Below are 115,343 nucleotides of genomic sequence, written 5' to 3'. Positions count from 1 at the left end.
GCGCCCGGCGCCATGGCCACCGCCGCCTCACGCCCGGGTTCGGCGTTACGCGGGGCCGGCGTCTTGCCCTGGCTGACGCGCGGCACAGCCGCGGGCGCGGGCGCCGGCGTCGTGACGGCCAGGGCCGCCAACGGGTTGACCGGCTCGACGTCGGCGTCGGGCCGCGTCAGTTGCGCCAAGGGATGTTCTTCGATGATGGTGGCGGCCGACGACGGCGGCGGCTCCCGGTTCGCGGATGCCGGCGCGGGCGCATCGGGCTTGGCCGCCGGCGCCGCCACGGGCGGCGCGCTGTGCTCGGCCCGCGCCACCACCGCCGGCAATTCGGCCGTGTCGTACACCGCCCAGAGGCCGGCGCCCACGAAACCCAGGAACAACAACAGCAACAGGGCCAGCAGCGGCGCGCGGCTGCGTTGTCTGGGGGACAGGTGCTTGACCTCGGCCTCGGGCACGCGGCCTTCGAGCGTGGCAAGAATGCGCGACGACTGCCGCGCGTCCTGCGAGGACGGGCGGCCAGCCAGCAGACTGGGAATGGAGGGCGGAGGTCGCGATCTTTTTTCGTCTTCTGCCATGCGAGGTCCCGTATTGGCAGGGGTATGCCACCCCCTGATAACCAAGGTGATCGAGAATACCCGATGACTTCTTTTAGATCACGGCTTCTTGTTACGATTCCTAAAGCATCGACGCCGTCTGCAACGCCGTTGCCCTTGCCTCAATCACGAATAGAACAAAAGATTACGCCTTCGTGATTGAGGGATAACGTTGCTAGTCCTGCTGCCCCTATATTTTCTGCTCGCGATCAGCGTTTCCGCGCTGCTGGTTTTCCCCGCCTTGCGGGCGCGAACCGCGCGCGGCGTCCGCGCGTTCGCACACGGCGTGCGCCGTCGCGTGGCGCGGGGCGCCGGCCATGCGGGCGGCGTGGTGGGCGGTTCGGCACAGGCGGTGCGCAGCGGATTCGGGCGGGCCGGCAACACGTTTTCGCTATACCGCTGGCAGATCGCCGCGGGACTCGCGGTGGTGCTGCTTCCGTCCCTTTTCGCTTTCGTCATGCGACACAATCACACATTTATTTACGAGGATCGGACGGCCGGTCCGGACCCGCGGATTCAGGCCCTGCTGACCGGCGAAAGGCTGGTGCCGCCCCCGCCTCTGCCGCCCGAAGTCTTCACCACGCGCGAAGTGGAATTGGTGCGCCCGAACCTGGGCGGCGCCAGCCGCGACTGGAACCTGCTGGACGCCGATTACCGCCAGCGCCTGCTGGCGGCCTACCGCGTCATGCGCGAAGAACACGGCTACGAAATGGTGTTGATCGAAGGCTATCGCAGCCCCGAGCGACAGGAAGAACTGGCCGCCAAGGGCTCGCACGTGACCAACGCCGGCGCGTACCAGAGCTATCACCAGTACGGTCTGGCCGCCGACAGCGCGTTCCTGCGCGATGGCAAGGTGGTGGTATCGGAAAAAGACCCATGGGCCATGCGCGGCTACGAGCTGTTCGGCGAGACCGCCGAACGCGTCGGCCTGACGTGGGGCGGACGCTGGAAGCTGATGGACTTCGGCCACACCGAATTGCGGCGTCCGGGCGTCATGCGACGCGACGCGGGGGCCGCGCAATGATCCGATCATCTGACGCGGCTACCCTGGCCCCCTCGCGCTTCCGAACAATCGCTTACCGCTACGAATCCTCATGACCCGTTTTCTCAAAACCGGCCTGCTGCTGGCCCTGGTCTTCGCGGTGGTCTGGCTGGCCGTCATCATCTGGTGGCAGGAATCGCGCACCCTGCCCACCGGGCTGGACATCGGCCTGTATCTGTTCGCGCTGCCGCTGGCGCTGATCACGGCCGGCTGGGCCGGCCTGCGCCTGGCGCGGGCGCGCCGCGACGCGCGGGCCGCGGCCGCCGCCGCGCCCGCCGCCGCTGCCCCGGCCGAAACGCCCGCCGCCCCGGCCGCGACCCGGCTGGTGGCGCTGGCCGCCACCGCGCGCGCCGCCCCCGGCAGCGACCTTGCCGACATCCACGCCGCGCTGGCCGCACAACAACGCCCCGCGCTGGACGACACGCTCAGGAACGCGCGCGGCTTTCCCGTGTTCAGCGCCCGCGCCGCCCACCTGGACAGCGGCGCGCTGCGCGAAGCCGCGACAATCGACGACACGCCCCCGGCCGCGCGGGCCGAAGACTGCCTGCGCGCCACCGCGCTGTTGTGCGAGGTGGCCGAGAGCCTGTCGCGCCAAGCCCGCGCCCACGTGCTGGAACACGGCACGCCCGAACGCGACGACGACTGGCCCCTGCTGCAACTGGAGCTGCTGCTGCCGGCGCACTGGCCCGCCGCCGCGCGCGACCATGCACAGGCGCAGGCCCGTGCCGCCACGGCGTGGCCCGCGACGCGCTTGAGCCTGCGATCGCACGAGGCCGGCGACACCCTCGCCAGCGACAGCCTGCTGCGCCAACTGGCGCGCGAACCGGTGAACGCCGAGCGCGCCGCGCTGTGCCTGGTGGCGGTGGCGGATTCCTACATCGATGCGCTCGTGGTGCAAGACTGGGACGCCGACGGCAGCCTGATCAGCACCACCACCCCGCAGGGCCGCGTGCCCGGTGAAGCCGCCGCCGGGCTGCTGCTCGACCTGGCGCGCAACGCGCCGCCGGTCGCCGGCGACACGCCCCCCTTGCCGCCGCCCGAGGGCGCTTTCGTGCTGACCTTGTCGGCCACGGCGCACCGCGCCACCCGCGCCGACGCGCGCGGCGCGGCCAACGAGCCGACGCTGGCCGAACTGGCGACGCACTTCCTGGCCCAGCAGGAGCGGCGCGCGGACGAGATCCGCGCGCTGGTCAGCGACGCCGATCATCGCGGCAGCCGGCCGCTGGAGGCGGCGGGGCTGGCCAGCACGCTGTTTCCCGCGCTGGATCCGAATCAGGAATGCCTGGCGGTTGGCACCGCTTGCGGCTACACCGGCGCGGCCGCGCATCTGCTGACCCTGGCCGTCGCGGGCCAAGCCAGCGCGCAGGCCGAGGCGCCGGTGCTGGCCGTGATGACGCAGGACCCGGCGCTGCGCAGCGTTGCACTGGTGTCCCAACCCCTTTCCGCTTGAACCCTATAAAAACAGCCAAAATCATGCGTAGCCTTTCAGGTTTCTTCTCCGGTATTTCCAGCGCCCTGAGCGAAGGCCGGCATTGGACATCACGCGCGCTGGGCAGTCCGCGCCTGTTCATGGCGATCGGCCTGATCGCCCTGGTCGTGTTCCTGTTCCTGTTCGCCGAGACTGTCGAGATCGGCCTGGTCTGGGCGGGCATCGCGCTGGGGGTGTTCCTGCTCCTGTGGCTGTGCGCCTACCTGTGGCGCCGGCGCCGCGCGCGGCGCGCCAACCAGAACCTGGGCGACATGCTGGAGCAGCAGGTGCAGACCGGCGCGGCGGCCGCCAACCGCGGTGACGTGGACGCGCTGCGCACGCGGTTGGTGCAGGCGGTGCGCACCATCAAGACCTCCAAGATCGGCCAGGTATCGGGCAACGAGGCCCTGTACGAATTGCCGTGGTACATCGTGATCGGCAACCCGGCCGCCGGCAAGAGCAGCGCGGTCATCAACTCGGGCCTGCAATTTCCCTTCGCCGACAAGAACGGCGCGGCGGTGCGTGGCGTGGGCGGCACCCGCAACTGCGACTGGTTCTTCACCACCGAAGGCATCCTGCTGGACACGGCCGGCCGCTATTCGGTGCACGAGGAAGACCGCAATGAATGGATGGGCTTTCTCGACCTGCTCAAGCGCCATCGCCCCAAGGCGCCGATCAACGGCATCATCGTCGCCGCCAGCATCGACGAGCTGACCGGCGCCGGGCCGGAGTTCGCCATCAACCTGGCCAAGAACCTGCGCCAGCGCGTGCAGGAACTGACCGACCGGCTGGAGGTGTTCGCGCCGGTCTACATCATCTTCACCAAGGCCGACCTGATCTCGGGCTTCAGCGAGTTCTTCTCCGACAGCGACCAGCGCGAGCGCGACCGCGTCTGGGGCGCCACCCTGCCGTACGGCGCGGAAGAGAACCGCGACGTGCTGGCCCTGTTCGACGAACGCTTCGACGAGCTGTACGAAGGCCTCAAGGAAATGGGCACGGCGCAGATTTCGCTGCGCAACAACCGTGAATTGCCGCCGGGGCTGCTGACCTTCCCGCTTGAGTTCGCCGGCATCAAGCCGGCGCTGCGCACTTTCCTGTCGACGCTGTTCGAGACCAACCCGTTCCAGTACAAGCCCGTGTTCCGCGGCTTCTACTTCACCAGCGCCTTGCAGGAAGGCGTGTCGCAAAGCACCTCGACCGAGCGGCTGGCCGAGCGCTTCGACCTGCGCCCGGCCGCGCGCGGCCAGGCCCGCAACCTGTCCTCGCACAACGGCTTCTTCCTGCGCGACCTGTTCTCCAGCGTGATCTTCGCCGACAAGAAACTGGTGCGCCAGCACGCCAGTCCGGCCAAGACCCGCATGCGCTACCTGACCTTCTTCGGCCTGGTGCTGGCGCTGGGCCTGGTGCTGGGCGGCTGGAGCTGGTCGTACCTGGGCAACCGCCAGCTGGCGCAGAACGTGCAGGCCGACCTGGACAAGGTGGTGCGCCTGCAAAGCGAACGCACCGATCTGCAAAGCCGGCTGGAAGCCATGGAAATCCTGCAGGACCGCATCGAGCAGCTCGACCGCTATTCGTCCAGCCGTCCATGGTCGCTGGGCCTGGGCCTGTATCAGGGCGACGTGCTCAAGGAACGCCTGCTGGCCGAGTACTACAACGGCGCGCGCCAGTTCATGCTGAGCCCGGTCAAGGCCAGCCTGGAGGATTTCCTGGCCAAGGTCGACATGACCGGCGCCGCGGCGGCGGCCGGCGGCGCGCCGCAGCCGGCGCCGCAGGCGGTGCGCGCCGCGCACGCGCCGGGCGGCGACACGCTGTTCCAGGACGCCTCGCCAACCAACGCCGACGACGCCTACAACGCGCTCAAGACGTACCTGATGATGGCCAATCGCCAGCACGTCGACCCCACCCACCTGTCCGACCAGATCACGCGCTTCTGGCGCGGCTGGCTGGAAACCAACCGCGGCGCCATGCCGCGCGACCAGTTGATCCGCAGCGCCGAGCGCCTGATCTCGTTCTACGTCAGCCGCGCGCCCGACGCCGGCTGGCCGCAGATCGACACCAACCTGGCGCTGGTGGAGAAGACCCGCGCCAGCCTGCGCGCCGTGATGCAGGGCATGCCGGCGCGCGAACGCGCCTACGCCACGCTCAAGGCGCGCGCCGCCACGCGCTTCCAGACCATGACGGTGGCGCGCATCGTCGGCGAGAACGACGCCGGCGTGGTGGCCGGCAGCTACGCCATCCCCGGCACCTTCACCCGCGAGGCCTGGGAGCAGTACATCCAGCCCGCCATCAACGAGGCCGCCAAGAAGGAAGTGCAGACCAGCGACTGGGTGCTGGGCGTGAACGCGCGCGACGACCTGACGCTGGACGGCAGCCCCGAGCAGATCCAGAAGAGCCTGGCGACGATGTACAAGACGGAGTACGCCCAGGAATGGCAGAAATTCCTGCGCGGCGTGACCATCAAGCCCTTCACCAGCTTCGAGCAGTCGGTGGGCGCGATGAACCGCCTGGGCGATCCGCAGACCTCGCCCATCGCCAAGCTCATCAACACCGCCTACGAACAGACCTCGTGGGACAACCCCTCGCTGGTCAACGCCGGCCTGCAACAGGCGCAGAGCGGCGTGGTCGGCTGGTTCAAGCGCGTGATCCTGCGGCAGACGCCGCCGGCGCCCGCCGCCACCACCGCCGCCAACGGCGAAGCCATTCCGATGGGCCCGGTGGGCCGCGAGTTCTCGGACGTGGCGCGCCTGGTGGTGACGCACGAGAACCAGTCGCTGCTGGGCAACTACATGGGCGCGCTGTCCAAGATCCGCACGCGCTTTAACCTGCTCAACAACCAGGGCGACCCCGGCCCCGGCTCGCTGGTGCTGCTGCGCCAGACGCTGGAAGGCAAGGATTCGGAGCTAGCCGACGCGCTCAAGCTGGTCGACGAGCAGATGCTGGCCGGCCTGTCGGCGACCCAGCGCGAGACGCTGCGGCCGCTGCTGGTGCGGCCGCTGATCCAGGCGTACGCCGTGGCCATGCAGCCGGCCGAGCGCGAGCTGAACAAGGTCTGGAACGCGCAGGTCTACCAGCCGTTCAACCAGACCCTGGCCGAGAAGTACCCGTTCGCCTCGCGCGCCAGCGTCGAGGCCAGCAGCGAAGAGATCGGCCAGGTGTTCGGCCCGCAGGGCAGCATCGCCAAGTACGTCAATGACACCCTCGGCCCGCTGACCGTGCGCCGTGGCGACATCCTGACGGCGCGCACCTGGGGCGACATGGGCATCAGCCTGCAGCCGACCTTCACCGCCAATTTCGCGCAGTGGGTGGCGCCGCTGTCGGGCGGCGCGGCAGGCGCCGGCGCGGCCAGCCAGCCACAGACGCTGTTCCAGATCCAGCCCAAGCCGGCCTCCGGCGTGACCGAATACACCATCGAGATCGACGGCCAGCAACTGCGCTACCGCAACACGCCGCCGCAATGGGTCAACTTCGTCTGGCCCAATGCCCAGGGCGCGCCCGGCGCGCGCATCACCGCCACCACCTTCGACGGCAGCGTGGTCGAGATCGTCAACGAGCCGGGCCGCTTCGGCCTGGAGCGCCTGATCGCCACCGCCCAGCGCACCTCCAACGCCGACGGCAGCTTCAACATGAGCTGGGGCAAGTCGAACGTGACGGTGCCGGTCAAGCTGCGCATCATCAGCAACGCCCAGGCGCCCGGCGCCGGCGGCAGCGAGCCCGGCGGCAGCCAGGGCCTGCGCAACCTGCGCCTGCCCTCCTCCGTGGTGGGCGCCACGTCCGAATCCTCCTCCGCCCAGACGCGACCCGGAGCGCCGCAATGAGCAACTTGCAGTCCCCCCTGTTCCGCACGGCCTATTTCGGCAAGATCCCGGCCCGCGGCGACTTCGTCAAGAACACCTCGCATCCGCAGCTGATGAGCACGCTGGACGGCTGGGTCGCCAACACCATGGAACTGCTGGCCCAGGACCCGCACTGGAAGACGCTGTATGACGAGGCCGAGCCGATGCCGTTCGCCATCCTGGGCTCGCGCGGCAAGCTGGCCATCGCCGGCCACCTGCAACCCAGCCGCGACCAGTCGGGCCGGCGCTTCCCGTTCCTGTCGGCGACCTCGGTCGAAGTGCAGCGGCCGCTGGCCTTCATCGCGCGCAGTCCGATGGCCTTCAGCCGCATGTGGAACCGCATGAGCGGCGCCGCCGCGCTGCTGATGACCGATGCCGATCCCGGCCCGGCGCTGCAATCCCTGAACGAACTGGAAGGCGAGATCCGCACCGAGGCCGACGACGGCTTCGATGCCTTCGTCGACCTGCAGACCGTGGAGCGGCTGCAGGCCATGTTGCGCGGCAACGGCCACGCGGCCAACGTGCACGACATCATCCTGGCGCTGGGCATCCTGCTCGAACCGGTTATGTCCAGCGGCTCGTCGCAGCTCGATCGCGGCCTGGCGCTGCCATTGCCGGACGATCCGCTCTACCTCAACCTGGTGGCTTCGTACTGGATGACGCTGATCGCGCCATTCCTGGCGCGGGCGGATTTCGAGATCGCGGTGTTCATCGGCCGCATCGGCGGCAAGCACCGACTGGTGGCGGGGTTTCGCGGCGCCTCGCCGCAAACGCTGGCCAGCCTGCTATCGACGCCGCAGGCCTTCGCCGAACACTACATCGTGCTGGAAGACGCGCCCTGGGTGCGCAACCACGTATCGGCCAGCCACGGCCTGGCCAAGCTCTCCAGCTACCTGGATCAACCCAGGCTGTCATTGCGCATGGCGCTCGACACCTATCTTGAAGTTTTCACCGGAGCCTGACCATGCGCGTCTCTCTCCTGATCATGGCGGCGCTGTTCTCGTGCGCCGCGGCGGCGCAGGACGCCGCCACCGTCGTTCCCGCCAACGTCATCCCGCAGCCCGGCCAGGTGGTGGCCAGCGGCGCCGTGCCCGACGAGGCCACCAAGGCCGACGTGCTGGCGCGGCTGCAACAGGTCTATGGCGTGGGTAATGTCATCGACCAGATCGAGGTCGGCGGCGTAGTCGCGCCGCCCAACTGGTCAGAGCACGTCGGCAAGCTGATCGGCGCGCCGCTCAAGCAGATCAACCGCGGCCAGTTGGAAGTGGACGGCACCCAGATCCGCCTGCTCGGCGAAGTGCAGAACGAGGCCTCGCGCCAGCAGATCGCCAGCACTTTCGCCACCTCGCTCAACCCGACCTACAAGATCGTCAACGGCCTGCGGGTGGCGGCCGGCAAGGACGAACAGGGCCTGCTCGACAAGGTGCTGACCAACCGCGTGGTGGAGTTCGAGACCGGCAGCGCCACGCTGACGGCGCGCGGGCGCGAGCTGCTGGACCAGGTGGCCGACGTGATTCCCAAATTGCACAGCGACAAGGTGCAGATCATCGGCCACACCGACAGTTCCGGCAGCCGCAGCACCAACCTGGCCCTGAGCCAGGCGCGCGCCGACGCAGTCAGGGCCTATCTGGTGGACAAGGGCCTGCCGCCGGGCCGTTTCGAGACGCTGGGCGCGGGGCCGGACCAGCCGGTGGCCACCAACGCCACCGCCGAGGGCCGCGCCAAGAACCGCCGCATCGAATTCCGCGCCAGCCGCTGAGCGGCCCGGCGCGGCCCTCGCGCCCGCCGGGCGGGGCCGGCCGCCGCGCCCCTGGCCTGGCGGCCCGCGAACGACGGGGATGCGACCGGGACTCAGCCGCCGTTGTTGTCGGGCGCCTTGGGCACGCCCAGCAACTCTTCCAGCCCGGACAGGGCATCGCCATTCTTGAGCACCGTGCGCAGCCACAGGTGCAACGACATTTCACCCCAACTGGCCGCCTTGTCGGCCAGGTAGGCCACCGGGCTGTGCGGTTCGGTGCGGCGGAAGAACTCGGCCACTTCGCGCAGTTGCGCCAAGGCTTGGTCGCGCGTCTGCAACGGGCCGCGCGTGGCCACGGGCGCCGTGGGCGCAAGGTCGGCAGCGGTCAAGGTGGGCTCCATGCGGGTCGGGGGCGCGCCGGCGGCCGGCGCGCTCTGCGCGGCCGGCGGCGGCGCCAGGTCGGCGCGCACCAGCAGACCGGCCTCGCGGGCGAAACGATGCGCCAACTCGGTCACGTCCTTCAGGGCGCCGCGCAGCGGCGAGAACGCCGGGCCTTCATCGCCCAGGCGTTCGGTCAGGGTCAGTTCCAGCACGTCGACCGCGCCGAAGCAGCCCTGCAACTGGCTTTCGAGTTCGGAGTAGAACGCCGGCGGTGTATCGCGGCGCGCCGCGTCGAACTGTTCCAGCGTGACTTTGCCACGGGTCAGGTCGGCGGCATTCTGCGGCGCGCGCTTGATGGCGTTGGCCAGTTGCGCGGCGCTGTCCCACAGCACCGCGCCGAAACGCCCGCCCTCGGATTGGGTCAACGGCAGCTCGCGCACCAACTGCTGCGAACGCGACAACAGCCACGCCAGATTGCCCACGCGCTGCTGCACGTCGCCCTCGTCGGGCACCGGATGCAGGCCATCCCAATAGCGCCGGCAGAGCCCGTCCACCAGCAGCAAGCCGTCGCGCAGGCCGGCAAAGCCGCGAGTCTTGGCCCAGGCCTCGGCCAGCCACGCGGCCACGCGCACGTCCTTGCTGCGCGTGGTCAGCACTTCGGTGCAGATGCGGATCACCTGCGGCCAGTCGGCTTCCTTGATGTCGATGATCCAGTCGCCTTGATCCAGGTGCGGATCGTCCTGGCGGCGGGCTTCGCGGATGGCGTCGAATTCGGCCGAAAAAACCATGTCGGCGCCACAGGGCGCCTCGCCCGGAATGGGCTGCAGCAATGCGTCGATGTCGCTCATAGTGTCTTGGGTCGTTGCGAAGGGCGGACCCGGCGCGAACGCCGCGGGGCCCGGCGGCAAAGCAGCGATGATCCCATATCGGTAACGGCGGAACGTTGGAACATGACACGCCCTATTACAAAACGCATCAGCGACCATCGCTATCATGCAAGCTCTCCAAACCCAGGGAGTCGCGATGAACAAATCACTCCACCAACTGCCCGATGGCCGCTTCATCAACGGCAGGCCGCGGCGCTGTCCGGACGGCACCTACGTCGGCGACGGCGGGCCCATCACGCGCGCGCCGGACGGCACCTACGTGGCCGGCACGCCGCAACGCGCGCCCGACGGCCGCTATCTCGGCGGCGGCGGGCCGGTGCGCATGGCGCCGGACGGCAGCTTCGTGGTCGGACCGCCGCGCATGGCGCCGGACGGCACCTATCTGTAAGCAGACTTAACCATTGTTTGGGAGCAACGGGCGGCCATGGCGCAGCGATCCGTAATACGCAAGGGTGACCGCACATCGCATGGCGGCGTGGTGGTGACCGGGGATGAATCCGTACAGATCTTCGGCCAGCCCATGGCGCGCGTCGGCGACCGCGTCACCTGCCCCAAGTGCCCGGGCCAGCACACCATCGTCGAGGGCGTGCAAAGCGTCAGCTCCGACCGCCGCACCGCGCTCGAAGGCATGAAGACTTCCTGCGGCGCCACACTCATCGCCAGCCAGCAGTTCTACCAGCTCGAACATGGCGGCGGCTCGGGGTGAACGACGCGCTCCAGCCGCGGCCCGAGCAGGTCGCCCAGAGCGGGGGCGTTGCCCCAAAGCCCCGCCATCCACGGCGCCTGAACCGCATCGCGCCCGCCGCGCAACGCCGCATGGCGATTTGCGCCCGGCGGCCGAGCTGCGATAACATACGTTCCATATACAAACCATATACGGAACACTCACAATGGGTATCGTCAAGATTTCCGAGCAAATGCACGAGAACCTGCGCGTGGCCAGCAGCGCGCTCAGCCGCTCGATCAACTCGCAGGCCGAACACTGGATGCGCATCGGCATGCTGTCCGAGCTCTACCCCGAGCTGCGCCACGCCGACATCTGCCAGTTGTTGATCCGCGTCGAACAGGCCGAGGGCTTCAGCATCGCCGCCCTGTCCCAGGGGCAGGCATCCGCCGGCCAGCAGGAGGCCGCGTAAATGGCGCGCAAGGTGTCCATCAAATCCGCCGCCGACATCGAAATGGCACGCCGCGCCGGCGCCCTGGCGGCCGAAGTGCTGCACATGATCGCCGAGCACGTGCGCCCCGGCGTCACCACCGACGAACTCGACCGCATCTGCCACGACTACATCGTCAACGTGCAAAAGGCGACCCCGGCCAATGTCGGCTACCACGGCTTTCCCAAGACCATCTGCGCCTCGGCCAACCACGTGATCTGCCACGGCATCCCGTCGGCCAAGGTGCTCAAGAACGGCGACATCCTCAACATCGATGTGGCCGTCATCAAGGACGGCTGGTTCGGCGACACCAGCCGCATGTACTTCGTCGGCCAGCCCAGCCCGTTGGCGCGGCGCCTGGTCAACACCACCTACGAAGCCATGCGCGCCGGCATCATGGCGGTCAGGCCCGGCGCCACGCTGGGCGACATCGGCCACGCCATCCAGACCGTCGCGCACCGCGAGCACTTCAGCATCGTGCGCGAATACTGCGGCCACGGCATCGGCCAGATCTACCACGACGAGCCGCAGGTGCTGCATTACGGCCGCCCCGGCGAGGGCCTGGTGCTGCAGCCCGGCATGATGTTCACGATCGAGCCCATGATCAACGCCGGCAAGCCGCAGACCAAGCAGCTGCCCGACGGCTGGACCGTGGTCACCAAGGACCGCTCGCTGTCGGCCCAGTGGGAACACATGGTGGTCGTCACCGACACCGGCTACGAGGTTCTGACCGCCTGGCCGGACGGTTTTGGCGACTATCCGCCGATTCCCTGAAACAGCGGCGGCCGGCCGCGGCAACTAACGGAGTGCGGCGCGCGCGGGGCCCGGCCATGATCGGGCCCTCGCCGTTTTCGCGGCTTTGCCGCCCGTCACGCCATGCCCACCCTGCCCCCGGCGTTCCGCCGGCTCGCCCGTTCCAACCTGGCCGCCCAATTCTCCGAACAGATCGCCCTGGCGGCGGCGCCGCTGGTGGCGGTGCTGGCGTTGGACGCGACGGCTGCCCAGACCGGCTACCTGCAGACCGCGCAGACCCTGCCGTTCCTGCTGCTGTCGCTGCCCGCCGGCGTGCTGGCCGACCGCCTGCCGCGCCGTACCCTGATGAGCACCGCCGAATGCCTGCGCGCCGCCAGCCTCTTGGCGCTGCTGGCCTTGCTGGCGCTGGACGGCCTGAACCTGGGCTGGCTGGCGGCGCTGGGGTTCCTGGGCGCGGTCGGCACGGTGGCCTACAACGTGGCCGCGCCGGCGCTGCTGCCGGCCCTGGTGGCCGCGCCCGTCCTGGGGCAGGCCAATCGCTGGCTGGAACTGGCGCGCAGCGCCGCCTTCGCGGCCGGCCCAGCGCTGGGCGGGGCGCTGGTCGGCGGCATCGGCGCGGCCGCCGCCTACGGCCTGGCGACGCTGCTGTCGCTAGTGGCGGCGGGCCAACTGGCCGGCCTGCCGCCCGAGGCGCCGCGCGCCACCACGCGGCGCCATCCATGGCATGAACTGCGCGAGGGCGCGGCCTTCGTGGCGAAGCACCCGTTACTGCGGCCGGTGCTGGTGACGGCGGTGTTTTTCAACCTCGGCTGGTTCGTGCTGCAGGCGGTCTATGTGGTGTACGCGGTTGCGCGGCTGGGGCTGGACGCGGCCGGCGTCGGCATGACGCTGGGCGTCTATGGCGCCGGCATGCTGGCCGGCGCGCTGGCCGCGCCCTGGCTGGCGACGCGGCTGCCGTTCGGCGCGCTGATCGCGGCCGGGCCGCTGTGCGCGCTGGCGGCCAGTCTGATCATGCTGTCGACCCTGGCGCTGCCGTCGGGCCTGGCGGCCGGGCTGGGCTTCTTCCTGTTCGGCGCCGGCCCGATCCTGTGGACCATCGCCACCACCACACTGCGCCAGGCCATCACGCCCAACGCGCTGCTGGGCCGGGTGTCGGCCGTGATCGTCACCGCCACCTTCGGCGCGCGGCCGCTGGGCGCGTTGCTCGGCGCCGCGCTGGCCGCGCGGTGCGGGCTGGAGGCCTGCCTGTGGGTGTCGAGCGCGGGCTTTGCCGCGCAGTTCCTGATCCTGGCGGCTTCGCCCGTGCCGCGATTGCGGCGCCAGCCGGAAGGGGTGGCGGGCTGAAGTGATGAGGCGGCGGCGTGCAGCGCACCGCCCGCGCGACTACGCTCTGTTGTGGCCGCGCAAGCGCCGATCTGTATCTGGCGCCAGCCAGCGGCGCCCCCTAGACTGGACAGCGCCGTCGACGGGCGCGGGCGACCCGGCGCGGCATCCCCACAAAGCCCATGCCCCTGCCGCCATGCTGAACATTCTGGGAAAAGCCACTTCCATCAACGTGCGCAAAGTGCTCTGGACCTGCGTCGAACTCGATCTGCCATTCACGCGCGAGGACTGGGGAGCGGGCTTGCGCCCGACCCGCGAGCCGGCGTTCCTGGCGCTCAATCCGAACGCCATGGTGCCGGTGCTGCGCGACGGCGACTTCGTGCTGTGGGAATCGAACAGCATCATCCGCTATCTGGCCAACCAGTACGGCGGCCAGCGCAACCCCGCCTTGTACCCGGCCGCTGCCCGCCCGCGCGCCCGCGTCGATCAGTGGCTGGACTGGCAGGCGGCCGACCTGAACCGTTCGTGGAACTATGCCTTCATGGCGCTGGCGCGACAGTCGCCCGCGCACCAGGACGCGGCCGCCATCACGGCCTCCTGCCGCGACTGGGCGCATTTCATGGACATCCTGGAGCGGCGCCTGCAAACCACCGGCGCCTATGTGGCCGGCGCGGCCTTCACGCTGGCCGACATTGCCATCGGCCTGTCGGTGAACCGCTGGTTCCAGACGCCGCTGGACGACGCCCTGCGGCCCGACCTGCCGGCCGTGGCCGCCTATTACGACCGGCTGGCCGCGCGGCCGGGCTACCGCGAGCACGGCCGCAACGGCACGGCATGACGCGTCTTACTTGATCACGCCGCAGATCATGCGCCCGCCCCCGCCGCCCAGCGGCTTGGGGGTATCGCTGTAGTTATCGGCGCCCACGTGGATCATCAGCGCGCGCTGCTTGACGTCGGCCAGCTTCAGGCGCGGCGCCACCACCGCGGTCTTGGCGGCGCCGTCAGCGGCCACCGTGATGAACGGCAGGTCGCCCAGGTGGCCATCGGTGGCCAGCGGACCCTTGTGGGCCTTGGTGTTGTGCGGATCCAGGTGGCCGCCAGCGGCGCCGCCCGGCATCACCTTGCCATCGACCGTGGTCGACTCGCAGGAGCCTTTTTCATGCACGTGGAAGCCGTGTTCGCCCGGCGGCAGGCCCGTCAGCTGGGGCGTGAATTTCAGGCCTTCCTGGGTCTGTTCCAGCGTCACGGTACCGGCGCTCTTGCCCACGGAGCCGTCGTCGTTCAGGAACGACATCGTGACGCTCTCGGCCTGGACGGCGGCCGAGACGCCGGCCAGCGCCAGCGTTGCAACAAGGATCGAGAATTTCTTCATGGACTTGCCTCCTGGGGGGATGCGCGTGATACGGGCCGCCCGGTCGGGCGGCGGTCGTCCCGGAACCTGCGGGCAGGCCCGGGGACTGCCAACGACAATAGCACCGCGCCATGGCGCTTCGCCAGCAATCTTCATTCCTGATACATCGGATACGTCCTCGAATCCACCCTTCCCGCCGGCGCTGCTACCCGGCCGCCAGCAGCACCGCCGCATGCAGCAGCACGCCAATCAGGCCACCGACCAGTGTGCCGTTGAAGCGGATGTATTGCAGGTCGCGCCCCACGCTCAGCTCCAGTTCGTCGACCAGGTGGCGCTCGTCCCACAGCTTGACGGTGCGCGAGATATGCTCGGTGACGCCGATGCGCAGCCGCCCGGTCAGGCGCCGCGCCGCGCCCAGCACATGGCTGTTGATGGCCTCGCGCAGGCCGGGGTCTTCGCCCAGCTTGCGCGCCAGCGCCAGCAAGGCGCTTTCCAGGTGTGCGGCCAAGGCCGAGCCTTCGTCGCTCAGATCGCGCCGCAGCGCCGCATGGATGTCGTCCCACAACCCCTGCACGTATTCCTGCACCTTGGGGTGATCGATGGCGCGCTGCTTCAGGGCCTCGACCTGCGCGGCCAGCGCCGGGTCGGCGCGCAGGCGCGCGATGTAGTCCAGCACCCAGGCCTCGTAGTCGCGCCGCACCGGATGGTCAGGCTGCGACAGCACATCGCGCAGTTCCTGCACCAGCGCCCGCGCCAGCCGGTCGGCCAGGTTGTCGGCGATGCCCTCGACCGAGGCGATGACGTCCACCGCCTTGATGATGCGCGGCCATTCCTTGCGCGCGAATTTCACCAGCAGCGCCGAGGCGCGATCCTTGACATCCTCGTCGCCGAGGTAGCCGCCCAGCCGTTCCATGGCCGCGTCCAGCAGTTCCTGGTGGCGGCCGTCGCGGGTCAGCAGGCCCAGCACCTCGCCGGCGGTGCCGGCCGCGTCCCAGCGCCGCAGGTTCTGCACCACGAACTCCTGAATCACGCCGCGCACCGCGTGGTCGTCCAGCAGATCCAGCGTCTGCAACGCCACCCGCCGCGCGCCGTCGCTGAGCGCGCGCGCCTGCCTGGGCCGCGCCAGCCAGCGCGACAGACGCGCGGCCGGATCGAAGCCGCGCAGCTTTTCCATCAACGTGTCGGGATCGAGGAAGTGGTCGCGCACGAACACCGCCAGGTTGTCGCCGATGCGGTCCTTGTTGCTGGGAATGATGGCGGTGTGCGGGATCGGCAGGCCCATCGGCCGGCGAAACAGCGCCACCACCGCGAACCAATCGGCCAGCGCGCCCACGGTGGCCGCTTCGCAGAAGGCGCGCAGCCAGGCCCAGGCGCCCTGCCCGCCCATCGCATGGCTGGTGATGAAACCGCTGATCATCGCCACCAGCAAAGCCAGCGCGGCGATCTTCATGCGCCGCAGTTGCGTGCGGCGCGCCTGCGAGGCCAGCGCCGAGCGGGGGGCAAAGGCCGGCGAGAACGGGCTGGCGGAAGGCGGCGTGGCAGTCATGGAATCTCCGGCGCGAAATGCCCGTCCAGCATACCAAGCGCGCCACGCCATGGCTCAGCCGCCGGCCTCGGCCAGCGCGCCGCGCAGCCAGGCAATGAAAGCATCGGCATGGGCGGTGCGGGCGCGGCCGGCGGCCGGCACCGCGCGCAAGCCGCCTTCAAAGGGCACGAAGCCGTAGGGCGCCACCAGTTGGCCGTCCTGCAATTCACGCGCGATCAGGCGCCGTTCGACCAGGGCCACGCCCAGGCCCGAGAGCGCGGCCTCGATGCACAGGTGGGTATGCGGAAACGCCAGCGTGTCGCCGCGCGCCGCCGGCTGGCCGGTGATGGCCTCCCATTGGTTCCAGGCGCTGGCGGTGTATTCATGCGCGATGCGGGCGCGCGTGGCCGGCTTCCTGCGCGCATAGGCCGGCGTGCAGACCGCGCCGAAGCGCACCGGCGCCAGCGCCAGCGCCCGGCGCCGGTCGGCCTCGGCGTAGGCGGACAGGTCCCAGGCCAGGATCAGGTCGGCACCCTCGTTGCGCATCTCGCGCGCCGAGGTCATCGACAGGCGGATGCGGATCTCGGGATGCTTGCGGTAGAACACGGCCAGTTGCGGCACCAGCCAGCGCATGGCGAAGGTGGCGCTGCAGGCCACATGCAGCCCCGGCGCCTGCGTCTCGCGCGCCAGCCGCTCGTAGGCGTTTTCCAACTGGTCAAAAGCCGCCCGCACCGAGGCGTAGAAGGCGGCGCCGGCCTGGGTCAGGCGCAGGCCGGTGCCCTCCTTCTCGAACAGCGCCGCGCCGGCATGTTCCTGCAGCAGGCGCAGGTGGCGGCTGACCGCGCCGTGGCTGCGGCACAGTTCTTCGGCGGCGCGCGTGACCGAGCCGCCGCGGGCGACGGCCTCGAAAGCGCGGACGGCGGACAAAGGGGGAAGCTGGCGCATGGTCATTGGTCAGGAAAACTGACGAATTGGCAGAAAAACTGCATTGTCGGGCGACAGCCCTGTTTTTAGCATGGTGGCATTGATTCACGGCCTGCAACCGTCAAGCAGCATGGCGGCAGCGCGCCAGCAGCAATTTCATTCGTTTGATTTACCTGACGATCCTTGCCCTCGGAGCCCCTCCATGCAGATCATCCACCTGGCCGCCCACGAAGCCCTGGACAGCCGCGGCAATCCCACCGTCGAAGTCGAAGTGCGCCTGGAAGACGGCGCGCGCGGCCTGGCGCTGGTGCCCTCGGGCGCCTCCACCGGCAAGCGCGAGGCCCTGGAACGGCGCGACGGCGACCGCGCCCGCTACCTCGGCAAGGGCGTGCTCGGCGCGGTCGCGGCGGTCAACACCGAACTGCGCGCGGCGCTTCTGGGCCTGCCGGCCGATCAGCAGGCCCACATCGACCAGCGCATGATCAACCTGGACGGCACGCCCGACAAAAGCCGGCTGGGCGCCAACGCCCTGCTGGGCGTGTCGCTGGCGGTGGCGCACGCGGCGGCCGCCAGCCTGGGCCTGCCGCTGTGGCGTCACGTGGGCGGGGTGCAGGCCCAGACCCTGCCGGTGCCGATGATCAACATCATCAACGGCGGCGCGCACGCCGACAACCCGCTCGACTTCCAGGAATTCATGATCCTGCCCGTGGGCGCGGACAGCCTGCGCGAGGCCCTGCGCATGGGCGCCGAGGTGTTCCACACGCTGCGGCTGGCGCTCAAGGCCGCCGGCCACAGCGTCAACGTCGGCGACGAAGGCGGCTTCGCGCCGATGTTGCGCTGTGCGCCCGAGGCGCTGGACTTCATCATGGCGGCGATCGAGCGCGCCGGGCTGCGTCCCGGCGCCGATATCGCGCTGGCGCTGGATCCGGCCGCCAGCGAGCTCCACGACAGCGACGGCTACCGCTATCAGGGCGAGAACCTGCTGCGCAATGCCGAACAGCAGGTGCAATACCTGGCCGGCCTGGTGCGCGACTACCCCATCGTGTCGATCGAGGACGGCATGGCCGAGGACGACACGGTCGGCTGGAAGGTGCTGGGCGCGACGCTGGGCCGCGCCTGCCAGTTGGTCGGCGACGACCTGTTCTGCACCCACCCGAGGTGGTTCCAGGCCGGCATCGAACAGGGCATCGGCAACGCCATCCTGGTCAAGCTCAACCAGATCGGCACCCTCAGCGAAGCCTGGCGCGTGCTGGCGCTGGCGCGCCGGGCCGGCTATGGCGCGGTCATGTCGCACCGCTCGGGTGAAACCGAAGACACCAGCATCGCCGACCTGGCGGTGGCGGCTAACTGCGGCATGATCAAGACCGGCTCGCTGTCACGCGCCGACCGCACCGCCAAATACAACCGCCTGCTGCGCATCGAGCGCGAACTGGGCGCGGCGGCGGTGTACGCCGGCGCCAGCGCCCTGGCGCGGCGCGGCTAGCGTTACCGCGCCGCGCCCATTCACAGGCGTTCAAGACAGCGGCGGCGCAACGGCGGACGATGGCGCTTTTTTTCCAGGAGCCCGCCATGACCGACCATCCCGCCCCCCTCGCCCCCGCCCTGCCGGAGAAAGTCGTGATCGTGCTGGCGGCGGGCCTGGATCTGGGCCAGGCCGCCAACGCCTCGGCCTGCCTGGCCGCCGGTCTGGCGGCGCCCCAGTCCACCTGGGCCGGCCAGCCCCTGCGCGATGCCGATGGCATGCTGTCGGCGGCAATCTCGCATCTGCCGATCATCGTGTTGACGGCCGACGCAGCCCGCATGGCGCAACTGCGCGAACGGTTGGCCCAGCCCGCGCCGGACGGCGCCGGCATGACGCTGTTTCCCGCCTATGCGCGCGAGATCCATGACGCCGCCGAATACTGGACGCGGCACCGCCAGACCTCGCATCGTGATCAGCCCTTGCTGGGCGTGGGCCTGGCCGGGCCGCGGCGTTGGGTCAATGCACTGACCGGCAGCCTGCCGATGCTGCGTTGATCGTGCTCGCGCGGCTCGCTAGCCTCCGCTCGCGCCCGGCGTTGTCCGCTCAGGCGTCGCCACGCCCGCGATACGCCGGGCGCGCAGGATCACAAAGCACAGCACCCGCCACGTCAGCAGCGCAATCGCCAGGAACACGGCGTTGGCGACGCCAGCCAGCTTGAAGTAAAGGGCCAGCCCCAGCGTCAGGCTCGCGGATTTCAGGGCCGCGATGGCGCAACACGCCAGCAGACTGGCCCGCCCTATGCCGCGCCCAGCAGCCCGGGCCGCCCTTCGTGCGCGGCCTGGGCGCGCTGCTGGATGAACTCGATCATCATCGCAATGGCGCGCGGATGATGGCGGTTGGGCATGTACAGCATATACATGGCGCGGCCGAAAATGCTCAGCCGCCAATGCGGCAAGGCGGCGATCAGGTCGCCGCGCGCGATGTCGTCATGCACCACGTAGTCCGGCACCACGCCGATGCCCAGCCCGGCCAGCATGGCGTCGCGCAGGAAGGCATAGTTGCGCGAGATGATGGTGGGTTCCAGCACCACCTGCTGGCGCGGCTGGCCGCCGTAATACGCCGACAGCCGCAGCGGCCGGCCGATGACGGCGGCGCTGATGACCGGCAGGCGCGCCAGCTCGGCCGGCTTATCCGGCAGGCCCCGCTCGCGCGCGAAGGCGGGCGAGGCGCAGGCCACGTAGCGCACCTGGCCCAGTTCGCGCGCCACCAGATTGTGGGGCGGCTCGGACATGATGCGCACGGCGATGTCGACCTCGTCGCGCAGCAGGTCGTCGACACTGTTTTCGAACAGCACGTCCAGCACGATGTCGGGATAGGCGCGCTTGAATTCCAGCAACCACGGGGTCATCACGAACTGGCCGTAGCCGCTGGGCACGCTCAGCCGCACCTTGCCCTGCGGCGTCTTGCCCAGGGTCTCGACCGCTTCGCGCGCGGCCGCCAGTTCGTCCTGGATGCTGCGGCCGTGCTGGTAAAGCTTCAGTCCGATTTCGGTGGGCTCGACATGGCGCGTCGTGCGCCGCAGCAGTTGCATGCCGACGGCCCGTTCCAGTTGGGTCAGGTGGTAGCTGACGTTGGCCCGCGTCATCTTCAGGCGGCGCGCGGCTTCGCTCAGGTTGCCGGCGTCCAGGATCTCCACCAGCAGGGTCAGCGCTTTCGTGTCCATATCGACTCTCCCCGGGGCCAGCGGCATTCCCCGATTGCAAGGCGCTGCCCCGGCTCGATTGTCAAGTTTTCTTATCTTCAATGTCAATTATTGATGCCATTGTCAAGACTTCTTTGCTGGGAAAGAATAGACGGATACAAGACGGGCCGTTCCTGGCCCGCCAGGCGCCGCGACTGCGCCGCGTCCGCCCCGGGACGCGCCGGCCTCGCCAGAGCCCCGCTCTGCGATGCCGCCGTGCCGGCCTGGCCGGCGCGGGCGGCGACCCTACCGGAGACACTGTCCCATGACAGCCAGCGCATCCGCCGGCGCGGTGCACACGCGCCGCGACGGCGACATCCTTGTCGTCACCATCGATCATCCCCCCGTCAATGCCCTGAGCGCCGCTGTCCGCGCCGGTCTGGCGCGCGCCATCGACCAGGCCCAGGGCGACCCGCGGGTGCGGGCCGTGCTGCTGACCGGCGCCGGCAACAACTTCATCGCTGGCGCCGACATCCGCGAATTCGGCAAGCCGCCGCGTCCGCCCGCCCTGCCCGACGTCTGCAACCAGATCGAAGCCTGCGCCAAGCCGGTGGTGGCCGCGCTGCATGGCGCCGCGCTGGGCGGCGGCCTGGAAGTGGCCCTGGCGGCGCATTACCGCGTGGCCCTGCCCGGCGCCAAGCTGGGCCTGCCCGAAGTGACGCTGGGCCTGCTGCCCGGCGCTGGCGGCACCCAGCGCACGCCGCGCCTGATCGGCGCCGCGGCGGCCTTGGACCTGATGCTGTCGGGCAAGCCGATGACGGCGCAAGCCGCCGTCGCCGCCGGACTGGCCGACGAACTGGCGGCCGGCGCCGAGCCGCTGGCCGCCGGCCTGGACTATGCCCACCGGCTGCTGGCGCAAGGCGCGCCGCCACGCCGCAGCCGCGACGGCCAGGCGCTGGCCGACAAGGCCGCCGCCCTGGCCGCGATCGACGCTGCCGGCCAGCGCATCGCCGCCAGCACGCGCGGCCTGTTCTCGCCCGCCAAGATCCTGGAGGCGGTGCGCGCCGCCGTCGAGCTGCCGTTCGACGAGGGCCTGCGCGCCGAGCGCGCGCTGTTCCTGCAATGCCTGGACAGCCCGCAGCGCGCCGGCCTGATCCACGCCTTCTTCGCCGAGCGCGACACCGCCAAGATTCCCGAGCTGAAGCAGGCCAAGCCGCGCCGGCTCGACAGCGTGGGGGTGATCGGCGGCGGCACCATGGGCGCCGGCATCGCCGTGGCGGTGCTGGACGCGGGCCTGCCGGTGGTCATGGTGGAACAGGACGACGCGGCGCTGGCGCGCGGCCGCCAGCGGGTCGAGCATGTCTACGACCTGCTGGTCGGCAAAGGCCGCATGACGGCCGACGAACGCGCCGCCCGGCTGGCGCGCCTGACCGGCGCCACCGACTACGCCGCCCTCGGCGAAGCCGACCTGATCATCGAGGCCGTGTTCGAGGACATGGACGTCAAGCTGGCCGTGTTCGCGCAGTTGGACCGCGTCGCCAAGCCGGGCGCGGTGCTGGCCACCAACACCTCGTACCTGGATGTGGATCGCATCGCCCAGGTCACGCGCAGCCCGGCCGACGTGCTGGGCCTGCACTTCTTCTCGCCGGCCAACATCATGAAGCTGCTGGAGGTGGTGGCGGGCCGCCAGACCGCCGCCGACACCGTGGCCACCGGCTTCGAGCTGGCGCGGCGCCTGCGCAAGATCCCGGTGCGCGCCGGGGTCTGCGACGGCTTCATCGGCAATCGCATCCTGGCGGTGCACCGCCAGGCGGCCGACATGATGATGGAGGACGGCGCCTCGCCCTACGAGATCGACGCGGCGGTGCGCGACTTCGGCTACCCGATGGGGCCGTACCAGATGGCCGACCTGGCCGGCGGCGACATCGGCTGGGCCACGCGCAAGCGCCGCGCCGCCACCCGCGACCCGGCGCTGCGCTACGTGCAGATCCCCGACCGCCTGTGCGAGCGCGGCTGGTTCGGCCAGAAGACCGGCCGCGGCTTCTACCTGTATCCCGACGGCGCGCGCCACGGCACGCCCGACCCGGAAGTGCTGGCCATCATCGACGCCGAACGCCAGCGCGCCGGCGTCACGCCGCGCCCCTTCAGCGCCGAGGACATCCAGCGCCGCTACCTGGCGGCCATGATCAACGAAGCCGCCAATGTGCTGCATCAAGGCATCGCGTTGCGGCCGTCGGACATCGACATGGTGTTCCTGTCGGGCTATGGCTTTCCGCGCCACCGCGGCGGGCCGATGCACTACGCCGACCGTGTCGGGCTGGCCAACGTGCTAGCCGACATCCGCGCTTACGCCAAGGAAGACCCCGCGTTCTGGAAGCCATCGCCGCTACTGGTGGAACTGGCCGAAGCCGGCCGCGATTTCGCCAGCCTGAACCAGGCCGCCTGACCCCATTCAACCAACGGAAACCGACATGCGCGAAGCCGTCATCGTCTCCACCGCCCGCACGCCCATCACCAAGGCGCAGCGCGGCGAATTCAACCTGATCGCCGGCCCGACCCTGGCCGCCCACGCGGTGCGCGCCGCGGTCGAACGCAGTGGCATCGACCCCGCCCTGATCGAGGACGCCTTCATCGGCTGCGGCTACCCCGAGGGCGCCACCGGCCGCAACATCGGCCGCCAGGCCGTGATCCGCGCCGGCCTGCCGGTCGGCATCGGCGGCGCCACCATCAACCGCTATTGCGCCTCGGGGCTGCAGGCCATCGCCTCGGCCGCGGCGCGCATCGTCATGGACGGCGCGCCCGCCATGATCGCGGGCGGCGTCGAGCTGGTCTCGCAGATCCGCACGCGCGATGACGGCATCAGCGGCATGGACCCGTGGATCGTGGCCAACAAGCCCGAGCTGTACCTGCCCATGATCGAGACCGCCGACATCGTCGCCGCGCGCTACGGCATCAGCCGCGAGGCGCAAGACCGCTTCGCCGCGCAAAGCCAGGCGCGCACCGAGGCCGCGCAGGCCGCCGGCCGCTACCGCGAGGAGATCATCGCCGTCACCACCACCATGGCCGTCACCGACCGCGCCACCGGCGCCGTGTCGGAACGCGAGGTCACGGTGGACCAGGACACCTGCAACCGCCCCGGCACCACCGTCGAGGCGCTGGCCAAGCTGGCGCCGGTACGCGGCCCGGGCCAGTTCGTGACGGCCGGCAACGCCTCGCAGCTATCGGACGGCGCGGCCGCCTGCGTGCTGATGGAAGCGGCCGAGGCGCAACGCGCCGGCATCCGCCCGCTGGGCGCCTTCCGCGGCCTGGCGATCGCCGGCTGCGAACCCGACGAAATGGGCATCGGCCCGGTCTACGCGGTGCCCAAGCTGCTGGCGCGCCACGGCCTGAAGGTCGACGACATCGACCTGTGGGAACTGAACGAGGCTTTCGCCTCGCAGGCCCTGTACTGCCAGGAACGCCTGGGCCTCCCGATGGAACGGCTCAACGTCAACGGCGGCGCGATCGCGCTGGGCCACCCGTTCGGCGTCACCGGCGCCCGCCTGGCCGGCCACGTGCTGCTGGAAGGCCGCCGCCGCGGCGCGCGCTACGCCGTCGTCACCATGTGCGTGGGCGGCGGCATGGGCGCGGCCGGCCTGTTCGAAATCTACTGAGGAAGCCCCCGATGGATCTGGAATTCACCCCCGCAGAAAACGCCTTCCGCGACGAGGTGCGCGCCTTCCTGGCCGCCCACCTGCCGGCGCGCCTGTCGGCCAAGGTCACGCAAGGCAAGCTGCTGACGCGCGCCGACATGGTCGAGTGGCACGCCATCCTCAACCGCCAGGGCTGGCTCGCCAGCCACTGGCCGGTGGAATACGGCGGCACCGGCTGGAGCACCACGCAAAAGTACATCTTCGATAACGAATGCGCGCTGGCCGGCGCCCCGCGCATCGTGCCGTTCGGCCTGAGCATGCTGGGTCCGGTGCTGATCAAGTACGGCAACGAGGCGCAAAAGCGCCACTGGCTGCCGCGCATCCTGGACGGCACCGACTGGTGGTGCCAGGGCTATTCCGAGCCGGGCGCGGGGTCGGATCTGGCCTCGGTCAAGACCACCGCGGTGCGCGACGGCGACCATTACATCGTCAACGGCCAGAAGACCTGGACCACGCTGGGCCAGTACGCCAACATGATCTTCTGCCTGGTGCGCACCTCCAGCGAAGGCCGGCGCCAGGAAGGCATCAGCTTTCTGCTGATCGACATGGCCAGCCCGGGCGTGCAGGTGCGTCCCATCATCACGTTGGACGGCGAGCACGAGGTCAACGAGGTGTTCTTCTCGGACGTGCGGGTGCCTGTCGAGAACCTGGTGGGCGAGGAGAACCGCGGCTGGACCTGCGCCAAGTACCTGCTGACCTACGAACGCACCAACATCGCCGGCGTCGGTCAGTCGACCGCGGCGCTGGAGCGCCTGAAAGCGGTGGCCGCCAGCCGGAAAAAGAATGGCCGGCCGCTGGCCGAGGACCCGGATTTCGCCGCGCGCCTGGCGCGGGTCGAAATCGAGCTGGCCAACATGCGCACCACCAACCTGCGCGTGGTGGCGGCGGCGGCCGGCGGCGGCGCGCCCGGCGCCGAAAGCTCGATGCTGAAGATCCGCGGCACCCAGATCCGCCAGGAGATCACGGCGCTGAACCGCCGCGCCATGGGGCCGTACGCCCGCCCGTTCGTGGCCGCGGCCCTGCACGACGGCTACGACGCCGCGCCCATCGGGCCCGAGGGCGCCGACAGCGCCGCGGCGCAATACTTCAACAACCGCAAGCTGTCGATCTTCGGCGGCTCCAACGAAATCCAGAAGAACATCATCTCCAAGATGATCCTGGGACTGTAAAGGCCGGCCATGAACTTTGAACACACCGAAGACCGGCGCATGCTTTCGGACATGCTGCGCCGCTTTGTCGCCGAACAATACGACTTCGCCACGCGCGAGCGCCACGCCAGGATGCCGCAAGGCTACAACCCCGAATTCTGGCGCCGCTATGCCGAACTGGGCGCCATCGGCGCGCTGTTCGCCGAGGAACACGGCGGCCTGGGCGGCGCGGGCTTTGACATCAGCGTGGTGTTCGAAGCGCTGGGCCGCGGCCTGGTGCTGGAACCGTTCCTGGACGCGCTGATGGTCGGCAGCGCCATCGCCCGCGCCGGCAAGCCGGCGCAGCGCGAGGCGCTGGAAGGCCTGATCGCGGGCAACATCACCGCCGCGCTGGCCGCGGCCGAACCCGAATCCGGCTACGCGCTGAACGAAGTGCGCGCGCGCGCCGAACGCCACGGCGACGGCTGGGTGCTGAACGGCGCCAAGGCGGTGGTCACGGGCGGCGAGCACGCCGACCTGTTGCTGGTGGCGGCGCGCACCGCCGGCGCCGCCGACGACGAGGCCGGCATCAGCCTGTTCCTGGTCAGCGCCGGCACTCAAGGCGTGGCCGCGCGCGGCTACGACCTGATCGACGGCGGCCGCGCGGCGGAACTGGTGTTCGATAACGTGGCGCTGGGCGCCGACAGCCTGCTGGGCGAAGCCGGCGCCGGCTTCGCGCTGCTGGAACATGCCACCGGCCGCGGCATCCTGGCGCTGTGCGCCGAGGCCGTGGGCGCGATGGACTGCGCCCGCGACGCGACGCTGGAATACTTGCGCACCCGGCGCCAGTTCGGCGTGCCGATCGGCAGCTTCCAGGCGCTGCAACACCGCATGGCCGACGTGCTGCTGGAAATCGAACAGGCGCGCTCGGCGGTCATCAACGCCGCCGCCGCGCTCGACCACCCCGACCGCGCCACGCGCGAACGCGCGCTGTCGGCCGCCAAGTACACCATCGGCCGCATCGGCACGCTGGTGGCCGAAGAGAGCATCCAATTGCACGGCGGCATCGGCATGACCTGGGAGCTGCCGCTGGCGCACTATGCCAAGCGGCTGGTCATGATCGACCACCAACTGGGCGACGAAGACCACCACCTGCGGCGCTACATCGCGCTGGGGCGGGCGTAAGCGGCGAGGACGGCATCATGACGCAGGCCCATATAGCCCCACCCATCGCCCCACCCATCGCCCGGCCCTTCGCCGCGCCGTTCCCGGTGCGATCCATCGACGACGTGCGACGCCTGGCGGCGCGGCCGCTGGCCGAGACGCTGACGGTGCAAAGCACCTACGAGATCTTCCGCAACTCGGCCGCCGCTTTCGGCGAGCGCATCGCGCTGACCTTCCTGCGCAGCGCCGACCCGGACGAGCCGGCCATCCATTGGCGCTACAACGAGCTGCTGGCCGGCATCCACCAGACCGCCAACCTGCTGCACAGCCTGGGCCTCGGCCCGCGTGATGCCGTCGGCGTGCTGCTGCCCGGCTGCCTCGAATACCACCTGGCGTTGTGGGGCGGCGAGGCCGCCGGCATCGTGCAGCCGCTCAATCCGCTGCTGACCGAGGACAAACTGGCCTCGCTGCTGACCAGCGCCGGCGCCAAGGTATTGATCGCCTACGGTTCGGACACCGAATGCGAGTCCTGGTCCAAGGCCCTGCGGTTGCGCGAGCGCGTGCCGACCCTGCGCACGCTGCTGCGCGTGGCGCCGCACGACGAGCCGGCGTCGCAACGCCCCGCGCTGCCCGACTTCGCGCTCGACTTCAACAGCGCGCGCGCCGCCCAGCCGGCCGACCGGCTGCTGAGCGCGCGCGTGATCCGCGCCGGCGACATCGCCGCGTACTTCCACACCGGCGGCACCACCGGCGCGCCCAAGCTGGCCATCCACACCCACGCCAACCAGGTCTTCACGGCCTGGGCCGCCGTGCAGTTGCAGGGCGCGGGCCCCGGCGATGTGGTCATCAACGGCTACCCGCTGTTCCACGTGGCTGGCGTGCTGCCGGCCTCGCTGGCGGCGCTGTCGGCCGGCGTGCAAACGGTGATCCCGACCCCCCTGCTGCTGCGCAATCGCGAGGTGCTGCGCAACTACTGGCGCCTGGTCGAACGCCACCGCGCCACCTCGCTGCAGGGCGTGCCGACCATCCTGGCGGCGCTGGCCGAGATCCCGCTGGACGGCGCCGACATCTCCTCGCTGCGCTACTGCCGCACCGGCGCCGCGCCCCTGCCGGCGGAACTGGCGGCGCGCTTCGAACGCCTGTTCGGCCTGCGCGTGAACGAAAGCCTGGGCATGACCGAGATGGCCGGCATCACCTCGATCACCCCGCCCGGCTCGCGCTTCCCGGTCAACTGCGTGGGCTTTCCGCTGCCGTATGTGCAGGTGCGCGTGGTCGGCCTGGACGCGCCCGCCGGCCAGCCGGCCCGCGACCTGCCGCCGGGGCAGGCCGGCATGCTGCTGTTCAAGTCGCCCAACGTGATTCCAGGGTTCCTCGACCCCGAGGACACCGCCCGCGCCTTCACCGAGGACGGCTGGCTGATCAGCGGCGACGTCGGCTTCCTCGATGCCGAAGGCCGCCTGCACCTGCAGGGCCGCGCCAAGGATCTGATCATCCGCGGCGGCCACAACATCGATCCCAAGACCATCGAGGACGCGCTGGCCTCGCACCCGGCGGTGCGCATCTGCGCCGCCGTCGGCGCGCCCGACCCCTACGCGGGCGAACTGCCGATCGCCTTCGTCACGCTGGCCGAGGATGCCGAGGTGACCGAGGCCGAACTGCTCGCCCATGCCGCCGCCCATGTCGACGAGACGCCCGCCCGGCCCAAGCGCGTGGTGGTGCTCGAGACCATGCCGATGACCAACGTCGGCAAGATCTACAAGCCCGACCTGCGCCGCCTGGCCACCGCCGTGGCGGTGCGGACGCTGGCGGCGCCGTTGCTCGAACAGGCCGGCCTGCCGCCGGACAGCTCTTTGCTGCGCGTGCAGGCCGACGCGCAGCCGGACGTCGCCGTAGAACTCGACGCCACCCTGCCCGCGCCGCTGAAGGAGCAGTTGCGCGCGGCATTGCACCGCCTGCCGGTCAAGATCGCCGTGCGCGACTGAGCGGCATTCCATAAAAACACCCTCGGAGACAAGCCCATGACCCCTCAACCCCTGCGCCGCGCCTGCCTGGGCGCGCTGCTGCTGACGCTGGCCGGCGGCGCGCTGGCGCAAAACGCCTTTCCCACCAAGCCCATCACCCTGATCGTGCCATTCCCGGCCGGCGGCTCCACCGACCGCCACCTGCGCATCGTGGCGCAGGACGCCTCCAAGTACCTGGGCCAGCCGGTCATCGTCGAAAACCGTCCCGGCGCCGGCGGCACGCTCGGCACCGCGACCATGTCGCGCACCGCCAAGCCCGACGGCTACACCATTGCCCTGTACACGCTGGCGATGCTGCGCATGCCGTACATGCAGAAAACCTCGTGGGACCCGATCAACGACTTCAGCTTCATCATCGGGCTGTCGGGCTACACCTTCGGCTTCACGGTACGCGCCGATTCCCCCTACAAGACCTTCAACGAATACATCGAGGCCGCGCGCCAGCATCCGGGCACCATCGACTACGGCTCGACCGGCGTGGGCTCGTCGCCCCACCTGCTGATCGAGGAAGTCGCCCTGAACGCCAAGGTCAAGCTCAACCACGTGCCCTACAAGGGCAACGCCGACATGCAGCAGGCGCTGCTGGGCGGCCACGTGATGGCGCAGAGCGACGCCACCGGCTGGGATCAGTTCGTCGATTCGGGCAAGATGCGGTTGCTGGTCACCTTCGGCGAAAAGCGCACCACGCGCTGGCCCGACGTGCCGACCGCGCAGGAGCTGGGCTACAAGGTCGTGTCGACCTCGCCCTACGGCCTGGCCGGCCCCAAGGGCATGGATCCGGCGGTGGTCAAGACCCTGCATGACGCCTTCAAGAAGGCGCTGTTCGACCCGGCCAGCATCGAGGTCATGAAGCAGTTGAACCAGGAACCCGCCTACCGCGACAGCGCCGACTACAAGGCCTGGGCGCAAGCCACCTACGTCAAGGAAAAGGGCTTGATCGAGTATCTGGGCCTGATGGCCAAGGACTGACGCCGGATCGCGCGTCCCGCTATGGCGCGGGACGCCAGGCCGCGTCGCGCCCGGGTTCCAGCCACACGCGCGGTGGCGGACGGACGGGCGGGGCCGGCCATCCGCCACAATTTTCGTATGCAATAAATGTTGCCGCGCCGGGATTTTGATAGACTGGCTGCCCACACAGTCTTCCCGCCCCGCGCGTCATGACCCAGGAAGTCCCTCCCGACCCCAGCGCCGACGATATCGCCAAGGCGATCGCGGCCGCCATCGTGGCGCACCGCCTGCCGCCCGGCACGCGGCTGCGCGAAGAGGCCCTGGCGCGGGTCTACAAGGTCAGCCGCACCAAGATCCGCGCCGCCCTGCTGATGCTGTCCAAGGACAAGCTGATCAACATCGTGCCCGACAAGGGCGCCTTCGTCAGCAAACCCGATGCCAACGAGGCGTGCGAGGTCTACGCGGTGCGCCGCATCCTCGAAGCGGCCCTGGCGCGCGAGTTCGTGACCCGCGCCACGGCGGCCGACTACCGCCGCATCGACGCCCATCTGGCCGAGGAGCGCGCGGCGGTGGCAAGCGGCGACGTGCAGGCGCGCAACCGCCTGCTGGGCGACTTCCACATCCTGCTGGCGGAAACCGTCGGCAACTCGGTGCTGACCGGCATGCTGCGCGAGCTGTCGGCGCGCAGCGCCGTCATCACCGTGCTGTACCAGAGCTCGCATGACGCCAGTTGTTCGTCGCGCGAACACCACGCCTTCATCGAGGCCGCCCGCGCCGGCGACATCGAACGCGCCTGCGCGCTGATGGACGAGCACCTGGAACACGTGCAGACCGCGCTCGATTTCAGCGAAGGCGATCGCGCCGGCGGCGACCTGGTCGCGGCGCTGTTGCGCTGACGCAGCCCCGCGCGCGGGGGGTTGACCACGCGCAAGGTTTGATTCCGCGCAAACAGCCCCCGTCTTGCGGCCGATACAGTGTTACGTAACCGCCGCGCGTCGCGGCGGCCGCGGCACAGACACGGGAGACACCATGTACAAGCACATTCTCATTCCCACGGACGGCTCGCCATTGTCCTCGCAAGCCCTGGTCAATAGCCTCGCGCTGGCCAAGTCGCTGGGCGCCAAGGCCACCATCCTCACGGTCGAGGAACCCTTTCACGTCTTCGCCATGGGCGCGGCGCAGGTGGCGCACAGCCTGAACGAGTACCAGGACCAGATCCGCGTGCAGGCCGAACGCCTGCTGAGCGCCGCCGCCACCCAGGCACGCGAAGCCGGCGTGCCGTGCGAAACCCTGCGCGCCACCCACGAAGACCCCTACCGGGCCATCATCGACACCGCCCACGAGCGCCACTGCGACCTGATCGCGATGGCCTCGCATGGCCGCCGCGGCATGGCCGCCGTGGTGCTGGGCAGCCAGACCCAGAAGGTGCTGGCCCACTCCACCACACCAGTGCTGGTGTACCGCCAGAAGGCCTGAATGCGCCTTGCCGCCGCGCCCGCGCGTCGCGACACGGGCGCACGGGCGCGGCGGCCTCAGGCGCCGGGATGCCGCAACTGTTCCATGCGGTCCTGGAGCCAGCGCTCGGTGGCGGTGGGCGCGCCGCCGCCGAAAACGAGCCCGCCTCGGCGGCGGCCACGAAATGCCTGAGTTGATCGAGGGTCCAGTTCATCGAGGTCACCAGGTTTGGCGAACGCACCATGCATTCCCCGAGAGCATCCATTTTTATAGATGGATTCGGACTTTTATATATCGCAATCCAGATGGAAAATGGCGCGCTACAGGAGTAAGCCCATGACACAGCGCAATCCTTCGCACGCTGTCACCACGGCCGATCCCGGCCGCTGGCTGGTGCTGGCCATCGTGCCCAGCGCCCTATTACTGATCGTGGTCGACATGACGGTGCTCTACACCGCCCTGCCCCGGCTCACCCACGAACTGGGCGTGACCGCCGCGTCCAAGCGCTGGATCGTCAACATCTGCGCGCTGGTGGTGTCCGGCCTGCTGCTTGGCATGGGCACCCTGCGCGACCGCCTGGGCCACAAACGCCTGTTCATGATGGGCCTGGCCGTGTTCGGCGCGGCGCTGGGGCCGGTCATCGGCGGCATGCTGCTGCAACGTTTCTGGTGGGGCTCGGTGTTCCTGATCAACCTGCCCATCGTGCTGCTGGCGCTGCCGCTGGCGCGCCGCCATCACGATCGACCCGTCCCGGCCGATCCGCGCCTGCCACCTCTGAATCCGCCATGAACACCCCCGTCTCCGCCATCATCCTCGCCGCCGGCCAGGGCGCCCGCCTGGGCGGACGCGCGAAGCCGGCGCTATGCGTCAACGGCATCAGCCTGCTGGAACGGCTGGCGCGGGCCTTGCGCGATGCCGGGGTCACGCCGGTCCGCGCCGTCATCGGCCATTACGCGGACCTCCTGGCGCCGCTGGCGCGACGCGCGGCGATCGATATCCTGCCGCACGCACGGCCCGACACCACGCTCGCCGACTCACAGCGCCTGGCGCTGCGCGAACACGCCCGCGCCCATCCCGGACGCGACCTGCTGCTGGTGCTGGCCGACCTGCCCCTGCTCGACACCGCCGCCATCGCGGAGCTGCTGGCGCAATGGCGCGCGTGCGCGCCGGGCACCGACAGCCTGCGTCCGCGCGTCCACGGCGCGCCGGGCCATCCGCTGCTGTTGTCGGCCGCCGCGGTGCGGTCGGCCAACCTGCTGCCGCCCGGCGCCGGCCTGCGCCAATGGCTGGATCCGGCGCAAGGCTGCCACGCCACCTTCGACAGCGACAACCGCGCCTACGTGACCGACCTGGACACGCCCGACGACCTGCGCGCGCTGCGCCGCGCGCTGGCGCCCGCCGTCATCGACTGGCCGAGCGAGGCGGCCTGAGGCGGCCTGGCCCGGCGCCTCAGGCCACGCTGCGCATGGCCTGATCCATGTCAGCGATCAGGTCTTCCTCGTGCTCCAGGCCGATGGAAATGCGGATCAGCCCTTCGGACACGCCGGCCGCGTCGCGCTCGGCCGCCGGCACGCCCGAATGCGTGGTCGAGGCCGGATGGCACACCAGCGATTCGGTGCCGCCCAGGCTCACCGCGGACTTGAACAGGCGCAGCGCGTTGATGAAGCGGAACGCCTTGGCGCGGCCGCCGTCCAGCACGAACGCGAAGGTCGAGCCCGGGCCGGTGCACTGGCGCTTGTAGACCGCCTGATAGACCTCGTCGGCAATGATCTCGGGGTGATAGATGCGCACCCTTCTCGTGCGGATTGCCGGCCAGCCATTGCGCCACCCGGGTGGCGCTGCGCGCGGCCTGCTTCATGCGCAGCACCACGGTTTCCATCGAGCGCGTGATCATCCAGCACGAATGCGGATCGAGCTGTGAGCCGAAGGCGCTGCGGATGGCGCGCACCTTCTTGATCAGGTCCTTGGCGCCGGTGACCGCGCCGGCCACCAGGTCGCTGTGGCCGCCCACGTACTTGGTCAGCGAATACACGCACAGGTCCACGCCATGCTCGGCCGGCTTCTGGAAGATCGGGCCCAGCAGCGTGTTGTCGCACACCGAGATCGGCCGATAGCCATGACGCGCGGCGAACGCGTCCAGTTCGCCCGTCATGGCCTGGAAATCGATCAGCGCGTTGGTGGGATTGGCCGGCGTTTCCACATAGAACAGCTTCACCGGCCCCTTGGCCGCTGCCGCTTCCAGCGCGTCGCGCATGCTGCGCGCCGACAGGCCGTCGTGGATCGGGTGCGAGCCGATGCCCCACTCCGGGAAGATCTTGGCGATCAGGGTTTCGGTGCCGCCGTACAGGGGCACCGACTGCACCAGCTGGTCGCCCGGGCGCAGGAACGCCAGGAACACCGCGCTGATCGCCGACATGCCGCTGGAGGTCACCGCGGCGTCTTCGGAGCCGTCCAGCAGCGCCAGGCGGTCTTCGACGATTTCCAGGTTGGGATGGTTGAAGCGGCTGTACACCAAGCCGGCCGACTCGCCCTGCGGCAACGGCTTGCGGCCCGATACCAGGTCGAAGAACTCGGCGCCATCCTCGGCCGAACGGAACGCAAAGGTGGAGGTGAGGAACACCGGCGGCTTGACCGCCCCTTCGGACAGGAACGGATCGAAGCCGTACGACATCATCTGCGTTTCGGCGTGCAGGGGACGGCCGGAGATGTCTTTCTTGTGATAGCTGGAATAACTCATGGCGTGCCTCTCTCAAGGGGAAATTGCGGCTTGCCGGCTGGCGGTATCACGGTTCGGACACGATAGCGCCGGCGGCCAGGCGATGCAGCGAGTATGGGCCTGTCGCGCCACAATATTCTTTCCATTTCTACTTCAGGAACGAGATAATGGGAAATATCGTTTCCCATTGCCTTGAAACCATGAAAGAGACTGCCTTGTTACATCAACTTGACGCGATCGATTGGAAAATCATGAAAATCCTTCAAGAAGATGGCCGGCTCTCCAACGCCGAACTGGCCGAGCGCGTGTCGCTGTCGGCCTCGCCCTGCTGGAAGCGCCTCAAGCGCCTGGAAACCTCAGGCGTCATTCGCGGCTACCAGGCCATCCTCGACCGCCGCGCGCTGGGCATGGGGGTGGTGGCGTTCGTCAGTATCTCGCTGGACAACCACACCGAGAAAACCTGCCACGCCTTCGAGGCCGCGGTGGCCGCCATGCCCGAGGTGCTGGCCTGCCACAACACCACCGGCCAGCACGATTACCTGCTGCACATCGTGGCGCGCGACTTCGACGCCTATTCCGAATTCGTGCGCAACCGGCTGCGCACCCTGCCGGGCGTCAAGGAACTGCTCAGCACACTGTCGATGCACGAAGTGAAGTCGTCGACCAAGCTGCACCTCTGACGGCGCGGCCACCAGCCGGTGGGGCCGGTCGCGGCCGACGCCGGCAGGCGCCGCGTCAGGCCGCACCCGGGCCCTGCACCACGCGGTTGCGGCCCTGGCGCTTGGCCTGGTAGAGCCCGCGATCGGCGATCTGGATCAGATCGGTGCACGGCTGATCGGCCACCGGCACCGCGGTGGCGGTGCCGATGCTGACCGTCAGCCACGGCCCGCCGCCCATGTCCTTTTGCGGAATCCGCATGGCCTCGACCGCGCGGCGCAGCTTCTCGGCGGCCAGGCGCGCGCTGCCGGCCGGGGTACCCGGCAGCACCAGCGCGAACTCCTCGCCGCCGAAGCGCGCGGCCAGGTCGGTGGAACGGTCGCAACTGGCGAAGATGGTGTTGGCCACGCGCTTGAGCGCCTCGTCGCCGGCGATGTGGCCATAGGTGTCGTTGTAGGACTTGAAATGGTCCACGTCGATCATCAGCATGCTGATTTCGCGGCCGTCGCGGCGCGCGCGCAGCCATTCGGCGTTGAGGTATTCGTCGAAATAACGGCGGTTGCCCAGCCCGGTCAGACCGTCGGAATTGGTCAGGCGGCGCAGTTCCATATTGCTTTCCAGCAACTGCTGCTGGCTCTGGCGCAGCGCCTGGTAGGCCTCGTCGCGTTGCACCAGCGCCAGGTACGAACGCGAGTGGTAGCGGATGCGCGCCACCAGTTCGATGGAATCGGGCAGCTTCACCAGGTAGTCGTTGGCGCCGGCGGCGAAGGCCGCGCTCTTGATGGCCGGGTCTTCCTTGGTCGACAGCACGATGATGGGGATATCGCGCGTGACCGGATGGCTGCGGTATTCCTGCACCAGGCTCAGGCCGTCCACGCCCGGCAACACCAGGTCTTGCAGGATCACGGTGGGCCGCGTCTGCACCGCGACGGTCAGGGCCTTGTACGGGTCGGAACAATAATGAAAGTCGATATTGCCCTCCGTGGCCAGGGCCCTGCGGATGGCCTCGCCGACCATGACCTGATCGTCGACCAGCAGCACCATGGCCGCATGCGAGTTCAGGTCGGCCAAGGCCGGGCTGTCAATGGGAGGGTGCATAGTGGTGTTTCCTTGATGTCTCGCTGTGCCCGCCCGGTCAGGCAAACGCCTGGACGAGCCGGGCGGCAATCTTGTCCAACGGGCGGATCTCGACGGCGGCCTGCAGCGCGGCGGCCGCCTTGGGCATGCCGTAGACCGCGCTGGTGGCCTGGTCCTGGGCAATGGTCAGGCAGCCGCGGTCACGCAGCGCCTTCAGGCCATGGGCACCGTCCTGTCCCATGCCGGTCAGCAGGACGCCGACGGCCACGCCGCGCCAGTGCTGCGCGACGCTATGGAAAAATACATCGATCGAGGGACGGTACAGGCTTTCCTTGGGATTCGCGGTGTAACGCAGCGTACCATCGGCCAGCAGGTGCAGATGGTCGTCGGTGCCGGCCAGCAGCACCTGCCCCGGCTGCGGACGCTCGCCCTCGCGCACCAGCCGCACCGGCAGCGCCACCTGGTCGTTGAGCCAATCGGCCATGCCGGCGGCGAACGAGGCGTCCACATGCTGCACCAGCACAATGCCAGCGGGAAACGTGACCGGAATATCGCGTAACAACTGCGCCAGCGTGGCCGGTCCGCCGGCCGAGGCGCCGATCACCAGCAGCCCCTGCGACGGCCCCGGCGCGGCGGCGTCGCGCGGAACCGGCGTGAGGTGGGTGCGGTTGCTGCCATAGCGTCCGATCAACCAGCCGATATTGCGGATCTTGCGCAACAGCGGCGCGGCGGCGCTGCGCAGGTCGGCGCTGCCCACCACCGGAGTATCGACCGCATCCAGCGCGCCATGGCCCATGGCGTCGAACACGCGCGCCGTGTGGCGCGCCACGTCCACCGTGACCACCACGATGGCGCACGGAGTTTCGGCCATGATGCGGCGGGTGGCCTCGACCCCGTCCATGACGGGCATGATCAGGTCCATCAGCACCACGTCGGGCCGATCCAGGGCGCACCGCTCGACCGCCTCCTGGCCGTTGGCGGCGACCCAGGCGACCTCCAAACCCGGCTCCAGCGCAATGACGCGCCGCAGCGTTTCCACCGCGATCTGCAGATCGTTGACGATTCCGATTCTCACGCCCGCGCCTTTCCGATGAGGTCTTCCACGGCGTCCAGCAAGGCGTCGTCATGGAAGCTGCCCTTGGCCAGATAATAGTCGGCGCCCGCATCCAGCCCGCGCCGCCGATCCGCTTCACGATCCTTGTAAGACACTACCATTACCGGCAGGCTTTGCAACTTGGGATCGCCCTTGATGCGCGACACCAGCTCGATGCCATCCATGCGCGGCATGTCGACGTCGGTCACCACCAGGTCGAAAGCCTCGTTGCGCAGCATGTTCCAGCCATCCATGCCATCCACCGCCACCGCCACGTCGAAACCGCGGTTCAGCAGCAGCTTGCGTTCCAGCTCGCGCACCGTCAGCGAATCGTCCACCACCAGCACGCGCTTGCTGCGGCGCGCCTGCGCCACCGCGCCGCCGCCGTCCACCCGCGCCAGGCGGCCGCCCTCGACCAGCTTCTGCACCGACAGCAGCATATCCTCGACGTCCAGGATCAGCAGCGGCGTGCCGTCGTCCATCAGCGAACCGGCCATCACGTCCTGCACCTTGCCCAGGCGCGGATCCAGTGGCTGCACCACCAGCGTGCGCTCGCCCACGTAGCGGTCCACGGCAATGCCATAGAGCCGGTCGTGGTCGCCCACCACCACCACCGGCAGGGTCTCGGCGGCCGGCGCCGGTTCGCCGGCGCGCAGGATCTGGCGCGCCGACACCAGGCCGATCTGGCGCTCCATGAAACGGAAATGCTGGTGCCCTTCGAGCTGCTCGATATCCCGCGCCGGCACCTGCAGCGCGTGGCTGACGTAGGCCAGCGGAAACGCGTAGATCTCGCCCTGCACCTCGACCAGCAGGCTGCGCACCACCGACAGCGACAGCGGCATCTCCAGCACGAAGCGCGTGCCCTGCCCGGTCTGCTGGTGGATCCGCACCGCGCCCCGCAGTTGGCGCACCATGGTCTGCACCACGTCCAGGCCGACGCCGCGGCCCGAGATCTCGGTGACTGCGCCGCGCGTGCTGAAGCCGGACAGGAACAGGAATTCCAGCAGCTCGGCCTCGCTCAGGCGGGCCGCGGTCTCGGCGCTGGTCAGTTTGCGCTGTACCACCTCGACCCGCAGGCGATCGAGCGAGATGCCGGCGCCGTCATCGCTCAGTTCGATCAGCAACATGCCGGCGGCATGACGCGCCGACAGCCGGATCAGGCCTTCGGCCGGCTTGCCGGCTTCGAGCCGATCCATCGGCATCTCGATGCCGTGATCGACCGCGTTGCGCAACAGGTGCATCAGCGGCGCGTCGAGCTTGTCGAGGATGTCGCGGTCGACCTGGGTCGCATCGCCCTCGATCTCCAGCCGCACCTGCTTGCCCAGCGAGCGCCCCAGGTCGCGCACCATGCGCGCCATGCCGCTCAGGCCGTCGCCGAACGGCCGCATGCGGCAGGCCAGCGCGGTATCGTACAGGCGCTGCGTCAGGTGGCCCATGCGCCAGCCGAATTCGTCGACCTCGCTGGCGCGCTGCGCCAGCTCCTGCTGGCACGCCTGGACGATGCGCTGGGCATCGTCCAGCGCGGCCTGGCCGCGGGCGTCGATATGCACGCCGGCCAGGCAGGCGCGCAAGCTGTCCAGCGCCTGTCCGGCGCTCGCTTGCAGCCGCCGCAGGCGCAACATGGAGGCGCTGAACGGCGCAATCCAGTGCGATTCCACCAGCGTTTCGCTGGACAGGCCGAGCAATTTGTTGAGCGTGTCGGCCGTGACCCGCAACACCCGCTCGCCCTCGTTCACAGTCTGGTCGGTGCTGCGGCGCGCGGGCGGCGGCGCCGGCGGCGGATCATCGGGCCGCTGAATCGGCGGCAGGAAATCCGAGGGCTTGGGCGGGCGTTCGACCGCCGGCGCGGCCGGCGGCGCGTTGGGCGCGTTCGACAGGCGCGTCACCAGCGTGTCGATCTCCTCGCCCAGTTCGGCCCCGGGCGTGGCCACCCGCTGCAACAGGTCCGCGCCCAGCAATAGCGCGTCGATATCGGCCGCCTGCAGGCGCAGGCGCCCCTCCTGCGCCGCCACCAGGCAATCCTCCATGGCGTGCGCGATGCGCACCGCCGGATGCAGGTCGACGATGCGCGCCGCGCCCTTGAGCGAATGGGCCGCGCGCATGCAGGCCTCCAGTTGCGGCGCCGAAGTCGGGTCGTGCTCCAGCGCCAGCAGGCCGTTGTTCAGCACCTGCACCTGATTGCGGGTTTCCAACTGGAACAGTTCCAGCAACGAAGCATCGCGCATCTGATCCGGGTTCACGCCAGGCTCCGTTCCACGGCTTGCATCAACAGGGTCTCGTCCAGCACGCCGACGCTGCGCTGGCCGCGGCGCGCCACGCCACGCGAATACTTCAGGCTGGCGCCGGCGACCGTGGCCGGCAGGGGCTCCAGCGCCTCCAGGTCGACGCTGTGGATGCCCTCCACCTCGTCCACCGGCAGCACCACCGCCCGCCCCGCGCCGCCGAAAATCAGCATGCGCGCCGCGGCCGGCCGCTCGCGGCCCGCCTCGGCCGCCGCGCCGTCCAGGCCCAACAGGCGGCCCAGGGACAGGCACACGGTCAGCGTGCCGCGCACGTTGGTCACGCCCAGTACCGCCGGGTCGCGCCGGTGCGGCAACGGCAGGATGGCGCGGGTTCCGGCCACCTCGTCCAGCGCCTTGGTCGGCAGGCCGAGCCATTCGCGTTGCAGGCGGAACACCAGCAGCGACGACAGCCGCGCCTGCGCGCCGCCGTCCACGGGCGCGGCCTGCGCGTCGGTCTGCGGCGGCAGGCGATCCAGGATGCGCTTGGCCGCGTCGGCGTACACCGGACAATTGCGGCAATGCACATGCTCGGGCAGGCGCGCGCAGGTCTTGTCGCCCCGGCTGCCGATGCGGTTCCAGCAGTCGTCCACTTCCGACAGGCGCGCCAAAGCGTTCACGGCATCACTCACGGCGGGCCTCCTGACGCGCGGCGCGCGCCTGCAGACGGCGGGCGCCTTCCTGGTCGCCGTCGGCCGCGATCAGCGCGGCCAGGTGCAGCAGCGCCTCGCGGTGCGAAGGTTCCAGGTACAACGCCTTGCGGTAGGCGGCCTGGGCCTGGCGCGTATCGCCCGCGGCATCCTGCAGCAACCCCAGCAGATACAACGCCTCGGCGCTGGCGCCATGCTGGCCGAGATGGGCGCGGCAACGCGCCATCGCGTCCTGCACCCGGCCCTGGTCCGCCAGGGCGGCGATGTCGCGCAATTCGGCCGCGCCGCCGGCGGCCCGGTCGGCCGCGGCCGGCTCGACGGCGGGCGCCCGGGGCACCCAGGCGTCGGCGGCGGGCATCCGGGCGCGCGTGAACGGCGCGCGCGGCAGCGCCAGCGCGGCCGACGGCCGGCCCGCGGGCAATGCCGGCGGCGCGCTCCAGGCCGGGAGGGCGGCCGGCTCGGCCGGCGCCTTCGGTTCCGCGCGGAAGGCGAAGGCGCGCGCCAGCGGCACGGCCGGCAAGCGCCGCGCGGTCATCAGGCTGGTCTCGGCCGGCCCCACGAACAGCACGCCGTCACGCCGCGCGAAGCGCCTGAGGATCGCCACCGCGCGCTCCTGCGTGGCCGCGTCGAAATAGATCAGCAGATTGCGGCAGAACACGAAATCGTAAGGCGCGACGTCCGGCAGCAAGCAACTGTCGAACAGATTGCCGGCCTGGAACCGCACCCGCGCCTTGACCGCGTCCGCCAGTTGATGGCCATCGGCGGTCGCGGTGAAGTGGCGGTCACGGTACGACAGGTCCTCGCCCCGGAACGAATTGCGGCCATAGCGGGCGCGCTGGGCGAACTCGACCATGCGCTCGCTGATGTCGACCGCGTCGATCTGGAAGCGCGCGGCCGGCACGCCGGCATCCAGCAGCGCCATGGCGATCGAATACGGCTCCTCGCCGCTCGAACAGGGCACGCTCAGCACGCGCAGCACGCGCGTCTCGGCGCCCGGCGCGAACAGGCGCTCGCGCGCCAGCGTGGCCATCGCGGCCTGCGATTCGGGATAGCGGAAGAACCAGGTCTCCGGCACGATCACCGCTTCGATCAGCTGCTGCATTTCGGCCGGCGAGGCCTGCACCCGCATCAGGTAGTCCTGCTCGTCGTCGGTTCCCACCGCCTGCATGCGATGGCGCACCGCCCGTTCGACCGCGGCGGCGCCGATGGAGCCGCTGTCCAGCCCCATCTTGCGCTTGAGCAACGCGCTGAAGTCCTGCACCAGCATCATGGCCGACCTCCCTCGGCAGGCGCCGGCTCGGGCGCGAACAGCAATGCGCGCACGGACTCGGGCAGCAGCTCGGCCACCCTGACCGCCTGCACCATGCCCTGCGCATCGCTCAACACGGGCCCCAGATAGCGCGCTTGCGGCGTATCCAGGCCGGCGGGGCGAAACGCCGCCGGATCATAGTGCACGGTTTCGGTGGCCTGCTCCAGCACCAGCCCCAGCAGGCGTTCGCGGTGCTCGCCGCCGGGCCGGTAGCGCACCAGCGCCAGCCGCGTGCTGGTCACCCTGGCGGCCGTGCCGGCGCCGGCCAGCGCGCTCAGGTCGATGGCCGGCAGCGCCGCGCCGCGGCAGTCGAACATGCCCACGACCCAGGCCGGCACGCCCGGCACCTGCTTGAACGCGCGCATGGCCAGCACCTCGATCACGTCGGCGGCGTCCAGCGCGTAGCGGTCCGCGCCGATGCGGAACAACAGGTACAGCCGGCGCCGGGCAGCAGCGCCGCTGGCGGCGGGCGGAGACGGAGCAAGCTCGGGCATGGCGCGTCAGACCTTGAAGCGCGACACACCGCTGCGCAGGTCATTGGCCACCAGCGTCAGCTCCTCGATCGCCGCGCTCGACTGGCGCAACGATTCCACCGTCTGCTGGGCCGCATCGCTGAGCTGCTGCAGCGCCTGATTGATCTGCTCGGCGCCGGTGGCCTGCGCCTGCATGCCTTCGTTGACCATCTGCACGCGCGGCGCCAGCGTCTGCACTTGCTGGATGATCTGCGACAACTGATCGCCCACCTGCTGCATGTCGGCCATGCCGCGCCGCACTTCCTCCGAGAACTTGTCCATGCCCATGACGCCGGCCGACACCGACGACTGGATCTCGCGCACCATCTGCTCGATGTCGTAGGTGGCGACGGCGGTCTGGTCGGCCAGGCGGCGGATCTCGGTCGCCACCACCACGAAGCCGCGGCCATACTCGCCGGCCTTCTCGGCCTCGATGGCGGCGTTCAGCGACAACAGGTTGGTCTGATCGGCCACCTTGGTGATGGTGGTGACCACTTGCGTGATATTGCCGGCCTTCTCGTTCAGGATGGCCAGCTTGGCGTTGACCGAGCCGGCCGCGCCGACCACGTTGCGCATGGTGTCTTCCATGCGCGCCAGCCCCACCTGGCCGCTGCCGGCCAGCGCGGCCGTCTGCTCGGCCGCGCCCGACACTTCCGTCATGGTGCGCACCAGCTCGCGCGAGGTGGCGGAAATCTCGCGCGAAGTCGCGCCGATCTCGGTGGTCGTGGCCGCCACTTCCGACGCGGTGGCCTGTTGCTGCTTGGAGGTCGCCGCGATCTCGGTCACCGAGGTGGCCACCTGCACCGCCGAGCGTTGGGTTTTGGCGACCAGGCCGGTCAATTCATCCACCATGCCGTTAAAGCCGCTCTCGATGGCGTTGAACTCGTCCTTGCGCGCCAGCGTCAGGCGGCGCGTCAGGTCGCCGCTGCCAGTGGCCGCCAGCGTCTTGACGATGCTGCTCATGGGATTGACGATGGCGCGCAGCAACAGGACGCCGCAGATGACGGCAGCGATGACCGCCAGCGCCAACGACACCAGCATGCCGACCTCCGCCGTCTCGACCGCCTTCTGGATACTGACGGCCGATTCATCGGCCTGCTGCTTGTTGGCCGCCACCATGTCGGCCAGCACGTCGCGGCCCACATAGAACGCCGGCCGCAGGTCGGACTTGATCTTGGCCTGGGCCCGCGCCGGGTCCGACAGCATGGCCGGATCGAGGATCTCGGCGCGGATGCGCATGTACGTCTGCAGCGCCTTCTCGAATTCGTCGAACATGCGCTGGTCGTCGGCGCGCGCCACCGTGCGGCGGTAGTGCTCGATGTCGTCTTTCAGGTGCTGGTCGCTCTTGGGCAGCGCCGCCAGGCCGGCCTGACGCTCCTGCTCGGTATCGCTGTTGAACGCGTCCTGCACCACCACGAACCCCGCGAACCACGACGCCCGGATCGAGGTGCTGTAATAGATGCCCGGCACCGCATCGGTGTTGATCAACGCGGCCTCGGCCTCGACCTGCAGCAGCCTTCGGTAATCGACCACCACCATCAGGGCCATGATGGCCAGGATCACCAGGAAGCTGGCGATGATGCGTTCGCGTAGTGTCAGATTCTTCATACCGGGGCCCTTGTGCGATATCGGTTCACCAGCCCCGCGCCAGCAGCGTCGGCGTTTCGCGGCGGCCGTTCCGGCGCGCCCATCGCCCGTTGTTGACAGGAAGTGGGAATAGTCAGCAATTATTGCAAAGGCACGGCCCGACAGCTACGGAAAACAAGGATAAGCCCGCCTTCCTGGCGCCTTCCGTCGGGAAAAAGCAAAGCCTGCTTACGCGAGACTTGTCTTTTGGTGTGACAGCGCGTACGAAAGCCCGCGAACCGGCGCCGGTTTGGCGCCCCGGCGGGCGCCGCCGCAACCGCGACCGCCCCTAGCCCCACACCCGCCGCGGCGGGCGCGCCTCGACCCAGTCGCGCACCTGCCCGTGGGCGTGCGCCAGTTGCAGCACCGCCAGATCCCCGCGCGGCGGGCCGATCAGTTGCATGCCCATCGGCAGGCCGGCGGCGCCAAAGCCCACCGGCACGCTGATCACCGGGCAGCCGGCCAGGGTCCAAGGGGTCACGACTTCCATCCAGCGATGGTACGTATCCATGGGCCGCCCGGCGATTTCCTTGGGCCAATCCAGCGCGGCGTCGAACGGGAACACCTGCGCCGAAGGCACCGCCAGGTAGTCGACCTCCTGGAACATCCGCAGCACGGTCTGGTACCAGGCGCTGCGTTCTTCCGCGGCCTGGTAGACGTCGCGCGCGGTCATGCCGTCCAGGCCTTCCACCTCCCAGATCAGGGCCGGCTTGACCAGGTCGCGGGTAGCGCGATCGCGCACCAGGTCATGGTATTGCCCGCCCACCATCAGATGGCGGTGAGCCAGCCAGATGCGCCACAACCGTTCGCCCGCGAACGGCACACGGTACGCCTCGGCACGGCAACCGGCCGCCGCCAGTTCCGCCAGCGCCTGCTCGCACAGCGCCAGGATCCCCGGCTCCATCGGCAGATAGCCGTCCCAATCGCCCAGCCAGCCGATGCGCTTGCCGCGCAGATCGGCGTCCAGCGGTTGAGCGAACACCGCCGGATCCTCGCCCAGCGACAGCGGCGCGCGCGGATCGGGCCCGGCGATGACCGACAGCATGCGCGCCAGGTCGCGCGGCGTGCGGCCCATCGGGCCTTCGTACGACAACTGCTTGAGAAACACTTCGCTGGACGGCCCGTTGGGCACCCGCCCGGCCGACGGCCGCATGCCATAGACGTTGCAGAACGCCGCCGGGTTGCGCAGCGATCCCCCGAAGTCGCTGCCATCGGCCACCGGCAACATGCGCGCGGCCAGGGCCGCGGCGGCGCCGCCGCTGCTGCCGCCGGCGCTCTTGGCGGTGTCGTAGGGATTGACCGTGGTGCCGTAGACCCGGTTGTAGGTGTGCGAGCCCAGGCCGAACTCGGGCACGTTGCTGCGGCCGATGAAAATCGCGCCAGCCGCGCGCATGCGCTCGACCAGGATGGAATCCTGCTGGCTGACCTGGTCTTTGTAGACCAGCGACCCCATGGAAGTGACCATGCCGCGCACCGCGGTCAGGTCCTTGGGCGCCTGCGGCATGCCGTGCAGCCAGCCCAGCCATTGCCCGGCCGCCAATTGCGCGTCGCGCGCATCGGCCTCGCGCAGCAGTTCCGTCCGCTCGCGCCGCGCCACCAGCGCATTGAGCGCAGGATTGACCGCGTCGATGTGATCCAGGTAGGCCGTCATCACCTCGCGGCAGGATACGCGGCGCTGGCGGATCGCATCCGACAGCGCGTGCGCGGGCATGGCGACGATCTCGTTCAGGCGGCCGGCGGCCGCCGGCGTGGCTGCATTCATGCTGTTGTCTCCGCTGTTTTTCTTGGCAGGCCGACGATACTACGTCAACGGCGCGATGGCCGCATCGGCCCGCGGGCGGCCGCGCCGACGCCGCGGCCAGCATGCCGGGACGGCCAGCCGCCATCCGGAAAGGCCGCCCTGGCTCAGGCGGCGGGACGCGCGAACACCAGCAACGTGGAGGTGGCCGACGCCAGCAACCGCCCCTGCGCATCGGTCAGCCCGGCCTCGGCATAGGCCACCCGCTGGCCGAACGACACCACCCGGCCCTCGGCCCGCAGCCGGCCGCTATGGCGCGTGATGGCCTTGTGATAGGCCACTTTCAATTCCAGGGTGGTGTAGGCCTGTTCGGCCGACAGCCGCGAGTGCACCGCGCAACCGCAGGCCGAGTCCAGCAGTGTCGCGGCATAGCCGCCATGCACCGTGCCGATCGGATTGTAGGCATGCGGGCCGGGCGTGCCGGCAAACACCGCCCGCCCTTGCTCGGCCTCGATGAAATCGAAGTCCAGCGACACCAGGATGCCCGGCTTGCGGCCCGAGGCCAGCAGCGCGCGCAATTGCGCCAGGCCATCGAGACCGGCGCCGGTCTGCTCGACCAGGCTGGGTTCGCGTTGCGGGGCGGCGGTGGCGCCGCCCGCCAGGGTCGGATCGGAAGTCATGCGCAAGGCTCCGGCAAGGGGAAGAAGGAAGCACACGGTAAGGAAGGCACACGGTATATGACGTTCATCATATAACAAACCTTCCCCGGCACGGGGTCGGGCGCGGCTTGCGCCAGATCAACCCGCCCCGCCCCCGCGTCGCCCTACTATTCGCGCTGACTTCCCGCCCCTGGAGCACTTTCTTGTCCGACCCCGACATCTGCACCGAAGCCGAGATCCGCGAGCTGGTGCATACGTTCTATGCTAAGGCCCGCGCCGACGCCGCGCTCGGCCCCGTTTTCGAATCCCAGGTGCACGACTGGGACGAACACCTGACGACGCTGTCGGACTTCTGGTCAGCGGTACTCCTGGGCACCCGGCGCTTTACCGGCATGCCGATGCCCAAGCACGTGGCGATGCCGCACCTGAGCGCCGCGCTGTTCGAGCGCTGGCTGGCGTTGTGGGCCGAAACGCTGGCAGCGCTGCCCAACCGCGCGTTGGCCGACGCCGCCGGCGAAATGGCCAAGCGCATGGCGCGCAGCCTGTGGTACGGCTACCAGCTCAGCCGCGATCCGAACCAGCCATTGACCGAACTGCGTTCGGCCTGACCCCCACGCCCGCGAAAGCGGGCCCCGCTAGGCATCCACCCGCCACCAACTGGGCAGCAGCTTGCGCACCTTGGCGCGCCGATAGCGATCGTCGATCAGGTGCACCGTGCCCACGTCCTGCTCGGTGCGGATCACGCGTCCGGCGGCCTGCACCACCTTCTGCATGCCGGGGTAGAGGTAGGTGTAGTCGTAGCCCTGCGCCTGACCGTAACGCCGCTCCATGGCGCGCTTGATGTTCTCGTTGACGGCGTTGACCTGCGGCAGCCCCAGCGTCGCGATGAAGGCGCCGATCAGGCGCTTGCCGGGCAGGTCCACGCCCTCGGAGAAGGCGCCGCCCAGCACCGCGAAACCCACCCCCTGCCCGCTTTCGGTGAAGCGCGCCAGGAACGCCGCCCGGCTGGTTTCATCCATGCCCGGCGTCTGCAGCCAGATCGGCACCTGCGGATGGCGCGACCGCATCAACTCGGCCACCTGCCGCAGGTAATCGAAGCTGCTCAGAAAGCCCAGGTAGTTGCCGGGCCGGCGCGCGTACTGGTCGGCGATCAGATCGGCGATCGGCGCCAGGGATCGCGCGCGGTCGCGATAGCGGGTGGAGACATTGCCCACCACCTTGACCGCCAACTGCGCAGCCTGGAACGGCGCGGCCACGTCGATCCAGGCAGCCTCGGGCGGCAAGCCCAGCGTGTCGCGGTAGAACTGCTGCGGGCTGAGAGTGCCCGAAAACAGCACCGTGGCATGCGCCGCCGCGTGCCGCGCCGCCAGGTACGGCGCCGGCACCACGTTGCGCACGCACAAGGTGGACGGCGGCGTCTTGGCGCCATGCGAGCTGCCGTCGGCGCGCGTCACGTCGAACAGCGCGTGCGGGCCGAACTGCTCGGCCAACCGCATGAAATGCAGCGCCTCGAAATAGAACGCCAGCACCGGATCGTCCTGCGCCAAGGGCGATTCGCCCAGGTAGTCGGTGATGGCGCCCACCGCCTTCTGCACCGCCGCCAGCACGCCGGCAGGCGCCTCGTCGTAGGCCTGGTAGGCCTCGGCCTGCTTCTTGTTGAGCGCGGTCCAGGAACGTTGCAGGCCGTCCAGCGGCTTCTTGAGCGCCTTGGGCGCGGCCTGGCGCGCCGCCGCCAGGCCGAGCTGGTTCAGTTCGCCGGTGTACATGCGGCGGGCGCGATCGACCAGGTTGTGGGCCTCGTCCACCAGCACCGCCACCTTCCATTGATGCGCCTGCGTCAGCGCATGCAGCATGGCGGTGGCGTCGTAGTAGTAGTTGTAGTCGCCCACCACCACGTCGCTCCAGCGGATCAGTTCCTGCGACAGGTAGTACGGGCAGACCTGGTGGGCGCGGGCCGCCGCGCGCACCGCCGGCGCGTCCAGCCGGCCCTGGGCCAGGGCGGCCTCGCGCGCGGCCGGCAGGCGGTCGTAGAAGCCCTGCGCCAAGGGGCAGGACTCGCCGTGGCAGGCCTTGTCGGGATGCTCGCAGGCCTTGTCGCGCGCCTGCAGGTCCAGCACCCGCAGCGCCGGTTGCGCCGGCTGGGCGTTCAGCGTGTCGAGCGCCGCCAGCGCCAGCCCGCGCCCCGAGCCCTTGGCCGCCAGGAAGAAGACCTTGTCCAGCCCGCTGCCCGGCGCCGCCTTGAGCAGCGGGAACAGCGTGCCCAGCGTCTTGCCGATGCCGGTGGGCGCCTGCGCCATCAGGCAGCCGCCATCGCGCGCCCTGCGGTACACCGCCACCGCCAGTTCGCGCTGGCCGCTGCGAAATTCGCCATACGGAAACGCCAGCCGTTCCAGCGCCGCGTCGCGCGCCTGCCGATGCGCCAGCTCGGTGCGCGACCACGCCAGGAAGCGGTCGCACTGGTCCTGGAAGAACCCCGCCAGCCAGGCCGCGTCGCGGGTCTCGGACAGCACCGTTTCCTCTTCCGTGGCGACGTTGAAGTACACCAGCGCCACGCGGATCTGCGCCAGACCGCGCGCCAGGCACAACAGGTGCGCATAGACCCGCGCCTGGGCCCAATGCGCGGCGCGGTGGTTGTCGCGCACGCTGTCGAGCCGGCCCCGGTAGGTCTTGATTTCTTCGAGCTGGTTGGCCACCGGGTCGTAGCCGTCGGCGCGGCCACGCACCAGCAGGTTCTGGTATTGGCCGCTCAGCGCCACCTCGGTTTCGTAGCCGGGCCCGCGCCGGCCCGTGACCGCCGTGTGCCCGGCCATGCCTTCCAGCCCGCTGGGCGCGGGCGTGAAGCGCAGATCCAGATCGCCCGCGCGGGCCGTGAATTCGCATAGCGCGCGCACCGCCACCGCGTACGTCATGGCGCGGGCTCCCGCCACCTGACGTGGCAGACGCGCACCGGCATGCCGTGCTCGGCGCAATACGCCAGCCAGCGGATCTGGTTGTCCTGCAGCTTGTCGCCGGGCCCTTTGATCTCGATGAGTTCGTAGCCGGGCGCCGCGGACTGGAAACGGATCAGATCCGGCAAGCCGGAGCGGTTGGTCTTGACGTCGCGCAGCAGCCGCGTGAAGAACAGCTTCAGGTGCGCCGGCGGCAGGTGGTCGAGCGCGCGCTCAAGCAAGGGTTCGTCAAGCGCCCCCCAGAACACGAAAGGCGACTGCACGCCGTGCTTGTCGCTGTAGCGGCGGCGGATGGTGTCGCGGTATTCACCCGATTCCAGTTGCGCCAGGCAGGCGGCGAACAGCGCCTCGCGCCGCGCGTGGAAATCCGGCGCATCGAGGTCCGCCGGCCCGCGCTGGAACGGATGGAAAAACGCCCCCGGCAAGGGCGCGAACACCGCCGGCCAGCACAGCAGGCCGAACAACGAATTGATCAGGGTGTTCTCGACGTAATGCACCGGCGCGTCGTCGCGGTGCAGGTGGTCGCGGGCAGCGTATTCCACCGGCAACGGCGGCGCGGGCCGCGCCAGTTCGAGATCGAACCGGGCCACCGGAGCCGCCACGCGGCGGGCGGCGCCCTGGCCCAGCTTGCGGCGCAGCCGCGGCAGCATGCGCGCCAGGCGTTGGGTTTCTTCCTCGCTTTCGGGCGCGGCCTGGGCCCGCAAGGCCAGGGCCAGCGCGTCATCGAAGCGCGCCATGCGCTCGTACACCCGGATGCGCCGGTGGCGCGCCCCCGGGTAGGCGCACACGGCGTAGACGCGCTCGGCCGCGTCCCAGTCCCGGGCCCGTTCGCAGGCCTGTCCCAGACGCAGCAGGACCTTGGCGCGGCGCTTTTCCAGCCAGGGGTTGTCGCTGGCGCAGTCGGCCACCGCGCGCAACTGCGCGTCGACATCCAAATGCGCTTCCAGCGCTTGCCGGCAGGCATGCAGCGCCAGATAGCGGTCGACATCCGCCCGCGCCTGGAACGCGCGCGACGACGGCTCGAACGGCACCGCCTCGTACTGGAACACCCCCAGGTCGGCCAGCACGAACTCTGACCAGTCCTGGCGCAGGTTGCCGAAGAACATCAGGCGCAACCGCTCGCACAGGTCCGCGACCGCGACCCGCCAGGCCGGATCGGCGGGGACCGTGTGGTGCGTCACGGCCACCCAGGCCGCATAAGGGCGGGCCTGCGGATAGCGCGCGCGCAGCGCGGCCAGCAGATCCGCCTTGCGACCGGCCCCCTTGGCTGGCGTGGCGGCGAACAGCCGGTCAAGTTCGGGATGGGTATGCAGCGCGAACAGTTCGTCCAGCGTCATGGGGCTGTCGGCTTCCAGCCAGCCCAGCGCCAGCAGCGGCGCGGCGGCCTCGACCGTGTCGGGAATTTCCTCGTATGCCAGGCGGCTGGCGCGGAACCACGGCCCGCGCCGCATCAGCATGCGCGCCAGCAGCGCCTGCGACGTGCGCGGCAAGGCGGCGAATGCCGTCATGAAGCGGCGTTCGCGTTCGTCCAGCAGATCGGCGTAGCGTTCGCCAACCCAGGCCAGGGCGCGCTGGAAGTTATGCAGGTAGTAGTAGCGGTGCGGGGGCAACATCGGCCGGAACGAATAGCTGGTTATTTATCCAGTAATCATAGCAGGCCGACCCGCCTGTGGAAGCCTCGGCAAGTACCTATCCGTGGCGCACGATCTCGAAGCCCTCATCGTCCTGCGGCGCCACGAAATACGCCGTGATGGCGTCATACTGCGCGTCGCTGGTGGTGAACGGATGGCTGCCGGATTCGTTGCGGGCGCGCAGCCGCGCCTTGCATACCGCGTCGGGCAGGTCCAGGAAATGCAGCTGGTGGCGGCAGCCGGCGGCTTCGGCCACCTGGCGCAGCCAGGCGCGGCTGGCGCGGGTGTTGGCCGGAAAGTGCAGCAACGGCCCGCGGGGTGATGGCGGAGTGGATGCGTGTGATTGCATTGGACGGCCTCGGGAAAGAGCCACCCGGCGGGCCAACAAAAAACCCGCCGGTGGCGGGTTGATGTCGCGATGATCCGACGCGCGCTAACCCACCGTGGTCCCAACGGGGGGAATAATCAGGGCGAACGAGAGTTGCGGCCGGTTCATGGCACGATGATGCTGGACGGCGCCAAACCTGTCAAACTGCGGCGAACGAATCGTCGCGGCGCCGGGCCGCCTCCCACCCAGCCGCGGCAAAGGAACCATGTCCCGCCCTCCCGTCACCCTGCGCCAAGCCACCGCCCGCGATGCCGACGCCATCGCCGCCATGCACGCGGCCAGTTGGGCCGTCACCTATCGCGGCCTGCTGCCCGACGGCTTTCTCGATGCCGGCCTGGCCGACAATCGCCTGGTCCACTGGCAGGACCGCCTGCGCGACGCCAGCGCCGATGCGCAGGCCGTGTTCATCGCCGAGCAAAACGGCCAGCCGATCGGCTTTGTCTGTGTCAAGCAGGAACACGACCATCCCGGCGAAGTGCTGCTGGACAACCTGCATGTGCTGCCGTCCCACCAGGGCGCCGGCGCCGGCAAGCTCATGGTGGCGCGCGCCGAGGCCTGGGCCCGCGCCCGGAGCGCAACGCGGCTGTATCTGTACGCCCTCGAAGGCAACACCCGCGCCATCGAGTTCTACGAACGCCAGGGCTGGCGCAACACCGGCACCGAAAGCGACCAGATCGGTGGCATCGCGGTGCGGGCGCGCCGCTACGAGCGGCCGGTGTAGCGACAAGCCCCCCGGATTGCGGGTAAGGTATGCATCAGAGGCCTTCATCGTCCGGCGCGCCGGCCCGTGCCACCAGCAGGAACCGCACATCATGACTACCCTCCACCCGGCACTGCGCCCCATCCTGGCCGCGATCGCGTGCGCGTCGCTCGCCGGTTGCGCCAACCCGCCGGCCCGCGGCACGGATCCGGACTATCGCAGCCGCCCTCCCTCGGCCACGCAGGGCGCGACCAGCGCCCCGGGCCAACGCCTGAACATTCAGACCGGCGAGGGTGAACGCCTGAATCTGCCCTGGTTCATCCAGGACACGCAGAACCTGATCAATCGCCAGTGAGCCCGGCGGGGCGCCTCAGCGCGCCGCGAACCAGTCGCCGGCCACGCTGCCATTGCGGCCGCAGTAAGGCGGACCGGAGCCGTCGTCGGGGGTGCCGGGGGGCGCCGTTTCCCGCGCCACCAGCACGGCGCCGCGCCGCGTCAGCGTCAGAACCCAGGGCGGGCCGTCCTGGTAGGTCACTTTCAGGCTGTCGCCATCGACCACCGCGTTACCGCTCAGGTCGCATACCCAGTTACCGTAGTAAGGCATCCACGAACTGGCCGCCACGACCAACTGGCCGTTGGCGCCTTGCGTGATCTCGATCTCGCCCTCGATGTTGCGCCACTTGCCGACGAAGCCGGCGGCCGGATGCGGATTGATGGCCTTCAGCAAAGCCAGGCGCGCATGCATGAAGGTGGCCATCTCCTTGGCGGGCGTGCTCTGCGTGAAAGGCGCCTCATAGACCCTGTCCCGCATGCCCAGGAAATAGCGTTGATCGGCGGTCAGCGACTTGGCCGCTTCGGCATCCAGCTTGTCCCGCACCTCCTTGTATTGCCGCGCGATCGCCGCATCCTGATCCGCCAGCGCCGAGTTGGCGCAAATCGCTTTCTCGACCGGCGTGGCGGCCTTGGCGCAGTTGAAGGAAGGTGCCGCCGTGGCGCTGCCGGCCACGGCCAGGGAGGCCGCCAAGAGTAGAGGACGCATCATGTGAGAATTCTCCAGCTTGTGTGTGGATACGCCGCGCCCGGCGGCGCCGGAACAAGCTGCGGCACCGGCCTGTTCGACGGTGCGGGTTGAAGTCTAAGCGATAACACCGAGGCGCGGCGCGCGCGACACGGGCCGTCGCGCCTAGGTCCGTGCCCCCAATGCCTGCTGCCCGCGCCCAAAAAATTCGCCCGACGAATCGGGCGAATCCAATCGGGGCGCCACGGGCCGGCCAGCCCGCGGCGGCGCGACTATCGCGTCGGGGCCTTGGCCGCGCCCACTTCCTTGCGCACCTTGGCCACGTCCGACGCGCTCACTGCCGCGCCCTGGTTGCCCCAGCTTGAACGCACGAAGGTCACCACGTCGGCGACCTCCTTGTCGGTCAGGCGCCAATCGAAGCCCGGCATCGCGTACGCGGTCGGCGCCGCCGAGGTGCCCGGCATCTGCGCGCCCTTGAGCACGATGTGGATCAACGAGGCGGGGTCGGCCGAGTTCACGGTCGAACTGAGCGCCAACTGCGGAAAGGTTTCCGCGTAGCCCTTGCCGGTGCTGCGGTGGCAGGCCGCGCAGTTGTTCAGGAACGTCATGGCGCCATCGCTCGTATCCTTGCCGCTGCGCAGGGCCTGCGCCACGGTGTCGTTGTAGGCGAGCGGCTTGGTGGCGTTCTTGTTCACCGGCGGCAGGCTCTTCAGGTACACCGCGATGGCGTTGACGTCGGCGTCGGTCAGGTGCTGGGTGCTGTCCTGCACCACCTGCGCCATGCCGCCGAACGCGGCCGAATGGCCGTTGCGGCCGGACTTCAGGAAGGCCGCGATGTCCTCCTTGCTCCAGCTGCCCAGGCCGTCGGCCATGTCGCCGCGCAGGTTCTTGGCGAGCCAGCCCTCGACCACGCCGCCGGACAGGAAGGCCGAGCCGTCGGCGTCGGTCAGCGCCTTTTCCTGCAAGGCGAAGCCGCGCGGGGTGTGGCAGGTGCTGCAATGGCCCAGGCCCTCGACCAGGTACTGGCCGCGCAGCAGCGCCACCTTGTCGGCGTCGTTGGCGGGCGTGGCGCTGACCGGCGCGGTGGCGACGTCGGGCGCGAACATCCAGCGCCACACGCCCAGCGGCCAGCGCATCGACAGCGGCCAGGTGATGTCGGTGTCCTTGTTGGCCTGCTTGACCGGCGCCACGCCGTGCATGAAGTAGGCGTACAGGGCCTTGACGTCATCGGGCGAGACCTTGGCGTAGGCGGTGTACGGCATCGCCGGATACAGCGAATGGCCGTCCTTGGCCACGCCATGGCGCACCGCGCGATCGAAGTCCTCCAGCGTGTAGTTGCCGATGCCCGTCTCCTTGTCGGGCGTAATGTTGGTGGAATAGATCGTGCCCAGCGGCGACTCGATGCCCAGGCCGCCGGCAAAAGGCTTGCCGTCCCTGGCCGTATGACAGGCGATACAGTCGCCGGCGCGCGACAGGTATTCGCCCTGCTTGATCAGTTGGGCGTCGGCCGTGGCGGGCGCGCCGTCGGCGGCCCAGGCGCTGCCAGCGGCCAGCGCGCAGAGCGCGGCAACAATGGTTTTCTGCATCATTGTCGGCTCCTTATGCCTGCACCAGCGGGCCGGGATTCTTCAGGTACTGGTCGCGAATCGCCTGCGCGGCCCAGTACGCCAGGGCGCCCACCAGCCCGGTGGGGTTGTAGCCCATGTTCTGCGGGAACACACAGGCGCCCATCACGAACACATTGGGCACGTCCCAGCTTTGCAGGTACTTGTTGACCACGCTGTCCTTGGGGGTCGCGCCCATGATGGCCCCACCCGTATTGTGGGTGCTCTGGTAGACCCGGGTGTCGTAACGCGAGCCCTTCTTGCGCACGGCCACGAAGTGCTTCTCGGGCTTCATGGCCTTGGCCACGTCTTCCATGCGCTTGCCCATGTAGCCGAGCATGTCGAACTCGTTGTCGTGCCAATCGAAGGTCATGCGCAGCAGCGGCTGGCCGAAGCTGTCCTTATAGGTCGGGTCCAGCGACAGGTAGGCATCGCGGTACGACATCACCGAGCCGGAGATGCCGATGGTCATGTAGCGCTGGTAGGCGTCCTGCACGCCAGCCTTCCAGGCGGTGCCCCAGGATGGGGTGCCGGGCGTGGTGGGCGTCATCTTGATGGGACGGCCGCCGTAGCGGATATGGCGGATGCTGGCGCCGCCAATGAAGCCGAGCGGGCCGTGGTCGAACTGATCGCCGTTCAGGTCGTCCATGCCGACGCCGCCCGCACCGGTGCCGACGAACGGATTGAGCTGGGTGCCCTTGGGCAACAGCACATTGACCGCGCCGTTCATCTGGTAGGCATAGTTCTTGCCCACCACGCCCTCGTTGGTCTTGGGATCGTAGGGCTTGCCGATGCCCGACAGCAGCAGCAGGCGCACGTTGTGCATCTGATAGGCCGACAGGATCACCAGGTCGGCGGGCTGCTCGATCTCGCGCCCCTGGGCGTCGATGTAGGTCACGCCGACGGCCTTCTTGCCGGTCGAGTCGAGATTGACCTTGATGACGTGCGAATGGGTGCGCAGTTCGAAATTGGGCTTTTTCAGCAGCACCGGCAGGATGGTGGTCTGCGGCGAGGCCTTCGAATACATGTAGCAGCCGTAGTTCTCGCAGAACCCGCAGAAATTACAGGGCCCCAGGCGCACGCCGTACGGGTTGGTGTACGGGCCGGAAGCGTTGGCGGCGGGCGCCGGATACGGATGAAAGCCCACTTCGCGCGCGGCCTTGTCGAACAGTTGCGCGCCGTAGGTGGTGGCCAGCGGCGGCAGCGGGAATTCCTTGCTGCGCTTGCCTTCCAGCGGGTTGCCGCCCTCGACGATCTGGCCATTGAGGTTGCCGGCCTTGCCCGAGGTGCCGCAGACGTATTCGAACTTGGTGAAATACGGTTCCAGCTCGTCGTAGGTAACGCCGAAGTCCTGGATGGTCATGCCTTCGGGGATGAAGCCCTTGCCGTAGCGTGTTTCGTAGCGGGTGCGCAGTTCCAGTTCCTCGGGCAGCACCCGGTAGTGCATGCCGTTCCAGTGAAAGCCCGCGCCGCCCACGCCGGTGCCCAGCAGGAAGGAGCCATTCTGGCGATACGGCACGGCCACGTCGTCCACGCCATGCCGTATCGTCACCGTCTCCTTGGACAGGTCCTGGAACAGCTTGCCGCGCACGGAGTACGCCAGCTCGTCCAGCACCTTGGGATATTCCGCGTCCTTGGGGGTGTCCTGCATGGCGCCGCGTTCCAGCGCCAGCACCTGCAAGCCGGCCTCGGTCAGCTCCTGGCCCAGGATCGCGCCGGTCCAGCCGAAGCCCACCAGCACCGCGTCCACTTTGTCTTTCTTGATCGCCATCGCTTACCCCTTGTCCCCGGAAATCGACACGGGCCCGTAGGGATACTTGACGTTGGGCTGGTCGACCCAGTCCATGTAGTCGCCGCGCGCGCCCGGGAAACCCACCATTTTCCAACCCACCATGTTCTTGTTGCCGCCGTACATCGGGTCGGCGAAAAAGCCTTCCTTGGTGTTGCCGAGCAGGAAGCTGAAAAAGGTCTTGGCGGGCACGGTCTCGAATTCGATCTTGCCGGCCTGCAGATCCTTGAGGATCTGTTCCTGCACGGGCTTGTCGAGTTCCGCGAAGACCTTGCCGTGGGTCTTCTGGCACCAGGCGTCACAGGCCGCGATGCCGTGGCGGTAGACCTCGCGCGGGTTCTGGTTGAGCTGGTAGCCCAGTTCGGGCGCCACGTCGGGGTGGAACGGCCCCTGCATGTACCAGAGCTTGCCGTGGCCGTACGGCGTTTCCATCTGGCGGTCGATGAACTCCGGCACGCCGGCCTCGATGGCGCCGGGGCCGTACTGATCCGCGGGGATCAGGTGATCGACCGCGGCCACGATGAAGTTCCATTCGGGCTTGGTGAAGTAAGTGGGCTCGTAGGCCTTGGCGCCGCGCGCCGCGCCGCGGTCGGCGCCGTTGGTACAGCCGGTGGCAGCCACGCCCACCGCCAGCGTCGACGCGGGCACGATGGCCAACGCCTGCAGAAACCGCCTGCGCGGCTTTGCGTCTTGTGTCATAGACATCTCCGTGAGAATTCCAAGTTGTCCCGGCACCGCCGAACATGCACTCCTGGAAACACGAACTGCCGGGCCGCGCCCTGGTGACAACGCGCTCTTCTTTACAGAACAGCAGACCGATCCCACAAAAAGATCGGGCCCTCATTATGCGCCTTTCGCGCCAACTGATCTGCCTCAACGGCCGGATCAGATCGGTTTTCTTGACTTTGGATTTACTTTTGCATTAAGGACACTGTCAGACGAATTCAGGACAGCTCCGTGCCCGCATAGCGCGCGGCCATTGCCGCCCCCCGCCGGCAACGACGCCCAGGGCCCGTTCCGGGTTGAGATCGCGGATGGCGCGGTCACCGTGAACGGCCGCCGCTACGGCAGCATGGAGAAGGTGCCGCGCGCGGAACCGCTACCATACGAACTTTGCCGCCCTCACGCCCGTTGCCGTTTCCCATGCCCGCCCTGACTTTCCGTTGCCCCACCCTGGCCGACACCGACCGCTGCTTCGAGATCGAAAGCACCGCTTACGAAGGCGACGAGGCCGCCACCCATGCCAAGATCGCCACCCGCATCGCCGAATACCCAGAGGGCTTCCTGCTGCTGGAAGAAGCTGGCGCCATCGTCGGTTTCATCAATAGCGGCTGCGCCCACGAGGTGGTCATGTCGGACGAAGCCTTCAAGGAACTGATCGGCCACGACCCGGCCGCGCCCAACGTGGTCATCATGTCCGTGGTGGTCGACCCGGCCCACCAGGGCAAGGGCCATGCCGCGCGGCTGATGCACCGCTTCATCGACGATTGCCGTCGCCACGGCAAGCGCACCATCCACCTGATGTGCAAGGAGCGCCACGTCGCGCTGTACCGCAAGCTCGGCTACCGCTACGTGCGGCCATCGCCTTCCGACCATGGCGGCATGGCCTGGCACGAGATGGTGATGGCGCTGTAATCGCGGCTGGCGCCGGGTCGCCCGCGCCCCGTTCCCGGTCAACCGGCCGGCGCGTGCCGGCCCGGCCTGAAGCCGTGCGCGCCGTCCCTAACCGGCCTTGCCGAATACGCGCGACAGCACGCGCTGCGCGTCGGCCACACGGTCGCGGCCATCGGGCCGCATCTGCACATCGCGCATCAGCCCCAGCAATTGGGTCTTGCTGTGGGCCAGCCGGTTCTCCAGCGATTCGATTTCGGTCACCTTGCGCCGCAAGGCCTGCAACAGCGCGTCGCGATCCCATGCCCGCGCGTCGTCAGGCAGCAGCACGCGGATTTCCTCCAGGCTGAAGCCGACCTGCTGCGCGGTCGTGATCAGCTCGAGCGCCGAGATCGTCTCGGGCGGATAGCTGCGGTAGCCATTGGGGCGCCGCGCCACGGTTCTCAGCAATCCGGCGCTCTCGTAGAAGCGGATACGCGACGCGGTCAACCCGGTGCGCTTGGCCAATTCGCCGATGTTCACATTCTGGTCCTTTTCAATGCGCCGCCGACTCAGGCGCGGAACTGTCCGCGCCCGCGGCCCCGGGGCGCGCGCGGCGCGGCGTACCGCGCACACGCGGCATGGCCGCGCGCGCCCGGAGCGATTGCGGCGCAACCGCCCCGGCTTACTTGGCGGGCGCGGCCGGCGTCGTGGCGGCGGGCGCGGCCGGCGGCAACTTGTTGGGCGGCAGCACCGGGCCGGCGGGCAGCGGCGCCGCGCCATCCGGCTTGACGAACGTCAGGGTCGACACATAGCCCATGCCGTCGTATGCCTCGGGGCCATTGGCGCCCTGGCGCTCGCCCGGCGTGCGGTCGATGTGCATGGCGCGCAACACGTATTGGCCCTTCCAGGGCAGGTCGAACGAGGCCTTGCCCTGCGCGTCCGTGTAGGCCACTTTTTCCCAGCCCGACTGCACCATGGCGACGAGCTTGGCCTTGGCCAGCGGCTGCCCCTTGAGCACCACCTGGAATTGCCCGGCCTTGCCGGTGGGCACGATGTCCATGGTGAGCTTGGGCGCGGCCGCCGCGCTCACGTCAGCCATGTAGCGCGCGCTCATCCAGAACCAGGCGTTCATCTGTTCGCCGCCATGCTTGAACTTGCGCAGCGGCAGCGCCGACTCTTCCGCCAGCAGGCTTTCGTTATGCGCCGCCTTGGCCGACAGCGTGAAGCCGTCGGCCACCTTGGCCACCGTCAGCGGCGATTCGCCCTTGGGCGATACCAGCCGGGCCGACAGCTTGGTGAACGTGTCGAGATAGCCCGGCGACGCTTCGCGCAGGTTCTCGGCGAATTCCCCGAACCGGATGATGGCGGACTTGCCCGCCGGCTGCTCGATCCAGACCTGGTGCGCCTGCGCGGTGGCGGAAAGGCACAGCGCGGCGATCGCGATGGACAGGGTCTTCTTCATTGAATGCTCCAGAAAGATGGGGATGGACAGGCCCTGCCGCTGCCGGCGCCCGCCCCCGCGGCGGGAAGATCGGCACGGCGCGTCCGGACGATGGAAGACGCTTGTGCAGGTACGGCCATGAATCCTGGCATTCGAAGACAACCCAAAATAACAATGAGAACCGGCTGGATTATGTGGATCGACCCGGCGCTGTCAAGGCGGCGGCCCGCCCCGCCCGGCGCCGCCGACCTGTTTGCGCAGCGCGGCGCGCGGCGCCTTTTTCACTGCGCCGACGCCGCTTCGCAAGGCGCCTGAAGCCCGCGCGAAGCCGCCTCAAATGCCCCCGCAAAATCGGACTGCGCGCAGTGGCCAAGCCCGCCATTTCGACAAGAAGACCGCACCTGGCTGGCGCGCTCACAGCGCCAACTGATCCAGCAGGTCCTGGAACAGATCGTGCCGCGGCATTTCATCCAGCGCCAGCCCGGCCGCCTCGAACCAGGACGCTTCCGCCTCCGGGTGCGGGCCGCTCAGCACCACGATGCCTTGCTCGAAACCATAGCGGGCGGCGGCCAGGTCGCCGTTTTCGTAGGCCGCGATGGCGCGAAACCGCGGGTCGCCGGGCTGCGCCCGCAGATAAGGGCCGTCCTGGTAAAAAACGCGGTCCCGATGACCGGCCCAATCGATGGCGACGACGGCATCTTCGATGGTGCTGACCGCAAACCCCGGGCGGCCGACCTCCGAATCCAGTTCCTGCCCGATCAGCCCGAAGCCGCCGGCATCGGCAAGATACGCGCCCATGCACAGGCCGAGATAGCGTCCGCCGCGCGCCACGAAACGCCGCACCGCGTCGACCCGCGCATTGCCCAGGCTGTGGAACGCGGCGGGAATGTCCTGGCCGCCGCCCGGCTGCACATAGAGGTCGTAGCGGGCCAGGCTGGCCTCGGAAATGTCGATGCGCTCCCGCGGGCCGACGTAGTCGACCTGATAGCGCGCGCCGGCCTGTTCGATTGCGCGCCGGGCGGCCGCCGAGCAGGCATCGCACGCCGCCGGACCGCGGTAGACAGCGACACGCACCGGCTCGCCGTCGGCCGCGCCGGCCAGCGCGGCGGGCGCCGCCCCAACCAGCATCAGGGCAAGCAACAGCAAACGAAGCAACGTCATGGCCGCCCCCGGAAAAAGGTACGCGTCTTGCAGCGATTTCTTCCTATTGGTCGGAAACCGGTCAGACCATATGCTCCGGTATTCACGATAGCGTGTCGAGAGGCCTCATCCAGCGATCTCCGCACGCAAAAACGCCGCGGATGCGGTGTTCAGCGCCTGCGGCGCTTCCCGCGGCAACCAATGTCCCGCCCCGGGAACAAACTGAACACCCCGCAGGCCGGCCCCCCCACCGGTTCGGCCGCAGCCCGGGCGAGGAAAGCGCGCGAGAGGAAGGCCATGTTCTCATTGCGGCCGGCGGCGCAATTGGCAGGCGTGGCGGCGACGCACTGAGGGCGCGGCGATCACGGCGCCGGGGCGCCCGGGGGTTTGGCCGCGCCGCGATCCGCCGCGTCCGCATCCAGTTGCCGCAGCACGTATCGCGCCGTTGCCTGCACCGTCCCGCCCGCGTCCACCGGCAACCAGGGCAGCGCGCCCGGCGCGCGCGCCAATTGCCGGCGCACCACGGCTTCATCGGCGTCGGACGGATCATTTACGCGCGCCCTCACGCGCGCCACCAGGGTCGCGGGCGGCGCTTGCAGCCAGAAGCCGGCAAATCCCACCCGCGCCCGCGCGGCCGCCTGCGCGATGCGCGCGCGGTCGGCCGGCCGGTCGAAGACGGCGTCGGCGATCACGCACCAACCGGCGTCCAACAGTTCGCGCGCGTGCTCGGCCTGCGCCGCATAGACCTGCTCGGACACGTCCAAGCCATAGGCCCGCGCCGGCAGCCGCGCCTGTGCGGCAACGCCGTGCAAGGCCTTGCGGATGCGGTCGCTCGACAACACCCGGGCCCCCGGCGGCGCCCCCACCTCGGGCGCGATCGTGGCGGCGAGCACCGATTTGCCGGAACCGCTCAGGCCGCCCACCGCGACCAGCCTGACGGCGCGCGGCGCCAGACAGGCCAGCCCGGTGTCCAGGTAGCGCAGGGCCCGCGCTTGCAAACGCGCGCGCGCCGGCTCGGTCGCCGCGGCGGCCTGGGTGGCGACGACGTGGGCGCGGATCGCCGCGCGCAGCGCCATGAAGGCCGGCAGCAGGGGCAGGCCGTCGTCGTCGTCGCGCTGATCCAGATAGCGGTTGAGCACCTGGTTGGCCTGCGGCCCCATGCCCCGGCACCAAAGATCCATCAGCAGGAAAGCCAGGTCATACAGCACGTCGATGGTAGACAACGACGCGTCGAACTCCAGACAGTCGAACAAGGTCGGCTCGCCGTCGATCAGGCAGATGTTGGCCAGGTGCAGGTCGCCGTGGCACTGCCGCACTTTGCCGGCCCGGGCCCGCGCCCGCAACAGCGGCGCGTGGCGCGCCAGCTCGCGCCGCAATGCCGCGTCCAGCGCCGCGATCCTGTCCGCGGGCAGGGACGCCAGCCCGGCGAAGACCTGCGCGTTGGTGTCGACCACGCGCGCCAGTTGCGCTGGCGTATCCACCTCGGGCGCCACCTGCGCGCGCTCATGGAAAGCGGCGATCACGCACGCCAGGCGCTCGGCCAGGGCGGCCGGCAGGCCGTCGCGCGTCACCACGGTATCCAACAACGCATCGTCGGCGAAGCGCCGCATCTCCACCACCGCATCGACCAGCTCGCCCGGCCCGTCGAAAGACAAGGCCCCATCCTGCTGGCGGGTGATGCGGCGCACCCCCAGGTACAGGCCGGGCGCGGTGCGGCGGTTCAACGCCAGCTCGCGTTCGCAGGCCTGCAACCGCAGTACCGGCGTGGACAGATCGATGTACGCGAGCCGGACGGCGCGCTTGAGCTTGCAGGCGCGCGCGCCGGCCAGCACGATGGTCGACAGATGCGTATGCACCGTGGCAATGTCGGCGGCCGGCACGCCCTGGACGCGCGGGCAGGTCAGGAACGCCAGCGTGGCGGACTGGTTCTCGACGGTCATGGATTCTCCCGGCATGGACGAGGGCCTTGGCACCGCCATTATCGCGCGGCCGGCGGGCGGTCCCCCCCGGACCGCCATCGCAAGCCAGCCTGGTGCCATCCGCGCGCGCGAGCGTCGTCACCACCAGTTCATTGCGTGTCAACGTGCAGCGACTCATCGCACTGCAGGTCAGCCCCGCGCCATTGCGCTCCGTGTCGGTGACGGACGCAAGCACCCCGTCACCGCGTGGCCGGCGGCGCGCCCGCGGGGCCGCGCTGCATCATCTGATGCCACATCATCTGCTGCATCAACGATTGCTGCATGCCCATGTACTGATCCATCATGTACTGGTGTTCCTTGAGCTGGCGCTCCGTCATGCCAGAGTAAAAGCGCCGCATCTGGCCCCGATCGGGCGGCAGCCCCGGCCGCGCGGCGCCGCCCATCATTGGCCCTCCCATCCGCGAGCCCCCCACGCAGCAGCCGCGCCCGTCCATCCCGCGCATGGCATGCATCATTCCCATGGTGGCCTGCATGGTGTCCCAGTGTTCCTGCAAAAGGCGCTGGCGGGCCTCGGGATCCTGGGTTTTGCGCAGCGCGTCCATCTGCTCCTGCATTTTGCGCAGGTTGTCTTCGGCCGCGCCCATCTGTTTGTCGAACTCGGCGACGCTGTCCGTCTTGTCCGTCTTGTCCGTCTTGTCCGTCTTGTCCGTCTTGTCCGGCGCGGCGGCGGGCGCGGGCGGCGCCGGCTTGGAGGGCTGCGCCAGCGCGGGGCCGGCGCACAGGGTGAAGGCGGCTAAAGCCGCAACGATGGCGGTTTTTCCCATGGCGAGTACTCCCAGCGGATAAGGGGGTGGATCAAGGTGCTTCATCCACTCTACAAGCCACAAAACGCCCGATATTGACCAAACGCAAGCAGGCGCCGGAGTACTGAGCACCTATGGCTCCCACAGGGACGCGATGCCACTGCCCGCCGGGCGCTACGTCATCCGTCCGCCGCGCCCGCAATCCGGCGCGTCCGCCACCCAGCCGCGACCGCGCTCAGCGCGCCGCGCCGATTTGCAGCAAGGTGAATTCACGCCGCAGATAACGGCTCATCACCTGCGACAGTATCGGGTTCCCGGCATTGCCGGCCTTCGGCGCCACCAGGCTGACCACCGCCGCGCACAGCTTGCCGGCCTCGACGGCGCGCCCGGCAAAGCTGGCTTGCACCGCGCCCGCCATGCTTTCCTTCCAGGCCGCATCGATGCCGTCCACGGCCTGCCTGGCCGTGGCGCAATCGGCGTAAGCCAGCGATATCACCACGGCAGGCGCCTGCTCGATCTGGGCATCCGCGAGCAGGCCGCCGAAGTAAGGCGGGATACCGCGCGCATTGGCCGCGGCCGCCACCTTGAAATTCTCTTGCACCGTCTTGGCATCCGCGCGCGGCGACAGCAGAACCTGGGCCGGATCGACCGCCGACAACCCCAGCACGGGCGAGATGACCGCGGCCTGCACGATCTGGCCACGCCCTGCGGGCACCGCGTCCTTCAAACCGGCCACCGCCGCCGCAACGACTTCGCTATCGGCCACCGACGGCCCGGGCTGCGACAGGCGCTTCATGCCATCGGGCGCCGCCGCCTGGATCAGCGCCGCATCCCGCGGCATCACGAAGCTGGCCTTGCCCATCGCGCCGCGCCACGGATCGCGCGGATTGGCTTTCTTCAAATCCATCTGACGGGCTTCGCCGTTGGCCAGCACCCCCGCAACGCCGCCCGCCTCCACCGCCACGAAATCGCCCTGCTTGAGGCGATCGACCAACTGCCCCACGGCTTGCTTATCCTGCAGCCCCCAGTACGTGATGTTGCCGGGCGCCTGACCGAACGCGGCGAAATAGGAAATCTGGTCGAACGGCACTTTGGCGTTGCCGGCCCATTGATCCAGGCCATAGCCGATGGCTTCGAGCGGGCTGATCCACGCCGCCATGGACAATCGGCGCATGCCGTCCGGCGAAGGGCCGGATTGCTCCAGGCCCAGCCAGGCTTGGACGTCGACGAAGAAGACCTGCATGGCGTCAGGCGCCGAGAGTGTCGCCTGGGGAATCTGCGTCAAGGCATGCTGCAGGGTTTGGGTGCTGTCTTGGGCTGCCGCGGCAGTGGCGAAGCCTGCCACGGCGCAGAGTGCAAGAGCCTTCAGGCGCATTGGGGATCCTTGTTGATGACGTCGAAATCGATGACAGATAGTACCTCGATGCCCGCCAATCGATGCCAGATAGCGGCAGGCCACCCCACGCGCCGCAGACGCAACATCGACCGACGGCGGGCACGCCCGGCAAGGCGCCGCGCTGCTGGCCGACTACGCGCGCGAGCGGTACTGCTCGATCCATTTCACGGACTGCGCAAGACCGCCGAAGGGAAACAGGTGCAGACTCACCTGCCCATGCGCCGGCGTCAGGCCGGCGGCCAGCCGATCGACAAAAACGTCGGGCCCCGCCGTGCCGAACAGCCTGCCAAGGGAAATGCCGTACTTGGACCACATCGATGCGCACGCGCTGACCCCGCACAGCGCGGCATAGCGCGCCAGCACCGCGATACCGGCGGGCCCCGGCACGCCGACGCGCACGGGATGTCCGATGCCCCGCGCGCGCAGCGTAGCCAGCCACGCCAGCACGACGTCGGCATCGAAGCCAAACTGCGTGACGATCAAAGGCGTCATGCCGCGCGCGCTGATGTCGTGGCACTTGCGTTCGAGCACCGCCCAGCACGCGGCCGCGTCCATGACGGGATGGCCCTGCGGATGCCCTCCCACGCCGACCACCTTGATGCCCGCGCGCTCGAAAACGCCGGTTTCGATCAACGCGGCGCTGTCGGCAAACGGCCCCGCCGGGGTCGAGGGATCGCCCGCAATCACGAAACAGCGCGTCACCCCGGCCTGCGCAACCGCGCGCTGGACGAACCCCTCCAGCTCGCCCAGCGAAGCGATGCGGCGCGCGGAAAGATGCGGCATGGGCGTCAGGCCCAGTGCGCGCACGGCCCGCGCCGCGGCCAGCCGCGCGTCATCGTCCTGGCCAGGCAGGTAGGGAATGGCAATGGTCGAGCCGGGCGGGATCCGCGGCGCGGCCGCGGTCAGCGCGGGAATGTCCCGGACGCCGACTTCAAGCGAACAGGCATCGGTGATATGGCCGGCGAGCCGGGATGCGGGCGAGTGAATCAGGGGCATCGATGAAGGGCGCGCCCAACCGCCCGGCAGGCCGGGCGCAGGCGGCGGCAAGGATCAGGCGTGGGCGTCGTGCGCCGTGGCGGGGGCAATGGCTGGCCGGCGGGCCAGTTCGATGAAGGCCCGCACGTAGTCGATGGCGGTGTCGGCCTCGCGCGCCCCCAGAAAGATCTGCTTGGCGATGCCGCGCGCCCCCAGCCGCACGGGCACCACGTCCATCCTGGCCGCGTATTCTTCGACCAGCCAGCGCGGCAGCGCGGCCACGCCGCGGCCGCTGGCCACCATCTGCACCATGATGTCGGTGGTCTCGATAGACTTGTGCCGCTTGGGCGTGACCCCGGCCGGCAACAGGAACTGGTTATAGATGTCCAGGCGCTCGATGTCCACGGGGTAGCTGATGAGCACTTCCTGGGCCAGTTGCTGGGGCTTCGCGTACGCGGCCGCCGCCAGGGCATGGCCCTTGGCCACCACCAGCACCTGCTCGTAGTCGAACACCGGCTCGAACTTCAGCCCCGGCTTGAACAGCGGGTCGGGCGTGACCAACAGGTCGATCTCATAGCCAAAGAGCGCGCCAATCCCGCCGAACTGGAACTTCTGCTTGACGTCCACATCGACGTCGGGCCAGGCCGCGAGATAAGGCGACACCACCTTGAGCAGCCACTGATAACAGGGGTGGCATTCCATGCCGATGCGCAACGCCCCGCGCTCGCCCTGTGCGAACTGGCCCAGCCGCTCTTCGGCCAGATCCAGTTGCGGCAGCACGCGGTTCGCCACCGCCAGCAGGTATTGGCCGGCCTGCGTCAGGCGCAGGCTGCGGCCTTCGCGCAACCAGACGGCGGTGCCCAGTTGCTGTTCCAGCTTCTTCATGCTGTGGCTCAGGGCCGACTGGGTCAGGTTCAGCACGACCGCGGCGGCCGTCAACGACCCCTGCTTTTCGACCTGCTGGACGATGCTGAGGTGGATGCGCTCAAGCATTCAGATGATTTCCGCTCATGGATTCGTGAAATAAAACCATTTTACTTCATCAGTCCCCGCCACTAGTATGCGCTGCCGTCGTTCGCGGACGCGCCACCGCGTAACTCAATTCCAGTGAAGCAAAAATGACTCGTCCACTCCGTCTAGTAGCCGTTTCCGGCGGACTGCAACGCCCCTCCAAATCCGCCGCCCTGGCGCAGCACCTGCTGGACCTGATCGCCGACAACGTCCCGTGCGAGCAACGCCTGGTCGAACTGGGCCAACTGGCGCCGCACCTGGCGGGCGCGACCTGGCGCAACCACCTGCCCGACACGGTGGAACGGGAACTGGCCGCCGTCGAGCAGGCCGACGTCCTGGTGGTGGCGACGCCGGTCTTCCGCGGCTCCTACACAGGACTGTTCAAGCACTTCTTCGACTTCATCCACCAGGACGCCTTGATCGACAAGCCCGTGCTGCTGGCGGCCACCGGCGGCAGCGAACGCCACGCCCTGATGATCGATCATCAATTGCGGCCGCTGTTCAGTTTCTTCCAGGCGCGCACCTTGCCGCTGGGCGTCTACGCCACCGACAAGGATTTCGCCGATTACCGGCTGCAGGACGCGGCTCTGATCGAGCGGGCCAGACTGGCGGTGCGACGGGCCTTGCCCCTGGTCGAGCTGACGCGCCGCCCCAGCGCCGTCGCCGCCGAGGAAGCCATCGCCGCCTGAAGCACGCCCCGCAACGCCGGCCAGGCGCCCCGTTCGCCCTCGCCGTTCCGACCCGACACACGCCCTTCGGGCGCCCCGCAAAAGCTTGTGTTTGCCGCGCCTTGCGGCCGCCCGAACCGGCTTTCATTTCCCGCAGACTTTTTTCGCAGAATCAGCGCATTCCATCATCATGAGCAACGATTTCACCTTCAGCATCAAGAGCATTCCTTTTGATGAGAACTACCGTCCTGCGGACAACACACGCATCACCACCAACTTCGCCAATCTGGCCCGGGGCGAAAGCCGCCAGGAGAATCTGCGCAACACCCTGCGGATGATCGACAAGCGTTTCAACAACCTGGCGCATTGGGACAACCCCAAGAGTGATCGCTACACCGTCGAACTGGAGATCATCACCGCCGAAATGCACATTGGCGCCGCAAGCGGCGGCGATGTCTTTCCGCTGATCGAGATCCTGAAGACCAATATCGTCGACAAGGCGAACAATGAACGCATCGAAGGGATCGTGGGGAACAATTTCTCCTCGTACGTGCGTGACTACGACTTCAGCGTGCTGCTGCCCGAGCACAACAACAATAAGGCTGCGTTCACCACGCCCGACGGCTTCGGCGATCTGCACGGCAAGCTGTTCAAGCACTTCGTGAACTCAAGCGCCTACCAGGAACGCTTCAGCAAGCCGCCGGTCATCTGCATCAGCGCCTCCAGCAGCAAGACCTACGAGCGCACGGAAAACCACCATCCCATCCTGGGCGTCGAATATCGCCAAAACGAATTCTCGTCGACCGACCAGTACTTCGAAAAAATGGGGCTCCAGGTCCGCTACTTCATGCCGCCCGGCAGCGCCGCGCCGCTGGCCTTCTATTTCCAGGGCGACCTGCTGGGCCACTACACCAATCTGGAGCTAATCAGCATCATCAGCACGATGGAAACGTTCCAGAAAATCTACCGCCCCGAGATCTACAACGCCAACTCCGCGGCGGGCAAGCTCTATCAACCGAGCTTGAAGAACCAGGACTACTCGTTGACGCAGATCGTCTATGACCGCGAAGAACGCAGCCAACTGGCCGTCAAGCAAGGCAAGTTCACGGAAGAACACTTCATCAAGCCCTACAAGCACGTGCTCGAACGCTGGGCGGCCAACTACGCGCATTGATCAATCAGAACACACGGAACCCCCAATCATGAAGAAACTGCTCCCCACCTCGACCGCCGGCAGCCTGCCCAAACCGTCCTGGCTGGCCCAACCCGAAAAGCTCTGGTCGCCCTGGAAACTGCAAGACCAGGAACTGATCGAAGGCAAGCGGGACGCGCTGCGCCTGGCGCTGCATGAACAGCAGCACGCCGGCATCGACATCGTCAGCGATGGCGAGCAGACCCGCCAGCACTTCGTCACCACGTTTATCGAGCATCTGGACGGCGTCGATTTCGAAAAGCGCGAAACCGTCCGGATCCGCGACCGCTATGACGCGAGCGTGCCGACGGTGGTGGGCGCCGTGAGCCGCCAAAAACCGGTCTTCGTCGAAGACGCCAAGTTCCTGCGCCAGCAGACCAAGCAGCCCATCAAATGGGCCCTGCCCGGCCCCATGACGATGATCGACACGCTCTACGACGCCCACTACAAGAGCCGCGAAAAGCTGGCCTGGGAATTCGCCAAGATCCTCAACCAGGAAGCGCGGGAACTGGAAGCCGCCGGCGTCGACATCATCCAGTTCGACGAGCCGGCATTCAACGTCTTCTTCGACGAAGTGAACGACTGGGGCATCGCCACCCTGGAACGGGCGATCGAAGGCCTGAAATGCGAAACCGCCGTGCACATTTGCTATGGCTACGGCATCAAGGCCAACACCGACTGGAAAAAGACGCTGGGGTCCGAGTGGCGCCAGTACGAAGAGTCCTTCCCCAAGCTGCAGCAGTCCAACATCGACATGATCTCGCTGGAATGCCACAACTCGCATGTGCCGATCGACCTGATCGAACTGATTCGCGGCAAGAAGGTGATGGTGGGCGCGATCGACGTGGCCAGCGATACCGTTGAAACGCCGGAAGAAGTGGCCAATACGCTGCGCCAAGCGCTCAAGTTCGTCGATGCCGACAAGCTCTATCCCTGCACCAACTGCGGCATGGCGCCGCTGTCGCGCCAGGTGGCGAATGGAAAACTGCGCGCGCTGAGCGCGGGTGCGGAGATTGTTCGGAAGGAGATGTTGGGGTGAGGGTCAGGTGAAGCTGGCAAGGGTGCCGAGGGGTGATTGAAGCAATAACTGATTGCCCGCCTAAACCCCATGAAAAAGGCGCTTCGGCGCCTTTTTCATTTATCGTGGAACCAACGCGGCCTGATTCCCACTCGATCTTCAACAGAAAACGCCGAGCGGTTGAAAGCGCACCGAGACAAGCCTGCCGCTAATCAGTAGTAATACCTGATTGAGCTGACGAAATCCGGCGAAACCTCTGTGCCATGGCTCTCGGCCAGGAAACCCTGGATCTCGCGCACGCTCATACTTCGGGCGTACATGGCGATAATCCGGTCATCAAACCCGGTGAAGCGCCGTTCGTAATTGGGGATCAGGCTGAGCGCTAGCCATCCGCGCCGAAATTCCATGAGTTCGGAAACTCTTTATCATGCCGGGTGCTTTGGCGCATGGTCGAGGCACATGCGACACAACGCCACACTGTTCCGATCTTCTGACGCCCTGATCCAGCGCCATAGTGCACTACGGCCTGCTGCACCAGACTGGGGTGTGGAGCAGTCGACGACGGCTGCCCGTTCAGTAACAAACACTCGTAGCAGATATCCATTTGGCCTCCGAATGACGGCTTCATTCATCAACACACAGGGACAAGACGAGCAAAAAGACGCTAATGCCACTGCCGCAAAGGGCTGCGACAAATTCGTAGGGAGAAGGTACGAACACCACCAGCCAGGCTGAAACCAAAGCCACCACAATGCAGCCGCCTAACATAATCACGGCCATAGCGTCTCCTTCTACTCGGGAGAAAACACTGGATGCTCCCCCCCACGATATGGAAGTCTCAGCTCATTGGCTTATGAGAAATAGGCGCTTTTTTTTTAAAACGCGAATTTATATATCGCCCTGCCTGACGCGCCAGCGATCCGGATTTTCAACATCTTGTGAGCCGCCTCCTTCTCGGCAGTTCTGTCTCACCACGCTTAAGGTTGCGCTAGACAAACCACTAGCGTCTTCCGGGAAAAATGCAGGCGGGAGCATTGTCCCGCAGGCAATAGTGATGCGATAGGGCCGTCAAAATCAGCGTCTGCGACTTTCCTGGTTCGCCCGACCATGCTGTCAGAATGGTGCGGATGCCCGTTTCCAGTTAACACTCGAGCGGCCCGATCAAGGCTGGCGGATAGAAGGCTGCCCAAGGCTCCGCGATTTGAAGCCGGCAAAACGCAACGGCCGCCCCCTCGAGACGCATTTGCCAAGCCGGCAAAAAAAACACCGGCTTGACACCGGTGTACGAAAATACCAACTCAAAACATGTGCTTGAGCGATACTTACAAGCGCTTGTTGATAAAGGGATCGTACTGATACCCGCCACAATTGCCATCCCCGCCGCAACCGCCGCAACCGCCCCCACCGCCCCCACCTCCACCGCCAGACAAGCCGCCTCCTCCGGCGAAAATCGCAAATTTCGTATGATAGGTTACCGGCCCGGTATTCAAAACCGTCGACTCCCAAAAAACATCATCGACTTCGGTATGCATAATTTTCCCCAGCGGCCTCGCGTTAGGATCGAGTTCGGGGGTCAGTATTTTTTTACTCATAAGCGCAGGAGGAGTAAGGTTTCCCGCTCCATTATTGAAAACGAATTCCTTAATGACGCATTGGTAGGCCCCACCCATAGATATGGAAGTCATGCGCCAGCGAATTTGATCCCCAGGCCTGGCAAAAACATCCAGTTCACTCTCGCCCTGATTCTGCACTGCATACCACGTGCCTATCATATATACGTAGTATTTTCCATCATTCTTGAGTTGCACATACCGACTAGTATCCGTATCACTTTGCGCAAAATCATTCTTACCATAGTCCTTGATGATTCTTGGCGCATCAACAACAATAAGCACGTCCAAAATTGCCATGACCATTTCTCCTAGAAATGACATCAAAAACAAGCGCTGAGATTGAAAAGCACATACATCGATCGTTTCGCAGCAAGCAACAGCAGCCGAAAACGTATATCAGCCCGACAGGCGCTCCGCCAGAACATCTCGATCTCTCCATAGCCTTCGAGATTTCCAGTCACTAGCCGGCCCCTGTAATCATGAACCAAAGCTTGCGCTATTCGTCGGTGGCTGCACACACTTCTCGGAAAATGCCTCACCTTCAGCGAAGTCCTGCAGCACAATTTCAACATGGCGCGGCATGAAACTGCCTATAGACTTTCGGAGTTTCTTTTGAAAAACGTCACCACACAACGCTTCGTTCGAAGCGAAAGCGATAATGACGGTCAAACTCGGCCCACATATCCGGAACCGGAACACCTATCAACCAATCAGGCGACGTATAGTACGCATATGCTCCTATACATCTGTGTAGGAGTATCCAGCCTCCTCGAACATAGAACGGGGTCGGAGAGACGGGGGTACTGCATCAGCAGGAGCCAGGGGCATTCCGCTGTAGTCCGGGCTAGGCGGCCGGCCACTTGCGAATTGAGAGGAAGGTGAGGACACCAAGTGTTCAGGTCTGTCGACCACGTAACCGCCTTGATTCGGAACCGTGTGCTCTGTCAAGGTTCGGGTGTAATAATCTGCGTGGGTTATTTCTCTGTACCCTGAGAAGGGGGCGGCAGACTCAGGCGCACGTTGTGTGCGGCCGGGGCTGGGCGGTCGTTCGTAATTGTAAATGGGCGTATGCGCGGCAGCCACGGACTCATCATAGTTCACGGGGGCAGGCGTGATATTTCGTGCTGGCGCAGCGACCTCAGCCGGCGCTTGCGTTCGGGGTTCCCCGCTCGGCGCCTTTTCGGCAAGGGAACCGGCGGTCTCTCCGGGCGTGACGGAGGCCCTCTCCTTTTTGCTCCCGCCTATTTTCCCGAAAAGACTCCTGCTTGAGCGCTTGCCGCTACTTTTTGACGTATGTGCGTCTACCCCGCTCGAAAATTCCCCGACGTTGACGGCCCCTCTAGCCGTGCGCGGACTCATAAGCGCGCCCCCACCCATCAGCGCAGCACCCGCCAAAGAAAGTACCATGGAGGCGATGCCCCAACCTTGAGCGGCCTTCGCCTTACCATTGTTTGTCATCACCGGGTTGCCAGCGGCATCGAGCGTCGCATAGTTCGCTGCCTCGGTATCCTGGAATGCTGCAATAATTCCGGTCACAGCCCCCGAGCCGGTCAGCCCCATGCCTGCGACGATCAATGCCGCAGAAATGGGCGTTGCCGTACCCAGCGTCATTAGGCCCACGAGCACCGCCAATCCGAAAAGCCCCACGGAAAGGCCAATATTAGCCCACGCAAAGCCGCTCAAATGTCCGGAAGGGTCGCTTGCATTGATCGGGTCTCCTCCAACATAGGAGTAAGAATTTACTCCCCCTGCGCCGAACGGACTCCAAGCATCCGGGCTGGTAAAGCGCATTAGTGTCGGGCTATATACCCGATAGCCGTTCCCCAGGTGGTAGGCATCGAGTTCCTCATCGAACAACTCGCCGTTATAGCCCAATTTTACCGCCCCCCTGGTACCGGAACTCCAGCCGTAAGGACTATATGCCGCCATGGAAAAGTCGCTTCCCGATTCGACTGCCAACACCGAGGACTTCGCGTCCGTGCAGGCCAGCGAGACTGCCGCATCGGATTGCTGCTGCGCGACCACTTGGCCCGCCACGCGGAGAAAGCTGGTCACTGCCGACGCCTCATCGACGATAGTCTCCACCGAACCTCGGCGGTAGTACATATCACGCCGTTTTCCGGACGCTCCCGCGCGCGACCTCAAAAGGTCCAGTGCATCATAGCCATACGTTACCGCGCCGCTCGACCCTTCCACTGATACCAATCTACCCAGCGCGTCATACGAAAGTCGGCGTCCCTGCTCATCACGAACCATCCTTCCCGCCGCGTCATAGCGAAGTTCCGCATAGCCCGGATAATCGGAATGCGAGTGTCGAATCCAGGTCAATTGGCACGGATCATCCTGGTTATCAAAACCATAAGAAGCCTCATCTTTGCCCCCCTCAAAAACCGTTATAAGACTGGTGATATTACTCAGCTCATCATACAAGTATGACTGTGAACAAATCTGCTTGCCATACGGATCGCACGGCAATTGAGCTCCATCACATACGTAGCTCACAAGCCGACCGCGGTCATCGTATTTATAACTCTCGCCGCGCAGGAGTTCTCCGTTCAAATACGTATGGCGCGCCAGAAGAGTATCGTTTTTATCCCAATCCTGTTCGATAACCACCCGCTTATCGCCTTGCGTGAATACCGTCTCTCGACGCACCTCCCGCGAAAACGCGTCAAGCGTCAATGAAGTCGTCGACTCACGCTTGCCATCTTGCACCGTCCACGCGCAAAGACGGCCATATTGATCATAGGTGCCTTGAATCCGAGTAGAACCAGCCTCGCACTTTGACGGGCGGCCGTAGGCGTCGTAGTCGAATGTACTTAGTTGCCCAGCCACGTCCGTGTAAGATATTAGACGTCCACCCAAAGAGTAGCGATAGCTTGCGGTACGGTCCGCCGTCGCCCAACGCGTGGTTTCTTCCTGCAACCTTCCCCATATGTCGTGCTTGAACTCCAACATTGGCCCGTTTGCGGCAGGCGATACTTGAGCGGAGTTGAGGGCCCCGTAGCGGTCATAATCGTATGACCTCCAAAAATCCCCCCCCACCACCTCGCAGCGCTGTATGCTATTGTCCAGTTCAGGGACGTAAGTGTAGCGAATCCGATCGCCTACCGGAGTCTGAACCTCCGCGGCGAAACGCGAAGCGCCACGATATGAAAACCGATAAGTGCGCCCGCCATTCGTGGTAGTTGTCAGCCGCATTAATCCATCATATTTTTGGCTGCCCAAGGAAACAGCATTGACTGAAATGCCCACAGTCAATGACTGCATACTGTGTGCAGCGTACTCTCGAGCTACCGTTGTACCATCCGGAAGAGTACGTTTAATCACACGGTCAAACTGGTCATATTCATAAGATAACGTGTGCCCCAGCGCATCTGTTGTGCCGATCAACCGGCCAGCGCCGTCGTATCGATAAGAGTCGACGCTAAGAACTTGGCCGCTCCCGTTCGCTCTACTGAAATTATCAAGGCGAAGCGTCGTCGGGTCATATTTGAATAGATACTCAGCATCCAAACCAGGCGTGCGCCTGGTCGACAAAAGGCGTATGGGATCCTTTTGCTGCTCCACGCAGAAACCGTCACTGGCCGAGGCGCGCATGACTTGGCCCCAACTATCATAATCAAAGCTAACCGTACGTTGAAAAGAAGGTTCGGATTGTTGAGGAGACAGCCAGTCCTGCGTCTCAGTCCGCGCCAAGGTTCCGCGACTATCGTAGAAATGACTTGCAAGCGTATACCATTCCCCGTCCCATTTTTTTTCGAAGCGCAATTCCCGGCCCAGACCGTCATAGACCTGGCGTACGGTCTCGCCGTAGGGAGTACTGGCTTCGAGAATATCCCCCGCTCCCTCTCCATCGGGGAGCGAATAGCTTGTGGACCATGTACGCTCGTAGGCGGTATCGGGCGCCAGGGTTCGCCCTGTTTCACGCCCATACTGGTCATATGTGAACACTGCCCATACGCCATCCGCATCCAAAGATCGCAGAATGTGACCCGTCCGCATGCTGCGAGTTTGATTCGCCTTGCGTGACTTACCGTCAACGCCAATCAGGGTTTCCTCGATGGTCAGCGTTGAACCGTCATCGGCATGCACATATCGGTAATGCACACTAGTTGCTGATGGCTGCCCGTCCCGATAGAGCGTATCCGTATAGAGACGCAGGCGACCATGATCCATGGAAGCCGCACTATTAATGTATGTATTCTCCGTCGTACGGATCAGCACATCATCGGCATACTCCTCGGTCCGGAACGGAACGATGCCATGGGTCATCGGCGCCCCCAAGCCCCCGCCGCCTCCCGCCACAGTGATCGAGGCATACGTCATGGTCGAACGCCGTACAGGCGCATCCGAATTTGCCGGGGGAGTCACCGTGATCTGCTTGACAAATCCCCCTTTGCCGGCGGGATCCGCTGGGCAGGCTGCGCCCTCTCCTTGCGTTGGATAATAGGTCCACGCCTTTTCCATCCCGTCCGCTTGCAGATAACGGGTGATGTGACCCGCAACGTTCCATTCCATTTGCTCAGAGATACTGCGCGTCTGGGCTCCATCGGAATAAAGATCTGTTATTTTTGTCGTGCACTGAAAATTGGCCGGCTGCTCAGCGTATGATTTTGAAAGATCCAAATAACCGTATTCATACAAATGGGTGTGCGCACATTTATCGATGGAAAGCGTCTTGCTCGTCAGCAAATGGTATTTGTTATACAGCCGATTCGTGGTTACGTCCCCCAACTCGGACAGGAGCTTCACGGTCGAACCATAGCTGTACTCCGGATCAGGACTATCGTAAAGGTTGTCTTCGTTTGTGCTGAAATTCGCCAGACCAGAGTGGTAGCCAAGATAATTCTTGGCTGTGAAGGTCAACTGATACGTCAATGGAGGCTGCCCGCCGCCTGGATCACGAACGTATGTTTCCACATAGGGCACGAAACCGGACGGTGCACCGATAGCGTCAGGGTATCGATGGCCCTCCTTGCTGTATGTCGCCGTCTCCACCAGCCCCTGCGGGTGACGCAGGACATTCAAGAGAGGTTGATCTGGCAGCAGCCCTGCATCGTAACCAAGATCCCAGATAAATTCGCCATGGACCACCCTCGTAAGCTGACGTTGTTTGAAGGAAAGTTCAAATTTCCGCGCATCCGCCGTGCCGGGCCACAACGTCAGTACCGTGGCAGCATCGCCGTCATATTCAGCCGAACATAGAACTTTTCCCGCGCCGTCCCTTACATCGCCAAACCAATAGAATTCGCCTTGGGGAGTCCATGACATTTCCAAACGCAATCCATCTGCCCCATATCGCGTCTTTGGCACCTTGACAGCGTACGCATCGTCCTGCCCCGTCAGTATCTCGACTTCCCCAGTATCATGCCAAGCTTGATAGGCCTGATCTCCAGCCCGGACAAAATTCACGGAAGTGACCTTCGATTGATTCAATGGAAGATTGCCGTCTACCGTGTCTGCGCCGACAATGAGTTGTTCGCCTAACGCCACGCTCAAGAGCTTGCCTGCACGATCATATACAGTCCAATTGAGCGACCACCCCTCCCCAAATCCGAAATCCTTCTTACTGAACGGCTGATAGGACAGAACTAGTGGAAACCCCGGGCCTCGCAACTCGTTGCCGTCTACAGTACCTAGCTGTAGCTGAGCGGAGAACGCTCCCGTACGAGGATCCACGCTCGAGCCAAAGCCATCGACAAAATTGTTCGCCTGCGTATAGGTGGACGCCATATTCCGCTACCTCAATGAAATTCGTAAATTGGAGACGAACCGGATACTTTCATTCTTTTCAAAACCGACGCCCACGCCAACATCCGTCAAGGCCAGTAGAAGCGCTATCCATTTTTCCAATGGACAACTTCCGAAACGTGGGTCTGGACTGGTCTAGACGTTGCGCAGGCGCTATTCAGCATTTCCTTGGGCTACGCCTGGAAGTGCATTCATCAGAATTTTCCTGCATTCTCCAAGGTATCCTGGTTTGATTTATAGCCGTTCTTCTTTGAAGCTACGCTTAGCGACCGCGCACTTGTTACTGCTTTTTTATTTTGCGGTTCACTACCAAGGCGCGCCTGAGCTAGAGGAAACTTTTCTAAAGGAGAACGCCCACGCCGTTACATTTTTGGGGAGACATAGGCCTCTACCAACCGCCGACCCCGGCCCACGAGCGCGCGCCCTCAACTCGAGAGGCGCATTAGCCAAAATCAGCGTGCGAGAAAAGAAAAGTGTGCCAACGGCTTAGCTATAAAATATATCGGAACAAAGGACGCCAAACGCGCGCTCCATTTTGACAGCGGAAGACGTGATTACTCTGTCAACAGTCGTGCAGAACCGGTTTGACTCCCCAACGACTGACGTGCCAGTGGACAACCTGCTGTTCTGGTGCATTGTTGATATTTTTCACAAGGTTTGACGAAGTCTCGGTGTGCCATTCCAACCGCATTCCAAACCATATGACTCACAGCCGATTTTCTATGTGCCTGATCCTATGCCTGGCGGTTACTTCCCCTGGGCATGCCGGCCCGTTGGGGCGCGTTCATTCGCCCGCCCGAGGCGTGCTTTGTGACGACTACCTCTGCGCTGACGAGCACGGAATTTCCCACGCCTTGACCGAACGGTATCTTGGCGCCGTAGCTGTAGCGAAATTATTTTTGCTAGGCGATTTCGACTTAACGGAATTTACGTTTTCCAATGGCACTTTCTGTAGCACCAAGGAGCGGCTTTGTCGCAAAGATCGGTATTATGATATGACGGGAAAACACAGCGGAGCCATATCAGAGAGATATACCAACATACTCTTCGGGAACTCGCACCCCGACCCTTAGTTGAACTATCCGTTTGCAACATCAACAACTGCGATCAATCATTAGCGAAGGCCGGCGCCTCGCCATCTTCTACCTCAAGCTGTTTTGCACCGGCCCGAGAATCATTCGAAAATTCTCCTCGGACAAAAAAAACGTGCCGAAGGCAGTTGAAACTTCTTTCTAAAATAATTAAAAATCGCAACGGAACAACACCTGCTCATGAAAATGTATAAATCGTCGACGCCCCATATGCTTGCCCCGAAGTATCACCAGCTTCGGGAGCCGCTGACACGAGCACAAGCCGATCTGTCGCCGGTACCTGCGACGAACGCGTAATGCTAGTAAAACTTAGCCGGGCGTAGCCCTCTGCGTCGGTGTAGAGTGTTTGCGTGCCATTGAACGTGTCGACACCACTCACAGCAACAGCCCCCCACACGGAAAACTGCAACTTTACACCTGCTATCCCCTCGGCGTTCACCTCTGCGTTAACCACGCGCGCGACAGCAGTAATAGCGGAGTGGCCATCCGCCGGCGCATAGTTATTTAGCAGATTAACTGAAAGCTTCGGCGCCGGAATGAACTTAAAGGTCTTCGTCGCTCGCACATTGGAATCCCACTTCACCGAAGCTTTGACATAACCAAGTTGCGCGGTCGTGGCCACAAGATTTACCGTGATCAGCCCATGGCGGTCAGACGCACGCTGTAATGTCTTACTACCATCCGAGAACACTGCCGTCGTATTACTGAGCTTTAAAACCACGTGTACCGCAGGCGCTGGTCGTTCATCATCGACTACACTCACCTGAACCCCTACGGTAGGTTTCCCATTAGCAAAGCCGTTTGTATCGATTATTTTCACATCTAAGCTCGGATAACCCTGAACAAAACGATAAGGAATCTCTACTGATGATTTCTTGTCCTGGTCACTGAACTTCAAGATAGCCAACACGTAGCCCTGTTCGGGAATCCCACATTGGAAGGTTGCGTTTGCGTTGCCAGACACGTCAGTCTTGGTAGCTAATGACTGCACGCCACCAGCAAAGAACGCATCTCCTTCAACCACCTTGAAAACAATATCCAAATCCTCGACGAGGTAGCCCTCGGTATTCGCGGAAACCACTGCGGTTGCTGTGATGGCAGCCCGCGCATCCGCGCGAGCCTCGGTTGGCGATATAACCAAATGTACATCGTAATAATCCGCACGAGAAAAGCTCGTAAAAGCCGATATATTATTTTTCATCGAAATTAGGACAATAGAATTGGACGTCCGGAAATAAACTCTTTCGAAGACAGATGATTATTCTGTCGCCAGAAGAATTCTACGCGCGGCTACAAGCCAAGGCCCCTCGTGCGATCTTCCAACCTTTCACGGCCGAGCTCTGATCCCGCACACAGACGCGGGATCCACCGCCATATCGTATGGCGCTTGCTCGACCACCTCCCCCCTAGACAACGGCGAAGAGTTGGCTTTCCAAATGAAAATGAAAACCCGGCACGCACGCATTATGTTTATATAATTATCGGGATTTAAGTTTTGGAAATTCGCCAAAGATGTTTGATAACATGTAAGGCCTACAGGCGCAACGCAGGCGTAGCGCATCGACTTACTTTGACAGCCCTCGGTGAAACGGCAATAAGTTCCTTCGTGACAGATCTGGTACCAGCCCCCCACAGCGATACGCTCCTTGCACTATCGCCCTTCCACTATCTCGTATTCGCTCACTCCACACCAGAATCGATACACGATATTAGCGCGGCGCAACGTGGCCCCAAAACGGCCGCGTTCGCCTCATATTGCCTCCACCCCACCATCATTCGGCGGTTGACTTCCGCCCGTCAAACGAAATTCATAAAAGCAGCCTCTCCTCCTCAATGCCTATTGAGTATCCATCGTTTTGTTTTGAATTTGCAAAAGAATCAGGGCGGCATGTATATTGACCACCACCGTGGTGGCTTGCTGAGGGCCCGCGCAAAGTTTTCCGACTCTACGCGAGTATCTTACATACCTCCATAGACGTTTTGGCAGCAGGAGCTGGGCGAGGTAATCTTGAGAAGTCGTCTATACATGCAGATCTCCATTGCAACCGGTGTACTCGTCACGGTTCCGGCATTCGCCGGCGGCGTGTCGGCTCCTCAACAGCTCCGGCAAGAAATAGAAACGGTGGGCCCAGCGGTTTTTACCGGCAGCGGGTACAAACCCGGTTTAATACGACACATTGTTTTATTCAGATATCACAGTACGACCACGGCCACGCAACGACAAGAGATCCAACGCCGGCTTCTCTCTCTTAAGGCGAACGCACGGCGTCAAGGGCGAACTTATATTCAATCGATCGAATCAGGATCGCAACTAAGTGGCGAAGGCGCGGATGGGGGGATGGAGTGGGCATTCGTTCTCACATTTTGCTCGCAGGGTGATAGAAACTACTATGTGGGATCACCACTTATCGACGACGCTTCGTATTATGATGCCGCGCACGCCGCCTTCAAGCGCTTTGTCGCGCCGTTTGTCGAACGAGTCATTGTCTTCGATTACGCCACCAACGGCTCCATCTGCAAAATATCGCATCGTTGAATATGCGCTCCGCGGAATTTCGCAAGGCGCGCGAGATGGGCGTTCCCCCCCATTAAAGTTCAGAACACGCCACTGGGAAATATGAAAGAACCTGAGGTCGAAATTTTCTTATAGATTCTTACGCCACGCCAAATGATAGTTATCGAGAGTTTAATGCCGGTGGAGTTGTGGAAGAGGATTAGTTGCTCTGCCGCCCAGCGCCGGCTCCAACGTGCCGAACGCCTACTGGACGGGCGATTGGCCATATTCGAATGGCCGACCCGACATACCAAGCTGCTCTTTTTGGGGAGTGCCAATCAAGCGAAGCACAGATTGACTTTAGTAGACCATGCCGGCGACCTTCCCTGCTCTGAAGAAGAGCGGTTCTCTATTCAGGCCGAACTGGTTGACTGGCTTAAACAGCTATTTCCAGACCTTATTCTCAACATCCGAATTCAGGTGGCTTCTGCGTCGCTCAGCCAGCCCTAAGGACTCGGCCCATGCGAGGCGCGTAGCCATATTCCAAGCAAAATATTACCCAGGCGATCGACGCCCGGGGCTATATAGGGCCCGGAGGCCCAGCGCGCCCTATCCGGCACAGTATTTTCGCTGGCGGGGCAAAAGGCTGTCTGTCCGTTGATGGGCCCGCAGCCAAAGAGAATGGCTTGCCGTCTCGGATGTCGACTCTTGGCTGCGAGAAGATATCACTCCTGTCCCACGCAGGGCTGTAATGCCCGCGCATAGCAGCTTGTTGTTGATCAGCCGACGTCGCCCCGTAGAGGTCGGGGCTTCTGAACTCCCCAGGTTCCCGCTCTGATTCATGCTCAGGCAGATGCGGCGACTCCGGAATCTCATCTTGTTCCTCCTCCGAAGCTTCATAATTGTTTAACTCCGTCTCCAGCGGCTTGCTCTCTAACTCCTCGACCCTCGAAACTAGACCAACCGTACGTGACGCGACGCTGGCAGATCCTAAAGGCAACGCGGTATCTCTATCATCCTCCCCGCCGAATTGCCGATTAAAGCGGCCAAGGAGTAGTAGACGGCTCACATAGAGGGCGCCGACGCTTGTAAACGAGCCCGCTATCGCCAAGGCAAGAGATATCCAGTACGTGACCTTAGATACCCGACGCCTACGATCGGCTTGGATAACATAAGAGCCATTGGCATCGCGAAACCGGACAGGAGAAGCTGTCGCGCCCGAGACGACGGAGACCAACTGGCTAGCCTCGGAAGCGAGATTTAATCCTATAGCGGAAATGGCCAAGATAGTGCCCAGCCCTCTCGCTGCGCCGAGCATCACAACGCCCCCAAATAAACCTAGGAGTGCAAACGCGACCGTAAGACCAACCTGTATCCACGCCTTCGTACTCAAATGCCCAGAAGGATCACTGCGGTTAATAGGGTCCCCCTCACAATACGCGTAGGCATTGACCCCACCCGCTCCGAACGGGCTCCAAGCGTCGGGGCTGGTAAAGCGCATGAGGGTCGGACTGTAAACTCGATAACCGTTGCCCAAGTGATACCCTACCTCTCCGTCCAACAGTTCGCCGTTGTAGCCCAACAAAGCGCCCTGCGCATCGGCCGCGCGATAACCATACGGCGTATAGCCCAATACCGACGAAGCGTCTTCCGACTCCACTGCCACCACTGAAGACTTCACGTCGGTGGCAAGCAACAGTGTCTTTGCGTCCGACCGGCGCTGCGCAAGTACTTGACCAGCAATCCTTAAAAAACTCGTCACCGCCCCTGATTCGTCTAGCACCGCCGACACCGTGCCATTCTGATAGTAAAGCTCCCGCCGCGTGCCATTCGACCCCGTACGCAGTCGTAGCACATCCATCGCATCGTAGGCGTAGCTTATCGCCCCGTCCGCGCCACTCACCGACGTCAGCCGCCCGAACGCATCATAGGACAACTGCCGCCCCCGCTCATCGCGCACCATCCGGCCCGCCGCGTCATAGCGCAGCTCTGCATACGCAGGATAATCGGCATGTGTATGCCGGATCCACGTCAACTGGCAAGGATCCTCCGAATTATCAAAACCATAAGTCGCTTCATCCTCGCCGCCCTCAAATACTGTCCCGACAGACCTGATATTGCTCAGAGCGTCATACTTAAAAGTCTGCGATTGAAGCCGCTTGCCATGCACGTCCGTTGGCAGCTCCCGGCCCGTACACGCGTAGGTCACCAATCGGGTGCGCTCGTCATATCCGTATGTCTCTTCTCGCAGTAAATCGCCGTTCACATACGTACGACGCGCATGCAATGCGTCATTTTTGTCCCAATCCTGCTCGATCACCAACCGCAGCCCGCTCTTCGAATACGCCGTCTCTCGACGGATCTCGCGGTCAAAACCGTCAAACGACAGCGTGGTCTGCTGCGCACGATCACCGTCCTCGATTCGCCAACCCGACAAACGGCCATAATCATCGTATGACGCGCCCAGAACCAAGTCTCCAACCGTGCAACCGGTCGTACGACCATACTGATCGTAGGCGATTATCCTTAACGGACCATCCGCGATGACCTCACTTAAAGGCAGTCCACCTATCGAATACGTGAAGACCGAACGAACTGGGACGACATCACTGGCAAGATATGACTGCTGCCTCGCAATACGGCCCCAGGCGTCATAGGACAACTCTAATCGAGATTGTGCGCCGTTTAGCTCGTCTTGTGTGGCAGCAACCATTACTCCACACGGGCCTGCGTATTTGAAGCCCTGGCTCAATTCACTGCCGTTGTCAGCACAGCGAGAAACGCTATTGCCCAATTCGGCGATATACGCATACTCCAATCGCCGACCGTCCGGCTTAATGACTACGTCAGGCCTCACCGCGCTCCCCCGATAGGCAAGCTGTGTAACACGCCCACCGCTGCGCACCTGCGTGATTCGCTGAAGCCCATCGAAGTTCTGCACGCCCAGTAGCGTTTCGTTTACGAGGACACTAACAACCTCCTGTCTTCCGATCATTTCATGAGACCGACGTACGCGCGTACCGTCTGTCTGGATAGACGTATCAAGTCTGCCAAACACATCGTATACATAATGCTCGATACCGCCTAGCGCATCTGTCTTGGAGACTATTCTATCCAGCCCGTCATAGTCGAACGACGTAACGCTCACCTCTCGATCATTGCCATCGAGGCGTTGCTCTTTGCTAAGACAGAAAGACTCAGGATCATAATGCCTAAGTACCGATTCAGATATCCCCGGGCGCGTCTCGCGGGTACGCAAAGCCACTATGTCATGCGAAAACCGTACTTCGCCAGCACCAGCCCTCCGAAATCCCGCGGGCAAACCCCAGGCGTCATAAAAATAAATTACGGATCCCGTTATAGGGCGAACACTCCCCGCTCCATCCGGCAGCTCGTCATAACGGACCACAGCCGTTAGTCTGCCCTGCGCGTCATAATCGGCGCTCCCCAACAGGAACCAAGATTCATTCACCCGGTATTCACGTGCGACTTGGCGTCCCAAGCCATCATATAAATCTCTGAGTTCAACCCCCGAAGGACTCCGCGTGGTGATAGAAAGGAGACGGCTGGTAGAGCCCTCCCGTGTATACAATGAATAATCCGTACGCCAAACCCTTTCATAGGCGCTTCCCGCAGCCTCGACTCGTTTCGTCTCTCTTCCGCATTGATCGTATACATATTGCGTCCGAACGCCCTGGGCATTGGCGCCCCATATCAATCTTCCCGTATATAGACACCGCCCCTCACTAACTTTTAACGATTTCCCATCAAACCCGATAAGTGTCTGCTCGACGCTTATCTCGCTACGATGCACATCATATGCATATCTCCAATGCCGCACTGTGATCTTCGCGGCCTGTCCCGGTGAGAAAATTGAATCGGTCGTCGATCTCACCCGCCCATGATCGGGCGAGCCGAGCGCATTCACATATTGCATTTCGGTTCGACGGATAACCGTGCCATCCGCGCGTTCTTCTATCGCGAGCGGGAATATTCCATAAGGAACAGGATGATCGACATCGCCGAGTCTCCCTCCTGCATCCAGCTTTGTATATGTGTAGCGTAACTGTCTGACAGGGGCAGGGTTCGGGCCGGGACGTGGGTATATTGTCATAGTGTTCACATATTGCCCAAGCCCGCTTGGATCAGCAGGGCAGCCATCTTCCCCTTGCACGTCGTAATATTGCCACGTACTAAATATGCCGTTGCGCTGCCGATGGCTTATCAAGCGACCATCTCGGTCGTAACTCATTTCCTCCTGCTCGGATCTCGAGCCCGAGGCATCCCGGAAAGTTCTTATAATGTTGGTAGGGTACTGAAAGTTCGCAGGCTGTTCTTCAAATGTCACCCCCGATCGAAGATGGCCGAATACGTACTTAGTATCAGATAAGCAATCACCACAAGCTACTCTCCTACTCTTCAGAAGATGGAATTTATTGTAGCGACTTACAATTTCTAGTGCGAGCGCATTGGAAACGAGCCGAAATGTCGAGCCATATTCGTAGTCATCGAGTGGGCTATCGTACAGATTGTCTCTGTACACATCGTAGGCGGAAAGGCGCGCGTCGTATCCAAGATAGTTCCGGTCTGTATATTCGAATTCAAACTGCGAGTTGGGTTGGCCCGCACCAGGCTCACGAAGAAATGAAACTACGCACGGAACCGCCTCGGCAGGGGCTCCCGGCACAGACGGATAACGGAGGCCTTGGGAGAAATATGTGGCGGTTTCAACCAAACCTTCCGGATATGAGACGGTTGTGAGTATGGGCCCCAGCGCTGATAGGTCACTGTCGTAACCCATTTTCCAACACCTATCCCCATCTCGCATATCGATCAATTGGCCCTGCGAGAGTATCAAGTACACAGTCTTTGCGTACGGGCTGTCCGGCCAGATTGAGAGTTCTACATCTGCGTCGCCATGGTACGTAACGCTTAGTACTCTACTGCCACAGCTGTCTACGGCGGACGTTAGGCGATACCCCTTACCGCTCGCTTCCCACGAAAAGTAAACCGCCGCGCCATTTGGGCCGTGCCAGGCCGTGGGAACCTTAACTGGGTAAGCATTCGCACTGCCACTCAGTATTTCAACTATACCGCCAGCGTGCCATACCTGATAAGCCGTGTCCCCTAGCTTCGAAAATTTCAACCACGGACTTTTTGTCTGGCTTAGAGGTAGCGGCCCTGAAATCTCGTCGGCGGCAACGACGAACCGCTCGCCCGATCCAGACCTCAACTCCTTGTCCCTTCGATCGTAAGTACTCCAATGCAGAAACCACCCTTGACCGAACCCCAGATCCTCTGTGGAAAATGCTTGGTATCCCAATGTTAATTCCAGGACGGGCCCATTCAACAGCCCCGTGGGGGCGGAAGCAATATGTAGCGCCGCGTTATAAGATCCCGTCCGTGGGTCTACGCCAGAGCAAGCCTTCGAAAGGAAATTGCCAGCCTGAGTAAATGGCATTCTTAGGACTTTCCGAACGAGCGGAACATGTTTAGTGTGCTACCGGTCTCATACGGTGAAACTAGTAGCGCCAATGCCTTCGCTCAATTTCCGCCGCGCCGCTTGTCGGGGTTGCTCGAGCGGCGACTCGCAGAGCCTTTCTCCTTTTCCCCACGTCTCGCCGTCGAGTGGTGTTCGGCTCCGAACGCAGAGTCCGTCGGGCGCGGAAATCTCGCGGCATTTGTCGGCGAAGGCCTGGAACTGGAACTGGAACTGGAACTCGCACCCCTACGCGGAATATAAAAAACCTCGACTCGATCCGAAAAGTGGACAGAACGATTGTCAGCACGGCTGGAAGGATGGGTGGAAGGCGCCTTGTCGCCACTAGAGCGGGCAACTGGAGGCAGGTCAGCGCCTGACCCAACCATCACCTCCGCCGGCCCCTCAATGCGTTGAAACCGCACTTCCCCGGAGATAGGTTCCGAAGCCAACGATTCTGGTTCCTTGTCAGTAACGATCTCCTCCACGCTCGAACTCTCTTTTTTCGATGAAAAACGCGATTTTATGCCTCTGCCCACCCTCGGCACTCCATATCTAATGCCACCGTAACCACCGACCGCTAGTGTGGCTATACCCAATCCTATCCCGACCCAGTCTAGAATTTGCGCCGTCTCAGCTTTCCCATTATTTTTTTCCACCGGATTGCCATTAGAATCGTACGTGATAAAGGCCTGTGCCCCATCGCCTTCGATAACTGCGCCAATAGACGCCGCCGAACCCGCAATACTTAACCCAATTGCGCCAACCGCTAGGGCCGTAACCAAGGGAGTCGCAACACCCAGGGTGGCAACCTCCAATACTATCGCGACCGTTAGCGCCAACACCGTACCGGCAATCTGTATCCATGCCCTCGTACTCAAATGCCCAGAAGGATCACTGCGGTTAATTGGGTCCCCCTCACAATACGCGTAGGCATTGACCCCACCCGCTCCGAACGGGCTCCAAGCGTCGGGGCTGGTAAAGCGCATGAGGGTCGGACTGTAAACTCGATAACCGTTGCCCAAGTGATACCCTACCTCTCCGTCCAACAGTTCGCCGTTGTAGCCCAACAAAGCGCCCTGCGCATCGGCCGCGCGATAACCATACGGCGTATAGCCCAATACCGACGAAGCGTCTTCCGACTCCACTGCCACCACTGAAGACTTCACGTCGGTGGCAAGCAACAGTGTCTTTGCGTCCGACCGGCGCTGCGCAAGTACTTGACCAGCAATCCTTAAAAAACTCGTCACCGCCCCTGATTCGTCTAGCACCGCCGACACCGTGCCATTCTGATAGTAAAGCTCCCGCCGCGTGCCATTCGACCCCGTACGCAGTCGTAGCACATCCATCGCATCGTAGGCGTAGCTTATCGCCCCGTCCGCGCCACTCACCGACGTCAGCCGCCCGAACGCATCATAGGACAACTGCCGCCCCCGCTCATCGCGCACCATCCGGCCCGCCGCGTCATAGCGCAGCTCTGCATACGCAGGATAATCGGCATGTGTATGCCGGATCCACGTCAACTGGCAAGGATCCTCCGAATTATCAAAACCATAAGTCGCTTCATCCTCGCCGCCCTCAAATACTGTCCCGACAGACCTGATATTGCTCAGAGCGTCATACTTAAAAGTCTGCGATTGAAGCCGCTTGCCATGCACGTCCGTTGGCAGCTCCCGGCCCGTACACGCGTAGGTCACCAATCGGGTGCGCTCGTCATATCCGTATGTCTCTTCTCGCAGTAAATCGCCGTTCACATACGTACGACGCGCATGCAATGCGTCATTTTTGTCCCAATCCTGCTCGATCACCAACCGCAGCCCGCTCTTCGAATACGCCGTCTCTCGACGGATCTCGCGGTCAAAACCGTCAAACGACAGCGTGGTCTGCTGCGCACGATCACCGTCCTCGATTCGCCAACCCGACAAACGGCCATAATCATCGTATGACGCGCCCAGAACCAAGTCTCCAACCGTGCAACCGGTCGTACGACCATACTGATCGTAGCTAAATTTCCATTGCTCCCCGGCCTCCCCGGTATAGAGAGTCGGTAAGCCATCGAGTGAATAGCTATAACTCGAACTGCTCACGGAGGAAGACCAGTCCACGGCGTGCTCTATTAGGCGACCCCAGTCATCGTAGCGCATTTCCAACGCCGGTCCGCCCAAGGGAGCGGACTGCTGTGCGCTGACCATCGCCCCGAAGCGGTCATAGCTGTAGGTACGAGAAAAGTCCTTTCCGACCAATTCGCTGCGCGCCACTCGGTCATCTAATTCTGGAATATACGTATAACGAACTTTCTCGCCGGTCGGCTTCCAGACCTCATACGGTGAACGATAAGAACCACGATATAGGAATCGCTGCACCCGCCCCCCACTAGAAACCGAGGAGAGCCGCATTAGGCCATCATAAATCTGTGTGCCCAACAGATCTTTATTTACTCGGATACTCTGGGAGAAAGGTTCCGTAGTATGTATGGCGTATTCTCGAAATATCTCGGTTGTATCAGGAAGAATATGCTTGACCACTCGATCAAAGGCATCGTACTCGTAAGTGGTCGTGCGCCCTTGCGGATCCGTCTCGCTAACACGACGGCCGGCGCCATCATAGGTGTAAGACTCTGTGCTGACCACTTCTCCCTGAATGTCTACTCGGTTCGCGTGGCTCAACCGCAGATTCTTCGGATCGAATAGGAACGAATAACCTAATGTCCCATCTGGGCGACGTTGCCGCACCTGAAGACGAATAGGATCCTTGAACTGCTCAAAACACGAACCGTCGTTACATGACATGCGCCACTGCTGACCCCAATCGTCATACTCGAATCGCCAAATCTGTAGAAACGAGGCCTCTCCCTCTTGTGGGTCGACCCAATCACGGGTCTCCGTTTGACTTAGCGCCCCCCTGCTATCGTAGCTCCAGCGATTCAGCCATTCCCATTGGCCCCTGATTTGCCGCTGACGACTCAGTTTCCGACCCATGCCGTCAAACACGTGCCGCACAGTTTCGCCATACGGCGTGCTGCGGTCTTGGATTTCTCCGTCGCCATTTTCGTCTGACGAATAGACCGTACTCCATGTCCGTTCGTATGAAGTACCAGGTGCGACGGTGCGTGAAGTCTCCCTCCCATGGACGTCATAGGTAAATACAGTAAGCACGCCGCTTTGATCCAGAGTGCTGATGATACGACCTGTCGTAGTACTGCGAGTTAAACTACTTTTATCCGACTTGCCATCAAATCCAATTGCGGTCTGTTCGGTTGTCAGTACCGAATCATTCTGCGCGAGGATATATCGAAAGTGAACCGTGGTCGTACGTGCCTCTTCACCGCTATATAACGTATCCGTATAGAGCCGGGTACGGCCATGGTCGCTTGAGCTTGTGGTGTCTACATAAGCGTATTCGGTGCTACGGATTAAGACCTCATCCGCATATTCTCGAGTTTTTGCCGGAGCCACTCCGTACGTCATCGGCGACAGCGGATCATCGGCGTCGCCATCAACCGTCACCTTCGCATAAGTAAATTCCGCACGCCGCACCGGTGCGCCGCCCCCCTCGCCCGGCGTTACCGTGATCTGTTTAACGTAAATCCCTTTACCACCTAAATCCGGGGGACAAGCATCGCCGTCCCCACCCGCCGGATAATAATCCCACGTCTTCTGGGTACCATCTACGTAAAGATAGCGACGGATCTTGCCTGCTTCATCCCATTCCAAATCTTCCGATGCGCTCCGCATGTCGTCACCATCGGAATATACGGCGGTAACTTTCGTTACGCACTGAAAATTACTGGCCTGAGCATCGTAGGGCTTCGCAAGATCCAGATACCCATATTCGCTCAGCCTAGATCGAGAACACTTACCAGACGATACCGTCTCGCTGAGTAGCAAGTGATATTTATTGTACCGCCGCGTCGTGATGACATCCCCGAGAGCAGACACAAGCTTAAAGGAGGAGGCATAAGAGTATCGCTGGTCAGGGCAATTGTATAAATTATCCTCGCCACTTCGATAAACCTGCAGACCTGAGTCATAGCCAAGATAGTTAGTCTCGGTGAATTCTATCTCGTAGGTCAGGGGCTCTTGACCCAATCCAGCATCTTTGACAAATTTCACGACGTAAGGGACACGCTCACTGGGTACGCCCGGGGCGTTCGGATACCTATGCCCTTCTCTCGTGTACGTAGCAGTTTCCACTAGTCCTTGAGGGTGACGAATCTTCGTCAGCAGCGGCGGCGTCGGCGTGAGAGTATCATCGTAAAACAAACGCCAGATAAAATCGCCCTCCTTGATACTGATCAGCTTTCGTTGTGAAAAAACTAGTTGAAACACCCTCGCGTCTGGCGTTCCCGGCCAAATAGTGATCGTTGCCGAAGACTCGCCATCGTAAGCAGCCGCACACACCACCTGGCCCGCGGCATCCTGGCACCCGCTAAACCAATTGACATCACCGTTGGCCTCCCAGTCGAACGACAGCCGCATTCCATCGGCGCCGAACCACTTCTCGGGTACCTTTGTTGAATATGCACTACTACTGCCGCTCAAGATCTCTAGCGTTCCATCATCGTGCCAGGCCTGGTAGGCACTGTCTCCCGCGCGAATAAACTTAATGGAGCTTACCTTCGACTGATTTAAGGAAAGGGGGCCCTCGACGTTGTCGTTACCCACTACCAATTGCTCTCCTGATCCAACACTCAGAAGCTTGCTGGCTCGATCATAGACTGTCCAATTGAGCGACCATCCAAGGCCAAGCCCTACGTCCTGCTCGCTAAACGGCGAATAGACCAATGTGAGCGGAAAAGTCGGGCCCCGCAGGGTATTGGCTTCTATCGAAGCCAATTCCAATTGCGCGAAAAAAGCCCCTGTGCGAGGATTCACACTTGCTTGAAAGCGGTCGGTAAAGTTAGTGGCGTGAGAGTATGATTGCGACATAGCTTAAGCCCTATAAAATCACACAACGAGCGTCCACTCGTATATCGAGTCATTCGGAACATAGGGAAGCGTAAAAATACACCACGCAGGATATTGTTCCCCGCCCGACAGGCCGAAGTCACCAAACTTCCAGCACATGTACGCCCCTTTAGGTTCGTTATCTCTAGCCAAAACAGTCGTACCAAATTTCCAGAGTGGCTTGAAATACCACCCCAAATCATCAGACTTCCGACTCAGGATAAACGGACCGTTATCGGTTTCAGAATCAGCCTGCGTATGGCGAACAAAAAAATCCTCATAATTCAATATGTACGCTCGCTGATCAGCATAGGTCTCGTTATTCTTTGATTGGATCTGCCACCGAACCTCGCGCTTATTGAGCGAGAGAACCGGCCCGCCCATATACGCATCCAGTTTTTTATTATCATCCACCGTCAAGCTGCGGAATTCCAGTTCATTTTCTTCCTTTTCTTCCTTAAAGGCCACTTTCATTGTCACATCCATTGGCGGCTTGGCGGGACTCGTTGTGTCTCCATTCTGGATGAATCCGTCTCCCGCGTACTGCCATTTTTGGAGCGTCTCAGAAGAATAAATAGGTGGAAGACTCAGGGGATCCAAATGGATTTTGCCCTTATTACCATATTGATCAAAAATAACTAAATTTATCGGCCTATATATTTTGGCGTTGGTGCGACCATTAATATCGCCAAAACTCGCATAATACATAACCCTGCAACCAGCGGTCCCTTCCGGATACGTCACCGCTTGATCTCGCTGCGCGGGAGCGCCGACTTGGTAATCTCGTTTGCCATGCTCCGCCACTGGCAGACGATTATGGTCGTACAGATTCATAGGCCAGAAATATGCCCTGTAACTGTAAACCACATCGACTCGCTCGGCGAACACGTAGTCGCCTGCAAGACCTGCCCCCTCAGCCAAACAAACTTTGTACAGGCTGGGCGCATATGGCTTGGCTTGTGTGTCTTGAGAAAAATCGATGGCATATTCCCACATTCTCCAGAAATTTCCGGGGTGTTCCTTATCCCCTTTTTCCGAATATGGGGCGTCGTCTTTCTCGCCTTCATGAGCGTGGTGGGCTCCGGAGAAATTCAAATCCGCCACGGAATATCTATAGTTTGCCAACGGCAAGAACACGAGCGCGGCCATCTTTTCCTTGTACGTGCCGTCTATTGCGTTGTAAACGACAACTTCGTTCGGCTGCCTTACCTCCACCCCGATATTGATAGACATAAGCTGCTCTGCTTCTTCACAGGTCACGTAGAGAGTGAAATATGCCGCCCCCCCTGAAATGTAATTGCCTCCACCATCGGTGCCGCCGTCCTTACCTGCCCCCACCCGCTCGGTGTGGGTGGTTATATGCTTCTCGAATTCATTTGCATTCGTAGTGACTTGAATATTCTGCAATGGCGCCACGCCCAGAGCATCCGCGCTGTGATCGAAATCAATAAGGGAGACCGCGGCCATCACTTCATCGATAGTCGGGGCATCGCTATCCTGCACCAAGTGATCATTCCAATCCTTAAGCACCAACCTAAGGCGCAATTCTGCTTGGTGCAGGCCGTTTTTGAATATCGAGGCAGCTCGGATATTTCCAGCCCCGACGAAATGCAGCGATATATCGGACACTCCGGCCCATTTACCACCAAAAATGAAATCAGCCGTATCATGATAGCTCGCCGGGTTCGCTGCGGCCACGACCTGCACCGTGCCTTTGTCTATCGTTGTACTGGTAAAGCTAACGTGCGCATTCCCTGAGCTATCCGTGACACCGTGGACGAGGCCGTCGGAAGGCAATGGAGTGCCATCCGCCAACGCGACCCAATTCGGCAGCGTGAACACCACCTTGACGTCCGGCATTGCTTCATCGGTCTGTGCAGCCCGGACAGTCGCCGTCGCAGTAATCGGGCTTTTGCCGTCTGCGCGCGCCCCATGGGGCTTCACTGCTAGCACGATCTTCGGTACTGGTCGAGAACGGAATTGCGCACGTGTGCGGGGAGCAGACATATCCTCCACGGATATAAAAATGTATCCCAACTCCACCATCGTGGTCGTGAAGATCGCGCTAACGTAGCCGTCTGCATCCGTCAGCGCGACGTAGATCTTTCCGATCTGCGAGCCGTTTTCATCGACGAACTGCGCGGCGGTATCTACCAGCGACAAGCGCACGTGCTCATTTGCGACACCTTTGTCGCCCTGGAGCAGCTGTACGCGAAGCGTCATGAGGGATACGCCGTCAGCGAAACCATTGGAATCATCCACTATTGGATCGCCAAAATGCAATGGCACACCAGTAAAGGTGTAGGGCGCCTCCGCAAACGCCTCCATATCAGCATCCAACACCGCGGAGACATATCCCTCTTCTGGCACGGTATCGGTGAAGTTCTTTGTCACTCTGCCATCCGCCCCAGTGACGTCCGCCGTAGTCTGCGCATTTGAATCTGTAAACTGCGCATTGCCCTCTAGCTCGAATTTGAGCTTGGCGCCGGGCAAAGCGAAGCCGCCTTGCGTGACCGTCGCCTTCGCCTTGATGGCAGACTTACCATCCGCGATCTGAGAGTCCGGCGACAATGAGAGACTGACCTTAATCTCCGGGGACACGCTGGCCTCTTTATCCATTCACTTTTCTCCCTGTGGCAGCCAGGAGCGTGAGCAAAAGCGATCATGTACCATCCCAGCGAGGTCGGTAGCTTGCAAGTGTCACGCCCAAACAGGCTCGCGCGACTAGTGGCACCCCCCGTTTGGCTTGGGAATATCTTGCCTTGACCTGAGCGGCCACCTGTTTTGTTTATCCTCCAAAGACCTTTGAAGACATCACTTCTAGCCGAGCGCTTCCTCCCAGAGGCGAGCCATGTGCGAGAACTTGCCCGCAAATATATTGGCCGGGGCTCCGGCACATACTCATCGCCGCCCCCCCGGTTTTGGGAGCCCTACGTCGAACGTGGAGTCGGTTGTGGCAAGCGCCTCTTTATTTAATTATGATCGAGTCGGCACATCGTCAACTAGACGATACAGCTTTGCCTGGACGGCCACATCAATATCACCCATTTCCCTACTGCGAGCATATACCGTCGTCCATATACCCGGCTCGCCGTCACCATACACTTCCCTTTGCATCATTCCGCCACACTCCACACAGAGCCAAAGCTCTTGCTCTATGTTTGCACGATTTAGCAAGCTTCCATGTGGTGCAATGGACGAAGGCCGCCGTTCCAACAACAGACATTCACCACAATATTTCATCTGCAGTCATCCGGCAGTTCTTTATCGACGCAGACGTAGCATGCTAATAGCAGAACAGTGCCGCCGCCTCCACACAGGGCTACGACGACCTCAAAAGGCGAGTCAACCATTAGAACGAAAACAACCGTGAGAATCGCGGCTGCGAAAAAGCATACAAGCAGCAACTTGGACATAAAAATTCCTATCCTCGTAAGACGAACCGGCCAACGACGCACAGTAGTACGAGTTGGCGGCACATGCTTATGAGAATTTACCTGTATGTTTGACTGCGGCGCTGCCGGACTTCCTCCGGCACAACTGGCAGTACCTCAAGCCGAACGGGCTGCGCTCATCCGAAGCCAAAAGGCAAATACCTGGACTTCAGCTAAGCTTGGACGGTGGCGAGCACACGAATCAAGCTTCAATATCCATTTTTCGCGAAGTGGGAATTGCCAAAAGCCGACGTGCAGCGGCACTGATCACATTGAATTGCAGCCTTTCCGCTGCTGTACGCACCCATTCAAGAAAAGGCAAGAATCCATCAATTTCTTGTTGCATATCCACCCAGGTTAGAATGTCGCTATATCGGCAATCACTCGCATATGCAAGCAGCCTTTCCAACGCCGCGCGGCTTATTTTATTATCACCCCTCTCCGGCGCGACCTTTAAACCTTCCCGCCACGCACTGCCATAGGAAACCGGCAAACTCCACCGACCCGAGGTAGGAAATGTGCCGCGGAACGCAATTCTCGTTCCTTTTCCAACCGCACTTTTGATCGTGACGTTTGCACCCATCTCTTGCGCAATTCTGGTCGTGATGAACAGCCCCAATCCGGTGCTTGACCCCGCTGCGTTGAGAGTCGTATATGCGCCAAATATTTTTTTGGCATCGCGCTGTGCAATACCAATTCCCGTGTCTCGGACAGAAAATATCAGCGTCTCAGGAGCCGGGTCGTGTCCCTTCCGTGTTCCGAATACACACAATACAACAACCCCATCTCGCGTGAACTTCGCAGCGTTCGACAAAAGATTGGTGATTATTTGCTGCAGGCGTATGCGGTCAAGCTTTACATAACACGGAACATTGCGGACACGCACATGAAATCTATTGGCATTACTTTGGCAAAGCACCAACGCTATGCTCTCTATTTCATCGATGAATTTTGCCAAACTAATCCAATTGGCAGTAGCGGCCAACGGATGCCTATTTTCTCGTGAATAGCGGAGCAAATCGTCTATGAGGCGGAGTTGATAATCCACATTCTGGGAAATAACGTTTAGATCCGACGCCCAGTTTTCGCGCCTCTTTCGCTTTAGATTCTCAACATAGCCTGCTATTGTGGCCAGGGGCGCACGCAGATCGTGACTTACGTAACCGAGCAACTCTTGGAGTTCTTTATTACGCCTCCGGGCCAAACCAAGAGCCCCGTGAAGCGCTGCAGTACGCTCATGTACTTTGGATTCCAACCTGTCTCGCTCGAGATGTAGCAATGCCGTCACCCGCATTCGTGCTGCCTTCCTCTCGACCAGAGAATGTCTCACCCAGAACCCGAGTACTATGGAGTATGTCGTGAGGGCCGACACAGTCGTCGGCGTTCCAGAGGCCGCCCAACGATTAACTATTGGCGGCCACGGAGCGGGCCATCCCAACTCAGCGCCACGCAGAGCCACGTTGGCCACACAGAAAATCATAGTCACGGCAATCGGTAAAGTCGTAGCAACGCCCCCTTCCCTTGTCACCGAAAGCGCTTCAAACAGAATAAAAGCACAATAGACCAGTGTCAGCGGAAGTATAAGAGGGATGGCGGTGGCCGAAGACATTGTAAATGCCAGAGCTACAGCGGCTAATTGGCTGGCAAAGGCGATAATAGTGAGCGCTCCCCTTACTGAACCGAAGACGCCGCCGCCCACGATGAGTCTGCTTCTCCCTCCCGATGCGGACCAACAAAACAAACCAAGGAACAATGCCAGTGTACTGCCCAGGATCTGAGGACTACGCGCGTTCCATTCACCCCCGAGATTGGAAAATAGCCACAGACCGTATCCCCTCGAAGCTAACTCATGGAGCCCGCCGAGCACAGCAAGTGGCGCTAGCATCAACAACCGGCGATCGCCCAGAGCCACACCAAATGCCGCAACCGCAAGGCCCATCGCAAACAGCCCCCCGCCCAACGCACCGTCGCGCAAGGCCGAATTCTGTAGCCAATCCGTGTACTGCTGTTCCGAAAGAACCGTAACCCAGTCCTTCAGTGATACGCACGTACGGGCGACTACGTACACGACGACGGGATCATCCGCGAAGACATGCACGGGAATGGTTGGGACTCGGCCAGGCCAAGTCCACTGGTGCAAAGGAAGGGCTGACCCAGCAACTCCATCCTGCACCGTGCCGTTTCGCTCAACGAAAAATCGAACACGCTCAACCCGCGATGAGCCAAACACAATGCGAAATTCGCCAGCGCTAGCGAAGCGTATCCTTAACCATGATGGACTCGACCCGCATCCAGGGTTTGGACGTATAACGCGAGTGCCAAGATCAATCTCACCAAACAGACGTTTAGCTTGATCTACAGTCATCGTGCCGGAAGGATCAGGCAGATAGTCGATCTGTGCCGCCCTGGCTAACTGCCCTGAATGCGCCAAAGCCCATAAGGCCAGGCAAAATAGCCACGCAAGCCCATGTAAGTGTCGCCGCCTCATACGTTCCGATCAGCGGAATGACTCGTCTTTTCCCCTCCCCATCGGAATGCGCTCGGCGACATTCCTGTATATGTTCGGAACGAAGTGGAGAAATTGGCATTACTGGAGTAGCCGAACTCTTCAGCAATATCAGCGATCGGTAGCGATGTCGTGGACAACAAGCGCTTAACCTCCTTCATTCGAGCATCTTTTATATATTGAGAAGCCGTCACCCCGGTGGTTTTTCGGAAAGCATGGTTTAAAACTCGCACTGTCACGTTGAACTTATCCGACAACACCTCTGCCGTCATATCAATGCGCAAATTCGTCCGCAGAAAATCGCAGCAGGCACCTACAAGCACCTCTTCGGAGCTTCGCATAACGGCACGGTCCTGATCAATTTGACCCGACCGTTGGTATGTGTGAATACGGATACGCGCGACGATTTCATCCGGGATAAACGGTTTGGTCACATAATCCACGCCCAACGGCCCAAGCGCCTCCAGTTTCGTTTCTGGATCGCTCATCGACGTCAAGTATATTATCGGTATGCTCGCAGTAGCCGGATCGGATTTTAACAACCTGCCCGCAACGATTCCGTCCATTCCCGGCATGCAGACATCCATGACGATAAGATCTGGCCGCAGCGCCAAAGCGCGGTTGTATGCGCGCTCACCGTCATATGCCAAGGTGATGCGATAACCCTCTCGGCGCAGGACCTCTATCAGCAATTTGACGTCAGCAACGTTATCATCCACAACCAAAATATGCTGGGCCCCACTTTCCAACTGTGCGCCCGAGCTCCGTTCAAGATGTGGCATCAAAGAATTTTCCGTACTCATTCAACCACCTAAAGATCTTGGTACATAAAGTTGAACCGATCCTAACCTTCATGATTGGCTCACTCGTGCCTGCTAGCAAACCCAGTGGCGCTCTCGTCAATCCCATCATCGCCAACCCGAGTCTGCACCTCTCCCACACAGGTCTATCAACCACGCGGAGTCGCCCGCTTTCCGGCGAGAACGTACGCTCGTCCCGGGCACCCTTGGCTGTATGCGGTACCTCAATCGCGCAAGCGTGAGAACCAACTCTTGAAAATGCCTCGCGAACCATCAAACACCAAAACGCCCAGACTTTAATAAGTCTAGCCTCGATACTCAACGGCGAGTTTTGCGACCAAGCAAGTACCTTTGAGTTTCGACATCCGCAGCAGTGAGCACTCGGCTCTCGGCTGCAATACCAAGACGAGAGCATTAGCAGATTGCGGCTCGAATGCAACCCCGTCGCAGCGCAGGCCCGCCTCGCGCAAAAGAAGCCGTCATATTTCCAAAGGTCATTTTCTAGCGGAGCGCTAAAAATAGATCTCCGGCTGAGATTAACGATAATGAGGATCGATGCACCGAAAACCGATAGATACAGCAAAGAGAAACAACCGCTTCGCCCATGCGATATCGGGGCTTATCGCCTGCTTTATCACAATTTTCATATCAGTCGCCGGGCTCGTTTGGTACGCACAGTCAGCACTTACCAAAGAGGCGGAGCGTAGCGCGACGCGAGTATTAACACAAATCGAACTCATCCTTCGCAATGCGCAGCAAGCCGCCACAGACGCCACCACATTAATAAACAAGGATTGCATCTCGGTACTATTACAATTGCGCAAGATAGTGCAGGCGACGCTGTATGTGCGATCGATAAATCTGTTTCGCGACTCGACCGATCTGTACTGCTCGTCATTGGTCGGCCCCTTGTCAGAAAAAACTGAAGGTTCGGAGTTTGTTGACGGCCGGCTACAACTGTTGCTAGGGAACCCGATCACCCCTCTAACCCCCCTAGTTGTCTACCGCCATTCCAACCACCACAGCGGCGTTCTCGTGGGAATCGATGGTCGACATATAACGGGTCTTATCGCCATGCTCCATGGAGACTCTCGAACGCGGGTCATGATCGGGGATAGAGCGATCGGGGATGGGGCCGTTCCGCTAGGCCGGACCATCGCACAAGGCACGGCAAGATCTAGTGTGTGGCCAGTGGCGGTACAGACAAGCTACTCCATGACGAGCTTCCAGTCCCGGCTACGTGACGATTATTTAGGACTGTATATTCTCTTTATTCTCCTAGGATGCGCGTCTGGAATTCGAACTTATTGGTTCCTGGGGCGGTCGCCATGTCCAAAAGCCGAAATCGATCGTGCGCTATCTCAAGAAGAGTTTGTGCCGTATCTCCAGCCGATTGTCCGAGCGTCGGACCGTCGTTGGGTAGGGGCGGAGGTACTTGTGAGGTGGCATCATCCGCAGCAAGGCGTGTTGCCGCCGAGCGCATTCATAATGAGTGCGGAGGAGTCAGGCCAAATCGTTCCTATTACGATTTCCCTCATAGAGCAACTCATGATTGGCATTTCAGATGTGGACCTACCTCGAGGTTTTTTTCTGAGCCTCAACGTCACAAGCTCTCATTTCAACTCGGGGGCATTTCTTGACTGCTGCCGATCCTTCAAGGAAGTGCTTGGCAGACGCTCTATCGAGCTGTACCTCGAACTCACGGAGCGCAGCGTGTTCACAGCAGATCAAGATACGCTTGACGCATTCCGCTCCCTCCGTAAGTCCGGAGTGCAGTTCGCCATTGATGACTTTGGCACAGGCTACAGCAGCCTCGCCTATCTTCACCAATTCAAGATCGATGCAGTGAAGGTTGACCGAATGTTCGTCTCCAATTTAGGGGCCAACAGCCTTTCGCGGGAGCTTGTTCTCAACATACTTGACTTAGGCGAACGGCTAGGATTAAAAACTGTCGCGGAAGGAGTCGAAACGGAAGCCCAATGTTCCCTACTGCGCGGGCTTGGCGCGCACTTCCTTCAAGGCTACCTTTTCTCGCGGCCGTTGCCGCTTGCGCGTTTTCTCGCTCGTCTGCCCCGGAACGCCTAACGTCCGGTTAGCGGGCACATATGGAGGTCGCGTGACATGAAGACATCTCCCCGAATACTACTAGTCGATGACCGACCGGAAGATCTACGTTTGCTCATTCATATCCTAAGGCCAAGTAACTATGACGTCCTAATCGCCTTAGATGGCTGGCAAGGCATAAAGAGAGCCACTTCGAACCCGCCGGATCTGATTGTGATGGACATCTCGATGCCAGGTTTGGACGGCTTTCACACTATACAATCGCTTCGATCAAACCCTCTAACCACGGCAATTCCCGTCATATTCTTGAGTGTCAAGGACGACTTGAATGACCGTCTTACCGCCTTCGAACTCGGGGCGGTAGACTACGTGACGAAGCCATACGACGCCGAGGAAATGGCGGCACGAATTGAAGCGAGGCTTGATGCTCGCCATAGCCTCAGCATCGAGAACAATGAAACGACCAGTCAGACCCACGATGGTGTCATCGCCCAGGCAGCGCAACAATACATCCTGGCCCATCTTTCCGACCGTAAGCTGCCGCAAGCCGTCCGTTCTTTACTGGGAATCGGCGAAAAAAAACTAAATGCTATTTTTGTCCACGTACATGGAAAGAGCCTTCCCGCTTTCGTCAACGAAGCCAGATTGCAAAAAGCCATGAAACTTTTGACAGAATCTGAAATTTCCATAGGCGAGATTGCGGATCAGACCGGACATTCGTCTCCCGCCAATTTTACGACCGCCTTTGGTCAGAGAACTGGTGTAACGCCCGCCGTATACCGTCGCCTAAAGCGCCAATCCGGAAATACAGAAATTCAAATCGCGAGGGAAGAAAACCAAAATTCGCCATGCCCCCGTCCTCACAATATGGAGCAAAGTTCGTAACACCTGAGCCAATCCCGAATGCAACCGGACTTTTCATGCATTCGGCCTGCGATCTGTATTTCGTGCGATTCTCACGATGACACGGAGCGTTACAGCATGCCGGACGATCACATACCGTCGCGTTACGCCCCCTCTTCGAGACGGAGGTGGTCTTGGCCTGGACAAAGATACACAATTTCGATCATTACCGATCGGTTGTCCGCCCTCACCAACCTAAGAGAGTTCCTTCAGCGCCAACTTTTTCAAACCCAGCAGACAGGAGATGGGTGGGGAGGATACTTTCTAGCACAGGCATCGCCGCCGAACGTGGTCCTTATGGACTCCCATTTGAGTAACATGAGCGGACTCATGCTATGCCGCCTGTTCAAGCTGAACGGATTCACACGCGCGGTTCCAGTAATCATCGTTGCCAATGGGGACGAATGGAGCCCACACGAGGCATTTCGCGCCGGCGCGGCAGACTATATTCGGGATGACTGCCCACCAGCGGAGATTCTCGCCCGAATTCGCGTTCAACTCCAAGTAACGAGACGCCTGACTCCAACCGCTGGCATGGGCTGCGGAGAGCAACCGCGCTCTGAGGAGGCATTGTGGGAATCCGCAGTTCAACTCCTTACTCAGGATCGCGACATAAGCACCGTCAAGCTGCTCGCAAAGCGTTTGGGTACGAACGAACGTAAGTTGTCGGCTCTATGCAAGGCCCACAAAGGTATAACCATGCATAGATATATGGTGCGACTAAAGCTCTCCACTGCTAGCCGCCTGTTAGCGGAGACGACGATGCCAATCGCCGACATCGCACGGCATGCTGGCTTCCAGAGCCCATGCAACTTCTCAGTAGCATTCAGACAGTACGCTGGAACCTCACCCATAGCGTACAGATCGCAGCGTTCGAGCGTCCACTCAGGCATACCGTGCCCCACCGTGACAGGCCGGCCAGAAGGACGTAGCGGCCTAGCTGAACCCGTCTCATGTGTTGTTTCCAACTGCTAAACCGTTGTGCAGGCACTGCCTCGAATCATCCGCCAGACAAAGCTCCACACACGCTCGATCCAGGTTCGTGAAGAGCTGCTTGAGGCGGTATGTACGTATGAGTTGCAGCAGCCTTTCGTAGGATGACCTGCGCCCCCGCCAAAAGTGGCGGCTCCCAAATCCTCGACAAATGCCCCGCGATCGACCCGATCCTGGCCGCCGGGCATGCCCCGTGCATGCCCGGTCTCCGGCCCCTAGCCCGGCAGAATCGTATCTGGCCAGGCTAGCTCTGTAATCGCGGGAGGAATTCAATAGTTTGGGAAGTCTCCAGCACGCACTGGCTTGCGCCTGGCGAGGTATAGCACCCCTGAACGGTGACCTGCTCAGACTCCTTATCTAGAATGTGAATAACGGCATGACCACTGCTTGAAATGTTGCCTGTAAAAGTGTTGGAAGAATCACCAAAGAAAGAACTGCCGCTAACCTGAAACTTGAATTGCAAGTCTGTCGAAACCGCCTTGATATATATCGAGCAAGGCATTTCACCACCCGCCTCGGCGCCATCGGATATCCCGTAACGCACGGTTACGCCCTGCTTGCTTATCGAGATGTATGGCCGGAAATGCACTTCGACCCCTAGCGCCACCGTTGAATCTGCTATATCCGTCAAATTTACATCGACAATATAGTCTGAATACAGCGCAACGTTCAATAATGCTACCCAGAAGCGCCCCCGTCCGGTCTCGTCCAGTCGTAATAAACCGTCGAACGGATCGTGAACCACCGATTCACCAACTTGAACTCCAGGCGGCGCTGAAACCTTGAGCACTTGTCCAGGGGCGCCAAGTACCGAAACCCAGTTTACAGGATACAAGGCGGGAATATCCTCTTCCCAGGGCGGAGCGGACCGCATCGCCCGGGCGACAAGGGGGCTTTCGATCGTCGCCACCACGTCGAGAGTCGCAGCAGGGGACGCTCCTAGTCCGCCATTCAGGCGGCGCAATGAGTAAATGGCCCTACCTTGGCCTCCAATACCAAGGGGCGTCACATATTGCGACGCAATGTTAAAAACAATCGATTTAGCCTGCTCATCCTGGAGAGATATTGTGATCGCCCTGCTAAAATCAGCTGCCGCGACGTACTGACCATTCTTGTCCTTACCTGACCACCGCAAGGTAACAACATCGCCGGCCTTGAGTGCCGGATATACAATACCTACACGCAGGAACCCGTCGGACTGAATTTTCGATAACGGCATGCTCCCCCGAATCGCGTCAGGAAAAATAGGCGCTGGCAGAGACTGAACCGGGCCGTTTGAAACGTCAATCGTGATTGCTTCTGAGCTAGTGGAATTTTGAGCCGGGCTGATAACTGTATAGCCAACTGCGTAGGAACCTGCCTGCAAATTCTCCGATGGAACCTCAACATTCCAGAATTTAGCCGCATAGTTTCTCGAGTCGACGACCAGCGTCGCCTCCATGACACCAAAGACGACGCGTATAACGTCACCCAGCACGGGATATTTGTACGCCGCCACCTGAACCAATATGGGGCTTCCGTTTAGCAAATCTACCCGCAAAATACCATCCACAGCCTGTGGCAACTCAGGAGCGGTGAGCGTGGCAGCCATATCTACCCCTTTTCGAAGCTATGCGCCGGGACGAGCGAGGAACATGAGTTTTACTACAACGATATCCCCATCGTTTGTATCAGGCAGCGTTACCACTCCTCGCACCGTAGCGGGAACATCACATACAATATCAGCCGCCCCAAAACCATTAGAAGAAAAGGGAATGCTGTAAACAGTCGTTCCTGGTTCGGGTGAGGCAACCGGTGCGGCGCCGGCGACGCGCGCGCCATTATCCAACGATAGGTTGAACGTCTTCAATGGCTTATTAATTTCTTTGTCAAGTACAACATAAATGGAGCACGGGGATACACCATCTGCGACTGCGCCAGTTGCGTAGCCATAGCACCAGATGTTGGGCTGAGCAGCGATGCGATAATTTCCAAATATAACCGTGGCACTCACCAGCTGATCAGGACGGTATTCCGGATATGCGGCCATAGAAACTGCCCGCAGATCCGCATCGATCGGTTTGTCCGACGCCAGCGCGTCACTTCTAAATCGCAAGACTGCCCGGCCGCTACGATCTAGGGTTACGAAAGCATCGGGCTGATCGCCTTTATCGAACACCGCCGGGTAGGAGACGCTCGCATAAATCGATGTACCAGGATCTCCGACTAGCGTAGCGGTATTCGAAGGAAAGCGCCCCAACGCGGGCGTAGCAAGGGGTGCTCCTTGAGTGCAGCTTAGAGAGATTCCGTTTGTACTGGCGGTGTTAATTTGCTTCATATCCAGCCCCTTCCAAATAGATTGTTCAATAGGTTAAGGCGGCGCATATGAAATGCATCGAAGAAAATTTCAAGAAATTCTTCTAGAATTCATACCGCAGCCCAATCGTGCCACTCGTACCATTAAAGCCGCCACTTCCAATCCTAGCTTGCCTCGTAACCTGACCAAACAGCGACAGGGACTTTGTCAGTTGTCCCGTAGCCCCCACTCCTACAAATACCGACGAACCAACTTTCCCTCCGCCAACCGTCGCATCTTGTGCGACCGCAACTTGGCTCGCCGCTCCCCAGCTTTGCGAGAGTCCCGCAGTGGCGTATGGTTTCCACGACAGCGTGTGTTTGAGTGGCATGGCAACCCGTACGCCCGCTTGCGCCGTATATATCTGGTCTGAATTGAATGAGACCCCGCCCGCGTCTTTGTCGACCAAGCCGTCAGGCTTCACCGACTGACCGATCAATCGAACGTTTGGCGTGACTTCCATACCATTCGGTAGCAGAAACTGCTTTCCCACATCAAGCGAAAGCGACAGGCTGGTTGCTTGCACACGCCCGGCCCGATCGCCATTGGCTCTCACTTCCCCGCGATACCGAGTTCCAGTCGCAACGGCACCTACATACCAACCATTCGCCCCCGACCATTGAGTCAGCAACGAAAGCGACTGTGCGTCGCTAGTCACCCGGCTACCCGGATCACTCGAGGGAGAAGCACTAAGACTGCCGAGCGTGATGGCCGCCCCCAGCCGGAGGTCATGTGATTGGTTGCGCGCGACGCGCCACGTCGTGCCGAACTGCATGGCACGGTTCGTCTGGCCGAAGTTATATCCATAATCTTGCCAGGACAGGTTGCTTTGGTAGCCGACGGTTTCCCCCACCGCGCGCGCGAACACCTCCGACTGCGCTCGTGCCGCGCCGCCCCCGCGGAGCGCTTCGGAAAGACCATCTTGCAAACTTTGGGCTACGAAATAATCGTATCGCTGCAATGCCGGCCCCACAATGCCGTAAGATGGCACTTGCGGGAGCAGCGCCCGCCTTACAGGAGGTTTGTCGACCACGTCAGGAACCCCGGGGATGATTTCTCCCGATTCGGTCTCATACGCAGTCTGGAGGCGATAATCCCAAGCGGCCTGCGCGCCGGGGATCAAATTTTGGCTGGGATCGGCCAGACCGTACTTGGATTGGGGGCCGTATGCGAACAGGCGGTACTGAAATGCGCTGCCCGGTGCTGATACATACGGCTTTCCATTGTTACTCAGCTGGAAAGCTTCGGAGCTGGAAGCCCCAGCCACTTGAACGACTGAAATGCCTTCGGAGGCAATAGAGCGATGGCTATTGTTTATGTTGGTGTTCGCACCCGGTCCGGAGGGACGAACATTCACATAGGTGGGGTCACCGCTGACATCCCCTCGAATCAACAAGCGGTCGCTCGATTGGTTCATTATCGGCCCACCGCTGTTTAGCACTGTGTTCAAGCCCAAGCTCCCTCCCCCGGTGTAGTCTCCGCTCACGACAAGTGAACGGGGCCCCGCCTCACCTGGGAGGAAGCTGATTGAACCGCGATTGACTAAATTGTGGACCTGTGAATCGTGATCGACGTTCCACTGGGTCTCACTGTCGTCGAGGCTAACATTGAGGGTGCTCCCCTCCCCCTGCGCTGTCGAGCCCGTGAATATGCTTCCGTCGGAGAATCGCGCATCGAGCAACGAACCAGAGTCGCGAGTGGTCATAAGCCCGTTAACTCTCGATGCGGAGGCTAGCAGGTTGAAGTTGGCCTTCCCGCTAACTGTCACGGCAGTCCCAGACCCGGTCACTTGGGACGATCGTAACATCAACGAACTGTTGCCCTGGCCCGCACTAATAGCAGACGCTGCGCCCCCGATCGTTCCTCCGTATATGCGCGTTGAACCTCCCTGCAACGCTAAGCCGCCTACTCGCGTCGCCTCGCCGAGGAACAACACGCCGCCACCCGTCTTGGTCAGCGTGCAATTGCAGCCGTCACTTTGCAATGCTCCGGCCCAACTCGCGGTGTATGCATCGCCGACATTTATCGTGGCCGCCTGCCGTAGTTCGATCGTACGCCGGCTTCCGGCGACGTCTCCTTGCACGTCAAGCCCACCGCCGTCGAGAACCACCTCGCGACCGAGCATAGTATTTCCCAAATTCTCGTCACGACGAATTCGCAGGGTTCCACCCAAAACGCGAGTGTTTCCCGCGTAATTATTAATGCCAGTAAGCTCCAGCGTACCTCCGCCTGACTTCTCCACAAACACGCCTTGTTGCGCAGCCGTGGCGCCACCAAGCTGATATCCAACGACTTGCTCCTGTCCGCTGGCGACCGTATATACCACCTTATCGCTGCTACCGATAACTCCCCCATTGGTACTGGTGCCCTGCACGATCTGCAACTTATCCCAGCTGCGTTCAGGGGAAAGCGTTGAAAGGGGGCCATCAGACAAATCGAGCCATCCGCCGTTGAGTACGAAGCGTTGGGAAAACGTATTTGGACTCGAAATATTTGTCAGTCTGAGAACGCCATTATCGATTTCCGTGCCGCCACCGTATTGGAATACCTGATTGCCCCGAAGCGTGAACGTCCCTTCTCCCACTTTACGGATCATCCCACTTCCGTCTATCACCCCACCGTATGTCGTGGACGCATTGTTGCCTCCCACCTCCAGCTCATTCGACCCGAGGTGGACCAAGCCGGCAGCTCCTTCGAGAGACCCAAGCCTAAACTTCGTAGTGCGGCTAGAAATATCCAAGCTGCCACCAGCATCAAGCGAGGCTGCGGACCCAGAAGCGTCGGAGCCCTCCTGAAACACAAGCGACGCAAGTCCGGTTGTGCCCGTGGCGATAATCGGCAAGCCGCCAGTCCTTGCACCGGAGAGAAAGACGATGCTCCCCCCGTTTTCCGCCTTGGCCCCGACCCCCTGTGCGCTTACATTGGCGACGGAAAGATCCACACCCGTCCCGACGGTAAGTACGCTACCAGCATCCTGGGCATGGATCACGGCAGAGCCCGCGCCGCCGAGCGTCAGATTCGCAAGCGGCAGCATGTCGGTTCCAAGGCCGAGTTCGTAGCGGGCTCCGCCGCGTAAGGAAAGGCCGTGCGAGTCTATGCCGTGAGAGTGGCCGACAAATCCCGGCCCAAACTTCGGTGAGGAAGCTCCCGTGCCATCTAAAACAACCACGGAGGACCGATCGCCCGACGTCTCAACCTTTACATTGGGCCCAATCGTTATTCTGCCGCCTTGCGAAAGAACCCCTGCCGAATTGACACCATATGTATGAACCGTGGACTCCGCAATGTCTACCGTGCCTCCGGCCCCGGCGCCGCCCATGGTCTGGATCCCCGGCGCTCCGGCGCCATAAGTCTCGACTGCCACGGCACTTGAGGCAACCAGACTTCCCCCGCCGGCAGCGACCATGCCAGCGGCGCCCGCGCCTCGGGTAGTAACGGAGGCGTTCGAAATGGCAAGGTTCCCGGCCGACGCAGAACCGGATTGGCCAGCCACGAGCGCGCTGCTGTTGTCATTCTGTGTTTCGACCACAATGCCATCACCAAGGGTCAAGCTGCTTGCATCGTGGACATACGCTGCATATGACTCCTGCCCCCGGGTGGTCACGGAGCCGCCCATCACTTCGCCGCTACCGCCGATGGCTGTGCTCGGGTCGGCACCCGAAGATTCGATTCCGTACGCGGCGCGCCCCGCAGTGTCTAGAGTCGCACCACTCAATTTTGCCTGACCGCCATTGAGAACCCGAAGCGCTACAGAGCGGTCCCCCACAGTCTGAAAGGAAGAACCACTAGTTTTCGATTCAAATAGAGCACTTCTCTCTGACGAAGCAGCAGGAGCCGCCTCCCCCGTGGTTGTAACGGTGATCTTTCCGGGACCGTTCACCAATCCGCTCGTACCTTGCGCTTGTATTCCGACGCTAGTGTTGCCGGTAGTCTGAACACGTAGGCCCCCCTCGCGAATGACAATCGCCCCATCTTCAGCACGGATACCGGAAGAATTGACGCCCGAGGTAGTTATGTCCACATCGTCTACCGCACCGTAATTCGGGAGCCTGAAAGATGCGAAAAAGCCAGGCGAGCCGTCGCCGAATGTCTGAACCTGCGTCCGCTTTGCCTCCAAGCTGGCAGTACTAGATGATCCAGAACCCAGCATCAATAGTCCAGGAGCTCCTGCCCCTACAGTAACCACAGTCGAGTCCTCCACAGTAGCTGTTCCACCGCCTCCCACAGCTACCCCCGCGCTGGCCAATGTTGCCGCACCCAAGCCGCCTCCGGCGCCGCGCGTTTCAATAGTGCTACTTGATATATCAACGCGAGCCCGGTAGCCGTAGGCCACAGCGGCCGTAGAGCTATTACCATTCGTTACTATCGTCGCATTACGAAGGGTGACGGTTCCCTCGAAATCCTGCGTCTCCTGCGGCACTCCCCCAAATCCATCCCCCGCCATCACCCCCGAGATCGAATTGCCTGACGTCTCTATCGTAATTCCATTCGTGGCAGTGACGCTTCCTTTCCTATTAGCCCAGACCGCAACTCCTAATTGAAATCTGGATGTGTTCGTCAAACGAATCAGATTATCACCCGCCGCAGTCACCTGGTTAGGGCCTGTTGCGAGTCCGCGCGCCGCAGGAGCAGAAAACACGATGCTGTCGCCAAATGCGAGGTCTTGATCCCATGTACTCGTATGCTCAGTTGCGGCAAGGACGGGCGCGCCGCAAACAATTCCACACGTGGCCGCTCCGAACATCAACCAGCCCCGTGCAAAAATCTCCGCGATAGCGCTGTATAGTGGCGTCGCCCTCCAGCTGTCGGGCCCACAAATCGAAGAGCCATAATTCCTCTTCATGTTGCAACACTCCTAAAAATTCCGCTTAGGCTAGAATTCTGGAGTGTTTAGAAGAAGGGGATTTTTGGTCTTTCGCCAAGCTGTTTTGAGTTGGCGCGCCCAGCCACAACCTTGTGGCCTATAAATTACAACCGAAAGCTACAGACGGCGTTTCAAGGTGGTTTCCAACAACACCGGCGGGTCTGGTTTCCAGCCGAGGACATGCGAATACCAAACCGCCCCTGTTGTTAAAGACAACACCGAATAATCCGCCATAAATGTACCAACGCCATTTCCGGGCGCGGGTTCGTACGAATAATCACGGACACGTTCACTGGGGATCGGAACAGATATATCATTGACAGGCACGGATTGCAGTATTAATTTATCCAAGACAATCCTCATCCCCTTCGCGCCCCCCGTATCGGGAGACCAAGCATTCAAATATAAATATACTTGAACGGAAAATCCTCCTGGGTCTTCTACTGAGAATTTTGGAATTGTCAGCACGAGGCCTCTATCGAGAGCATCAAGGTTTATGAGCCGCTTTAACTCTGGGGCTAGCATAGGCGCCGCGAGCGTTCTCGGCAGATTCGGGTCAGGTCCGACATAGGGTTCACCCACCGCGGCAAAATCGAAGGGGAAAGACTCGTAACCATTTGCGCCGCGCTGCACCATATATGCAAGCCGGTTCAGTCTTTTACCACTATTATCCAAAGCGCTGTAGGCAAAGCTATCACCGACTGTCTGCATCTCCTCAAGCGACATGATTTGCCCAAACGTGTGTACACCGCCCTTTCCATACAACCAAAACACGCCGCGCAGACCATCGCCCGTGACTGAACGCCCGACATACACGGTGAAGCTCGTTTGACCCGCAGGAATGAGCACCGGATCTAACACTCCCTCCGGAGCGGGGTACCTGGGCATGGTGATATCAAGATCGAGAAAAGCATACTCTTGACGTTGCGCGGTACCCGCGGCCGTGTAGGTGAGGCGCCCTATAGTAGGTTGATTCGATAATACTCGAAGCTCCACGGCACCGCCCTTGTCTGTTTCGGCGATATAGCCCTTCCCGAGCGGATCCAACGGGAGAGAGACAGGGGGATAGGGAGATTGCCCTCCATAAAGAGAGACCACGGGAGGGTCAAATGCCAGATAGACCGGATGACCCGCCACACCCTGTCCTTCTCCATCCACCACACGAATGTAAATCCGCAGCGCTCGCGTATCTTCACTTGGATCTGGCGGTGCACTGAACGGAGTAATGCCTGCGTAGACCTCTGCCAACGCTTGGCGATTGGCCATGCTCAGCACCGCGGCTGAATACTGTACGGTAGCGTCTCCACCTTGAGTCCCAGCCGCTCGTGCGGATAGTTTAATTTTGGCTACCTCAGAACATTGAATGCGAGTCGTAGCATAAAACCCATCGCCGTACGGGGCGACCTCACTTTCAACAGGATCAAGCTTCACCCCCTGCCCTTCGACCGCCCATACAACGCGGCTTGGAACGCTCTCGCCCTCAGTAACAAGCACCTTGGCGACTACATCATGGACTTTCCCCACTTGGAGCACGGCGCCATCGTCCGGATAGATCGAAATAGCCAACAATTTTCGCTCTCCTAAATGTGGCTGAACGCGATCAGCGGGCTGCTCTTTCGCCTGCCGAAATCGTGGCCACGTTGCGGAACGCCGATCAGAACGATCCTGGGCCGAAGTAGAATTGCCATATGGGGATTAAGTCGTGTCGGGAACGACACTGCACATCCCTTTGTATCGCGGGTCGATTTGATCCACGAACGACCTGAGGCGAAAACAATTGGTGTAATAGCGAAAAAAGCCATTCACCCTCGCACCGAGCCATTTTTCTTTTCGATAAAAATGCACAACACCATGCCGGTCATGTGAGCGGCGGACCCCAGCGGAATGTGGATCCAGAAGCGTCATCGAGGCGGGGAGCCCCGAGCAGCCCCCCCCCTTTTCGCGTGAAGCCGAGTGATTTTCTCAAGCTGGACAGACACCACATCACACAGCGCCAACATTCACGCCTCATGGCCGCCATCCTGAAGTAGCGCGATTACGCCATCAGCAGGACGGCAGCCACCACTAGAGCTCCACATAAACCATCTATTCTTCCTCGGTATCTTCCGGAATCGGAGTGCCTTGGATCTTTCTCGCGGCACTGGGGATAACCTCCCCTGCCATTTTTTCCCCGCCGGAGATCGAACCAAGCGGATCCGGCGGCGTATCCAGCGGAATCTTAGGGTCAGCTCCGAGCACTTTCGAGTAAAACACGCTCCGCTTGGTATTAGGCGGCGCACCGCTAATTGCAGTTACTGTATATTCGGCACGGAATGTTCCGGATTGATTTTCAGGGGCGGGACTTTTGTCCCAGCCGCTCAAGTCGAAATAAGCGAGGAGGAAATCCACGTCGGCAGCCGGGAGGTCGGCGGTGGTATAGGATTTCGGGTCCAGGAGTAACGTCGCAGGCTTTCTAGGTAGGCCGGTTTCATGATCCCAGCCCGTGAAGTAGATCGAAACCTGCAAAATGTATGCATCCGCCGGTTCCAAATCCGCCGCCGTGAAACGCGGAACCGTTAAAGTAATTCCGTGCTTCGCAAAGTAGACATTGACAATTTGCGTGTTAATCGTTGGCATTGCGAGCGGCCGGTTCGCTATGGTAGGATCTGGCCCCGACGGTACTTGGCCTACAGCACTAAATCGTTGAAAAACGGATTGCGCGGCGTTCGCCCCTTTTTGTACGAGATAAGCTACTGAGTTCGTGCGTGTACCGTCGGTGACAACGTCAGAAAAAGCAAAGGGCTGGCCATTGAGTTTCAGATCTCCAGGAGTGGTGACAGCTCCGTAGTGCTCGACACCGTCCTTACCCTGCATCCACATCATGACATAGCCGGCGTCGTCTACTGGCGCGCTGACCGGAATACGCTCGTAGAAAATGGAAGAGGTCATCTTTGAGAGGTTTACGGCGGTGGATACTCCCTCCGGCGCAGGGTATACCCCATCGGTGCGGGAGAAGGTGGCGATCGCAAAGGTGGATTCGTAGTTGTCACCGGCAGCCACAGCGAACATTTTCCCGAGAACTTGTTCCCGGCTCCCCCCCCTTAGCCGAATGCGGCCATTCTCATCAGTTCTGGTGACAAGTCCCTTCCCGTAAGGATCTGTCGGCAAACCTGCGGGCTGCCAAGTCGTGCCGTCAGGACCAAGACCGTACAGCGTTACTACGGGAGGATCAAATCGGAAATAGACCGGATGATTGGCTACCGGCTCGTCTATACCCTCAACGTCGCCATGAATTCTGAAGGCAAGTTCTACAGTCTGGTCCTCGCTTCCTGGCACCACGGGCTCGGAAAAAGGTGGGTTGTGTGCGATAGCTCTGGTAAAGATGGCCTCGTTGTCAATTTCCATGTTCATTGCAACTGCAGGCAGGGTCTCGGAATCAGGGGCTGCACCGAGGCCCTCGGCCGTGATTGTTGCCGTACCGAGTTCGAGCATTTGTAGCTCGGTCACCGCATAGTATCCAGTGGTTTGCTTTGGTCCTTCTGGGCCATCCACGACAAAGGTTCGACGTTCCACCTGACTTTCAGTTGGATAGAAGCGCCCCTTGGTTGCAGGCAATATTGTCCACCGGATTAGCGTGACCGAGGTGGCGTCCGATAGCTGGGCGTAGACAGTCATCCGCTTTTGAAGCGGGGCGACTACGGGATTCGGGAAAAATGTCATGCTCATTTTGCTGCTCCGTAGGGAATTATCCAGTAGTGGGATCTTGTAGTGCGCACGCCTTCGTTATGTTTGTTATTTCTCCCACACTTTTGGATTGCGATATCCTCACATTCGTGCCGCTGGTTGGATGCGAAGCGAGCAACAGCGCTCGTCTCCTTTGGCTGACCTATTCAACCCTCGCGGGCGTCGGACAAAGACCCGCGCCGCTGCGGCACCTGGATAGGAGCAGCGTTGACCTGAAAAGGGCGCTTGGGGGTTCGCAGTCGTAATTTCAGACGATACAGGCGAACGCTTTCGTGTTCAGCGACGACAGGCTGCGCGTTGACACCGAGCCAATGCCGCGGACAACACCTAGAGGAAGCGGGATTGCCGCGCCGGCACCCCGCCTTTGTGTCCACATCTTGCGACTCCTGGCATCCACCCGATCAAGGATGTGCGAGACAAGGCATCGACAAGCGGTTGCACTCGCCTAAACAGCGGCGCTTTCTGAAGCGCATGCAGCGAGAGCAAGCGCTTCAACACGGTCCAGATCTAGCACCTCTACGGCACGCTCCACCTCTGTCGCGAAGCGACCGTAGCCCGGATATGTGGCTCGCAACTCGGCGATCCAGTGCTCGATCTCCGTGATGCGCCCTTCGCGCGCGAACGCCGCGAGTTCCAAGCGCATGTAGGGGGGTGGCAAGGCGTCGACAAAATCATCGGCGGCACGTTTAGCTGCGTGATACTCCGGCCTATCTATCGGTGCGACTCGACCAACTGTCTCGCCAGCCAAGGGGAAGCGCAGAAGCAGTTCGAAAACACTCCCATGTCCTGCGTCCACGTTCTTTAACCGGAGTGTCCCACCCATGTCCATAACGATCTTCTCGGCGATATACAAACCCAGGCCCACACCGTCTGTCTCACGGTTGGTCCGAACGTAAGGCGCGAAGATCAGCGACTGATCTGACACCGGTATACCAGGGCCATCATCCTCGACCAAAACTGTAAGCTCACAGTCGCCATCTTTTAATTGTGCGACCGCCCTAAAGCGAACGACACCGTCTGTAGTGAACTTCGCGGCGTTAGACAGCAAGTTGAGGAATACCTGCTGTAAACGTACGCCGTCGGCCTCAACCGCCACATTAAGCATACAGTGGATCTGTGGTTCAAAGCGGTTTCCATGCTCGGCACATGCACGCGCCCCATAGTCACACACACTGATCAAGAGGTCCTGTAAATCCAGCGGACGCGGCTGCAACTGAAACGGGGCCAGTTCGCCTTTGGAGTACTCAACAATGTCTCGGATCAACGCCTGCTGATATTGAAGACTCCGCTCCATCGCATCGACATAAGGCTGTATCTCTTTACCCCCCTCGATTTTTAGGATGCCAACGTACCCTAATACCGTCGCCAAAGGAGCCCTCAAATCGTGACTGACGTAACCTAGAACGCGCGATCTATCCTCATTTTGGCGCCGAGCATATTCCAATGATTCATTCAACGCGGCCGTCTGTCTCATTACTTCATTCTTTAGGCGCTCTTCTTCGTCTCGCTGAAGCGTTTCCAGAGCGCGCCTAGCATTTTGCCGCTGCCGCCCAATGTGGGCGAACCAGGCGGCGATGAAGGCGACATTAACCGCCAATCCGGCGAGAGCCCACCAAGGGTTAGGATCAAATCCCTGCTGTGGATCCGGAGCCCACGAATAGCTCGTGCCACGCTCTTCAAATAAGCGCAGGAGGATGGCAGCCATTGCGCCCACTGCCAGAATTCCTATAACAGGCGGGGGCCGCATGACTCGTTTTATCAGAGTAGCCGCCAGACCCAGCTTTGCCGCATTAAATAATGCGCCACCATATATCGCCAGTTGTGCCGCTGCGGCAATATTTCCAACAGCCCCAACGACCATGACCCCACCCATAAAGCAAGCCAACAGGGTGAGCAGGTACTTTGCAGGCAATTCAAAACCTTCTTTTTTGGCGACACTATGGGCGAATGTGATGAACAGAACGACGACCAACCCACCGAGTACCGTCGGGCTACGATAATTCCACTCCGCAAAGTTTGGCCAGAATATGGTCTTTCCATATCCGCGCCATGCCGCCTCAAACCCACAAAGCGCAACGCCTAAAAGAGCCAGCCATCCGAAGCTACGCATCGGCGAGAAGACAAAAAGCAAGAAACTACAAAAAGCAAAAGCCGCCAAACCGCCAATGAGTACAGTGTTCCAAAACGTGATGGAGACTTCTTGCCTCAAGAATACGTCTTCGCCAAACAGGTAAGGATCAAAATGCAATGGGGTGCCACTGCGGGCTGCAATATAAACGGTTGCAGACTCACCAGCCTGTAGAAGGACGGGAAACAGCGGGTAGCGGCTCGGGGTCGGTTGCTCTGCCAGCGGAACAGCTGCCCCAGCTCGCATTATCCGAAGATCACCCCCATAGCGAAAAAACTCCACTTCCTCAATGCGCGGCGATCCGGCCAATACGTACAGCCTTAAGTCAGAATCCGCAAGATTTCTTATTGTGAAGCGGATCCAAACCTTCGCAGTTGTAAATCGAGATTTGAAATCGGAGGCTTGTGCAGGGCGAAATTTCCCGTACATAGACACGTCCGAAAAACTTAATTCCCCACTGGCATCGTCAAAAATTTCTGCGTACTTTTGGATTCGGATAGGCCAGGTAGCAACCGTATCCACGTCTATAGGATGGCCCGCCGCGTTTCCGGTATCGAACCATAAGGCGGAAACCAAGCATGTGAAGATCAATATCAGATAGCGCATGGTCTACCGGCCGTCGGCGTGCCTGAATCTGAGTGGCAGTGGATTTTTACTATGGCGGAAATTTTACTTCCTACTGCACGACAAAGGTCGCCCTGATCTTAATTTAATAGGGCACCAACGCCGAAAAACCAGCATCGACGCGTTTACAACAAGGGGCCGCATGCAATCCTGCATACACTCGACATTACACATAAATCAGGTTGCTTTTGCCAATAGCAGCCACAAGGCGATTTCTACCGGCGCGTTCAACAGCGAACCCCTCTCTTATACCTGGGCAGAGTTGGCAGACAGAAGATATGAACCTGAGCCAGACAGGTTGCGTTGCAAAACCGCCCTCGAGGGGCGGTGCCAGCGATCGGCGAGCATCTTCAACCAGGCGTCAGAGATGTCCCCTCGCGAGCCACAGTCTCAGGGAGGTAATAGTCAACAGGTGTAAATTCGAATGTTTCATCTCCCTGCACGTAATTTTTTGCCACGCATTCATCTCCATAGGCGACCGGCTCGGAAGTGCGGATGTACGAGGTGAGGCCCTTACTTAAGGCTTGCATGACGATGCTCTGCCGTACCCAAATAGGGTGGACGTTACCCCACTCTTGAACAATTTCCATAATTTCAACCCACGAGGCGCCAAATATGATATCAATGGAGCCATTTTTAGCCCTCGCCGTCACAAGGAAGTAGGGGCCAACTCGCTGAGGCACGGAGGCATCGACCAATTCCACCTTTGCACCTTTATGTACGGGCGCTTGGTCTTGGGCGACGAACGAATACGTAGACGGCGAGTTCGTATAATCCGCACGACCCTCAAAAGAACATATTCCATTAATAAGAGTTATAATGGGCAAATACTTGCCGCAAATGTATAGCACTCCGCGGTCTTTTCCAAAATTACCGTGAAGCCTGGTGTTCCATCTGACGTATCCGTTGCCGCCAGTAAACTGCGGGGTTGGGATCTCCCCTCTCAATTCCTCTTTTACCGGCTTCCACGTTTTGAATTCGGCATATTTTTCAGGCATATCGTCTGTGGAAACATGGAAATTCCCGCAGTTGCCATACTGGTCATACAGCTTGACGTCTAGACGCGCGGTCCGCCTGCGACTTTTGTCATACCAATATCCAAAATAGCCGTATACGGTTAGCGCAAATCCTTGGAAGTCCTCATCGAAACGCGTCAAGCCTGACGCATGATAATAGACTTCGTATTCGCCCAACGGAAATTGACGCGAATGCGAGGCGTCGATCGAGTTACCGTCCAGATCTCTCAGGTTCATCGGCCAGAAGTAGGCCGCATGAGTATACAGATGCTCGCCCCTGTACCCCACACAGTACCCATTGAGCGCGGAATATTGATTTTTGTCCACTCGCACTTCGTAAAGGTTTGCGCCATACTTGACCACCGTTGGCCCGGTTAATCTGAAGGTGTAATCAATCTGACGCGAACAGTTTCCTTCAGGCGCTGGTTCGCTAGGATCCGTAATCCCTTCGTCGTTCGTGTCCGGATTGGTTCGGAGTGTCGCTTGGCAATCCAAATCCTGGAGCGTATA

Annotated in this window: 81 protein-coding genes and 3 pseudogenes (1 of these 84 running past the window's edge); 36 read left to right on the top strand and 48 right to left on the bottom strand. The window is 62.9% G+C overall.

Translation table 11 applies throughout. From position 1 onward, the window contains the following. Positions 1-569 carry the 5' portion of a hypothetical protein gene (locus tag ACN6O8_RS06490; RefSeq protein WP_427990252.1) on the bottom strand. Its footprint begins 319 nt before the window's first position, so only the first 569 of its 888 coding nucleotides appear in the window; the start codon lies at positions 567-569; the stop codon falls past the left edge of the window. 190 nt (positions 570-759) lie between these two features. On the opposite strand from ACN6O8_RS06490, the gene ACN6O8_RS06485 reads away from it, so the two are divergent. The 5 genes from ACN6O8_RS06485 to ACN6O8_RS06465 all read left to right on the top strand — a co-directional run bounded on the left by ACN6O8_RS06485 (position 760) and on the right by ACN6O8_RS06465 (position 8,689). Further along, positions 760-1,611, top strand: coding sequence for a M15 family metallopeptidase (locus ACN6O8_RS06485; RefSeq protein ID WP_427990251.1), 852 nt, complete (start codon positions 760-762; stop codon positions 1,609-1,611). Positions 1,612-1,681: 70 nt separating this feature from the next. Next, complete coding sequence (locus ACN6O8_RS06480; RefSeq protein ID WP_427990250.1) at positions 1,682-3,079, top strand: hypothetical protein; 1,398 nt, start codon at positions 1,682-1,684, stop codon at positions 3,077-3,079. Positions 3,080-3,198: 119 nt separating this feature from the next. Beyond that, positions 3,199-6,912, top strand: coding sequence for a type VI secretion system membrane subunit TssM (tssM, locus tag ACN6O8_RS06475; protein ID WP_427990676.1), 3,714 nt, complete (start codon positions 3,199-3,201; stop codon positions 6,910-6,912). After that, on the top strand, positions 6,909-7,892 hold the full coding sequence (tagF, locus tag ACN6O8_RS06470; protein ID WP_427990249.1) for a type VI secretion system-associated protein TagF: 984 nt from the start codon (positions 6,909-6,911) through the stop codon (positions 7,890-7,892). The genes tssM and tagF overlap by 4 nt, the downstream gene beginning before the upstream one ends. A 2-nt stretch (positions 7,893-7,894) precedes the next feature. Continuing rightward, the gene (locus tag ACN6O8_RS06465; protein WP_427990248.1) at positions 7,895-8,689 is read left to right on the top strand and encodes an OmpA family protein; all 795 of its coding nucleotides are present in this window, start codon (positions 7,895-7,897) and stop codon (positions 8,687-8,689) included. A 92-nt stretch (positions 8,690-8,781) separates the two neighbouring features. On the opposite strand, the gene tssA is transcribed toward ACN6O8_RS06465, so the two are convergent. Continuing rightward, entirely contained in the window at positions 8,782-9,897 is a 1,116-nt protein-coding gene (tssA, locus tag ACN6O8_RS06460; protein ID WP_427990247.1) for a type VI secretion system protein TssA, read from the bottom strand. 175 nt (positions 9,898-10,072) lie between these two features. Between tssA and ACN6O8_RS06455 the strand changes: the two genes are divergently transcribed. The 6 genes from ACN6O8_RS06455 to ACN6O8_RS06430 all read left to right on the top strand — a co-directional run bounded on the left by ACN6O8_RS06455 (position 10,073) and on the right by ACN6O8_RS06430 (position 14,004). Further along, positions 10,073-10,324, top strand: a complete 252-nt coding sequence (locus ACN6O8_RS06455) for a hypothetical protein (RefSeq protein ID WP_427990246.1) — start codon at positions 10,073-10,075, stop codon at positions 10,322-10,324. A 36-nt stretch (positions 10,325-10,360) separates the two neighbouring features. Continuing rightward, on the top strand, positions 10,361-10,642 hold the full coding sequence (locus tag ACN6O8_RS06450; RefSeq protein WP_427990245.1) for a PAAR domain-containing protein: 282 nt from the start codon (positions 10,361-10,363) through the stop codon (positions 10,640-10,642). Between the two features lie 184 nt (positions 10,643-10,826). After that, positions 10,827-11,072, top strand: a complete 246-nt coding sequence (locus ACN6O8_RS06445; protein WP_427990244.1) for a ParD-like family protein — start codon at positions 10,827-10,829, stop codon at positions 11,070-11,072. Beyond that, positions 11,073-11,864, top strand: coding sequence for a type I methionyl aminopeptidase (gene map / locus ACN6O8_RS06440; protein WP_427990243.1), 792 nt, complete (start codon positions 11,073-11,075; stop codon positions 11,862-11,864). It begins immediately after the preceding gene. 102 nt (positions 11,865-11,966) lie between these two features. Next, positions 11,967-13,187, top strand: a complete 1,221-nt coding sequence (locus tag ACN6O8_RS06435) for an MFS transporter (RefSeq protein ID WP_427990242.1) — start codon at positions 11,967-11,969, stop codon at positions 13,185-13,187. 175 nt (positions 13,188-13,362) lie between these two features. Beyond that, complete coding sequence (locus tag ACN6O8_RS06430; protein ID WP_427990241.1) at positions 13,363-14,004, top strand: glutathione S-transferase family protein; 642 nt, start codon at positions 13,363-13,365, stop codon at positions 14,002-14,004. A gap of 6 nt (positions 14,005-14,010) precedes the next feature. Here the strand turns inward: ACN6O8_RS06430 and sodC are convergent, their stop codons facing one another. From sodC to ACN6O8_RS06415, 3 genes are all read right to left on the bottom strand, one after another. Next, a complete protein-coding gene (gene sodC, locus ACN6O8_RS06425; RefSeq protein ID WP_427990240.1) occupies positions 14,011-14,538 on the bottom strand; it encodes a superoxide dismutase [Cu-Zn] SodC in 528 nt (175 codons plus the stop codon). Between the two features lie 184 nt (positions 14,539-14,722). Beyond that, positions 14,723-15,967: a DUF445 domain-containing protein gene (locus tag ACN6O8_RS06420; protein WP_427990675.1), complete on the bottom strand. Its 1,245-nt coding sequence runs from the start codon at positions 15,965-15,967 to the stop codon at positions 14,723-14,725. A gap of 150 nt (positions 15,968-16,117) precedes the next feature. Next, positions 16,118-16,987 carry a LysR substrate-binding domain-containing protein gene (locus ACN6O8_RS06415; RefSeq protein ID WP_427990239.1) on the bottom strand — a complete coding sequence of 290 codons (870 nt, stop codon included), beginning with the start codon at positions 16,985-16,987 and terminating at the stop codon, positions 16,118-16,120. Positions 16,988-17,168: 181 nt separating this feature from the next. Here ACN6O8_RS06415 and eno point away from each other — a divergent pair, with 181 nt between their 5' ends. Continuing rightward, positions 17,169-18,449, top strand: a complete 1,281-nt coding sequence (eno, locus tag ACN6O8_RS06410) for a phosphopyruvate hydratase (RefSeq protein WP_427990238.1) — start codon at positions 17,169-17,171, stop codon at positions 18,447-18,449. 86 nt (positions 18,450-18,535) lie between these two features. Then, entirely contained in the window at positions 18,536-18,982 is a 447-nt protein-coding gene (locus tag ACN6O8_RS06405) for a DUF2000 domain-containing protein (RefSeq protein ID WP_427990237.1), read from the top strand. A gap of 242 nt (positions 18,983-19,224) precedes the next feature. Here the strand turns inward: ACN6O8_RS06405 and ACN6O8_RS06400 are convergent, their stop codons facing one another. After that, complete coding sequence (locus tag ACN6O8_RS06400) at positions 19,225-20,151, bottom strand: LysR family transcriptional regulator (protein ID WP_427990236.1); 927 nt, start codon at positions 20,149-20,151, stop codon at positions 19,225-19,227. Between the two features lie 283 nt (positions 20,152-20,434). On the opposite strand from ACN6O8_RS06400, the gene ACN6O8_RS06395 reads away from it, so the two are divergent. The 10 genes and pseudogenes from ACN6O8_RS06395 to ACN6O8_RS06350 all read left to right on the top strand — a co-directional run bounded on the left by ACN6O8_RS06395 (position 20,435) and on the right by ACN6O8_RS06350 (position 31,946). Continuing rightward, positions 20,435-22,555 carry a 3-hydroxyacyl-CoA dehydrogenase NAD-binding domain-containing protein gene (locus ACN6O8_RS06395; RefSeq protein WP_427990235.1) on the top strand — a complete coding sequence of 707 codons (2,121 nt, stop codon included), beginning with the start codon at positions 20,435-20,437 and terminating at the stop codon, positions 22,553-22,555. 25 nt (positions 22,556-22,580) lie between these two features. Then, positions 22,581-23,762, top strand: coding sequence for an acetyl-CoA C-acyltransferase (locus ACN6O8_RS06390; protein ID WP_427990234.1), 1,182 nt, complete (start codon positions 22,581-22,583; stop codon positions 23,760-23,762). Positions 23,763-23,773: 11 nt separating this feature from the next. Beyond that, positions 23,774-24,970 carry an acyl-CoA dehydrogenase family protein gene (locus ACN6O8_RS06385; RefSeq protein ID WP_427990233.1) on the top strand — a complete coding sequence of 399 codons (1,197 nt, stop codon included), beginning with the start codon at positions 23,774-23,776 and terminating at the stop codon, positions 24,968-24,970. A gap of 9 nt (positions 24,971-24,979) precedes the next feature. Next, positions 24,980-26,113: an acyl-CoA dehydrogenase family protein gene (locus ACN6O8_RS06380; protein ID WP_427990232.1), complete on the top strand. Its 1,134-nt coding sequence runs from the start codon at positions 24,980-24,982 to the stop codon at positions 26,111-26,113. A gap of 17 nt (positions 26,114-26,130) precedes the next feature. Beyond that, positions 26,131-28,074 (top strand): acyl-CoA synthetase, encoded by a 1,944-nt coding sequence (locus ACN6O8_RS06375; protein ID WP_427990231.1) that lies wholly within the window; start codon positions 26,131-26,133, stop codon positions 28,072-28,074. Positions 28,075-28,110: 36 nt separating this feature from the next. Further along, the gene (locus ACN6O8_RS06370; RefSeq protein WP_427990230.1) at positions 28,111-29,082 is read left to right on the top strand and encodes a tripartite tricarboxylate transporter substrate binding protein; all 972 of its coding nucleotides are present in this window, start codon (positions 28,111-28,113) and stop codon (positions 29,080-29,082) included. A 188-nt stretch (positions 29,083-29,270) separates the two neighbouring features. After that, entirely contained in the window at positions 29,271-29,957 is a 687-nt protein-coding gene (locus tag ACN6O8_RS06365; protein WP_427990229.1) for a GntR family transcriptional regulator, read from the top strand. A gap of 133 nt (positions 29,958-30,090) precedes the next feature. Beyond that, positions 30,091-30,537, top strand: a complete 447-nt coding sequence (locus tag ACN6O8_RS06360; protein ID WP_427990228.1) for a universal stress protein — start codon at positions 30,091-30,093, stop codon at positions 30,535-30,537. Positions 30,538-30,852: 315 nt separating this feature from the next. Further along, a pseudogene (locus tag ACN6O8_RS06355) lies at positions 30,853-31,242 on the top strand (MFS transporter); the annotation flags it as partial. A 59-nt stretch (positions 31,243-31,301) separates the two neighbouring features. Further along, a complete protein-coding gene (locus ACN6O8_RS06350) occupies positions 31,302-31,946 on the top strand; it encodes a nucleotidyltransferase family protein (RefSeq protein WP_427990227.1) in 645 nt (214 codons plus the stop codon). A gap of 19 nt (positions 31,947-31,965) precedes the next feature. Here ACN6O8_RS06350 and ACN6O8_RS06345 read toward each other — a convergent pair. After that, positions 31,966-33,253, bottom strand: a pseudogene (locus ACN6O8_RS06345) (cystathionine gamma-synthase family protein). Between the two features lie 179 nt (positions 33,254-33,432). On the opposite strand from ACN6O8_RS06345, the gene ACN6O8_RS06340 reads away from it, so the two are divergent. Next, positions 33,433-33,912 (top strand): Lrp/AsnC family transcriptional regulator, encoded by a 480-nt coding sequence (locus tag ACN6O8_RS06340; protein ID WP_427990226.1) that lies wholly within the window; start codon positions 33,433-33,435, stop codon positions 33,910-33,912. 55 nt (positions 33,913-33,967) lie between these two features. Here ACN6O8_RS06340 and ACN6O8_RS06335 read toward each other — a convergent pair whose 3' ends face one another. The 9 genes from ACN6O8_RS06335 to ACN6O8_RS06295 all read right to left on the bottom strand — a co-directional run bounded on the left by ACN6O8_RS06335 (position 33,968) and on the right by ACN6O8_RS06295 (position 44,853). Further along, complete coding sequence (locus ACN6O8_RS06335) at positions 33,968-34,987, bottom strand: diguanylate cyclase (RefSeq protein WP_427990225.1); 1,020 nt, start codon at positions 34,985-34,987, stop codon at positions 33,968-33,970. Positions 34,988-35,024: 37 nt separating this feature from the next. Continuing rightward, positions 35,025-36,041 carry a chemotaxis response regulator protein-glutamate methylesterase gene (locus ACN6O8_RS06330; protein ID WP_427990224.1) on the bottom strand — a complete coding sequence of 339 codons (1,017 nt, stop codon included), beginning with the start codon at positions 36,039-36,041 and terminating at the stop codon, positions 35,025-35,027. Further along, positions 36,038-38,299: a hybrid sensor histidine kinase/response regulator gene (locus ACN6O8_RS06325; protein WP_427990223.1), complete on the bottom strand. Its 2,262-nt coding sequence runs from the start codon at positions 38,297-38,299 to the stop codon at positions 36,038-36,040. Before ACN6O8_RS06325 ends, ACN6O8_RS06330 begins: the two co-directional genes overlap by 4 nt. Then, the gene (locus ACN6O8_RS06320; protein WP_427990222.1) at positions 38,296-38,970 is read right to left on the bottom strand and encodes a chemotaxis protein CheW; all 675 of its coding nucleotides are present in this window, start codon (positions 38,968-38,970) and stop codon (positions 38,296-38,298) included. The genes ACN6O8_RS06325 and ACN6O8_RS06320 overlap by 4 nt, the downstream gene beginning before the upstream one ends. Beyond that, on the bottom strand, positions 38,963-40,258 hold the full coding sequence (locus tag ACN6O8_RS06315) for a CheR family methyltransferase (RefSeq protein WP_427990221.1): 1,296 nt from the start codon (positions 40,256-40,258) through the stop codon (positions 38,963-38,965). The genes ACN6O8_RS06320 and ACN6O8_RS06315 overlap by 8 nt, the downstream gene beginning before the upstream one ends. Then, positions 40,255-40,791, bottom strand: a complete 537-nt coding sequence (locus ACN6O8_RS06310) for a chemotaxis protein CheW (protein ID WP_427990220.1) — start codon at positions 40,789-40,791, stop codon at positions 40,255-40,257. Before ACN6O8_RS06310 ends, ACN6O8_RS06315 begins: the two co-directional genes overlap by 4 nt. Before the next feature lie 6 nt (positions 40,792-40,797). Beyond that, on the bottom strand, positions 40,798-42,417 hold the full coding sequence (locus ACN6O8_RS06305; protein WP_427990219.1) for a methyl-accepting chemotaxis protein: 1,620 nt from the start codon (positions 42,415-42,417) through the stop codon (positions 40,798-40,800). A gap of 307 nt (positions 42,418-42,724) precedes the next feature. Continuing rightward, entirely contained in the window at positions 42,725-44,197 is a 1,473-nt protein-coding gene (locus tag ACN6O8_RS06300; protein ID WP_427990218.1) for an amidase, read from the bottom strand. A gap of 143 nt (positions 44,198-44,340) precedes the next feature. Next, a complete protein-coding gene (locus ACN6O8_RS06295) occupies positions 44,341-44,853 on the bottom strand; it encodes a PaaI family thioesterase (RefSeq protein ID WP_427990217.1) in 513 nt (170 codons plus the stop codon). A 182-nt stretch (positions 44,854-45,035) separates the two neighbouring features. Between ACN6O8_RS06295 and ACN6O8_RS06290 the strand changes: the two genes are divergently transcribed. Beyond that, positions 45,036-45,440: a group III truncated hemoglobin gene (locus tag ACN6O8_RS06290; protein WP_427990216.1), complete on the top strand. Its 405-nt coding sequence runs from the start codon at positions 45,036-45,038 to the stop codon at positions 45,438-45,440. 27 nt (positions 45,441-45,467) lie between these two features. Here the strand turns inward: ACN6O8_RS06290 and ACN6O8_RS06285 are convergent, their stop codons facing one another. From ACN6O8_RS06285 to ACN6O8_RS06275, 3 genes are all read right to left on the bottom strand, one after another. Beyond that, positions 45,468-47,741, bottom strand: coding sequence for a helicase C-terminal domain-containing protein (locus ACN6O8_RS06285; protein ID WP_427990215.1), 2,274 nt, complete (start codon positions 47,739-47,741; stop codon positions 45,468-45,470). Beyond that, positions 47,738-49,393: a VRR-NUC domain-containing protein gene (locus tag ACN6O8_RS06280; RefSeq protein WP_427990214.1), complete on the bottom strand. Its 1,656-nt coding sequence runs from the start codon at positions 49,391-49,393 to the stop codon at positions 47,738-47,740. The genes ACN6O8_RS06285 and ACN6O8_RS06280 overlap by 4 nt, the downstream gene beginning before the upstream one ends. Positions 49,394-49,469: 76 nt before the next feature. Further along, complete coding sequence (locus tag ACN6O8_RS06275) at positions 49,470-49,718, bottom strand: AAA family ATPase (RefSeq protein ID WP_427990213.1); 249 nt, start codon at positions 49,716-49,718, stop codon at positions 49,470-49,472. A gap of 286 nt (positions 49,719-50,004) precedes the next feature. Here ACN6O8_RS06275 and ACN6O8_RS06270 point away from each other — a divergent pair, with 286 nt between their 5' ends. Together ACN6O8_RS06270 and ACN6O8_RS06265 are read left to right on the top strand one after the other, a co-directional pair. Then, complete coding sequence (locus ACN6O8_RS06270; protein WP_427990212.1) at positions 50,005-50,520, top strand: N-acetyltransferase family protein; 516 nt, start codon at positions 50,005-50,007, stop codon at positions 50,518-50,520. Between the two features lie 91 nt (positions 50,521-50,611). After that, entirely contained in the window at positions 50,612-50,854 is a 243-nt protein-coding gene (locus tag ACN6O8_RS06265) for a hypothetical protein (protein ID WP_427990211.1), read from the top strand. Between the two features lie 15 nt (positions 50,855-50,869). Here the strand turns inward: ACN6O8_RS06265 and ACN6O8_RS06260 are convergent, their stop codons facing one another. The 4 genes from ACN6O8_RS06260 to ACN6O8_RS06245 all read right to left on the bottom strand — a co-directional run bounded on the left by ACN6O8_RS06260 (position 50,870) and on the right by ACN6O8_RS06245 (position 55,609). Continuing rightward, positions 50,870-51,541, bottom strand: coding sequence for a lysozyme inhibitor LprI family protein (locus ACN6O8_RS06260; protein WP_427990210.1), 672 nt, complete (start codon positions 51,539-51,541; stop codon positions 50,870-50,872). A 248-nt stretch (positions 51,542-51,789) separates the two neighbouring features. Then, complete coding sequence (locus tag ACN6O8_RS06255) at positions 51,790-53,106, bottom strand: c-type cytochrome (RefSeq protein WP_427990209.1); 1,317 nt, start codon at positions 53,104-53,106, stop codon at positions 51,790-51,792. A 10-nt stretch (positions 53,107-53,116) separates the two neighbouring features. Next, positions 53,117-54,892, bottom strand: a complete 1,776-nt coding sequence (locus ACN6O8_RS06250) for a GMC family oxidoreductase (RefSeq protein WP_427990208.1) — start codon at positions 54,890-54,892, stop codon at positions 53,117-53,119. A 3-nt stretch (positions 54,893-54,895) separates the two neighbouring features. Further along, positions 54,896-55,609, bottom strand: coding sequence for a gluconate 2-dehydrogenase subunit 3 family protein (locus ACN6O8_RS06245; RefSeq protein WP_427990207.1), 714 nt, complete (start codon positions 55,607-55,609; stop codon positions 54,896-54,898). A gap of 444 nt (positions 55,610-56,053) precedes the next feature. Here ACN6O8_RS06245 and ACN6O8_RS06240 point away from each other — a divergent pair, with 444 nt between their 5' ends. Beyond that, positions 56,054-56,545: a GNAT family N-acetyltransferase gene (locus ACN6O8_RS06240; RefSeq protein ID WP_427990206.1), complete on the top strand. Its 492-nt coding sequence runs from the start codon at positions 56,054-56,056 to the stop codon at positions 56,543-56,545. Positions 56,546-56,632: 87 nt separating this feature from the next. Here the strand turns inward: ACN6O8_RS06240 and ACN6O8_RS06235 are convergent, their stop codons facing one another. The 8 genes from ACN6O8_RS06235 to ACN6O8_RS06200 all read right to left on the bottom strand — a co-directional run bounded on the left by ACN6O8_RS06235 (position 56,633) and on the right by ACN6O8_RS06200 (position 65,170). Next, on the bottom strand, positions 56,633-57,043 hold the full coding sequence (locus ACN6O8_RS06235; protein ID WP_427990205.1) for a MerR family transcriptional regulator: 411 nt from the start codon (positions 57,041-57,043) through the stop codon (positions 56,633-56,635). 142 nt (positions 57,044-57,185) lie between these two features. Next, a complete protein-coding gene (locus ACN6O8_RS06230) occupies positions 57,186-57,965 on the bottom strand; it encodes a DUF4198 domain-containing protein (RefSeq protein WP_427990204.1) in 780 nt (259 codons plus the stop codon). Positions 57,966-58,358: 393 nt separating this feature from the next. Beyond that, positions 58,359-59,105, bottom strand: coding sequence for a BPL-N domain-containing protein (locus ACN6O8_RS06225; RefSeq protein ID WP_427990203.1), 747 nt, complete (start codon positions 59,103-59,105; stop codon positions 58,359-58,361). 341 nt (positions 59,106-59,446) lie between these two features. Then, positions 59,447-61,024, bottom strand: coding sequence for an AAA family ATPase (locus ACN6O8_RS06220; RefSeq protein WP_427990202.1), 1,578 nt, complete (start codon positions 61,022-61,024; stop codon positions 59,447-59,449). A 218-nt stretch (positions 61,025-61,242) separates the two neighbouring features. Next, positions 61,243-61,938, bottom strand: coding sequence for a hypothetical protein (locus ACN6O8_RS06215; protein ID WP_427990201.1), 696 nt, complete (start codon positions 61,936-61,938; stop codon positions 61,243-61,245). A gap of 103 nt (positions 61,939-62,041) precedes the next feature. Continuing rightward, positions 62,042-63,091, bottom strand: a complete 1,050-nt coding sequence (locus ACN6O8_RS06210) for a hypothetical protein (protein ID WP_427990200.1) — start codon at positions 63,089-63,091, stop codon at positions 62,042-62,044. A gap of 243 nt (positions 63,092-63,334) precedes the next feature. After that, positions 63,335-64,198: a methylenetetrahydrofolate reductase gene (locus ACN6O8_RS06205; RefSeq protein ID WP_427990199.1), complete on the bottom strand. Its 864-nt coding sequence runs from the start codon at positions 64,196-64,198 to the stop codon at positions 63,335-63,337. 54 nt (positions 64,199-64,252) lie between these two features. Beyond that, positions 64,253-65,170 (bottom strand): LysR family transcriptional regulator, encoded by a 918-nt coding sequence (locus ACN6O8_RS06200; protein WP_427990198.1) that lies wholly within the window; start codon positions 65,168-65,170, stop codon positions 64,253-64,255. A gap of 125 nt (positions 65,171-65,295) precedes the next feature. On the opposite strand from ACN6O8_RS06200, the gene msuE reads away from it, so the two are divergent. From msuE to ACN6O8_RS06185, 3 genes are all read left to right on the top strand, one after another. Further along, entirely contained in the window at positions 65,296-65,877 is a 582-nt protein-coding gene (msuE, locus tag ACN6O8_RS06195) for an FMN reductase (protein ID WP_427990197.1), read from the top strand. Positions 65,878-66,046: 169 nt separating this feature from the next. Beyond that, positions 66,047-67,030: a DUF1852 domain-containing protein gene (locus ACN6O8_RS06190; RefSeq protein ID WP_427990196.1), complete on the top strand. Its 984-nt coding sequence runs from the start codon at positions 66,047-66,049 to the stop codon at positions 67,028-67,030. A 28-nt stretch (positions 67,031-67,058) separates the two neighbouring features. Continuing rightward, a complete protein-coding gene (locus ACN6O8_RS06185; protein ID WP_427990195.1) occupies positions 67,059-68,087 on the top strand; it encodes a methionine synthase in 1,029 nt (342 codons plus the stop codon). 206 nt (positions 68,088-68,293) lie between these two features. On the opposite strand, the pseudogene ACN6O8_RS06180 reads toward ACN6O8_RS06185, so the two are convergent. The 4 genes and pseudogenes from ACN6O8_RS06180 to ACN6O8_RS06165 all read right to left on the bottom strand — a co-directional run. Further along, a pseudogene (locus ACN6O8_RS06180) lies at positions 68,294-68,464 on the bottom strand (transposase); the annotation flags it as partial. Positions 68,465-68,690: 226 nt separating this feature from the next. After that, positions 68,691-68,846 (bottom strand): hypothetical protein, encoded by a 156-nt coding sequence (locus ACN6O8_RS06175; RefSeq protein WP_427990194.1) that lies wholly within the window; start codon positions 68,844-68,846, stop codon positions 68,691-68,693. A 542-nt stretch (positions 68,847-69,388) separates the two neighbouring features. Next, positions 69,389-69,976, bottom strand: coding sequence for an AidA/PixA family protein (locus tag ACN6O8_RS06170; RefSeq protein ID WP_427990193.1), 588 nt, complete (start codon positions 69,974-69,976; stop codon positions 69,389-69,391). Between the two features lie 441 nt (positions 69,977-70,417). After that, a complete protein-coding gene (locus tag ACN6O8_RS06165; RefSeq protein WP_427990192.1) occupies positions 70,418-75,415 on the bottom strand; it encodes an RHS repeat domain-containing protein in 4,998 nt (1,665 codons plus the stop codon). A gap of 740 nt (positions 75,416-76,155) precedes the next feature. Here ACN6O8_RS06165 and ACN6O8_RS06160 point away from each other — a divergent pair. Further along, complete coding sequence (locus ACN6O8_RS06160) at positions 76,156-76,506, top strand: YcgJ family protein (RefSeq protein ID WP_427990191.1); 351 nt, start codon at positions 76,156-76,158, stop codon at positions 76,504-76,506. A gap of 196 nt (positions 76,507-76,702) precedes the next feature. Here the strand turns inward: ACN6O8_RS06160 and ACN6O8_RS06155 are convergent, their stop codons facing one another. Next, positions 76,703-77,725 (bottom strand): hypothetical protein, encoded by a 1,023-nt coding sequence (locus ACN6O8_RS06155; protein WP_427990190.1) that lies wholly within the window; start codon positions 77,723-77,725, stop codon positions 76,703-76,705. Between the two features lie 825 nt (positions 77,726-78,550). Here ACN6O8_RS06155 and ACN6O8_RS06150 point away from each other — a divergent pair. Continuing rightward, positions 78,551-79,060: a Dabb family protein gene (locus ACN6O8_RS06150; RefSeq protein WP_427990189.1), complete on the top strand. Its 510-nt coding sequence runs from the start codon at positions 78,551-78,553 to the stop codon at positions 79,058-79,060. A 538-nt stretch (positions 79,061-79,598) separates the two neighbouring features. Here the strand turns inward: ACN6O8_RS06150 and ACN6O8_RS06145 are convergent. From ACN6O8_RS06145 to ACN6O8_RS06125, 5 genes are all read right to left on the bottom strand, one after another. Next, positions 79,599-83,366: an RHS repeat domain-containing protein gene (locus ACN6O8_RS06145; RefSeq protein WP_427990188.1), complete on the bottom strand. Its 3,768-nt coding sequence runs from the start codon at positions 83,364-83,366 to the stop codon at positions 79,599-79,601. 1,196 nt (positions 83,367-84,562) lie between these two features. Beyond that, positions 84,563-89,425 (bottom strand): RHS repeat-associated core domain-containing protein, encoded by a 4,863-nt coding sequence (locus ACN6O8_RS06140; RefSeq protein ID WP_427990187.1) that lies wholly within the window; start codon positions 89,423-89,425, stop codon positions 84,563-84,565. A gap of 18 nt (positions 89,426-89,443) precedes the next feature. After that, complete coding sequence (locus tag ACN6O8_RS06135) at positions 89,444-92,062, bottom strand: Ig-like domain-containing protein (protein ID WP_427990186.1); 2,619 nt, start codon at positions 92,060-92,062, stop codon at positions 89,444-89,446. Between the two features lie 1,017 nt (positions 92,063-93,079). Continuing rightward, entirely contained in the window at positions 93,080-95,365 is a 2,286-nt protein-coding gene (locus ACN6O8_RS06130) for an ATP-binding protein (RefSeq protein ID WP_427990185.1), read from the bottom strand. Then, on the bottom strand, positions 95,362-96,186 hold the full coding sequence (locus ACN6O8_RS06125; RefSeq protein ID WP_427990184.1) for a response regulator transcription factor: 825 nt from the start codon (positions 96,184-96,186) through the stop codon (positions 95,362-95,364). The genes ACN6O8_RS06130 and ACN6O8_RS06125 overlap by 4 nt, the downstream gene beginning before the upstream one ends. 552 nt (positions 96,187-96,738) lie before the next feature. Between ACN6O8_RS06125 and ACN6O8_RS06120 the strand changes: the two genes are divergently transcribed. From ACN6O8_RS06120 to ACN6O8_RS06110, 3 genes are read left to right on the top strand one after another with little or no spacing between them, the layout of a single operon-like run. Next, the gene (locus tag ACN6O8_RS06120) at positions 96,739-98,268 is read left to right on the top strand and encodes an EAL domain-containing protein (RefSeq protein ID WP_427990183.1); all 1,530 of its coding nucleotides are present in this window, start codon (positions 96,739-96,741) and stop codon (positions 98,266-98,268) included. Between the two features lie 36 nt (positions 98,269-98,304). Beyond that, positions 98,305-99,132, top strand: coding sequence for a response regulator (locus ACN6O8_RS06115; protein WP_427990182.1), 828 nt, complete (start codon positions 98,305-98,307; stop codon positions 99,130-99,132). An 18-nt stretch (positions 99,133-99,150) separates the two neighbouring features. After that, entirely contained in the window at positions 99,151-100,125 is a 975-nt protein-coding gene (locus ACN6O8_RS06110) for a response regulator transcription factor (RefSeq protein WP_427990181.1), read from the top strand. A 262-nt stretch (positions 100,126-100,387) separates the two neighbouring features. On the opposite strand, the gene ACN6O8_RS06105 is transcribed toward ACN6O8_RS06110, so the two are convergent. From ACN6O8_RS06105 to ACN6O8_RS06075, 7 genes are all read right to left on the bottom strand, one after another. Then, a complete protein-coding gene (locus ACN6O8_RS06105) occupies positions 100,388-101,734 on the bottom strand; it encodes a hypothetical protein (RefSeq protein WP_427990180.1) in 1,347 nt (448 codons plus the stop codon). Positions 101,735-101,752: 18 nt separating this feature from the next. Next, complete coding sequence (locus tag ACN6O8_RS06100) at positions 101,753-102,460, bottom strand: hypothetical protein (RefSeq protein WP_427990179.1); 708 nt, start codon at positions 102,458-102,460, stop codon at positions 101,753-101,755. A gap of 82 nt (positions 102,461-102,542) precedes the next feature. Beyond that, entirely contained in the window at positions 102,543-105,512 is a 2,970-nt protein-coding gene (locus tag ACN6O8_RS06095) for an autotransporter outer membrane beta-barrel domain-containing protein (RefSeq protein WP_427990178.1), read from the bottom strand. 1,947 nt (positions 105,513-107,459) lie between these two features. After that, positions 107,460-108,908: a hypothetical protein gene (locus ACN6O8_RS06090; RefSeq protein ID WP_427990177.1), complete on the bottom strand. Its 1,449-nt coding sequence runs from the start codon at positions 108,906-108,908 to the stop codon at positions 107,460-107,462. Between the two features lie 519 nt (positions 108,909-109,427). After that, positions 109,428-111,047, bottom strand: a complete 1,620-nt coding sequence (locus ACN6O8_RS06085; protein ID WP_427990176.1) for a hypothetical protein — start codon at positions 111,045-111,047, stop codon at positions 109,428-109,430. 463 nt (positions 111,048-111,510) lie between these two features. Then, complete coding sequence (locus ACN6O8_RS06080; RefSeq protein ID WP_427990175.1) at positions 111,511-113,799, bottom strand: ATP-binding protein; 2,289 nt, start codon at positions 113,797-113,799, stop codon at positions 111,511-111,513. 368 nt (positions 113,800-114,167) lie between these two features. Next, positions 114,168-115,343: hypothetical protein (locus ACN6O8_RS06075; RefSeq protein WP_427990174.1), on the bottom strand; the 1,176-nt coding region annotated here is incomplete at its 5' end.

The sequence above is a fragment of the Achromobacter sp. genome (genome assembly GCF_050285565.1).
GTDB lineage: Bacteria > Pseudomonadota > Gammaproteobacteria > Burkholderiales > Burkholderiaceae_B > Achromobacter.
Note: the sequence above shows the minus strand (reverse complement) of the source record. Positions and strands in the feature narration are given on the sequence as shown.

What these genes read in the sequence shown, in the direction of transcription:
- ACN6O8_RS06480 (WP_427990250.1), top strand. Translation starts at nt 1,682, where the DNA reads ATGACCCGTTTTCTCAAAACCGGCCTGCTGCTGGCCCTGGTCTTCGCG.
- tssM (WP_427990676.1), top strand. Translation starts at nt 3,199, where the DNA reads ATGGCGATCGGCCTGATCGCCCTGGTCGTGTTCCTGTTCCTGTTCGCC.
- tagF (WP_427990249.1), top strand. Translation starts at nt 6,909, where the DNA reads ATGAGCAACTTGCAGTCCCCCCTGTTCCGCACGGCCTATTTCGGCAAG.
- ACN6O8_RS06465 (WP_427990248.1), top strand. Translation starts at nt 7,895, where the DNA reads ATGCGCGTCTCTCTCCTGATCATGGCGGCGCTGTTCTCGTGCGCCGCG.
- tssA (WP_427990247.1), bottom strand. Translation starts at nt 9,897, where the DNA reads ATGAGCGACATCGACGCATTGCTGCAGCCCATTCCGGGCGAGGCGCCC.
- ACN6O8_RS06455 (WP_427990246.1), top strand. Translation starts at nt 10,073, where the DNA reads ATGAACAAATCACTCCACCAACTGCCCGATGGCCGCTTCATCAACGGC.
- ACN6O8_RS06450 (WP_427990245.1), top strand. Translation starts at nt 10,361, where the DNA reads ATGGCGCAGCGATCCGTAATACGCAAGGGTGACCGCACATCGCATGGC.
- ACN6O8_RS06445 (WP_427990244.1), top strand. Translation starts at nt 10,827, where the DNA reads ATGGGTATCGTCAAGATTTCCGAGCAAATGCACGAGAACCTGCGCGTG.
- map (WP_427990243.1), top strand. Translation starts at nt 11,073, where the DNA reads ATGGCGCGCAAGGTGTCCATCAAATCCGCCGCCGACATCGAAATGGCA.
- ACN6O8_RS06435 (WP_427990242.1), top strand. Translation starts at nt 11,967, where the DNA reads ATGCCCACCCTGCCCCCGGCGTTCCGCCGGCTCGCCCGTTCCAACCTG.
- ACN6O8_RS06430 (WP_427990241.1), top strand. Translation starts at nt 13,363, where the DNA reads ATGCTGAACATTCTGGGAAAAGCCACTTCCATCAACGTGCGCAAAGTG.
- sodC (WP_427990240.1), bottom strand. Translation starts at nt 14,538, where the DNA reads ATGAAGAAATTCTCGATCCTTGTTGCAACGCTGGCGCTGGCCGGCGTC.
- ACN6O8_RS06420 (WP_427990675.1), bottom strand. Translation starts at nt 15,967, where the DNA reads ATGAAGATCGCCGCGCTGGCTTTGCTGGTGGCGATGATCAGCGGTTTC.
- ACN6O8_RS06415 (WP_427990239.1), bottom strand. Translation starts at nt 16,987, where the DNA reads ATGCGCCAGCTTCCCCCTTTGTCCGCCGTCCGCGCTTTCGAGGCCGTC.
- eno (WP_427990238.1), top strand. Translation starts at nt 17,169, where the DNA reads ATGCAGATCATCCACCTGGCCGCCCACGAAGCCCTGGACAGCCGCGGC.
- ACN6O8_RS06405 (WP_427990237.1), top strand. Translation starts at nt 18,536, where the DNA reads ATGACCGACCATCCCGCCCCCCTCGCCCCCGCCCTGCCGGAGAAAGTC.
- ACN6O8_RS06400 (WP_427990236.1), bottom strand. Translation starts at nt 20,151, where the DNA reads ATGGACACGAAAGCGCTGACCCTGCTGGTGGAGATCCTGGACGCCGGC.
- ACN6O8_RS06395 (WP_427990235.1), top strand. Translation starts at nt 20,435, where the DNA reads ATGACAGCCAGCGCATCCGCCGGCGCGGTGCACACGCGCCGCGACGGC.
- ACN6O8_RS06390 (WP_427990234.1), top strand. Translation starts at nt 22,581, where the DNA reads ATGCGCGAAGCCGTCATCGTCTCCACCGCCCGCACGCCCATCACCAAG.
- ACN6O8_RS06385 (WP_427990233.1), top strand. Translation starts at nt 23,774, where the DNA reads ATGGATCTGGAATTCACCCCCGCAGAAAACGCCTTCCGCGACGAGGTG.
- ACN6O8_RS06380 (WP_427990232.1), top strand. Translation starts at nt 24,980, where the DNA reads ATGAACTTTGAACACACCGAAGACCGGCGCATGCTTTCGGACATGCTG.
- ACN6O8_RS06375 (WP_427990231.1), top strand. Translation starts at nt 26,131, where the DNA reads ATGACGCAGGCCCATATAGCCCCACCCATCGCCCCACCCATCGCCCGG.
- ACN6O8_RS06370 (WP_427990230.1), top strand. Translation starts at nt 28,111, where the DNA reads ATGACCCCTCAACCCCTGCGCCGCGCCTGCCTGGGCGCGCTGCTGCTG.
- ACN6O8_RS06365 (WP_427990229.1), top strand. Translation starts at nt 29,271, where the DNA reads ATGACCCAGGAAGTCCCTCCCGACCCCAGCGCCGACGATATCGCCAAG.
- ACN6O8_RS06360 (WP_427990228.1), top strand. Translation starts at nt 30,091, where the DNA reads ATGTACAAGCACATTCTCATTCCCACGGACGGCTCGCCATTGTCCTCG.
- ACN6O8_RS06350 (WP_427990227.1), top strand. Translation starts at nt 31,302, where the DNA reads ATGAACACCCCCGTCTCCGCCATCATCCTCGCCGCCGGCCAGGGCGCC.
- ACN6O8_RS06340 (WP_427990226.1), top strand. Translation starts at nt 33,433, where the DNA reads ATGAAAGAGACTGCCTTGTTACATCAACTTGACGCGATCGATTGGAAA.
- ACN6O8_RS06335 (WP_427990225.1), bottom strand. Translation starts at nt 34,987, where the DNA reads ATGCACCCTCCCATTGACAGCCCGGCCTTGGCCGACCTGAACTCGCAT.
- ACN6O8_RS06315 (WP_427990221.1), bottom strand. Translation starts at nt 40,258, where the DNA reads ATGATGCTGGTGCAGGACTTCAGCGCGTTGCTCAAGCGCAAGATGGGG.
- ACN6O8_RS06310 (WP_427990220.1), bottom strand. Translation starts at nt 40,791, where the DNA reads ATGCCCGAGCTTGCTCCGTCTCCGCCCGCCGCCAGCGGCGCTGCTGCC.
- ACN6O8_RS06305 (WP_427990219.1), bottom strand. Translation starts at nt 42,417, where the DNA reads ATGAAGAATCTGACACTACGCGAACGCATCATCGCCAGCTTCCTGGTG.
- ACN6O8_RS06300 (WP_427990218.1), bottom strand. Translation starts at nt 44,197, where the DNA reads ATGAATGCAGCCACGCCGGCGGCCGCCGGCCGCCTGAACGAGATCGTC.
- ACN6O8_RS06295 (WP_427990217.1), bottom strand. Translation starts at nt 44,853, where the DNA reads ATGACTTCCGATCCGACCCTGGCGGGCGGCGCCACCGCCGCCCCGCAA.
- ACN6O8_RS06285 (WP_427990215.1), bottom strand. Translation starts at nt 47,741, where the DNA reads ATGACGTACGCGGTGGCGGTGCGCGCGCTATGCGAATTCACGGCCCGC.
- ACN6O8_RS06280 (WP_427990214.1), bottom strand. Translation starts at nt 49,393, where the DNA reads ATGTTGCCCCCGCACCGCTACTACTACCTGCATAACTTCCAGCGCGCC.
- ACN6O8_RS06270 (WP_427990212.1), top strand. Translation starts at nt 50,005, where the DNA reads ATGTCCCGCCCTCCCGTCACCCTGCGCCAAGCCACCGCCCGCGATGCC.
- ACN6O8_RS06265 (WP_427990211.1), top strand. Translation starts at nt 50,612, where the DNA reads ATGACTACCCTCCACCCGGCACTGCGCCCCATCCTGGCCGCGATCGCG.
- ACN6O8_RS06260 (WP_427990210.1), bottom strand. Translation starts at nt 51,541, where the DNA reads ATGATGCGTCCTCTACTCTTGGCGGCCTCCCTGGCCGTGGCCGGCAGC.
- ACN6O8_RS06255 (WP_427990209.1), bottom strand. Translation starts at nt 53,106, where the DNA reads ATGATGCAGAAAACCATTGTTGCCGCGCTCTGCGCGCTGGCCGCTGGC.
- ACN6O8_RS06250 (WP_427990208.1), bottom strand. Translation starts at nt 54,892, where the DNA reads ATGGCGATCAAGAAAGACAAAGTGGACGCGGTGCTGGTGGGCTTCGGC.
- ACN6O8_RS06245 (WP_427990207.1), bottom strand. Translation starts at nt 55,609, where the DNA reads ATGACACAAGACGCAAAGCCGCGCAGGCGGTTTCTGCAGGCGTTGGCC.
- ACN6O8_RS06240 (WP_427990206.1), top strand. Translation starts at nt 56,054, where the DNA reads ATGCCCGCCCTGACTTTCCGTTGCCCCACCCTGGCCGACACCGACCGC.
- ACN6O8_RS06230 (WP_427990204.1), bottom strand. Translation starts at nt 57,965, where the DNA reads ATGAAGAAGACCCTGTCCATCGCGATCGCCGCGCTGTGCCTTTCCGCC.
- ACN6O8_RS06225 (WP_427990203.1), bottom strand. Translation starts at nt 59,105, where the DNA reads ATGACGTTGCTTCGTTTGCTGTTGCTTGCCCTGATGCTGGTTGGGGCG.
- ACN6O8_RS06220 (WP_427990202.1), bottom strand. Translation starts at nt 61,024, where the DNA reads ATGACCGTCGAGAACCAGTCCGCCACGCTGGCGTTCCTGACCTGCCCG.
- ACN6O8_RS06205 (WP_427990199.1), bottom strand. Translation starts at nt 64,198, where the DNA reads ATGCCCCTGATTCACTCGCCCGCATCCCGGCTCGCCGGCCATATCACC.
- ACN6O8_RS06200 (WP_427990198.1), bottom strand. Translation starts at nt 65,170, where the DNA reads ATGCTTGAGCGCATCCACCTCAGCATCGTCCAGCAGGTCGAAAAGCAG.
- msuE (WP_427990197.1), top strand. Translation starts at nt 65,296, where the DNA reads ATGACTCGTCCACTCCGTCTAGTAGCCGTTTCCGGCGGACTGCAACGC.
- ACN6O8_RS06190 (WP_427990196.1), top strand. Translation starts at nt 66,047, where the DNA reads ATGAGCAACGATTTCACCTTCAGCATCAAGAGCATTCCTTTTGATGAG.
- ACN6O8_RS06185 (WP_427990195.1), top strand. Translation starts at nt 67,059, where the DNA reads ATGAAGAAACTGCTCCCCACCTCGACCGCCGGCAGCCTGCCCAAACCG.
- ACN6O8_RS06175 (WP_427990194.1), bottom strand. Translation starts at nt 68,846, where the DNA reads ATGGCCGTGATTATGTTAGGCGGCTGCATTGTGGTGGCTTTGGTTTCA.
- ACN6O8_RS06170 (WP_427990193.1), bottom strand. Translation starts at nt 69,976, where the DNA reads ATGGCAATTTTGGACGTGCTTATTGTTGTTGATGCGCCAAGAATCATC.
- ACN6O8_RS06165 (WP_427990192.1), bottom strand. Translation starts at nt 75,415, where the DNA reads ATGGCGTCCACCTATACGCAGGCGAACAATTTTGTCGATGGCTTTGGC.
- ACN6O8_RS06160 (WP_427990191.1), top strand. Translation starts at nt 76,156, where the DNA reads ATGTGCCTGATCCTATGCCTGGCGGTTACTTCCCCTGGGCATGCCGGC.
- ACN6O8_RS06155 (WP_427990190.1), bottom strand. Translation starts at nt 77,725, where the DNA reads ATGAAAAATAATATATCGGCTTTTACGAGCTTTTCTCGTGCGGATTAT.
- ACN6O8_RS06150 (WP_427990189.1), top strand. Translation starts at nt 78,551, where the DNA reads ATGCAGATCTCCATTGCAACCGGTGTACTCGTCACGGTTCCGGCATTC.
- ACN6O8_RS06140 (WP_427990187.1), bottom strand. Translation starts at nt 89,425, where the DNA reads ATGTCGCAATCATACTCTCACGCCACTAACTTTACCGACCGCTTTCAA.
- ACN6O8_RS06135 (WP_427990186.1), bottom strand. Translation starts at nt 92,062, where the DNA reads ATGGATAAAGAGGCCAGCGTGTCCCCGGAGATTAAGGTCAGTCTCTCA.
- ACN6O8_RS06130 (WP_427990185.1), bottom strand. Translation starts at nt 95,365, where the DNA reads ATGAGGCGGCGACACTTACATGGGCTTGCGTGGCTATTTTGCCTGGCC.
- ACN6O8_RS06125 (WP_427990184.1), bottom strand. Translation starts at nt 96,186, where the DNA reads ATGAGTACGGAAAATTCTTTGATGCCACATCTTGAACGGAGCTCGGGC.
- ACN6O8_RS06120 (WP_427990183.1), top strand. Translation starts at nt 96,739, where the DNA reads ATGCACCGAAAACCGATAGATACAGCAAAGAGAAACAACCGCTTCGCC.
- ACN6O8_RS06115 (WP_427990182.1), top strand. Translation starts at nt 98,305, where the DNA reads ATGAAGACATCTCCCCGAATACTACTAGTCGATGACCGACCGGAAGAT.
- ACN6O8_RS06110 (WP_427990181.1), top strand. Translation starts at nt 99,151, where the DNA reads ATGCAACCGGACTTTTCATGCATTCGGCCTGCGATCTGTATTTCGTGC.
- ACN6O8_RS06105 (WP_427990180.1), bottom strand. Translation starts at nt 101,734, where the DNA reads ATGGCTGCCACGCTCACCGCTCCTGAGTTGCCACAGGCTGTGGATGGT.
- ACN6O8_RS06100 (WP_427990179.1), bottom strand. Translation starts at nt 102,460, where the DNA reads ATGAAGCAAATTAACACCGCCAGTACAAACGGAATCTCTCTAAGCTGC.
- ACN6O8_RS06095 (WP_427990178.1), bottom strand. Translation starts at nt 105,512, where the DNA reads ATGCTGCCGCTTGCGAATCTGACGCTCGGCGGCGCGGGCTCTGCCGTG.
- ACN6O8_RS06085 (WP_427990176.1), bottom strand. Translation starts at nt 111,047, where the DNA reads ATGAGCATGACATTTTTCCCGAATCCCGTAGTCGCCCCGCTTCAAAAG.
- ACN6O8_RS06080 (WP_427990175.1), bottom strand. Translation starts at nt 113,799, where the DNA reads ATGCGCTATCTGATATTGATCTTCACATGCTTGGTTTCCGCCTTATGG.